The sequence below is a fragment of the Paenibacillus sp. 2TAB26 genome, from assembly GCF_052115145.1.
GTDB lineage: Bacteria > Bacillota > Bacilli > Paenibacillales > Paenibacillaceae > Pristimantibacillus.
Genome location: NZ_JBFRGC010000001.1, coordinates 57,672 through 173,014, shown reverse-complemented (window position 1 = coordinate 173,014; position 115,343 = coordinate 57,672). Strand labels below are relative to the sequence as shown.

100 protein-coding genes and 1 riboswitch (2 of these 101 cut by a window edge) are annotated in these 115,343 nt (G+C 46.0%); of the genes, 24 read left to right on the top strand and 76 right to left on the bottom strand.

Translation table 11 applies throughout. The features are described from left to right. The 5 genes from rpiB to spoIIR all read right to left on the bottom strand — a co-directional run. A protein-coding gene (rpiB, locus tag AB4Z50_RS00765) for a ribose 5-phosphate isomerase B (protein WP_076266268.1) crosses the window boundary here: on the bottom strand, window positions 1-89 show its start. 370 nt of this gene lie to the left of the window's left edge; 89 of the gene's 459 nt are visible here — the first part of the coding sequence; its start codon is at window positions 87-89; its stop codon lies off the left edge, out of view. Window positions 90-187: 98 nt separating this feature from the next. Then, a riboswitch (ZMP/ZTP riboswitch) is annotated at window positions 188-268 on the bottom strand. 83 nt (window positions 269-351) lie between these two features. Further along, window positions 352-930 (bottom strand): low molecular weight protein arginine phosphatase, encoded by a 579-nt coding sequence (locus tag AB4Z50_RS00760; protein WP_076266269.1) that lies wholly within the window; start codon window positions 928-930, stop codon window positions 352-354. A gap of 142 nt (window positions 931-1,072) precedes the next feature. Continuing rightward, complete coding sequence (locus AB4Z50_RS00755; protein WP_441874681.1) at window positions 1,073-1,633, bottom strand: manganese efflux pump MntP; 561 nt, start codon at window positions 1,631-1,633, stop codon at window positions 1,073-1,075. Window positions 1,634-1,756: 123 nt separating this feature from the next. Next, complete coding sequence (locus tag AB4Z50_RS00750; RefSeq protein ID WP_441874680.1) at window positions 1,757-2,818, bottom strand: L-threonylcarbamoyladenylate synthase; 1,062 nt, start codon at window positions 2,816-2,818, stop codon at window positions 1,757-1,759. A 124-nt stretch (window positions 2,819-2,942) separates the two neighbouring features. Next, window positions 2,943-3,707, bottom strand: coding sequence for a stage II sporulation protein R (gene spoIIR / locus AB4Z50_RS00745; RefSeq protein WP_441874679.1), 765 nt, complete (start codon window positions 3,705-3,707; stop codon window positions 2,943-2,945). Window positions 3,708-3,891: 184 nt separating this feature from the next. Here spoIIR and AB4Z50_RS00740 point away from each other — a divergent pair, with 184 nt between their 5' ends. Both AB4Z50_RS00740 and AB4Z50_RS00735 read left to right on the top strand, forming a co-directional pair. Further along, entirely contained in the window at window positions 3,892-4,764 is an 873-nt protein-coding gene (locus tag AB4Z50_RS00740; RefSeq protein ID WP_441874678.1) for an RNA polymerase sigma-70 factor, read from the top strand. Between the two features lie 170 nt (window positions 4,765-4,934). Next, window positions 4,935-5,372, top strand: a complete 438-nt coding sequence (locus tag AB4Z50_RS00735; protein ID WP_441874677.1) for a carboxymuconolactone decarboxylase family protein — start codon at window positions 4,935-4,937, stop codon at window positions 5,370-5,372. Between the two features lie 876 nt (window positions 5,373-6,248). On the opposite strand, the gene prmC is transcribed toward AB4Z50_RS00735, so the two are convergent. The 3 genes from prmC to ychF form a co-directional block, all read right to left on the bottom strand. After that, entirely contained in the window at window positions 6,249-7,199 is a 951-nt protein-coding gene (prmC, locus tag AB4Z50_RS00730) for a peptide chain release factor N(5)-glutamine methyltransferase (protein WP_441874676.1), read from the bottom strand. Window positions 7,200-7,438: 239 nt separating this feature from the next. Next, window positions 7,439-8,509 carry a peptide chain release factor 1 gene (prfA, locus tag AB4Z50_RS00725; protein WP_076266276.1) on the bottom strand — a complete coding sequence of 357 codons (1,071 nt, stop codon included), beginning with the start codon at window positions 8,507-8,509 and terminating at the stop codon, window positions 7,439-7,441. A gap of 239 nt (window positions 8,510-8,748) precedes the next feature. Then, window positions 8,749-9,849, bottom strand: a complete 1,101-nt coding sequence (ychF, locus tag AB4Z50_RS00720) for a redox-regulated ATPase YchF (RefSeq protein ID WP_076266277.1) — start codon at window positions 9,847-9,849, stop codon at window positions 8,749-8,751. Between the two features lie 351 nt (window positions 9,850-10,200). Here ychF and AB4Z50_RS00715 point away from each other — a divergent pair, with 351 nt between their 5' ends. Beyond that, window positions 10,201-10,344 (top strand): hypothetical protein, encoded by a 144-nt coding sequence (locus tag AB4Z50_RS00715; RefSeq protein WP_179089742.1) that lies wholly within the window; start codon window positions 10,201-10,203, stop codon window positions 10,342-10,344. Between the two features lie 93 nt (window positions 10,345-10,437). Here AB4Z50_RS00715 and AB4Z50_RS00710 read toward each other — a convergent pair whose 3' ends face one another. The 7 genes from AB4Z50_RS00710 to AB4Z50_RS00680 form a co-directional block, all read right to left on the bottom strand. Next, the gene (locus tag AB4Z50_RS00710) at window positions 10,438-12,822 is read right to left on the bottom strand and encodes a YcdB/YcdC domain-containing protein (protein ID WP_441874675.1); all 2,385 of its coding nucleotides are present in this window, start codon (window positions 12,820-12,822) and stop codon (window positions 10,438-10,440) included. Window positions 12,823-12,961: 139 nt separating this feature from the next. After that, a complete protein-coding gene (locus tag AB4Z50_RS00705; protein ID WP_441874674.1) occupies window positions 12,962-14,224 on the bottom strand; it encodes a phospholipid carrier-dependent glycosyltransferase in 1,263 nt (420 codons plus the stop codon). Window positions 14,225-14,256: 32 nt separating this feature from the next. Then, the gene (locus AB4Z50_RS00700) at window positions 14,257-14,601 is read right to left on the bottom strand and encodes an EamA family transporter (RefSeq protein WP_339205425.1); all 345 of its coding nucleotides are present in this window, start codon (window positions 14,599-14,601) and stop codon (window positions 14,257-14,259) included. Then, the gene (locus AB4Z50_RS00695) at window positions 14,601-14,945 is read right to left on the bottom strand and encodes a DUF2304 domain-containing protein (RefSeq protein ID WP_054025487.1); all 345 of its coding nucleotides are present in this window, start codon (window positions 14,943-14,945) and stop codon (window positions 14,601-14,603) included. Before AB4Z50_RS00695 ends, AB4Z50_RS00700 begins: the two co-directional genes overlap by 1 nt. A gap of 51 nt (window positions 14,946-14,996) precedes the next feature. Continuing rightward, window positions 14,997-15,779 (bottom strand): glycosyltransferase family 2 protein, encoded by a 783-nt coding sequence (locus tag AB4Z50_RS00690; RefSeq protein ID WP_339205426.1) that lies wholly within the window; start codon window positions 15,777-15,779, stop codon window positions 14,997-14,999. A gap of 284 nt (window positions 15,780-16,063) precedes the next feature. Then, on the bottom strand, window positions 16,064-16,375 hold the full coding sequence (gene trxA, locus AB4Z50_RS00685; protein ID WP_054025488.1) for a thioredoxin: 312 nt from the start codon (window positions 16,373-16,375) through the stop codon (window positions 16,064-16,066). 73 nt (window positions 16,376-16,448) lie between these two features. Next, window positions 16,449-16,868 carry an RrF2 family transcriptional regulator gene (locus AB4Z50_RS00680; protein WP_076266281.1) on the bottom strand — a complete coding sequence of 140 codons (420 nt, stop codon included), beginning with the start codon at window positions 16,866-16,868 and terminating at the stop codon, window positions 16,449-16,451. 303 nt (window positions 16,869-17,171) lie between these two features. On the opposite strand from AB4Z50_RS00680, the gene AB4Z50_RS00675 reads away from it, so the two are divergent. Next, window positions 17,172-17,381 carry a hypothetical protein gene (locus tag AB4Z50_RS00675; protein WP_441874673.1) on the top strand — a complete coding sequence of 70 codons (210 nt, stop codon included), beginning with the start codon at window positions 17,172-17,174 and terminating at the stop codon, window positions 17,379-17,381. Window positions 17,382-17,447: 66 nt separating this feature from the next. Here the strand turns inward: AB4Z50_RS00675 and AB4Z50_RS00670 are convergent, their stop codons facing one another. The 20 genes from AB4Z50_RS00670 to cls form a co-directional block, all read right to left on the bottom strand. Next, window positions 17,448-18,125, bottom strand: coding sequence for a protein kinase family protein (locus AB4Z50_RS00670; protein ID WP_076266283.1), 678 nt, complete (start codon window positions 18,123-18,125; stop codon window positions 17,448-17,450). Window positions 18,126-18,254: 129 nt separating this feature from the next. Then, the gene (locus AB4Z50_RS00665) at window positions 18,255-18,578 is read right to left on the bottom strand and encodes a DMT family transporter (protein WP_076266284.1); all 324 of its coding nucleotides are present in this window, start codon (window positions 18,576-18,578) and stop codon (window positions 18,255-18,257) included. 1 nt (window position 18,579) lies between these two features. Next, window positions 18,580-19,017 (bottom strand): DMT family transporter, encoded by a 438-nt coding sequence (locus AB4Z50_RS00660; protein WP_305953866.1) that lies wholly within the window; start codon window positions 19,015-19,017, stop codon window positions 18,580-18,582. Next, window positions 18,969-19,574, bottom strand: coding sequence for a TetR/AcrR family transcriptional regulator (locus tag AB4Z50_RS00655; RefSeq protein WP_441874672.1), 606 nt, complete (start codon window positions 19,572-19,574; stop codon window positions 18,969-18,971). The genes AB4Z50_RS00660 and AB4Z50_RS00655 overlap by 49 nt, the downstream gene beginning before the upstream one ends. Window positions 19,575-19,731: 157 nt before the next feature. Further along, window positions 19,732-20,127, bottom strand: coding sequence for a hypothetical protein (locus AB4Z50_RS00650; RefSeq protein WP_339205429.1), 396 nt, complete (start codon window positions 20,125-20,127; stop codon window positions 19,732-19,734). Between the two features lie 41 nt (window positions 20,128-20,168). After that, a complete protein-coding gene (gene hisC, locus AB4Z50_RS00645; protein WP_441874671.1) occupies window positions 20,169-21,230 on the bottom strand; it encodes a histidinol-phosphate transaminase in 1,062 nt (353 codons plus the stop codon). A gap of 74 nt (window positions 21,231-21,304) precedes the next feature. Beyond that, the gene (locus tag AB4Z50_RS00640; protein ID WP_430056814.1) at window positions 21,305-21,757 is read right to left on the bottom strand and encodes a VanZ family protein; all 453 of its coding nucleotides are present in this window, start codon (window positions 21,755-21,757) and stop codon (window positions 21,305-21,307) included. A 3-nt stretch (window positions 21,758-21,760) separates the two neighbouring features. Beyond that, window positions 21,761-22,474 carry a metallophosphoesterase family protein gene (locus AB4Z50_RS00635; protein ID WP_441874670.1) on the bottom strand — a complete coding sequence of 238 codons (714 nt, stop codon included), beginning with the start codon at window positions 22,472-22,474 and terminating at the stop codon, window positions 21,761-21,763. Further along, window positions 22,471-22,977: a GNAT family N-acetyltransferase gene (locus AB4Z50_RS00630; RefSeq protein WP_076266291.1), complete on the bottom strand. Its 507-nt coding sequence runs from the start codon at window positions 22,975-22,977 to the stop codon at window positions 22,471-22,473. Before AB4Z50_RS00630 ends, AB4Z50_RS00635 begins: the two co-directional genes overlap by 4 nt. A gap of 152 nt (window positions 22,978-23,129) precedes the next feature. Further along, a complete protein-coding gene (mobA, locus tag AB4Z50_RS00625; protein WP_441874669.1) occupies window positions 23,130-23,732 on the bottom strand; it encodes a molybdenum cofactor guanylyltransferase in 603 nt (200 codons plus the stop codon). A 77-nt stretch (window positions 23,733-23,809) separates the two neighbouring features. Further along, a complete protein-coding gene (locus AB4Z50_RS00620) occupies window positions 23,810-25,483 on the bottom strand; it encodes a glutamine--tRNA ligase/YqeY domain fusion protein (RefSeq protein ID WP_076266293.1) in 1,674 nt (557 codons plus the stop codon). Between the two features lie 126 nt (window positions 25,484-25,609). Beyond that, window positions 25,610-26,974 carry a sodium-dependent transporter gene (locus AB4Z50_RS00615; RefSeq protein ID WP_076266294.1) on the bottom strand — a complete coding sequence of 455 codons (1,365 nt, stop codon included), beginning with the start codon at window positions 26,972-26,974 and terminating at the stop codon, window positions 25,610-25,612. 1,071 nt (window positions 26,975-28,045) lie between these two features. Beyond that, window positions 28,046-28,591 (bottom strand): glutathione peroxidase, encoded by a 546-nt coding sequence (locus tag AB4Z50_RS00610; protein ID WP_441874668.1) that lies wholly within the window; start codon window positions 28,589-28,591, stop codon window positions 28,046-28,048. Between the two features lie 250 nt (window positions 28,592-28,841). After that, window positions 28,842-30,173, bottom strand: coding sequence for a DUF2252 domain-containing protein (locus AB4Z50_RS00605; protein WP_441874667.1), 1,332 nt, complete (start codon window positions 30,171-30,173; stop codon window positions 28,842-28,844). A gap of 19 nt (window positions 30,174-30,192) precedes the next feature. Beyond that, window positions 30,193-30,675 carry a CcdC family protein gene (locus AB4Z50_RS00600; protein WP_441874666.1) on the bottom strand — a complete coding sequence of 161 codons (483 nt, stop codon included), beginning with the start codon at window positions 30,673-30,675 and terminating at the stop codon, window positions 30,193-30,195. 267 nt (window positions 30,676-30,942) lie between these two features. Beyond that, window positions 30,943-31,617 (bottom strand): DUF559 domain-containing protein, encoded by a 675-nt coding sequence (locus tag AB4Z50_RS00595; RefSeq protein ID WP_441874665.1) that lies wholly within the window; start codon window positions 31,615-31,617, stop codon window positions 30,943-30,945. Window positions 31,618-32,672: 1,055 nt separating this feature from the next. Next, a complete protein-coding gene (locus AB4Z50_RS00590) occupies window positions 32,673-34,127 on the bottom strand; it encodes a catalase (protein WP_441874664.1) in 1,455 nt (484 codons plus the stop codon). Between the two features lie 169 nt (window positions 34,128-34,296). Then, the gene (locus AB4Z50_RS00585; RefSeq protein WP_441874663.1) at window positions 34,297-35,130 is read right to left on the bottom strand and encodes a winged helix-turn-helix transcriptional regulator; all 834 of its coding nucleotides are present in this window, start codon (window positions 35,128-35,130) and stop codon (window positions 34,297-34,299) included. Continuing rightward, window positions 35,106-35,501 (bottom strand): Fur family transcriptional regulator, encoded by a 396-nt coding sequence (locus tag AB4Z50_RS00580; protein ID WP_076266298.1) that lies wholly within the window; start codon window positions 35,499-35,501, stop codon window positions 35,106-35,108. Before AB4Z50_RS00580 ends, AB4Z50_RS00585 begins: the two co-directional genes overlap by 25 nt. A 1,135-nt stretch (window positions 35,502-36,636) precedes the next feature. Continuing rightward, on the bottom strand, window positions 36,637-38,085 hold the full coding sequence (gene cls, locus AB4Z50_RS00575) for a cardiolipin synthase (RefSeq protein WP_339205444.1): 1,449 nt from the start codon (window positions 38,083-38,085) through the stop codon (window positions 36,637-36,639). Window positions 38,086-38,290: 205 nt separating this feature from the next. Between cls and AB4Z50_RS00570 the strand changes: the two genes are divergently transcribed. After that, the gene (locus AB4Z50_RS00570) at window positions 38,291-39,607 is read left to right on the top strand and encodes a deoxyguanosinetriphosphate triphosphohydrolase family protein (protein ID WP_441874662.1); all 1,317 of its coding nucleotides are present in this window, start codon (window positions 38,291-38,293) and stop codon (window positions 39,605-39,607) included. A 158-nt stretch (window positions 39,608-39,765) separates the two neighbouring features. Here the strand turns inward: AB4Z50_RS00570 and AB4Z50_RS00565 are convergent, their stop codons facing one another. Next, window positions 39,766-40,737 carry a nucleoside hydrolase gene (locus AB4Z50_RS00565; RefSeq protein ID WP_441874661.1) on the bottom strand — a complete coding sequence of 324 codons (972 nt, stop codon included), beginning with the start codon at window positions 40,735-40,737 and terminating at the stop codon, window positions 39,766-39,768. 73 nt (window positions 40,738-40,810) lie between these two features. Here AB4Z50_RS00565 and AB4Z50_RS00560 point away from each other — a divergent pair, with 73 nt between their 5' ends. Next, window positions 40,811-40,966 (top strand): DUF1540 domain-containing protein, encoded by a 156-nt coding sequence (locus AB4Z50_RS00560; RefSeq protein WP_076266302.1) that lies wholly within the window; start codon window positions 40,811-40,813, stop codon window positions 40,964-40,966. Between the two features lie 93 nt (window positions 40,967-41,059). Here AB4Z50_RS00560 and AB4Z50_RS00555 read toward each other — a convergent pair whose 3' ends face one another. Then, window positions 41,060-41,956, bottom strand: a complete 897-nt coding sequence (locus tag AB4Z50_RS00555) for a M15 family metallopeptidase (protein WP_441874660.1) — start codon at window positions 41,954-41,956, stop codon at window positions 41,060-41,062. Window positions 41,957-42,296: 340 nt separating this feature from the next. Here AB4Z50_RS00555 and AB4Z50_RS00550 point away from each other — a divergent pair, with 340 nt between their 5' ends. After that, complete coding sequence (locus tag AB4Z50_RS00550) at window positions 42,297-44,159, top strand: LTA synthase family protein (RefSeq protein ID WP_441874659.1); 1,863 nt, start codon at window positions 42,297-42,299, stop codon at window positions 44,157-44,159. 75 nt (window positions 44,160-44,234) lie between these two features. Here AB4Z50_RS00550 and bcp read toward each other — a convergent pair whose 3' ends face one another. The 5 genes from bcp to AB4Z50_RS00525 all read right to left on the bottom strand — a co-directional run bounded on the left by bcp (window position 44,235) and on the right by AB4Z50_RS00525 (window position 49,702). After that, window positions 44,235-44,705 (bottom strand): thioredoxin-dependent thiol peroxidase, encoded by a 471-nt coding sequence (bcp, locus tag AB4Z50_RS00545; RefSeq protein ID WP_441874658.1) that lies wholly within the window; start codon window positions 44,703-44,705, stop codon window positions 44,235-44,237. A gap of 14 nt (window positions 44,706-44,719) precedes the next feature. Next, a complete protein-coding gene (locus AB4Z50_RS00540) occupies window positions 44,720-45,400 on the bottom strand; it encodes a VOC family protein (protein ID WP_441874657.1) in 681 nt (226 codons plus the stop codon). Between the two features lies 1 nt (window position 45,401). Continuing rightward, a complete protein-coding gene (locus tag AB4Z50_RS00535; protein ID WP_441874656.1) occupies window positions 45,402-46,460 on the bottom strand; it encodes an asparaginase in 1,059 nt (352 codons plus the stop codon). A 222-nt stretch (window positions 46,461-46,682) separates the two neighbouring features. Further along, window positions 46,683-48,014 carry an ABC transporter substrate-binding protein gene (locus AB4Z50_RS00530; protein WP_441874655.1) on the bottom strand — a complete coding sequence of 444 codons (1,332 nt, stop codon included), beginning with the start codon at window positions 48,012-48,014 and terminating at the stop codon, window positions 46,683-46,685. A 137-nt stretch (window positions 48,015-48,151) separates the two neighbouring features. Continuing rightward, window positions 48,152-49,702: a helix-turn-helix domain-containing protein gene (locus tag AB4Z50_RS00525; RefSeq protein WP_441874654.1), complete on the bottom strand. Its 1,551-nt coding sequence runs from the start codon at window positions 49,700-49,702 to the stop codon at window positions 48,152-48,154. 196 nt (window positions 49,703-49,898) lie between these two features. Here AB4Z50_RS00525 and AB4Z50_RS00520 point away from each other — a divergent pair, with 196 nt between their 5' ends. After that, window positions 49,899-50,510 (top strand): PadR family transcriptional regulator, encoded by a 612-nt coding sequence (locus AB4Z50_RS00520; protein ID WP_441874653.1) that lies wholly within the window; start codon window positions 49,899-49,901, stop codon window positions 50,508-50,510. Between the two features lie 71 nt (window positions 50,511-50,581). Here AB4Z50_RS00520 and AB4Z50_RS00515 read toward each other — a convergent pair whose 3' ends face one another. Together AB4Z50_RS00515 and AB4Z50_RS00510 are read right to left on the bottom strand one after the other, a co-directional pair. Continuing rightward, the gene (locus tag AB4Z50_RS00515; RefSeq protein WP_441874652.1) at window positions 50,582-53,797 is read right to left on the bottom strand and encodes an MMPL family transporter; all 3,216 of its coding nucleotides are present in this window, start codon (window positions 53,795-53,797) and stop codon (window positions 50,582-50,584) included. 27 nt (window positions 53,798-53,824) lie between these two features. Beyond that, window positions 53,825-54,265 carry a MarR family winged helix-turn-helix transcriptional regulator gene (locus AB4Z50_RS00510; RefSeq protein ID WP_076266311.1) on the bottom strand — a complete coding sequence of 147 codons (441 nt, stop codon included), beginning with the start codon at window positions 54,263-54,265 and terminating at the stop codon, window positions 53,825-53,827. 229 nt (window positions 54,266-54,494) lie between these two features. Between AB4Z50_RS00510 and AB4Z50_RS00505 the strand changes: the two genes are divergently transcribed. After that, on the top strand, window positions 54,495-55,058 hold the full coding sequence (locus AB4Z50_RS00505) for an FAD-dependent oxidoreductase (RefSeq protein ID WP_441874651.1): 564 nt from the start codon (window positions 54,495-54,497) through the stop codon (window positions 55,056-55,058). A gap of 156 nt (window positions 55,059-55,214) precedes the next feature. Further along, window positions 55,215-57,851: an EAL domain-containing protein gene (locus AB4Z50_RS00500; protein WP_441874650.1), complete on the top strand. Its 2,637-nt coding sequence runs from the start codon at window positions 55,215-55,217 to the stop codon at window positions 57,849-57,851. Window positions 57,852-57,959: 108 nt separating this feature from the next. Here AB4Z50_RS00500 and AB4Z50_RS00495 read toward each other — a convergent pair whose 3' ends face one another. Further along, window positions 57,960-58,877: a hypothetical protein gene (locus AB4Z50_RS00495; protein ID WP_441874649.1), complete on the bottom strand. Its 918-nt coding sequence runs from the start codon at window positions 58,875-58,877 to the stop codon at window positions 57,960-57,962. 285 nt (window positions 58,878-59,162) lie between these two features. On the opposite strand from AB4Z50_RS00495, the gene AB4Z50_RS00490 reads away from it, so the two are divergent. Further along, the gene (locus tag AB4Z50_RS00490; protein ID WP_441874648.1) at window positions 59,163-60,908 is read left to right on the top strand and encodes a methyl-accepting chemotaxis protein; all 1,746 of its coding nucleotides are present in this window, start codon (window positions 59,163-59,165) and stop codon (window positions 60,906-60,908) included. Between the two features lie 80 nt (window positions 60,909-60,988). Here AB4Z50_RS00490 and AB4Z50_RS00485 read toward each other — a convergent pair whose 3' ends face one another. The 7 genes from AB4Z50_RS00485 to AB4Z50_RS00455 form a co-directional block, all read right to left on the bottom strand. Then, entirely contained in the window at window positions 60,989-63,010 is a 2,022-nt protein-coding gene (locus AB4Z50_RS00485) for an ABC transporter ATP-binding protein (RefSeq protein ID WP_441874647.1), read from the bottom strand. Between the two features lie 22 nt (window positions 63,011-63,032). Beyond that, window positions 63,033-64,778: an ABC transporter ATP-binding protein gene (locus AB4Z50_RS00480; protein WP_076266316.1), complete on the bottom strand. Its 1,746-nt coding sequence runs from the start codon at window positions 64,776-64,778 to the stop codon at window positions 63,033-63,035. 557 nt (window positions 64,779-65,335) lie between these two features. Then, the gene (locus AB4Z50_RS00475; protein WP_441874646.1) at window positions 65,336-65,680 is read right to left on the bottom strand and encodes a hypothetical protein; all 345 of its coding nucleotides are present in this window, start codon (window positions 65,678-65,680) and stop codon (window positions 65,336-65,338) included. 100 nt (window positions 65,681-65,780) lie between these two features. After that, a complete protein-coding gene (locus AB4Z50_RS00470; protein ID WP_441874840.1) occupies window positions 65,781-68,078 on the bottom strand; it encodes a helicase C-terminal domain-containing protein in 2,298 nt (765 codons plus the stop codon). Window positions 68,079-68,297: 219 nt separating this feature from the next. Beyond that, the gene (locus tag AB4Z50_RS00465) at window positions 68,298-68,672 is read right to left on the bottom strand and encodes a hypothetical protein (RefSeq protein WP_441874645.1); all 375 of its coding nucleotides are present in this window, start codon (window positions 68,670-68,672) and stop codon (window positions 68,298-68,300) included. Window positions 68,673-68,741: 69 nt separating this feature from the next. Continuing rightward, on the bottom strand, window positions 68,742-69,908 hold the full coding sequence (locus AB4Z50_RS00460) for a PP2C family protein-serine/threonine phosphatase (RefSeq protein WP_441874644.1): 1,167 nt from the start codon (window positions 69,906-69,908) through the stop codon (window positions 68,742-68,744). A gap of 690 nt (window positions 69,909-70,598) precedes the next feature. Next, the gene (locus tag AB4Z50_RS00455; RefSeq protein WP_441874643.1) at window positions 70,599-73,718 is read right to left on the bottom strand and encodes a beta-galactosidase; all 3,120 of its coding nucleotides are present in this window, start codon (window positions 73,716-73,718) and stop codon (window positions 70,599-70,601) included. 133 nt (window positions 73,719-73,851) lie between these two features. On the opposite strand from AB4Z50_RS00455, the gene AB4Z50_RS00450 reads away from it, so the two are divergent. Then, the gene (locus AB4Z50_RS00450; RefSeq protein ID WP_441874642.1) at window positions 73,852-76,185 is read left to right on the top strand and encodes a helix-turn-helix domain-containing protein; all 2,334 of its coding nucleotides are present in this window, start codon (window positions 73,852-73,854) and stop codon (window positions 76,183-76,185) included. A gap of 85 nt (window positions 76,186-76,270) precedes the next feature. Here AB4Z50_RS00450 and AB4Z50_RS00445 read toward each other — a convergent pair whose 3' ends face one another. From AB4Z50_RS00445 to AB4Z50_RS00435, 3 genes are all read right to left on the bottom strand, one after another. Beyond that, on the bottom strand, window positions 76,271-77,884 hold the full coding sequence (locus tag AB4Z50_RS00445) for an extracellular solute-binding protein (protein ID WP_441874641.1): 1,614 nt from the start codon (window positions 77,882-77,884) through the stop codon (window positions 76,271-76,273). Window positions 77,885-78,004: 120 nt separating this feature from the next. Next, a complete protein-coding gene (locus AB4Z50_RS00440; RefSeq protein WP_076266323.1) occupies window positions 78,005-78,916 on the bottom strand; it encodes a carbohydrate ABC transporter permease in 912 nt (303 codons plus the stop codon). A 19-nt stretch (window positions 78,917-78,935) separates the two neighbouring features. Next, on the bottom strand, window positions 78,936-79,820 hold the full coding sequence (locus AB4Z50_RS00435) for an ABC transporter permease (protein WP_441874838.1): 885 nt from the start codon (window positions 79,818-79,820) through the stop codon (window positions 78,936-78,938). 414 nt (window positions 79,821-80,234) lie between these two features. Here AB4Z50_RS00435 and AB4Z50_RS00430 point away from each other — a divergent pair, with 414 nt between their 5' ends. Together AB4Z50_RS00430 and AB4Z50_RS00425 are read left to right on the top strand one after the other, a co-directional pair. Beyond that, window positions 80,235-83,027: an alpha-mannosidase gene (locus AB4Z50_RS00430; protein WP_441874640.1), complete on the top strand. Its 2,793-nt coding sequence runs from the start codon at window positions 80,235-80,237 to the stop codon at window positions 83,025-83,027. A 16-nt stretch (window positions 83,028-83,043) separates the two neighbouring features. After that, entirely contained in the window at window positions 83,044-84,324 is a 1,281-nt protein-coding gene (locus tag AB4Z50_RS00425; RefSeq protein ID WP_441874639.1) for a glycoside hydrolase family 125 protein, read from the top strand. A 121-nt stretch (window positions 84,325-84,445) separates the two neighbouring features. On the opposite strand, the gene AB4Z50_RS00420 is transcribed toward AB4Z50_RS00425, so the two are convergent. From AB4Z50_RS00420 to AB4Z50_RS00410, 3 genes are all read right to left on the bottom strand, one after another. Continuing rightward, on the bottom strand, window positions 84,446-85,762 hold the full coding sequence (locus tag AB4Z50_RS00420; RefSeq protein WP_441874638.1) for an ABC transporter substrate-binding protein: 1,317 nt from the start codon (window positions 85,760-85,762) through the stop codon (window positions 84,446-84,448). A 149-nt stretch (window positions 85,763-85,911) separates the two neighbouring features. Next, window positions 85,912-86,745, bottom strand: coding sequence for a carbohydrate ABC transporter permease (locus AB4Z50_RS00415; protein ID WP_441874637.1), 834 nt, complete (start codon window positions 86,743-86,745; stop codon window positions 85,912-85,914). Then, complete coding sequence (locus AB4Z50_RS00410) at window positions 86,745-87,632, bottom strand: carbohydrate ABC transporter permease (protein ID WP_076266328.1); 888 nt, start codon at window positions 87,630-87,632, stop codon at window positions 86,745-86,747. The genes AB4Z50_RS00415 and AB4Z50_RS00410 overlap by 1 nt, the downstream gene beginning before the upstream one ends. 187 nt (window positions 87,633-87,819) lie before the next feature. On the opposite strand from AB4Z50_RS00410, the gene AB4Z50_RS00405 reads away from it, so the two are divergent. Together AB4Z50_RS00405 and AB4Z50_RS00400 are read left to right on the top strand one after the other, a co-directional pair. Continuing rightward, window positions 87,820-89,676: a sensor histidine kinase gene (locus tag AB4Z50_RS00405; protein WP_441874636.1), complete on the top strand. Its 1,857-nt coding sequence runs from the start codon at window positions 87,820-87,822 to the stop codon at window positions 89,674-89,676. Continuing rightward, window positions 89,673-91,295 (top strand): response regulator transcription factor, encoded by a 1,623-nt coding sequence (locus AB4Z50_RS00400; RefSeq protein WP_441874635.1) that lies wholly within the window; start codon window positions 89,673-89,675, stop codon window positions 91,293-91,295. Before AB4Z50_RS00405 ends, AB4Z50_RS00400 begins: the two co-directional genes overlap by 4 nt. A 132-nt stretch (window positions 91,296-91,427) precedes the next feature. Here the strand turns inward: AB4Z50_RS00400 and AB4Z50_RS00395 are convergent, their stop codons facing one another. After that, a complete protein-coding gene (locus AB4Z50_RS00395) occupies window positions 91,428-91,658 on the bottom strand; it encodes a cold-shock protein (RefSeq protein ID WP_053373644.1) in 231 nt (76 codons plus the stop codon). 165 nt (window positions 91,659-91,823) lie between these two features. Further along, window positions 91,824-92,486 (bottom strand): hypothetical protein, encoded by a 663-nt coding sequence (locus AB4Z50_RS00390; protein WP_441874634.1) that lies wholly within the window; start codon window positions 92,484-92,486, stop codon window positions 91,824-91,826. Between the two features lie 238 nt (window positions 92,487-92,724). Here AB4Z50_RS00390 and AB4Z50_RS00385 point away from each other — a divergent pair, with 238 nt between their 5' ends. Continuing rightward, window positions 92,725-92,856: a DUF4023 domain-containing protein gene (locus AB4Z50_RS00385; RefSeq protein ID WP_076266332.1), complete on the top strand. Its 132-nt coding sequence runs from the start codon at window positions 92,725-92,727 to the stop codon at window positions 92,854-92,856. 203 nt (window positions 92,857-93,059) lie between these two features. On the opposite strand, the gene AB4Z50_RS00380 is transcribed toward AB4Z50_RS00385, so the two are convergent. The 5 genes from AB4Z50_RS00380 to ggt all read right to left on the bottom strand — a co-directional run bounded on the left by AB4Z50_RS00380 (window position 93,060) and on the right by ggt (window position 97,909). Further along, window positions 93,060-93,386 (bottom strand): hypothetical protein, encoded by a 327-nt coding sequence (locus tag AB4Z50_RS00380; protein WP_441874633.1) that lies wholly within the window; start codon window positions 93,384-93,386, stop codon window positions 93,060-93,062. 85 nt (window positions 93,387-93,471) lie between these two features. Next, window positions 93,472-94,170: a pirin family protein gene (locus AB4Z50_RS00375; RefSeq protein WP_441874632.1), complete on the bottom strand. Its 699-nt coding sequence runs from the start codon at window positions 94,168-94,170 to the stop codon at window positions 93,472-93,474. 68 nt (window positions 94,171-94,238) lie between these two features. Next, window positions 94,239-95,099: a fumarylacetoacetate hydrolase family protein gene (locus AB4Z50_RS00370; protein WP_441874631.1), complete on the bottom strand. Its 861-nt coding sequence runs from the start codon at window positions 95,097-95,099 to the stop codon at window positions 94,239-94,241. A 19-nt stretch (window positions 95,100-95,118) separates the two neighbouring features. Continuing rightward, the gene (locus tag AB4Z50_RS00365; protein ID WP_441874836.1) at window positions 95,119-96,309 is read right to left on the bottom strand and encodes an amidase; all 1,191 of its coding nucleotides are present in this window, start codon (window positions 96,307-96,309) and stop codon (window positions 95,119-95,121) included. Window positions 96,310-96,328: 19 nt separating this feature from the next. Then, on the bottom strand, window positions 96,329-97,909 hold the full coding sequence (ggt, locus tag AB4Z50_RS00360; RefSeq protein WP_441874630.1) for a gamma-glutamyltransferase: 1,581 nt from the start codon (window positions 97,907-97,909) through the stop codon (window positions 96,329-96,331). 287 nt (window positions 97,910-98,196) lie between these two features. Here ggt and AB4Z50_RS00355 point away from each other — a divergent pair, with 287 nt between their 5' ends. From AB4Z50_RS00355 to AB4Z50_RS00345, 3 genes are read left to right on the top strand one after another with little or no spacing between them, the layout of a single operon-like run. After that, window positions 98,197-98,646, top strand: a complete 450-nt coding sequence (locus AB4Z50_RS00355; protein WP_339209783.1) for an Lrp/AsnC family transcriptional regulator — start codon at window positions 98,197-98,199, stop codon at window positions 98,644-98,646. Next, the gene (locus AB4Z50_RS00350) at window positions 98,647-99,285 is read left to right on the top strand and encodes a chromate transporter (protein ID WP_441874629.1); all 639 of its coding nucleotides are present in this window, start codon (window positions 98,647-98,649) and stop codon (window positions 99,283-99,285) included. It begins immediately after the preceding gene. Then, complete coding sequence (locus tag AB4Z50_RS00345; protein ID WP_441874628.1) at window positions 99,272-99,817, top strand: chromate transporter; 546 nt, start codon at window positions 99,272-99,274, stop codon at window positions 99,815-99,817. The genes AB4Z50_RS00350 and AB4Z50_RS00345 overlap by 14 nt, the downstream gene beginning before the upstream one ends. A 323-nt stretch (window positions 99,818-100,140) precedes the next feature. Here the strand turns inward: AB4Z50_RS00345 and AB4Z50_RS00340 are convergent, their stop codons facing one another. The 5 genes from AB4Z50_RS00340 to AB4Z50_RS00320 all read right to left on the bottom strand — a co-directional run bounded on the left by AB4Z50_RS00340 (window position 100,141) and on the right by AB4Z50_RS00320 (window position 106,810). Continuing rightward, complete coding sequence (locus AB4Z50_RS00340) at window positions 100,141-101,865, bottom strand: ABC transporter ATP-binding protein (RefSeq protein ID WP_441874627.1); 1,725 nt, start codon at window positions 101,863-101,865, stop codon at window positions 100,141-100,143. Beyond that, a complete protein-coding gene (locus AB4Z50_RS00335; protein WP_441874626.1) occupies window positions 101,862-102,731 on the bottom strand; it encodes an ABC transporter ATP-binding protein in 870 nt (289 codons plus the stop codon). The genes AB4Z50_RS00340 and AB4Z50_RS00335 overlap by 4 nt, the downstream gene beginning before the upstream one ends. Window positions 102,732-102,740: 9 nt before the next feature. Next, entirely contained in the window at window positions 102,741-103,754 is a 1,014-nt protein-coding gene (locus AB4Z50_RS00330) for a FecCD family ABC transporter permease (RefSeq protein ID WP_441874625.1), read from the bottom strand. After that, a complete protein-coding gene (locus AB4Z50_RS00325; protein WP_441874833.1) occupies window positions 103,751-104,776 on the bottom strand; it encodes a FecCD family ABC transporter permease in 1,026 nt (341 codons plus the stop codon). The genes AB4Z50_RS00330 and AB4Z50_RS00325 overlap by 4 nt, the downstream gene beginning before the upstream one ends. A 63-nt stretch (window positions 104,777-104,839) precedes the next feature. Continuing rightward, window positions 104,840-106,810 carry an AraC family transcriptional regulator gene (locus tag AB4Z50_RS00320; protein WP_441874624.1) on the bottom strand — a complete coding sequence of 657 codons (1,971 nt, stop codon included), beginning with the start codon at window positions 106,808-106,810 and terminating at the stop codon, window positions 104,840-104,842. Between the two features lie 485 nt (window positions 106,811-107,295). Here AB4Z50_RS00320 and AB4Z50_RS00315 point away from each other — a divergent pair, with 485 nt between their 5' ends. Further along, window positions 107,296-107,466, top strand: a complete 171-nt coding sequence (locus tag AB4Z50_RS00315) for a hypothetical protein (protein WP_339205489.1) — start codon at window positions 107,296-107,298, stop codon at window positions 107,464-107,466. 63 nt (window positions 107,467-107,529) lie between these two features. Here the strand turns inward: AB4Z50_RS00315 and AB4Z50_RS00310 are convergent, their stop codons facing one another. Further along, complete coding sequence (locus AB4Z50_RS00310; protein ID WP_441874623.1) at window positions 107,530-107,805, bottom strand: hypothetical protein; 276 nt, start codon at window positions 107,803-107,805, stop codon at window positions 107,530-107,532. A 564-nt stretch (window positions 107,806-108,369) separates the two neighbouring features. On the opposite strand from AB4Z50_RS00310, the gene AB4Z50_RS00305 reads away from it, so the two are divergent. Further along, a complete protein-coding gene (locus tag AB4Z50_RS00305; protein WP_441874622.1) occupies window positions 108,370-108,912 on the top strand; it encodes a DUF5673 domain-containing protein in 543 nt (180 codons plus the stop codon). A 91-nt stretch (window positions 108,913-109,003) separates the two neighbouring features. On the opposite strand, the gene AB4Z50_RS00300 is transcribed toward AB4Z50_RS00305, so the two are convergent. From AB4Z50_RS00300 to AB4Z50_RS00290, 3 genes are read right to left on the bottom strand one after another with little or no spacing between them, the layout of a single operon-like run. Next, window positions 109,004-109,828: a sugar phosphate isomerase/epimerase family protein gene (locus tag AB4Z50_RS00300; protein ID WP_441874621.1), complete on the bottom strand. Its 825-nt coding sequence runs from the start codon at window positions 109,826-109,828 to the stop codon at window positions 109,004-109,006. 19 nt (window positions 109,829-109,847) lie between these two features. Further along, a complete protein-coding gene (gene yidC, locus AB4Z50_RS00295; protein ID WP_076266344.1) occupies window positions 109,848-110,672 on the bottom strand; it encodes a membrane protein insertase YidC in 825 nt (274 codons plus the stop codon). Continuing rightward, window positions 110,642-110,965, bottom strand: a complete 324-nt coding sequence (locus tag AB4Z50_RS00290) for a hypothetical protein (RefSeq protein ID WP_076266345.1) — start codon at window positions 110,963-110,965, stop codon at window positions 110,642-110,644. The genes yidC and AB4Z50_RS00290 overlap by 31 nt, the downstream gene beginning before the upstream one ends. A 363-nt stretch (window positions 110,966-111,328) precedes the next feature. Here AB4Z50_RS00290 and AB4Z50_RS00285 point away from each other — a divergent pair, with 363 nt between their 5' ends. Continuing rightward, window positions 111,329-112,834 (top strand): ABC transporter substrate-binding protein/permease, encoded by a 1,506-nt coding sequence (locus AB4Z50_RS00285; RefSeq protein ID WP_441874620.1) that lies wholly within the window; start codon window positions 111,329-111,331, stop codon window positions 112,832-112,834. Next, entirely contained in the window at window positions 112,827-113,549 is a 723-nt protein-coding gene (locus AB4Z50_RS00280) for an amino acid ABC transporter ATP-binding protein (RefSeq protein ID WP_430056719.1), read from the top strand. Before AB4Z50_RS00285 ends, AB4Z50_RS00280 begins: the two co-directional genes overlap by 8 nt. An 88-nt stretch (window positions 113,550-113,637) precedes the next feature. On the opposite strand, the gene AB4Z50_RS00275 is transcribed toward AB4Z50_RS00280, so the two are convergent. Together AB4Z50_RS00275 and AB4Z50_RS00270 are read right to left on the bottom strand one after the other, a co-directional pair. After that, window positions 113,638-114,741, bottom strand: a complete 1,104-nt coding sequence (locus tag AB4Z50_RS00275) for a glycoside hydrolase family 88/105 protein (RefSeq protein WP_441874619.1) — start codon at window positions 114,739-114,741, stop codon at window positions 113,638-113,640. A 53-nt stretch (window positions 114,742-114,794) separates the two neighbouring features. Next, window positions 114,795-115,343, bottom strand: the 3' portion of a protein-coding gene (locus AB4Z50_RS00270) for a carbohydrate ABC transporter permease (protein WP_076266349.1). Its footprint extends 327 nt past the window's final position; 549 of the gene's 876 nt are visible here — the last part of the coding sequence; the start codon falls outside the window, past its right edge — the gene reads right to left on this strand; it ends in the stop codon at window positions 114,795-114,797.

Genomic DNA, 115,343 nt, shown 5'->3' with positions numbered 1-115,343 from the left:
TCAATTTCATGACCAAGCGATTGAAGAAACGGTACAACTTCATCCTTCAAACGATAACCTGCATGGTCAGCACCAATAGCAATTTTCAACGCAAAAGACCTCCTTAGAAATGAAACATCACAGTGCTAGTATACCTATTTTTGCCCAAAAAGACGAAAAAAGAGCAAGACATGCTTATTAGCATGCTGCTCTTTGCCCAGGCGACCGGCCGTATATTCCGATGCTCCACCGTGGTTACCCACTTCCGTCGCCAGTTACATCGGAAACCGTATATTGTCATTTTATTATATCTTATACAGCTACAAAAATCAATCGAATGGGAGTAAAAATGACTTCTGCAACCCTGAATACTTATCTTTTGGCAAGCTTGTCCAGCAGCTTGACGAGCGCGTCCTCAATTTCGTTAGCACTGCTGCTGTATATAGCAAGCGAGCCTCCGAAAGGATCAACGATGTCAAAGCTCGGTATGCGACGCTCCAGCTCAAGCAATCGTCTTCTCTCGCCGGTCGTCAGCTGTTGGCCAAGCGCCTGCTTCATATGAAGCTCTGTATAAAGCTGCTCCAGCTCCTCAATATCCGCGAGCACTTGTGCGTCTTGATTTGCATATTCCTTTAACGTATAGATTTTGTCAACCGCTTCGGGATGCCATTGCAGCAAACCACGCTTATGATTGACCGTCATTGTCAAAATAATATCAGCCCAACCAACCGCCTCGCTCGTCAGCGCCAGCGACGTGCTCTTGTGCTCGATGTCCCGCTGCCTAAGAGTCTCCACAGCATGAGCCGACACGGGCAGTCCGTCAATTGTAGATATGCCTGCGGAGCGAACGGCTACGGTGATCCCTCTTAGAGCAGCCATTCGGCGAAGCATAGCCTCTGCCATCGGTGAGCGGCATGTATTGCCTGTACATACAAATAAAATACGTTTCACACTGCCAACTCCTTTTTGCACGTTATTCCAAGCTGTTCAACGATTAAGCGAAAACACCTGCAGCGTTCCTTAGATGCTAAAGCAGCTTTGACTTGAAATTTAAAATAAGACTGCAATATTGTTCTGCTTTCTTACTTATATTCTAAAAGATAAACAAGATGCCGAACACGAACAAAATTCCTCCGCCTATGGCCTCGCCATATTCGCCAAGTTGACCGCTGACTTTACGCCCCAGCATTAAACCACATATCGACATCAGCCCGCCGAGCAGACCGATAAGTAAAACCGTCATCAACATGTTTGCAGCGAACATCCCAAGCGTAATGCCTACTGAGAACGAGTCGATACTGACGCTAAGCGAAAGCACGAGCAAGCCCCAAAAAGATTTATGGTCAAAAGATTGAACCGCCTCGCCGCGCAGCGAGCTATAAATCATATGTCCGCCGAGCAGCACTAGCAAAATGCCTGCCGCAGTCGTGGCTACATCTCCAAGCAAGGAGCCCACGTATTGACCTGTAAAAATACCTGCCAGCGGCATGATCATATGAAACAACGCAATTACAATGCCAAGCTTCAAAACATCTCGCAGCCTTATGCCTTTGAGCCCTATTCCGAGTCCCAGAGAAAATGCGTCTAGACTGAGTGCCACCGCAATAATAAGCAGCGTCAAAAACTGTCCAGCTTGTAATTGTGCTTCAATCACAGCCTATCTCCCCCATGTCCGCTTGTAGTCTTTACCAAACATATGCGGACATGAGGACAAACATACTAGTGCGGTTTCAAGCTAATTTTGTTTCAAAAATGATCGTTCCCCTTACAGTGCTTTCTATACACGAATAATTCGGTTTCCAGCCGCTTTGGCCAACCGATTCATAAGCGCTGCGCCGATCCCATGCTCCGTGCAGGCCTCTGCCCAAATACGCTGAGCGCCTGCCCCGTCAAAATCACGCAATGCGGCATAAAGCTGGTGTGCTGCTGTGCCAAGCTCCGCCTCGCTTCCTAATGAGAAAACATGATCTGCATCGTAGCGATTCAATCTCTCTTCGAAAGCAAGTACGCCAGTTACCTCGCCGCGCTTCTTTGCAGCTTCTACTTGATCTTGAATGTAAGCTGCGACAGCTTCAAAATGGCCTTGCACAAGCTCAAGCTCCCCTTGTGGCGCATAATGAGTATATTTCATGCCTGGTGATCGCGGAGCCGACTCCGGTTCTTCTATCGAGGCACTATCAATCAACGCATGGGGTGCCGCTTCTTGAAGCGCTTCGCGCGTAATGCCGCCTGGCCGTAAAATACGAATGCCATGCTCGCCAGCAAGCTCAATTACAGTAGATTCCAGGCCGACGCCTGTTGCACCGTCATCAACAAGACCATCGATTCGCCCATCCAAATCCTCCAGCACATGCTCAGCAAGTGTTGGGCTTGGCCTTCCAGAACGATTGGCACTTGGTGCAGCAATTGGACAATCTGCGATCTCAAGCAGCGCAAGCGCTGTTCTATGATCCGGTATTCGAATACCAACGGTAGACAGTCCAGCCGTTACGAGCGGCGATAACGCATCCTCACGAACGGGCAGTACAATGGTAAGTGGCCCTGGCCAAAACTGTTCCATCAACGATGAAGCCAGCTCCGAATACGGCAGCACCAGCTCATCTAACTGCTTGCGACCCGCAATATGCACAATGAGAGGGTTGTCCGATGGACGTCCCTTTGCGGTGAATATCCGCTCAACCGCCGCCGAGCTGCGAGCATCCGCGCCAAGCCCATAAACCGTCTCCGTAGGGAAAGCAATAATACCGCCTTCTCTTAATTGGCTGGCAGCTTCCGATAATTGTTCGCGCAGCTGAGAATCATGAGCCTGCTTTACGCGCCATACATTTGTTTTAGTCATCTCTATCCTTCAATCCTTGCTCTTAATTGAAATTGTTCATTCATTCGTTATTATAGCATAAGCACCCGCAAACAAGCAGAAACGACAACTGCACCTTTACATTCAAAGGTGCAGCTGTCGTTTCTTATGAAAACAGTGATTTAATCCAATTGATAAAAGATTCGATCATTTCCCAAATAAAAAATTTTGCTTCCGGCGCTTCGCCTTGGGAAGGAGTATCTGCTGGAGCTGCTGCTAAGGAAGCTGTCTTAGCCGCTGCACTATTCGGTTTCACAACTGATGCTTGCTCTGTCTCTGTTCCAGCTGCTGCTGATGCTTCACCGCTTACAGCATCGATAAAACATAACGGCGGGAACAATACACACCACCAATTTTGTCCGCCGCCTTCGCCAAGTGTAATACGAAGGGCTTCATAGTCGCCAGCAGGGTAAACTTGATTGCCGTACATTTTTGTCGGGAACGGTACCATTCCAAGCTCTGCGGATGAGCCATATTCAAAGCCGCGGCTCTTGAGCACTTCTGCTGTAATGCGTTCAATTTCAGGCATATTGGCGAGAATCGTCTGACGTGCTTCCTCAATCGTCTGAGGTCCCGTCACCCAGCTATTCATCGCTTTAACGATTTCATCCCGGACAAGACGTTTCACGACTTGATCAGCAGGATTATCGGAATTGGCTAAAATACGAAGGCGAATGGCTTCCTGCGGAATTTCTCCGCCTGCAACCGCAGCATCCATTTGCTGAGCTTCCCAGCTCATAATTAAAATGATAAGTGCAAAAATTATAAAACCATATGATTTGCGATAAACAAATTTATTAGCCTTACCCGAATTAGAATGAGCGGATTTAGAAATATTGGAATAGGAATGAATAGAATAATGGCTGGACATATAACACAAGCTCCTCTCGTCGCACCCGTCAGTGCGTCTGCTTGCGTTCCGGAACGTATCTATCCGTCATTATGTCCGTTAAGCTTAATATATAAACCTATCAATCTATCTATTTTTTATCTTATCGCAGACGCTCTTCTAGCAAGTTATACTATTTTCAATAAATGAGAAGGATGGATGAAGAATGGATTTCCAAAATACTTATGCAGCGTATCGACCGCTGCTCCATTCCATTGCTTATCGGATGCTTGGCACATTCAGCGAGGCCGAGGATTTGGTCCAGGATGTGTTTGCAGACTACAGCCTTTTGGACCCTAGTGAAATTAAAAATGAGAAGGCCTATCTCGTTCGAATGCTCACTAACCGCTCGATCAATCTCAGCCAATCCGCTCGCAAAAGAAAAGAAGTATATGTTGGACAGTGGCTGCCCGAACCAGACGTCAGCACCGTAAAACAAGACCCTGCTGAAATTTATGCGGAGCATGAAGAGATTTCCTACGCGCTGCTTGTCATGCTTGAGCAGCTCACAGCCGTTGAGCGGGCTGTGTTTATTTTAAGAGAATCGCTTCAATACGATTATGAGGATATTGCTTCATGCTTACATAAAACGACAGCAAACTGTCGTAAAATATACAGCCGAGCCAAAGAGAAGCTTCAGGAAGATAGGTCGATGCTTCCCATGAACACGGATAAAGCCGAGACCCTCGCTGTTGCCTTCATGGAAGCAGCTTCCTCTGGAAATTTCGAGAAGTTGATTTCTCTTTTGTCCGAAGAAGCGATACTTGTCTCCGATGGAGGAGGCAAGGTACGTGCAGCTATTTTCGCTATTATTAGCAGAGAAAGAGTCATCGCCTTTTTGAAGGGTGTTATTCCGAAGACCTTCTTGGGAGATGGCCATCAATTCGCTGACGTGAACGGACAAGCTGGTGTCATCGTTAACCAAGCCGGTATGCCAAGAAGTGTGATCAGCTTTCGGCTCGATGAGGAAGGGCAGAAGGTTGAGCGGATTTATGTCATGTTGAACCCTGATAAGCTGAAGAATGTTCGGATCGAATGACCATTTAAAAATTTACGAACCGCCAATTTCGAACACCGGATGACTAAACAAGGACGACTAAACAAGGACGACTAAATAAAAAATTTTTTAATCTTCTGTCACAACCGATAACCGTGTTTTGTCTTAGAGGATGAAAGCAAATAATTAGAACATAGAGGAGAATGAGGAACATGACAGAAAGAGTCCAAATAGCTAAAGAAATACCTGGAGCATATCAGGCAATGAGCGGATTGGAAAAATACCTAGGCACTACGAGCATCGATAAACAGCTGCTAGAATTGATTAAAATTCGCGCATCGCAAATAAATGGCTGTGCATTCTGCATTAATATGCACACGAAGGACGCTAGAAGCTTGGGCGAGACTGAGCAGCGGATTTATGCATTGAGCGCTTGGCGCGATACGCCTTACTTTACGAAGGAGGAGCGAGCGGTACTCGCTTTGACGGAGGCTGTCACAGTCATTACGAAGGAGCATGTACCTGATGCGGTATATGAAGAGGTTGCCCGATATTTCGAGAGCAAACAAGTTGGCGAAATTATTATGGCTATTATTACGATCAACGGGTGGAACCGTCTTGCGATAAGCACCGGTATGATGCCGGAATAAGTGTGAGCGGCTAAAATCGAAAAAAAAGCGCTAAGTGATGGGTTACAGCGGAAATGGATCTAGAAGGTAGGCTTATGTTTGCTCATAGTCTACAGAAAAGCGCTAAATGATGCTTTCCAGTGAAAATAGGTCTAGAATATAGGCTTATTTCCGTCAAAGGAGCCGTTTTCTCGAAAATAGATCTAGAATTTAGGCTTATTTTTGCGAATCACATACAAAAAAGCGGTAAATGATGCTTTAGAGCGAAAATAAGTCTAAAAAGTAGGCTTATGTTTGCTCGTAGCCTACAGAAAAGCGCTAAATGATGCGTTTCAGCGAAAATAAGTCTAGAATATAGGTTTATTTCCGTCAAAGTAACTCCCTTCTGGAAAATAGAGCTAGAATGTAGGCTTATTTTCGTCAAAGGAGCCGTTTTCTCGAAAATAGGGCTAGAAAGTAGGCTTATTTTTGCTCATGAGCTACAAAAAAGCGGTAAATGATGTGTTTGAGCGAAAATAAGTCTAAAAAGTAGGCCTATTTCCGTCAAAGGAGCCCTATTCTCGAAAATAGAGCTAGAAAGTAGGCTTATGTTTGCTCATGAACTACAAAAAAGCACTAAATGATGCGTTCCAGTGAAAATAAGACTAAAAAGTAGGCTTATTTTCGTCAAAGGAGCTGTTTTCTCGAAAATAGAGCTAGAAAGTAAGCTTATTTTTGCTCATGAGCTATAAAAAAGCGGTAAATGATGTGTTCCAGCGAAAATAAATCTAGGCAATAGATTTATTTTGCTGAGCCCAGTCAGGCTGCTGCTTGAAAATGGCTGCTTTAAATGAAATAGAGGCTTTCCCAAAGTAGATAAATCTACTTTTGGGGAAGCCTCTTTTGCTGCAAGCGAAGTTAACTCCTCGTTGCAATAACATGGCGCTCGATTCCAGCGTAGTCACTGATGATTCGAATGTCGTCCCATTGCGACATTTCGCGCATCATGTCGGCAACGATGCGAGGCTGGCCCATGCCGAGCTCGAATGCGACGATGCGAGGCATCTGCGCGAGCAGCGGAAGCTGCTCCAGCATGCGCCGGTACGGGATCAACCCGTCCGGCCCGCCTTCCAGCGCGAGATGCGGCTCATAGTCGCGAACTTCGCGCTGCAGCTCTAACATATCCGCCGCCGGTATATACGGCGGATTGGATACAAGCACGTCGATGCGAAGCTCGCCGTGCTGCAGTTCACCCTGCTCATGCCCATGTACAAATGGCATGAGCAGGTCGCCCTGCACGAATGTCAACCGATCCGCCGCTTCATGGCGGATCGCGTTCGTGCGGGCGACTGCCAGCGCGTCCAGCGATAGATCGGACGCGCATACGCGCCATGCGTGACGCTGCGAAGCTAGCGTCACGGCAATGGCGCCGCTGCCTGTGCCGACGTCGACAATCGTCGGCGGCTGCATATCCCCTGCAATCAGCGCAGGGGGCCAAATAAGATCAGCTGCTTCAAGCACAGCCTCGACGAGCAGCTCTGTTTCCGGACGCGGAATGAGCACAGCAGGCGAGACTGTAAATGGCCGCCCATAAAACCATTGCTCACCTATAATATATTGAACAGGCTCCCCAGCAGCCTTACGACGTATGAGGCTTTCCCATTCTGCTAACCGCTCTGCAGGAAATAACTCACTGCCATCACGCAGCAATGCCGCTCGATCCATATTCAGCAAATGCATGAGCAGAAGCTCTGCATTGTTGCGCGGCTCTTCCACCGCTTCCGATTGCAAAATCGCTGTCGCTTGCATGCAAGCTTGCCGCAATGTTAATGGCGCAACAAACCATTGCTCCTCCGAATGCTTGCTCATTCCTGAATCGCCCTTCCCACTTTAAAGTATCTTCCTTCTCCTTCATGCAGCAACTATAGCCACTCTTTTGCTATTACTGCCTCACAGCTAACAGTACATTTGACTATAATTCACTGCCATGTCCAATCTATTTATGTGTTCCACACAACCACATGCTTTGCCTTCGCTTCCCCAAACCGAACAAAACGCCAGACCGCTGATTGCTTATTGTAAGCAACCAGCGACCCAGCGCAAATTTGTTAAGCCATTTCACGTTCCATAAGATCAGCTTGCTCTGCAATCGTCAGCGAGGAAATAACCTCTGTCAAATCGCCGTTCATCACTGAATCCAGCTTATGAAGCGTTAATCCGATACGGTGATCCGTTACACGGCTTTGCGGGAAATTGTATGTGCGAATACGTTCGCTGCGATCTCCCGTTCCAACCTTGCTCTTACGCTCGCCCGCATACTTTGCTTCTTCCTCTTGACGGCGAACATCAGAGATACGTGCACGAAGCACGGCAAGTGCCTTCGCTTTGTTCTCATTCTGTGATTTACCATCTTGGCAAGTCGCCATAATGCCGGTTGGAACGTGCAATACACGTACCGCGGATTTCGTCGTATTAACGGATTGACCGCCCGCTCCACTGGAGCAGAACGTATCCACGCGAATATCCTTGTCGAAAATTTCAATCTCCACATCTTCAACCTCAGGCATAACAGCTACCGTAGATGTTGATGTATGAATACGGCCGCCTGATTCCGTTACTGGAATCCGTTGTACGCGATGAGCGCCGCTTTCGAATTTCATCTTGCTGTACGCGCCTTTGCCCGTAATCATAAAGATTACCTCTTTAAATCCGCCAACGTCGTTCTCGCTGAAATCCATTAGCTCTACACGCCAGCCTTGTGCATCAGCAAACTTTGTATACATACGATATAACTCATATGCGAACAATGCTGCTTCGTCTCCGCCAGCCGCACCGCGAATTTCGACAATAACGTTCTTGTCATCATTAGGGTCCTTCGGCAATAGAACGATACGAATTTGCTCATCAAGCTCAGCTTGGCGTTTGCTCAATTCGTCGATTTCCATTTTAACCATTTCACGCATTTCGTCATCGAGTTTCTCAGCTTGCATCAGCTTAGCGTCGTCCAGCTGCTCGGTAACTTGTTTATATTCCGTAAAGGCATCATATGCCTCTTGTAAATCCGACTGCTCCTTGGAAAGCTCTCTAAGCCGCTTGGGATCACTGGATACATCTGGATCACACAATAGCTCACTCAGCTTCTCATACCGGTCTGCGAGTGCTTGTAAACGGTCAAACACGATCATTCACCTCTGTTTATTCCATTAGGATAATGTTCATTATACCATATCATCGAGTTTCTATCGACTGCTGGTTTCGATTTACAGCCAGCTAATCATGCCCATTTTTACGAACCGCTTCAATCTTCATATGCCAGGCAACCGCCATTGGTTACTGAGCATCCAGCATGAATCCTGTTTGCAACAAAACCCTGTAAGCGCAAAGCTGCACTTACAGGGCTCTATTATTCCCCTAATATTTACACGTTAAAACGGAAATGGATAACATCGCCGTCACGAACGACATATTCTTTGCCCTCAAGACGAACTTGCCCCTTCTCACGAGCCGCTACCATCGAACCCGCAGCTGCAAGATCTGTAAAGGAAACAACCTCAGCACGAATGAATCCACGTTCGAAATCGGTATGAATAACGCCAGCCGCCTGCGGCGCTTTTGTTCCACTGCGAATCGTCCATGCGCGAACCTCTTGTACACCGGCTGTGAAGTAAGTGTATAGACCAAGAAGCTTGTAAGCTGCACTGATCAAACGGTTCAAGCCCGACTCCGACATGCCAAGCTCCTCAAGGAACATTTCTTTGTCTTCGCCTTCAAGCTCAGCAATCTCAGCTTCAACCTTCGCGCTGATTGGCACAACTTCAGCACCTTCAGCAGCTGCAAATTCGCGTACTTTTTGTACGTACTCATTGCCGTCTGAATTTGAAACTTCGTCTTCACTCACGTTAGCGGCATACAAAACCGTCTTCATTGTCAGCAAATGCAAATCACGAACAAGCAGCTTCTCATCATCGCTCAGCTCTAGGCTGCGAGCAGGCTTATCGTTGTACAATGCTTCCTTGATGCGTTCAAGCACTTCGATTTCCTGAGCAACTTTTTTGTCTCCGCCCTTAAGGTTTTTACGGGAGCGTTCAATCTTTTTATCAACCGAATCAATATCCGCCAAAATAAGCTCCAAATTAATCGTTTGAATATCGCTAATTGGATCTACCTTGCCAGATACATGCGTAATGTTGTCATCTTGGAAGCAGCGAACCACATGAACAATGGCGTCTACCTCACGGATATGCGCCAAAAATTTATTTCCCAAGCCTTCGCCTTTGCTTGCACCAGCAACCAATCCGGCAATATCTACAAACTCAAACGCTGTAGGCACGATGCTCTTAGGAACAACAAGCTCAACCAGCTTGTCCAAACGCTCATCCGGTACTTCAACAACACCAACGTTAGGATCTATTGTACAAAAAGGATAATTGGCAGATTCTGCTCCTGCTTGCGTAATTGCGTTAAACAATGTTGATTTGCCGACGTTGGGCAAACCTACTATTCCTGCTTTCAATGCCATGCTATAAGACACCCCTATTTTCCCGAAAGTAAACAACTCCAGCTATTATACCCCAGCGTCACCTACTTTGAAAGTGCCATCCGTTAAGCCTAAACGGCATTTGATGGCTTCCTTGGCAAATGAAGACGGTTTTCTGATCGATAAAAGCATTGTAAGTTGTGAAAACCTATAAAACCCTGCATTTGAACAGCCGTTTGTTTTTAACCCGTTTTATACCCCTAAACGGTATTGTATTTGTGCCTCGCCGTAAGATAGTCATTTCTGAGAATGATAAGCCGCGCTGCGGAAATACTATGTTGGCGCTGGCTTAAGCTGTGCACACAAGCACCTAAAATTTGAGGAGGCAAGCTTATGGAAAATCAGACTCATAAGGGTAATTACAAAGGAACGACGAATATGAAAGCCAAAAATCAAGATATGGCATTCGTAAATGATACCATTGAGGATACAAAATCTGTAACAAATTTTACCTCGAAAAAGAAGAAAACGGATTAAAGGATAACTTCCGAGCCCTTATCTATAAAAAACCTGGGTTCTGCAAGCGTATCATCCACTTGTAGAATCCAGGTTTCTTGTATTAAGAATACATTACATCCGAAGCGGCGCTTCTTGCAGCTCTGCGCGCGATTGAAGGTAACGGAAAAACGCTACCGATGCTTCGCCTCGCGTCACTTGTTTCTTAGGCAAAAACTTGCCATCCGATAAGCTCATAATTTTGAGACCTACAACAATGGCTGCCTGCCCCTTATTCTGGATCTGATCCGAGTCTTTAAACGAGGCTTTAAAAATATGATCGTAATTCGCAAGCGCATTATAACCAAGTGCTCGCACGATCAGCTCCGCCATCTCATCACGGGATACTTTACCGCTAGGGTTAAAGGAGCCATCCCCAACATCTATCAAATTTTGTTCCAATGCACTTTCAACATAAACGAAATAGCTGGAATCCGCAGCTACATCATTAAATGAGGCTTTACCACCAAGCCGATTACTGAAGGACATCGAGAGCGGCGATACTCCGCTGCTGCGCGCTAGTACCAGCATTTTAATCAGCTCTCCGCGTGTAACCGCCTCATTAGGACGCACAAGACCATCTTTCACATCAAGCGCTTTGTATGCAACCATTAGTTCAAGCTGACGCTGTGCAAAGTGTCCATCAATATCCTTAGCCTTCGGCTTCTCGAGCTGCGTGACATCACCTGTTTCCCGATTTCGCCAGCCGCCCGTCACTGCATCGAGGAACACCGACTCATCCATAAGCTTAGGCACTAATTGGTAAACTAGTTCTGCTTCTGTCTTTCTATCCACTTCGTCGCCTCTTATTTCACCTGAAGCAATCATCAGCTTATATTTCTCAATTGGAATAGGCTGCCCGTTCCATTTGAAGCTTTGCACAAGCCGATACGTAAGCTGTGTTCGGTAATAATTCAGCCAGTTGTCAACAGCCTGCTCCTTCTTAATCAAGGCAGGAGCCTCAGCTGGATATTCAAAGTTCGACAAATTAGCATCGTAATTTACAACTTCCCCAGTGCTTGAATGAATCGACAAGTTAATGTTGTCATATTCAACCACTGCGCCATAGATTTTGTGTACAAAATTGAAATAGTATTGACTAGGTTGCCCTGCGACAATCCCCTCATATTGCTTCGGATCAGGTTTGACCAAATATAGCTCATCCGTTAGCCATGGCAGACGTTTCTTAATCGCTTCTACCGCTGCTGTTGACGCTTGCTCTAGCGTCACCTTTGTCCCGCCTGATTGACTTTGTTCGTTATACATATACGTATTGAAATGGCGAACCTCTCCAGTGCGACCGTTAACGGAAGCTGAAGCTGAGCCCACTTCCTTGCCATCCTTTTTCACTGTCCAATTCAGCTGCCAATAGGCTTCGGTTTCACCCGTGCTCTCATTACTATTTTCACTGTAGTTGGAACCATTAAGCTCCACCCCTGCCGGCAGCGCAAAAGCAGCTTTTACCGCATCTATCGCTTGCTTCTCGGTAACTGCCCCCGCCTTAGGCTTTTCACCTAAAGGTTTCTCGGATATAGGAGTTTCCGATATCGTTCCCGCTCTAAAATAATTGTCTCTCGACTGATCCTTTAACTGGCCAGTCACCGCATCGATCGATATAGGCTGAAGCTCGTAACTAAGCAAAGGTTTCCTTTTCCCCTGCATATTGTAAGGCACGATATAAGCTAACAGTGGAGCTGCTGCTGCTCTCAGCTTTTCATTTGCTTCTGCTGCCGACAGCTTTGCATCTACTTTTGGGAAAATAATTGTATCATCCCATTGCAAGGAAAATCTTCGGACATGCCCCTCACTATCCACTTCAAGCTCTATGTAGTTATCTACATAGGGTATGTCATTCACCAACCGATCATAACGAATGGAATGCACAACCTCACCCGTTAGCGGTGGACGCAGTTGAACACCATAGTCAGGATTGTACTGAATTTGTCCTTTATAATCAGCTGCGATTTTATCTATGAATTGGAGCGCAATCTGCTGAGCGGCATCACGTTCAACCTTAAGCGGATACGTTGGTTTGGCAGATGGGTTATCGGTATAAGAGTTGAACTCCAGAAGCTGACCTTTATCCGCATGAATACGAACGTAGATGCTTCCCAGGTGCTTGCCGTTCACCTTTTTCACGAAATCCAGTCCCCAAGCATTGCGTTTGCCGCTAGCCATCACTTCCATATTAAGACTAGCCCCTTGGAGGACATACTCCTTCGGAATGCTTACATACTGTCTCGCTAGTGCTTCCGCTTTCTCTTTCGTTATTGCTACATCAACTGGAGCTGCAAATCCTTCTTTCATGATGTCTCCTTCCGACGATGGCACGGCATTTGCTGCTGCATTCGTCACTGCTGGCTTGTTTGAGCTTTCAGCAAATGCCGTTGCTGGCAACATACTCATAAGCATCGCTGTTGATAGCACTACCGCAAGCCTCTTTCGATGATTGATCCTCACTGCTTCACCCTCCAATGCTTTTCCAATTTATTCATAAATTAGACGCGCCATACATTGCGGAAGTTGCACAATAAGCGAAAAAAGACTGCCCAAGGCGCTTGTCCTTTAGGCAGTCTTTTACAATATACAGTTAAAGCTGCTACGCCGTTTTTCTACGTTCAATATATGCCCATATTTTTTGCAAAATATAAATACCGAGCCAAGAGAACAATATAATAAACAGGGGCATAACGGTAAAGTTATATCGATATTCCGGTACGAACACAAGCCTAATCATCGTCATGACGAAGATGACCACCGCCAGCATGGCTGCAGGATGTCTCCATCTCCATATAAGCGCAAGCAGAGGAATAATCGTGCTGTATATAATCAGTACATGTAAGTATGCTACCTTCGGATAGGCATGGTACATAGGAGAATGACCTGAGCCGAAGAACATATGCGTATAAGTATATTTAAGCTTTCCTACCGTATACCATTTTACATATTTCCAGGTTTGCTGCGTGAAACCGGCCTTGATGCGCGCCCATGCAACCTCATCCTGCGTCAATCCCGTTGGATCAACGATCTTGTCTGTATAATCTTTATTCGGATAAGTACCCGCTTTGAACGGATTGGACTGAGAAGCAGTCAATACAAATTCATTTAATGAAACGACATTTCTTACCCACCAAGGAAGCATCGTAGCCGATAAGCATAGTCCAGTAATAACACCCATTAATAGAACTTTTTTGAAAATAGCCCATTTGGATATAACCTCGGTCTGCACACCCGATTTCTTCTTGAACCATTTCTGCAGCAAAAACACTCCGTACAAAGGAACAAAAATCGGTAAAAATTCCGCCCTAACAAGTACTGTCAGGCCTAACAAGATTCCCGCTAACGCAGCATCACGCTTTCGTTCGGTACGAAAGGCATATAACTGCATAGACAGATAGGCCATTAAGAGAAATAATGCGAGCGTTTCTGTGAGAACTGCTCCATTTGCCCAAATGAAGGGATGATAAATTGCACTAATAAAAAACGCTACAATTGCCACCCATTTGTTTCTTGTTGCCTGCATCGCAATCATATAAATGATAATGAGTGTAGCCATGCTAATTAACACCTGTACCCAGCGAATAAGAGGGAACGGCTCTACGCCGATTTGATCAGCCGCCAAATACATACCCGTCATAAAAAGTGGATAACCCGGTGTTACCCTTGCATTTGAGACCTCTTCCTTGTAGGCGTAAATGCCTTCATCAAGCAACCGGTGCACCATCTCATCGTAATACTTCGAATCATGTGAAATGTTATGTTTGACCGATGTAAGAAAATCAACCCTCAGCCACAAGGCAAGCATAAAAATAAGAACGATCGCTATCGTCCATGCTTTGTTTTTCCTAACCCATTCCACCACGTAAATTGATCCTCCCCAATGTTGAAAGCGGCTTATTTCCAAGCGAGTACAATTACACCCGCCAAAATAATAGCTGCGCCTATCCAACGCTGCAGCGGTACCGATTCGTTAAATATAAATACAGCTGCAACCAGCGCTATTACATAAGCCAAGCTTTGCAGCGGATAGGCAAGGCTAAGCGGCAGCTTCTTGAGTACGTACAACCAAAGAACGGTAGCAATTCCGTACAAAACAAGTCCTGACCATATATGAGGCGACCACAATAACGATACCCATGTGTCGCCTTTCGCCGTATCCATTTTGTTCATTCCTGTTTTCCACAATAACTGGCCAGAAACAAGCAGCAAAATATTAAGAAACAATATGATATATGCCATTATGAATCCGACCTTTTGCGCTCATGCAGCTCGTGATGTAAAATTCCAAGCTCTTGTGTAAGACGAATAACCTTCTCCGACAATTTGGATACAATGACTGTAAGATGCAAAATAAGCATAATACAAAATAAAATTCCGACTAGAAAAAGCAATGCCGGCGCATAAGCGATACCAATCGCGTGGGCCAGCGTATCAATAATCTGGACGCGTACGGACAATATCAGCATTACTACACCAAACAACAACCAGAGCATAGAATACTGCTCACGGAGCAACCTCCGGTTAATCAACATAATCAGCACGAACAAAAAAACCACACTTGTGATAATCCACAAGGCTTGCATGGTGTATCCTCCTTAAAGTTTGCAGAGCAAACTCTCATCGTAAGCATTTTTCTAAGATTGAACCTCGACTGGCTTCGTTGCTTTCAAGCTGCGAATGAATAGCGACAATGTTACCTTAACCATATAATAAACCGAACGCATCGCATTTATTGATGACGTACCGCCTGTACGTGCTTCCATTACGACTGCTACCTCGCTTGTACGCAATCCGCTGCGATGAATGAGCACGATGGAATCCACTTCTGGATAGTCTGTCGCATAATCGCTTTGGAATACAGCAATCGCACGTTTATTTGCAGCGCGAAACCCTGAGGTAACGTCCAGCACACGTTTGCGTGTCATTGCAGTAACAATAGTAGATAAAATCTTGATACCGACTCTGCGCGTTGCAGAGGACAAGAAGCCGGTTTGTTCAATAAAACGTGAACCAATCGCCAAATCCGCTTTCCCGCTAAGCACGGGGTCCAAAATCAAATGAAGCTGCTCCGCCTTATGCTGACCGTCACCATCCACTTGAACGGCAACATCATAGTCATAGCGGTGGGCATAACGATATCCCGTCTGCATAGCTCCGCCGATGCCCAAATTGGTCGGAAGTGTAATAACAGAAGCACCATTCGCTTCAGCTACTTCACGTGTACGGTCTTTGGAGCCATCATTAATGACCAGAATATGAGCAGATGGGCAATGTGTCTTCACATCATGTATCACATGGCTTATGCTATGCTCTTCATTATAAGCCGGAATAATGATCAAAATTTTTGAAGATGTCATACCTTGCCGCAGGGACTCTCCGGTAACCGTTTTGTCCTTTTTCGTACTGACTGCGTTCACTACATCACCACTCCATAAATCAAAGTTAGGGTACGCTGCTGCGTACAATTATTTTTAATTCTACTAACTAAATTAGTATAAAGCAACAGATAAGGTTGGTATAAACGCTTATTATTTCCTTAACATTTGCTTAATTAGGTCGAATTTTACATTCACACTTAGTACCTTTTATACCAATATTATCTTATTAAAAATGAGAGTTTCCAGAAAAAAAATATCGCCTGACACCAGTTACTCACTGATACCAGACGATATTAAGACGGTTATTTATTACAAAATGTTGCTTACATTTGGCCGGAAATTTTTGCTTTCAAAGCATCTTTGGATTGTACGCCAACCATTTTGTCAACGGGTTGACCGTCTTTGAACAAAATCAATGTTGGGATACTCATAACGCCGAATTGTGAAGCAAGTTCTGGCTGCTCGTCAACGTTAATTTTAGCAATTACTGCTTGGCCTTCCAGCTCAGCGGAAAGCTCCTCAACGATTGGTAGCTGCATTTTGCAAGGTCCACACCAAGGTGCCCAGAAATCTACAAGGGAAACGCCGTTTTGAATGGACTCGTTAAAGTTTTCTTTCGTCAATGCTACTGCCATTTCAATCATCCTCTCCAAACAATGTGTATGATAAAGGGAATACCCGTCTCACCGTTAAATGAAACATCATTTGCTAACCGCATGCGTGAATTTGCTTCAACACATCCTGAATCGTAATCGCGCTAAAATGACTTTCCAGCTGCTTCTCCGCTGTACAAAATATGCCGAACATCACTTGATTCATATTCGACCCAACAACACAATCCATCTCTGGGTTGCCCGAGCACCAGCTCGGAATTAGCGAGCCTTGTGCCATCACGCGATAGATATCGGCAAGTGTTACCACATTAGGGTCAATCGTCAGCCTATAGCCGCCTCCTGAGCCTTCACGGGTATCAACATATCCACTGCGGCGCAAACCACCCATTACCTTGCGAACACGAGCAGAATGTGTGCCGACATTCTCGGCGATCATATCACTGCTAGCCATTCTTTCCGGTAAATAAGCCAAGTAAACGAGACTGTGTACGGCAATCGTAAATTCGCTGTTCACTGTTTAAGGGCCTCCCTGCTTTATACTGTAATTTTATCCGTTACAGTTAAGTTTGTCAATAGGTCAGGTCGCCATCTCACTTTCTTAGGATACGGCAGGAGCAATCACGTTATTCCCCAACAGATTTTGGATTAAAGGCAAATGTTTTTTTGGGTTTTCTGTCATGTTTGAAGGCTTCTGCTGAATAAATATGAAAGGTGCATCCTTAATTGATTTGAACGTATAAGAAGACATTCAAATCCAATGGGCACATGGCTTCCTACACTAGTTTTACATTGTAAAACTTTAAGGAGGTGACGCATAATGGCGTTATTTTGGAATCGATGGATAGTCATTCGTACGGAAGGGGGTTCTAGATCGGAGCTCATAGACCGATTGGAAGCTCATTTCAAAACAAATGGTTTGAAAACCAAAATCACCATTGAGGGCAATTCCTTGAAACGGATTCATGTGCTTAAAAAGGATGCCGATCTCGCCAAGACGCTGCTGGACGCGTTTGACGAGGAACATTAAGATGTGCGGCAAAGCTTTGCCAAGCAGCGGCACCCTTGCAGGGCRGCCGCTGCTTGTGCTGCTTCCCTAGGACGAGCGTCCCACTACGGATGAATTCCTCATAAAACGATAGCCCTTACGGACGCCGTTCAGCACCCATTCGGGAACCGGAATCGGTTTTTTGGATAGAAAAGGCATGTAAATACGATTGTAGGCTTTCTTCAAATCATCCCACATCGTGCACGGCTCTTCCTTCAAAAAATCTGAAATATCAAGCACGATGCCTCTTCCATCCTTAATCATTACATTTTTTCCATGCACATCATGCGGGAACAAACCACGGGATCTTGCATACTCCAGCGCTTGATCAATATCTTCTATCGCCTTTTTTGGTATTGCTGCTCCATCAATGATGCACTGATATAAGGTCTTTCCCTTTAATCGCTTTAAAATCAAATAATAATGGCCTTTATATTCTCCGGCATGATAACAAGTTGAAAAGGCAGGATGCGTGCCAATTCGCCGGTAAACCTCGCATTCACTCTCCCAGCCGTCGCGGCCTGGCGCATAAACCTTCACAGCTATATCCGAATAATCCTGATGTGTAAATACGCCAGCGTAATTGCCCGCCCCAAGCAGTCTCCAACCGCGCGGCGTCTCCGCTACTCGGATTGGATTTGTGGGGTCAACGCTATCAAGCACAAGCTCCGAGAGCAATGACTGCTCCATAAGAGCAATAAACGTATTCAGCTGCTTCTCCTCCATAGTAAGTACTCCTCTTCTCCCTATCTACATACATGCTTTCCTTTCATTGTAAGACCAGGAGCTGCAAAAATAAAGACCGCACCAAAAAGCTTTACAGCCCTTTTGTACGGTCTCGCTTCAAACTTGATCCTAATGGCCTCCACTTACTACTTTCAGCCCGATAACGCCTGAGATAATCATAGAGAGAAACAACATCTTGCGCCAATTTCTCGACTCTCCAAAAATGACCATACCCAGCACTACGCTGCCTATCGAGCCGATTCCGGTCCATATCCCATATGCCGTACTAATTGGAATCGTCTGTAACGCTTTAGATAAGAAGAAAAAGCTCACGAAACCAGCGCCAATCGCCCCTACCGTTCCCTTCCAGCGCTTAAAGCCATCAGAGAGCTTCATGAAAGTAACACCGGCGACCTCGCCGAAGCCTGATATGATTAAAAAGACCCATGCCATTTTATGAACCCACCTTATCTTGTTCTATGTTGGTTACAGCCTTTGGTGCTTTGTCAGGAGCTGGCTTGTCATTTGACACAAGCTTAAGTCCAACTATGCCCCCTACAAGCAATGCGATAAAGAACAAACGCCAAAAATCAGCCGGCTCATTCAGTATAATAATACCTGCGAGAACAGTGCCTACTGTTCCAATTCCCGTAAACATTGCATAGGCAACGCCAATCTCTATCGTACGCATTGCGCGAGCAAACAGCATAAAGCTTATGACAAGCAGCACCACTGTTATTATGCTTGGCACAAGCACTGTAAAGCCCTCCGAATATTTGAGGCCAAACGTCCAGCCTACCTCAAGAAACCCCGCTAATAATAAAAAGACCCATTGCATTTTTTTCAATCCTCTCTCGCTGTCATCGTCCAAATCTGCCATAATGATTGCCACACCATTTGCTTCCTTTTCTCAAGCAGCTCTTTTCCATATATTTGATTCTCAACAAGGATGCCATCTACACATACATAAAAGGTAGCAATTAACCGTTCCGTCTCTTCCAGGTTAAACAACCCTTGTGACGCTCCCTTTTCCAGCACGCTAATAATTCCCTTGTTCAGTTCATACTCATAGCGCAATAAATCTTGATTGAGCTGTTCGCGCAAATGGCGCGGCGGTACAAGCATCGTTTTTTTCAAGAAAGCTTGACCTGTCGTTAAATGAGTGAGATCGGTAAAAAAAGTAAACAGTCGATGTACTTGCTCCTTAATCGGCGCCTGTTCCATATCTTGAAGAAGCTCTATAAACTGATTATGCTCTTCAACAATCATTTCCTGAATGAGCTGCAAGAACAGTTGTTCTTTTGATTTATAATGTGCATATATGGACGGCGTCTTAATGCCCACTGCCTTAGCAATTTCTGACAAGGATGCCCCCTCATAGCCTGATTCTGCAAACATCGTCAGCGCCGCCAGCTTTATTCGTTCCGACGTTGTTAATTCAGAACTCATGTCATTCCCTCCGATCCGCTTTCGTTCCCCTGCCTAACGAACGTTAGTTTTTACAAATTTTAAAATGAAATTATCATTTAGTCAAGATGAAAATAACTATCATCAAATAAAGCCATGCATGCTCCCCCTTCATTGGAGATCATACATGGCTTTATTGTTATTGCTTTGAGGCTTGGCTATATTTCTTCCAAAGGGTAGATCCTCCATTAAAGATCATGCCGAGTGTAATGCCAAGCAGCGTAACGATAACGTTCAAAATAAGGCAGTAAACAAGCAGCAGTCCAAAATCGACCGTATTGTCCGAAAGAGGAAGCACTTGGCTTAGTATAAATGCGAGAAGCACGCTAAACGGGATCCAGAACAAAAATATGAAGATCGGAAAGTACCAATGCTGATTTCGAAAAAACTTTACGATCGGCAAAGCGAACGCAATAATCATAATCATGCAAATGATGTAGCTCTGCTCCACAATCCCACTATAATAATAAGCTGTATATAGAAACACATTGCTCACTGCAGCATAGATGGCACTTAAAACTAGTACCAACCGCATCGACCGCCGAAACAACAATTGCTCCTTCGTAACCTCTTCCATTACTCGCCTACGATTTCTTGGAGTGCCCGAATAAAGGCATCCATTTCTTCATCCGTTCCGATGCTCACCCGCAAATATTCATTAATCCGAGGTTGATCGAAATACCGGACCAGCACGCCCTTATCGCGCAGCTGCACAAAAATGTCCTTAGCTGCTATCGTTTTATGCGAAATGAAGACGAAGTTTGCCTTCGAGTCTGTTGCAGCAAAGCCGAGCTCCTTCACCTGCTCCGTTACACGTTCTCGTGTAGCAATGACCTTCTCCGTCGTATCTCGGAAATAAGCGTCATCCTCAAGAGCAGCAATGGCGCCTGCCAAAGCAAGCCGATCCATCGTATAGGAATTAAATGAATTTTTGATTCGATTCAATCCATCAATCAACTCCTCGCTGCCAAAAGCAAAACCAACGCGAAGGCCAGCGAGCGAACGGGATTTCGAGAGTGTTTGAACGACAAGCAAATTCGGATAGTCGTGAATAAGCTCCACTGCTGATTGTCCGCCGAAGTCAATGTACGCCTCATCGATGATAACAACCTGATCGGGATTGCTTGCAAGCAATGTACGAATATCATCGAGCGGAAGCAATTGAGCCGTTGGCGCATTTGGGTTTGGTATGATGATGCCACCGTTGTCCGAATGGAAAGCTTCGACTTGAACGATAAATTGCTCGTCCAATGCGATAAGCTCTGTTTGCAAGCCATATAACTTCGCATACACCTTATAGAAGCTGTAAGTAATATCAGGGAACAGTACCGTCTTAGCCGGATCAAAAAAAGCTGCGAACGCAAAAGCTAAAATTTCATCAGAACCGTTGCCCGCAAACACTTGCTCTGCTCGCAATCCGTAATAGGAGGCAGCTGCTTTCACGAGCCCCTCGCAAGTAGGATCAGGATATAGCCGCAGATCAGCATTAGCTGCTCCTTTGATCGCATCAATTACCTTCGGAGATGGCGGGTACGGATTCTCATTCGTATTCAGTTTGATATACGTCTTATCCTTAGGCTGCTCGCCTGGAACATACGGCACCAGTGAAGCAGTGAGCGGACTCCAATATTTACTCAATGACAATTCTTCCTTTCGTAATCGATATTTCTATCGCTTCTTTTCAATTATTTTAACATTAAAAGATTTGTTAATTACAGAGTCCGACGAACGACAAGCCTAGTCATCAGCAGCCCAAGCAGCGCGCCAAACGTATTAAGAATAATATCGTCAATGTCGAAGCTACCCACCCGCGTTAACATTTGAGTAAGCTCAACGGCTGTAATCAACATAATCGTGACCATTGTCAGCCTAAATACTTTCAAGTACTTCTTATTTAATAAGGGCAGGAATATGCCGATCGGTATGAATAAGACAATGTTTCCGAATAAGTTTTTGAACCAAATATCAGGATTGAAATGATCATAATGGATGATATATTTTTTTATCGTATAAAGCGGTACCAGATTATAGTTATACCCCTCGCCAAAATAACGGCCACGATGAAATAAAAGCCAGCACATGATCAAGGTGTAGAACAAAGCAATTACGGTAATCAACATATTCAGCAGAGAGCTTTTGAATATGGCTTTCGAATACCCGCGCATCCCCTACAATCTCCAAGGGACAGAATACACGTTAAACTCTGCCGCTCCTGTAATCGCTAGTCCGTTAAGCTGATGTCCTGTTGCACATCCTCCGTCAACGCCAATCTTCCCTGCGCCAAACCAAACATCTGGTTTTCCATGAATATCGATGGTTTTTGTATGGCCGAAAATAACCGTTTTGTTTACATTGGTCGGCCTCTCAAGGAATGGTTGTTTTATGTAAAGAAAATCTCTGGCAGGCTGCTCTTTCCAATTCAAGTAATTCGGATTAAGACCCGCATGTACATATATAAAGTGTTCATCCTCATGATAATAGGGCAGGTTGTCCAGAAAAGTCATATGATGCGCGTAACGCTCCTGAACAGCCATTTTGGCTTGATCGATAACATACTCAATCGGACCTTGCTTAATGCCAGCATAGCTCTCTGCGGTTTGCCTGCCGCCATGGCCGGTAAACTTAAGCAGCGCCTGCTCGCTTCGCTCCAGCATAACATCAACGAGCCTCTCGTCGTGATTGCCTTGAATGGCAATTGCTCCATCCTTTTGGACTAAGCCGATGACCTGCTCCACCACTTCTCTGCTTTGCGGACCCCGATCAACGAAATCACCAAGCAGCATAAGCTGATCCTCGCCGGGACAATAATTCATACGTTCAAGCAAATCATTAAAAGGTGTATAACATCCATGAATATCACTAATCACAAGCGTTCGCTTCATATACGCCTCCCCGAGATCACCAGATCTCTTTCTACACCGTCCAGTACCGCTACCTTAGGCAAATGACCCCAAACCTCAAATCCAAACTTACGAAGCAGAGCGAGGCTCGGCTCATTATGTCCAAATACAAAACCAAGCAGCGTATTTATCCCCAAGCCCGGACTTGCCTCAATCGCTTTCTGAATCAGTACCGTTCCAAGACCAAGCTTGCGGTATTCTTCCGCTATATAAATGCTTATCTCGGCAGTCGCATTGTAAGCCGGCCTGCCATAAAACGATTGGAAACTAAACCAAGCTGCGATTTCCCCTTCAATCGTTAATACCCATAGCGGCCTGAAATCAGGAGAATGGTCATCAAACCACGCTTTTTTGCTAGCTACAGTAGCTGGCTCAAGATCAGCCGTCACCATTCTGCTTGCAATTGTTGAATTATAAATATCAACAATACGCCCCAGATCACTTAGCTGCGCATCGATAATTTCATATTTGAGTTCTTTGGTCATACCTGCCACCTCTTACCCTTCTACGTCTAGATGGATGCTGCTTTAAATAGGCCTATTACAACTTTGACAAATTATATCACATCGCTGAATGTTTAAGCATCTATGCTGCATGGTAGATTCCGTCTAATTCCGCCTATAGAGGGTGAGCTTCTTCAGTCCCCTTGTCCCTGCCTATACTTGTTATAATCTTCAGGCGTGTTGAGATTCGTAAAAACAGATACACCATGCTGCTCTAGCAGAGAAACATCGATGGTTTGAAGCCGGCGCAATAGACCCATGAGACGATAGTCTTGATCCTTTAGCGCTTCTTCTATTTGAATGGCAATGCTAGCATGATAGAGAGCATGAAAAGGCTGGTCAGACGCATGGATTACGTCTACCCCTTTTTCCACATGAGTCATTAGCTCAGCCAGCAATCCTTCGGACAATTGCGGCATATCACACGCCATAACAAATACATAACCCTCTGCAATCATGGACAAGCCCGCGTGCATTCCCGATAACGGGCCGCATTTTGGATAATGATCCGTCACGAAGCTTACCTTCTCTCCTAATTCTTCAAGGCTTTTACGATAAAGCTCTTCACGCTGAGGCGTTCCTACTGAGACAACTACATGCTGCACAAGCTCTGTTAGCTGTTGTACGAGACGATATAGGAGCGGTTTGCCTTCAATAAGCAGCAGCGCTTTGTCAGCTCCCATTCTCGTGCTTAAGCCTCCAGCTAGTATTAAGCCATAAATATCATGCTTCGCCATCTTCTCATCCCCCTCTAAACAGAAAGAAAGCCTGCCGAGCACTCAGGCAAGGCAGGCTTGTATTATTTTTGACGGGTTTACGCCTTGGACGGATCGAACGAGCTCTTTAATGAAACGATTCGGTTGAAGGCAAGCTTCTCACTTGTTGTATCCTTCGGATCTACATTAAAGTAGCCGTGACGGAAAAATTGGAATTTATCGCCGCCGACAGCATCTTTCATATTAGGCTCAACAAAGCCTTGCAATACTTCAAGTGAATTCGGGTTGATGCATTCCATGAAAGGTTTGCCTTCATCTTCCGCTTCGCTCGTAATGAGCGGTTCAAACAAACGGAACTCAGCAGCTATCGCCTGAGAAGCCTCAATCCAATGAATGGTGCCTTTCACTTTACGTTCATTAAAGCCGGATCCGCTCTTCGTCTTCACGTCATAGGTACAGCGCAGCTCAATCACATTGCCCTCTGCATCCTTGATCGCCTCTTGGCATGTAATGAAGTAAGCATGTTTTAGGCGCACTTCATTGCCAGGGAACAGTCGGAAATATTTGTTCGGAGGATTTTCCATGAAATCATCCTGTTCAATGTATATCTCACGCGAAAACGGAATTTGACGGATTCCCATCTCTTCGTTTTCCGCATTATTTTCGGCATCAAGCAGTTCGGTTTGACCTTCTGGATAGTTTGTAATGACCACTTTAAGCGGACGCAATACAGCCATCGTACGAAGCGCCTTCAGCTTCAAGTCTTCTCTTATAAAATGCTCCAGGTTGCGCTCATCCACTAGGCTGTTGCTCTTCGATACACCGATCTCACGGCAGAAAGCACGCAGCGATTCCGGTGTATAGCCTTTGCGGCGCAAACCGCTGATCGTTGGCATACGCGGATCATCCCAGCCGTCTACTGCCCCTTCATCCACCAATTGCTTCAGCTTGCGCTTGCTCATAACGGTGTTCGTTACGTTCAAGCGGGCAAATTCATATTGATGCGGTGTGGAAGCCATCTCACATTCAGCTATCGTCCAATCATAGAGTGGACGGTGGTCCTCAAATTCCAGCGTACAGATCGAATGCGTGATGCCTTCAATGGCATCGCTTAGCGGGTGAGCATAGTCATACATCGGATAGATGCACCAAGCATCTCCCGTACGGTGATGATGCGTATGCGCAATGCGATACAGCACAGGATCACGCAATGTGATGTTCGGTGAAGCCATATCAATTTTTGCGCGCAGCACCTTTTCGCCGTCCTTAAATTCGCCTGCGCGCATGCGTGCGAACAAATCAAGGTTTTCCTCTACTGTACGGTTCCGATACGGGCTTTCCTTGCCTGGCTCAGTCAACGTGCCGCGATATTCGCGCATTTGCTCAGCTGTCAGATCACATACATATGCTTTGCCCTTTTGAATAAGAAACACCGCACGATTGTAAAGCTCTTCAAAATAATCGGAAGCAAAGCGAAGGTCGTCCCATTCGAAGCCAAGCCAGCGAACATCCTCTTGGATGGACTCTACATACTCAGTATCTTCTTTTAACGGATTCGTATCGTCAAAACGCAAGTTTGTCTTGCCCTTGAACTCATCAGCCAGCTCAAAGTTCAAGCAAATCGACTTGGCATGTCCAATATGCAAATAGCCATTTGGCTCTGGCGGAAAACGAGTGACGATTTCTTTCACTTGGCCGCTCTTCAAATCTTCGACTACGATGCTTTTTATAAAATTCGAGGATGAGGACTTGTTATCTACTGCATTCTCCATCTGCGACCAACCTTTCCCACGGAAAATATTTATCCTCTTATAATACACAAATTCCCGTCAAATTATAATACTTAGTATGTATCAGCCACTTTCAGAGCACGCTCCCGAGCCTAGCAATCCAGAGCACTAGAACGAAATAATGCCGGAAGAATAAAGAAATACGAGCAATACCAGAATAGGCGCCACATAACGCAGCATGAATAACCATACTCGCAGCCACCATGCAGACAAGCCTGACTCCTTAGCTCCGCCTTTCCATACATACCCGACAAATATAGTAACGACTAGTCCGCCAAGCGGCAGAACGATGTTAGTGCATACAAAATCAACCCAGTCAAAAAACGACTTTCCGCCAAACGTAAGCCAAGGTATTTTGTCACCAAGCGATAAAGCCGATGGCACCCCAATAACGAAGCAAAGAATGGATAACAAAATAACTGAAAAGCTTCGGCTCCAGCCAAATTTCTCACGAACGAAAGCAACCGGCACCTCAAGCAGTGAGATGGTTGAAGTAAGTGAAGCAAAGGCGATCATTACGAAGAACAGCCCTCCAAACAGCCACCCTAACGGCATAGCTGAGAATGCTGCAGGCAAGGCTACGAATACGAGACCAGGGCCTTGCGAAGCCTCGAGTCCAAATGCAAAGGTAGTAGGGAAGATAATCAGTCCTGCAAGAAGTGCATAAACAATATTGCCTGTACCTACTGCTGCTGTTGCTAGAGAAAGCGACTGCCGTTTATCCACGTACGCCCCATAAGTAATAATGGTACCCATGCCAAGGGAAAGGGATAGGAAAGCATGGCCAAGCGCCACGAATGCAGACTCCGCTGTCAGCTTGCTAAAGTCAGGCTTTAGGAAAAAGGCCGCGCCTTCGCCGGCTCCATCCAGAAACATAACACGCACACAAAGTACAATGAGCAATACAAGCAGCCCTGGAATAAAAATTTTATTAACCTTTTCAATGCCTGCCGATACACCTCGAATAATGATGAGGCCCGTTAGAAGCAAGACGATGAATTGCCAGAATACCGGCATCCAGCTTCCATTAAGATCACTGAACTGCTGCGCAAAATCATTATTTTCAAACAGCTGCCCTGTAAAAGACAACATCGCATAATGCAAAGTCCAGCCTGCGACTATCGCATAGAAAGACAATATAACGAACGCTCCCAAAATGATAATAACGCCGAAGCCGCTCCACAGCTTATGCGCGCCCAGCCGAGTGAACGAAGAGGACGCATTGCCGCGGCCGCCTCGACCTACTGATAGTTCTGCTAGCAGCACCGGCAGTCCTACTAGCAGCATGCATATAAAAAATAGAAGAAAAAAGGCCGCTCCTCCATATTTACCTGTAATATACGGGAACCTCCACATGTTGCCGAGTCCGACCGCACTTCCTATTGCCGCCAAAATAAATCCTGAGGAAGTAAACCGCTCCCCTGTACCGCTCTCCCCGCTTTGCGAGGCTCCTTCTTGTTTTTGATCCTTCATAAGCCATTCCTCCTGTAGTAATCTAAGCTGTCTGCGACTTATCTATTGCTCCGATGGGTAGTATAACCTTTTTCAAAAAATATATCTGCAAGCGCACGTTCTGAGCCGGTATAGTTTCATTTGAAAAACACACAATCCAACAGGCTGGAATGTGTATTGACGATGGTTACTTTGTGCTTCGCCAATCATCAGAATGGTGGCACGAACGGTATCATAAATCAGCATATTTCACACTGCCTCATTGCCGCTCCGTTTTCGCTTCTATTTATTCATTTGATTCTAGTTAACAGGAATGATCAACTTTTATTTTTGCATATATAAACCTTTTTAAACTTCGTATTACTCATGTACATGTAAAAGATTATTCCTTATATAATAAAGCGATACGTTAAATACGTAAAAATTTTTATCTGAATATAATTGCATATCTACAACTTTTATTTAAGATCGAGAAATACTCAAATATCGAATTCCAAGATATTTAAGACCGTCAAAAAAGGACAGAAACGATTAGTCGTTTCTGTCCATTTTCAACTTCTATCTTATATTAATTTAATAGAGTGTAAGTACGATATTTTCATAAGAATTGCAGGATCAAAAGGCACAGTATGAAGTGTATGATGAGCCCAACAATTAACTCTTAAACTGAGGTTAAGCCGCTCACATTTTGCTTATTAGACGGTGTGTGAACGTGTAGTCGCATCCGTTGTTCCCCCAATTAAAAACCCATCTATTGCTCGTTGTTCACTCTATCAAAACCTCAGCAATTACCCGTTGATTTTACGGAATTGCGATAGCATATTGATCAAGCCTCGCACATCTCGTTGTCCGTAATGATCCTACTTTATTCTATATCACTTCTATGAACCATCCGATTCACGCATATAGAAGTAAGCTTTGCATTCACTTCCAAAGGTCGAAGTATAGTCCTTCACATCGAAGAATGTTTGGATATAAGGAAGCTATTCGTCATTAGACGCCAGTCTTACCTACAAAACGACTAAAACAACCATTAAATGGGCTTTTTTTCGCCCTGAAGCCGCATCTATTTCATTTTTAAGTGAGGGAGCACTATAGCAGCTGCTCGATATTAGCCTTCATATCGGCAGGTTCATCGGTCGATTCGAACCGTTTTACGACATTGCCTTCACGGTCAATTAGAAATTTAGTAAAGTTCCATTTGACTGAGTTGCCTTCGAGGTAATGAGGCAGCTTCTCCGAAAGGAAAGCATTGAGCATTTTACCGCTAGGGTTACTTGTGTCAAAACCTTGGAAAGGCGCATCTTCCGTTAGCTGCTTGAAAAGAGGATGAGCGGTTTCGTCCCGTACATCGGTTTTCTCAAAAAGAGGGAATGTCACTCCGTAGTTCAACTGGCAAAAGCTTTGAACATCAGAGTTTGCACCCGGCTCCTGCTCGCCAAATTGATTACTTGGAAAACCAAGAATCTCAAGACCTTGGTCTTTATATTGTTCATATAGTTTTTGCAAATCCGCGTATTGCGGTGTAAACCCGCATTTGCTTGCTGTGTTGACGACAATTAGCACCTTACCTTTATATTGTTCCATGCTTTGTTGTTTACCATTAATGCTTTGCAGCTCATGTGAGTAAATGCTCATTGTTTGTTGCCTCCTCTAAAATATGTGAGTTATAATAAATTAAATTGTACACAATTTAATTATTACATAGAATACCATGCGAAACAAATGAATGTCAAACCTAAAGCCTATATAGGAAAAGCGAAGCATGGTTATAAAATCGATTATCCAGTCGCTATATGTAATCCCCTGCGCTGACCACCGTTTTTTATAGCTGCTACGCAAAAAAGACTGCACCGAGGTGCAGTCATATTATTTATAATTGCGATTGCTACTTTCTACTGCCCAGCCATTCCGTGAACAAAGCATAATCCTGCTCCACTTGATCTGCGTAGGACAGCGCCCAATTGGCAATTGACGTGCAAAAAGCATCCTCGTCATTGCCCATCGCCTTCACAATCTCAATCTCACTGTGATACGCAAGAATACCTTGCGCTACATCGGCATCCGCCCGCGCATGCATTTTTGCGGTCAGCCTGCCCATGCTCGTCGTAACCGACAGCAAATCCCCAGCCGTATCAAGCGCTTCTAGCTTAAGCCGCTTCTTATATGGTGATCGCTCACGCACATAAAACTGCCGCTCTCCAATGGATAGCCATCCAAGATACGGGTCTGCCTCATGGTGCATCGCTCTCTGAGTCATGGTTACGCGCTGTCCCTGATGCTCAAACATAGACCAAAATGTCTCATCATAAGGCATAAAATAAGCTGGAACTGGAACTCGCACCTCCTTTACCTCAAGCACGATATCGTCCTCGCCTTGTGCATCTTCGCCTGCTTCAATCAGTACATAGTATCTATCGAGCCCAATAGATGCTGTCCCTGAGCCATGCTTCACTGCAATATCCTTAACCTGAAAATGACGCAATTCCTCTGAGTCATCGGCTTTGACGGTATCTAAATACATCGGCCATGCTTGCAATAAAGCTTCACGTTCCTCGTTTGTCGGAGCTACAATTTCATCTGTCGTTGCAAACTGCCTATGCTCCTGTACGAGCGCAGTAACCTTTTCGAGGAAGTGCTGATCCTTGCGTTTTTGCAGTTTTTTGAGCAGCTTCTTGACGGGACCTTCCGCACGTTCAATATCAATCACATAGGTGCCAGGATCATCCTTGCCCTTTGCGAATCGGCGCATCTGCTTGGAATAGGCCTGTAAATAAGCTTCAACCGCGCTAATCTGATTAGCATGGGTTTGTCCTTTAAGCCTGCCGACGAGCGCTATACTTACCGACATTCGCAACAAATCATACAAATACGAGCCCAGATAACCTTCATCAAAATCATTCACATCATAGACGAGCGTACCTTGCTCATTGCGGAAGGCACCAAAGTTCTCAAAGTGAAGATCGCCCTGAACCCAAGTGGGACGCCCTTCTGGCGTGTGATAAGGAAACCAAATTCGTGATGCGTCAAAATAAAATAAATAAGCGCTGCCGCGAAAAAAAGAAAATGGCGTTTCCGACATTTTAAGATACTTTTCTTCACGTTTGCCGCGCTCAAGCTTCATTATTTTTTGATCAAATTCTTGAAAAATCGCAGATAGTGTCCGTCTTCTAAGTTTGCTCTGGGTCAGCTTCACTCGTTCTGTCAGCTTCGAATCCATACATTCTCCCCCATTCAACTTACATTTCTACTTTTTGCAGTCTCATATAATCACTAATCATAGCCAAGCGCCATGGTAGAATCATGCCAAAAGCGAGCAAATAGAAAACCGCCCCGGTTTGCGGAATCGACATATATTGCTCTACGACACTATGTAGAGAAAGCCTGATTATGAACAGCGTCAGCATAATAAATACAAACGCCTTAGATCGTCTTACATAGATTTCCGACTTCACGCGTTCCAAACGGGTCGTGACGATTAATGGGAAAGCAAAGATCAGCATGCCGGTCAAAAAAGCGGCTAACCCCCAAAACCATGGAATATGCGTCTGGGAAAAGGCAAACATGACGAAGCCTGTTGCCATGCCTAACGGCGGTATGATGATTTTGCGCAATGAGGTCGGCCGTTTACCAGCGCGCATACGCAGGACAATAAGTGTAAGACCGGCCAGAGCAGATATGACGATGGAACCAACTTGAATCGCTTGTGTTGACAGCAGCACCGCTAATTACCCCCGTTTTCATGGTGTGGATGCCCTATTTTTATAATCGCGAAAATGCTCTTAATCCTTTACAAGGCAGCAATAAACTACTCTTTATTCCATCGTACTTCAAAACCATAAACATCGCAAACATACGCTATTTTTTTAAACTTGTGATCGTCAATGGAAGCTTTTCTTCTAATCTAAAAGTTCCTCATTTCCATCTAGCTTCATGGAAGCTGCGATGTAAGTAAGAAGCTGAAGCCGGTCGCAATAATGATTGAAACATTAATCCAGAAAATTAAGAAAGTCATGAGCGAGCTCATATCCTACGACTCGTTGTCGATTGCCACGATAAAGAGGGATAAGCCCTCCTTTTGAGCATAACTTTTTCAATAAATTTACTGCTGTTTTATGATCAATACCAAAATGACGCTCCACATCCTTTGGCCTGATTAAACGAGCCTGTTGAACTGCAAGCCGTATAATTTCTTTCTCTGCTAGTTGAATTCGTGTTATTGGTGCTCGCCTAGCCTGGTACCTGCTCATCACCATTTTGAGCATGGTCATACATATCTCAGGGTGGTTTTTCTCAACATCATCATAAGCGAATGAGATGACCGGATAACCCATCGCATGCAAAAAGGTTTCGCGGTTTAGTTCATGGCAATATTTTTGTCGATCCATGTCTCTGACATGAGATGCAAATCCTTTGATCTCAATAATGAGCTTTACAGTACCCGAAAACCAAGCAAAATCTGCAAAATAGGATCTGCCGCGCCAATCCAACACTTCATACTCAGGATGCAGGTTTCGAAAATCTCCACACAAAGGCCACCAAACATTACACAAAAATTTGGATTCCACATGTCCATGCCCTCTTTCCAGCCTTCCGCGACGTTCCCCTGACCTTTTATCTAAATGGTATTGAATAAATGAGCGATGCGCCTCCTCATAAGTCATCTTCAATCATCCCCTCTGGAAAATAGAAAACGTCCCGTCGCCACTCTAGAGTGAGTGGTAACGGGACGTTCTTCGTCTCTTGTCTTTGATTATAAGGTATCTGGAATCATAAGAATAGTGTTGTTCTTGCATTCTTTTTAGCGTTATATCAAACTTATCCGTTGCCTGAAAGTCCAAACTTATCCACCTCATATAAACGATCAGTTGGCATGAAACGCAATTAAATTGCTTCCTCAACTTGTCTCCTCAAAAGAAAAGAAACTTAGCTGGAATATGTACCGCTATTTCACCCTTTTTTACGAAAAATAATAATTTAACAGGAATTTCTCCTGTTAATTCAGTCCATTTCAGTGGAATTTGCTAATATCCAACAAATTAACGGGAGGCTTTCCTTCTAAATGACTAAAATCAGCCGAATTAGTAAAATTAGATGGAGGTTTTCCTGTTAGTGTTAATTGATGTTGAGTGATTTGGCTAAAATGAACGTATCCTTCGCATAAGAAATGTAACTTACTTGCCTCCATAACTTGTCTCCTCAAAGAAAAGTAGCTTAACTGGAATTTCTACCGCTAATTCACACTTTTTTACGGAAAATATTAATTTAAGAGGAATTTCTCCTGTTAATACTGTCCATCTCAGCTGAATTTGCTAATATCCAACAAATTAACGGGAGATATTCCTTCTAAGTGAGTGAAATCAGCTGGATTAGCATAATTAGCCGGAGGTTTTCCTGTTAGTGTTAGTTGATATTGAAAGAATTGGTTAGTTTGTTTGGTGGGTTCGTGGGTTCGTGGTTCGTCGATACGTCGGTTCAATAGTTCGTAGATTGTTGAGTAGAGTACTGGGTGGTTAAAAGTTTCTTCATTCTTGGTTAAATCGTTCGTCTTGAACGGGATATCTTTTAAAGTTTGGTTTGACCGATTGTGGTTTCTCGTAGCTAGAGGCTACTTTAGCTTACTCATGGCTTCTAATGGATTTAAGAATATGTAGATGGGAAACACAGAAACACGCATATTTTGCGTGCTTCTGTCATCATGTTCCCGTTTGCTTTTGAATTAGCTCTGAGGTACAAACTTCCTGATATCAACGCCTAGCGCTTGCGAAAGCTTCATGCCTAATTCGCGATCAGCCCGGAAGAAGTTGCAGATGGCGCGAAGTCTTATATCATCGTTTGTTTGCTCCAGCTCACCAGTCAAATTGGCGATTAGGTTTGCTTGTTGTTCTTCAGGCAGTGAGCGATAGCGCTCGCCCGCTTGAGTGAAATCGTCAGTTTTGTCGATTTTTTGGCGGCCAGCCTGTCCCTGAAGAGGTACATAAGAATCCCCGTAAGCCTTTGCTTCCTTTGGACTCTCTGATGAGCTATTAGGTTCGTAATTCACTGGAGAAGGATTTGCATGCATCGTCATTGCACCATCTCGTTGATAGTTGCGAACAGGTGCATACGGGCAATTTACTGGAATGTGTAGATAGTTCGCTCCAAGGCGGTAGCGCTGAGTATCCGGATAAGAGAACAATCGGCCTTGCAGCAATTTATCCTCCGATGGCTCGATTCCTGGTACAAGTGTGCTTGGCGAGAAAGCCGACTGCTCAACCTCTGCAAAATAATTTACTGGGTTGCGGTTCAACGTCATCGTGCCTACCTTTTGCAACGGATACATATCCTCCGGCCACACCTTCGTTGGATCTAGTGGATCAAACGCATACCGTTCCACATGATCGACAGGCATAAGCTGTACATGAAGCTCCCATTCTGGGAAGTTGCCGAGTTCAATCGCATCATGTAAATCACGTGTCGCATGGTTAAAGTCTTTGCCTTGCATCACGCTAGCTTCAGTTGCTGTAAAGTTCCGTACTCCTTGCAGCGATTTCCAATGATATTTAACATAGGTCGGTTTACCATCATCATTCATCCACTTGAAGGCATGAACGCCGAATCCGTCCATTTCACGATAAGTAGCAGGCGTACCGTCATCAGAGAACAACCAGGTGAGCATATGCGTCGATTCTGGGGAAAGCGTCATGAAATCCCAGTAGCGCGCAGGCTCTTGGACATTCGTATTTGGCGCCGGCTTGAGGGAATGCACCATATCAGGAAATTTCATCGCATCTCGAATGAAAAATACCGGCAAATGGTTTCCAACAAGATCATAGTTACCTTCCTGCGTATAAAATTTTACCGCAAAGCCGCGTGGGTCGCGCGCCGTCTCCGGCGAACCTGTTCCGTTAATAACCGTTGAAAAGCGTACAAATACAGGCGTCTCTACTCCCGGCTCCTGCATAAAAAGAGCCTTCGTATGAGCCTTCATACTAACTTCCGTACGAAATACTCCATGTGCGCCTGCTCCCCGGGCATGCACGACACGCTCTGGAATACGCTCCCGATCAAAATGCGCAAGCTTCTCAAGCAAATGGTAATCCTCTATTAGTGTTGGTCCACGCTGCCCCGCTGTGCGCGAGTTTTGATTATCGCCAACCGGCGTGCCTTGGTTCGTTGTCATATAGTTTTCCATGATAGCACCTCATCGATCATTTTATATATTTAGACTTGATCTAAATCCATAAAACAATCTTATCGAATCAACGGTCAACTGTCATGAAAGCCTAATGAATGAAAAATGAATATTTCATGAACCGCAGCATGCTAGTGAAATTCATTACCTAAAATGATGCACTTACTCCTTAGTCACGAATATCCGCTATCCGGTAGCCTACACCACGCACGGTAACTATATATTTTGGTGCTACGGCGCTATCCTTTAGTTTTTTGCGCAAGCTCTTAATATGAGCATCCACCAAGTTGCTTCCTCCATAGAAATGCAGCCCCCAAACGGTATCGAGCAAAGATTCACGCGTTAGAACGGATCCGTCCGATGTCATGAAATGCAGAAGCAAATCATACTCCGTCTTCGTAAGCTCAATTCGCTGCCCCGCCCGATCAACGGTCATTTTTTTGAGATCAACTGTAATATCCTTAAACACACGAATATCGCTATCCGCCTTCGCAGCTGCTGCTGGCTTATTCAGAAGCATACGATTGATTTGTTTTATCGCTTGCTCAGGTTTAGCCGGCCAGACTAGCAGCTCAGATGCGCCAAGGGCAAAAGTTTCACGGCTATCATACAATTTTTGATCCATTAAAATGAGGACAGGAACCGCATGCAGCTCAGCTGCTTCTACCAATTCTGCACCTGCTTGTAGAGTATGGCTCGCGGCAGCTTGAGCTACAGGAATCGCATCAAATACGAGCAGCTCTGGCTGCAAGCTTTGGAGCATGCTTTTATTGAAATCATGCAGTGAAAACACGTCAAAGCATTCGGATGAAAGCGCGACAAGCAAGCTTTTGACCCTCTCTGGCAACGGACTAATAATCATGACCCGCTTCGTGATCGAGCAAAGCATCCCGTTTTGCAGCAGCTCTTCCTCTGAATAGCCAGCGGCTGAGGCTGCACTCTGGTCGAGCGGCATGTTCCCGTTCAAATAATCGTTGTTCATTGTGGTTGTTTCGTCGCGCATTGATCACAAACCCCCTCTAATACAACTTGCACATGCTCGATCTTGTATTTCGTCTCTAAAGCGACCTTCTCCATCCACTCACTCGGCAAGTCGGTCAATACTTCATCCACGCGCCCGCATACAGTACACACAATATGCTGATGTTCATCCGTCCGAGCATCATAGCGGCTAACCGTTTCTCCAAGCTTCAATTCTCTAATGAGACCCACATCTGTCAAATAACGCAATGAGTTGTACACGGTGCCGTAAGCGAAGTTGAAGCCTTTGCCCCGAAGCCGTTCAATGACATCGGCCGCCGTCGGGTGATCATGGGCTTGCTGCACAACTTCAAAGATGGCCTTGCGCTGTATCGTTAAGTTAATTTTATTCATAAAAAGATCATTCCTTTTACTACTGATTTTAGACTAAGTATAAATTGAAGGTCGAAAACGGTCAACCTCATGAGCTTTCCTTTATCCTCCTTATTCCAAAAGGCGGCTCAAAGTCACAACCAATACTTGACGAACCAATATGGAAACTTATTAACTTTCACACCGAAGCCACAAGAAATCTACAAAAGCACCTCACGAAAAGTTGTAACGAACTCCAGAAGTCTTATTTGCTTCAATTCCACACACTTTCAAACGTAACGAACCCAGATAACCCTATTAGCCTCAAATATCAATGATTCAACTCATTTTTGTGCGTATAACGTTCTCTAAGTTCGTTAGAATTCAGATTATGCCTAAATCATTATAATAACGACTTTTGAGTTCGTTAGAGGCAAGCATGAACTCCACTCATCATTAACTTCGACTTCTACGCTCATTACAAAAATGGTGACGGGCACAAAAGTTACTGTTTGAGGTGTATGAAGTACAGGTTGAACGCTGGCGGGCATAATAGTCAATGCTTTGTCGCGTTTACAGCTCAAGCAACCATTTCTACATCCCCTACCATCATGCGCAACTTCCACTCACCATGATCAACAGCTTACACTACCTTAAGATGTACATACTCCCACCTCACACGCAAAATCACACCTAAAAAAACAACACAAAATTATTTGTCGAATTAAATAATCTGAATATTTACAAAATTCAAATAAAGGTGTATACTAAGCCTATCTTAAACGAGAGGGGATAGCCCATTGAAGTAGGTTAGCGATGCATGTCTCATAATCTCGGGAAGGAGCATTCAATCACTGCCGGACATGCTGGGACAATAGCGAAGACGGATGTAGTCGATCATTTGGATGAGAAGTACTTACAAGCAACAAGGATTTGAAACAAATCGAAAGGAAGTTGATCGAGGTCAATAAAATTAGGATCGAAGTCGATAGGGTTTGTAACAAATTCGAAAGGACGAAGAAGAGGCAAACAGCGGATTGGAGCGTTAGAATAAATTGAATAGTTCTCTACCAAGCACGTGAAGGGCTTCTGGTTATCTTAGATAAGCAGAAGCCCTTCTTATGTGTGTCTATAGGATCGGACTAATTTGCGTCTATTGGATTAGACTGATGTTCGTCTATAGGATTGGACTAAGCAGCCTGGAAATCGATTCTTTCAATCGATTGATGATTGGACGATTAGCATAAACTTGTTCCGTTAACTGCGTGCAATGTTTAACATCATCTTCAAAAATGCGTTGCAGCTTCGCCGATGTCTGCGTATCATAGATAAACGCATTCATCTCGAAATTAAGCTTAAAGCTGCGAATATCGACATTGGCTGTTCCAACGGACGCCACCTTGCCGTCGATGACAAGCGTTTTTGCATGAAGAAACCCTTTCTCGTACATATAACATTTCACTCCGCCTGCGAGAAGCTCTCCCAAATAAGAATGAGTTGCCCAGTATACAAAGAAATGATCCGGCTTGCTCGGCAGCATAATACGTACATCTACCCCGGACAGGGCAGCGATCTTCAGCGCGGTCATCAAGCTTTCATCCGGTACAAAATATGGCGTTTGCAAGCTGATTGTTTTCCGAGCTGAATAAATCATTTTGATATAGCCATTTTTAATTTGCTGATATTGCGTATCCGGACCACTCGCTACAAGCTGCATGCCAATCGTTCCCGTATCATCGCTCATTATTGGGAAATACAGCTCGTTAAGCTCAATTCGACCGGAAGCCGCTAAATTCCAATCCATCAGAAACTGCGCCTGCATCTGCAGCACGGCATTGCCGCGAACTCTAAGATGTGTATCCCGCCATTCGCCGAAATGCTCATTTAATCCTAAATATTCGTCCCCGATGTTGAAGCCGCCAATATAACCGACTTGTCCGTCAACGATAACGAGCTTGCGGTGATTGCGATAATTGATTTTTAAATTCAAATAAGGAATGCGCGATGGGAAAAACGCCGCTTCCCTGCCGCCTGCTGCAATCAACTCCGCAAAATAACGCTTCGGCAAGCTTGAGCTTCCTATATGATCATACAAAAACTTGACTTCTACGCCCTCCGCCGCTTTCGCTGCCAGCGCCTTAACCAATCTTCTGCCAAGCTCATCGTCTCGGACGATATAATAAACGAGATGAATATGATGCTGGGCTGATTCTATATCCTTAAGCAGCGCATCAAACTTCTGATTGCCCTCCGTGTAGATCTCAACCGCATTATTGCTCGTATATACCGCATAGCTCGTTTTCAGACTCATATAGATCATGTCTTGATAACTTCGCATCGCTGGATCATTATATACAATTTCATCTTCTCGCAGCTGGCGCATTTGCCTCTCGACCGTATGCTCGATAATGCGCTGACTATCGCCCAGCAGCTTATACAGCTTTCTTTTACGTACCTTCTGCCCTAATATTAAATACAAAACAAAGCCGAAAACGGGGATGAAAAAAAGAATCATCAGCCATGCCCAAGTTGTACTTGCGCTGCGCCTCTCTAGAAAGATAACCGTAATCGCCAAAAAAATGTTTAGCAGCATAATAATTGCAGATGCATTTTGCATTATGACCATCCGTATTATAGCACCTCAGTTTTATGTTAAAGCTAATGCGATCATACTCCAAGCACGGTGTATGTTCAAGCCTCATTATATGCTACAATTCAAGCAACAAAGCATTTTTCCTAATTTAAGACGTAAAAAAACCTATCTACAACATGTACTAGATGAGCTAATATATTTCAATACTACCCGCATAAACGGCACTGGAGGACTTACGATGGACATACGCAAGCTTAGATTGGACGAGAAAGCGCTCGGTACTTTAAGCGAGGAGCGAGATGAGTATGAACGAGATTATGCGAGACTCATTCAATCTCCCGCCTTTCGCCGCCTGCAAGGTAAATCACAAGTATTTGGCGCAGGTACGGGCGATTACTATAGAACAAGGCTAACCCACTCTCTCGAAGTGTCGCAGATTGCACGCGAGGTTGCTCGCAAGTTAGGCAAACAATATGATTTCCTTGCGCGCAAAGAGCATCCGGGGCTCATATTAGATCCCGCTGTCGTCGAGATTGCCGCGATCGCGCATGATTTGGGTCATCCCCCTTTTGGACATAAAGGTGAAGAGGTGCTCAACCATTTGCTCATGGAGGAGTATGGCATACCATACGAGGGCAATGCGCAAAATTTTCGAATATTGATGTTTTTAGAGAAAAGGGCAGGAAGCGGAAGCGGCCTTGATTTAACTGCAGCTGTCTTGCTTGCTATTAATAAATACCCTTTTAGCCTCAGTGAGCCTGGCCGTCTAAAGGGGCTTTACAGCACAGAGTGGGGAGAGATTGAACAGCTACGCCATTTATGGAAAATTCCAGAAGGCTGTTCAACATTGGAAGCACAGCTCATGGATTTATGTGATGACATCGCTTATTCCACACATGACATCGAAGACGGCATACGTGCAGGTAAAATCCAAATGAATCGTACTTTCTTTGAAGACAGCAGACTTATCGACCATGTTGTTCAGGAAATTGTCGAGGATAAAGGCAATACCGGAATCGGCTGGGGAGAGGTCGATATCCCTGCGATGGTGAAGCGTGTACTCGTCTCCTATTTCGAGCAGTGGCAGGAGCTGTATGTAAGCTGTGATCGCGAAGCCTCGCGCACAAGGCGGGAGATGAAAGCGCGCTGGGTCAGCTTGTTTGCAGGCAAAGTCGGCATTATAGACGATACATCGCGCAGCTGGAAAAAGGTCACGTTCGTCAACAATGGGCAACAGGATATCGAGTTGCTCCGCACGATGGAGATTTTGAAGAAGCTTGCATGGGTGACCCTCATTAAGGATTTCCGTGTTCAGCGCTTGCAAATGCGCAGTGAAATCATGATAAGACGGTTATGGGACAGTTTCAAGGTTCAAGAATCTGGTCGCCTTATCATTCCGCCAGACTGGATAGAAAATTACGAGATCCATAAGAACAAATGGAGCTGGCCGCGATTTGTTGCGGATTATATTTCGGGTATGACCGATGCTTACGCCGAGAAGGTGTACGCCGAGCTTTATGCCAGCAAATCAGGTTCAATTTATGAAATGGATTAAACAAGCTAAAACGCCTTCGGCGTCCTTCTGACGCTGAAGCAGCTTAGACGGTGAAATATAAGATAAGGATGAGAAAATAATATACTTTCTTATATTTTAAAAAAAGCGCAGCCCTTGAATGAGTGTAACTCATTCGAAGCTGCGCTTTTTGTTATGGTTTAGTCTTGCTTAACATTGTAGCTAACCGCACTTGCAGAAAGGTCCGTAATATAATCGAAGAATCGAACAGGATCAACATCATAAACAAGGCTGACCGGGCGACCGCCTTCCACTTCCACCGTACGGCCCTGACTAGGTCCATCCTTAATCACGCCGCTGTGTACCGTCTTAATTTCCACGAGATCCGGGTTGCCGACAACAGCTGTCGTTAGCACATCCCACAAATAATATGTCGAGTTCGTCTCCATATAAACAAGTGGAGGACATGCAGCATAACATTGACCGACAAAATCTAGTCCTTCATGCTTGCGAAGCGATGCCCAGCGGTTGCGTACATCCATCGTAAGAGGTACTTTGTTCGTGCTCTCAAGCGCAACAAGCAAAATCGGAATGCTGCTTGCCCATACGCGGTGCATAGATTCAGGGTCCCAGAAGGCATTCCATTCTGCGGTTCCGTCATGCTCAGGCTCTTGAACGTTGCCCTTCTCATTAAACGTGCCGCCCATCCATACAAGCTTCTCAATCTTTGCTTCCACATCCGGAGCTTCATCCAGCGCTCTTGCTAGATCCGTAAGCGGACCTGTGAACAGCAATGTCACCTTCTCATCCGATTTGCGAAGCTGTTCAATCATATGTTGATGCGCTGGCAGCGCAGATACTTTCGTGTTAATCGTTCCTGATTCATTCAAAATAGGCAGCGCGTCCACAAAAAACGTATGCATACGCCATTCAGCAGGGAATGGGTTTACACCGCGTGAATTTGATCTAGCCACTTCAAGCGATTTATTTTTGACAGGGTCGCCAAAGCGGTCAATGATTTTGCTGCTGGCTTTGCTGCCAGGCTCCAAATAGCCGTCGGCTGGAATAACGGATACCCCAAGCAGTTCAACATCTTTCATTTGCAAAAGAAGAAAAAGCGATACCAGGTCGTCTACACCGGCGTCATGATTAAAATAAAGCTTAACTCCCATATCTATCCATCCTTCCTGAGTATAAAACGATATATCGTTTGTCCATCCTATATAGAGAGGAGGTGAATTGTCAATGGCTAAGGATGTACTGTGCGAAGTGAATTCATGCAAGTTCTGGGCAGCAGGTAATCACTGCGGCGCCTCTTCTATTTATGTGGTCAGCAATCGCGGCAAGCAAGCCAGCAACTCCGAAGAAACAGATTGCAAAACGTTTGAAGCAAAGATCTAACGAAGGGCATTACCAATAGTAAGCAGCGCAAGCGACTATCCTTTATGAACAATAAGGCTTGTCCGAATACAGCTTGCGCTGCGCTATTGCTTCTTATTTTGTAACAGGAACCGCGTCAAAATACTCTTCCAGCACTTCTCCGCTCTTCACCATCTCAGTGGCCACATCCACACCTACATACCGCAAATGCCAAGGCTCATATTGATAGCCTGTAATCTTTTCTTTGCCTTCCAAGTAACGAATGATAAATCCGTACTCGTGCGCATACTTCTCAAGCCACTGCGCTTCCTTTGTATCTGCAAAACAATCGGCAGCCGCACACTTGCCGTCACTACCCGACACATCGATCGCCAGTCCCGTTTCATGCTCGCTTGTACCAGGTAGCGCGCTATAAGTTCTTGCCTTTTCGAGTCCATCCCTCTTTACATAGCGATCAAAGAGCGTTGTTTGCGTCCTATGCGAGCGATAAGCGGATACACCGGCCAACTGGATGTTGTCTTCCTCAGCGGCTGCAAACAGCTTCTCAAGCGCTGTAGCTGCATCCTGTCTCATCATGCGTTTTTCAATTTTCTCAGCAAATATAAACCGAACCTCAGGATAAACTAAATCCGTGGGATTGTATTCCTCCGGAAGCTTGTGCTGCTTATTCACAAGCACCGCGATATCCTCTGGTTTGGCAATAACGACCATTCCATCCTCAGTCTGCTCTGCTTTTCCTGTTCCAGAGCCCTTGCCGCCATTACCGTTATTGCTTGAATCAGGCTTATCCGTAGCTGTTGGCTGTCCATCTGTTGGAGTTCCGCCGCTCGGCTTATCCGTAGGCTCAGAACCTATGCTGCCCGACACTTCCCCGCCGTTAGCGGAACCATCAGCGGAAGCTTGCTTTGGCGGAATCGTGGTTGTCTCATCCTTATTAAATAAAGAGTAACCAAACACCATTCCTGCGCATACAATAATAAACAGCAGCAGCCTTCTTCTTCTTTTTTTCATGATAAGCCTCCAACATAATTTTTTACATATATTTCATGTAATTATACTTGTATTCATGGTTTGTCTAATAGCATCTAATTAATAGACTACTAAATCAGCAATAATGTTTCAATCTAATAGCTTGGAAATGTTGTAATGAATAGGAATAAACAAAAATCCTTATAAATTTGTTATTTACAATAAATTATGATTGGACATGGAGGAGCCTTTTGCCTTTTGACATTCGACTATAATTAGGAGCATAATGGATAAGAATTTACAGAACGAACGTATATTATGATTAGCGGCCTGGCTGCCTCTGTGAGATGGCCAGTTTTTGCTGTGAAAGGTAGGCGGTTATATGACATTTTTAACTCCAAAACGATTATTAAGCACTCGTCCCATCCTTTTCTTTTCATTTATTATGCTTCTCAAAAGCTATCTGGCTTGGATGGTCATTTTCGAGGATGGTTTTTCGTGGACTACTATTTTAAAAGAAATTCCGTTTGTCCTCATTGTTTATTGTCTCATAGAGTGGTTCGCTTCGAAACGTAAACTTATTTACTATTTAATAGCAAATCTAGTAATGACACTCATATTATTTGCCGTCATTATGTATTACAAGTATTACGGTGTTATTGTAACCTATCTCGCTCTAGAGCAGGTAAWCCAAGTTACCGCGGTTAAAAATAGCGTATTTTCACTGATGGACCCTTATTACTTGCTCATCTTTATCGACATTATCATTATGGCTGTTCTGTTGTTTAGACCTAAGAAAGCCGTGAATTGGAAGAAACAAAGCTCCGTTAAGGAAAGCAAACGACTTGTCCTTGCCCTGTTCAGCATTTCAATTGCGCTTTGCTTGTTCAACATTTTGCCTAACCGCGCCAGCATGAATGAGATCGTCAAAGCGGAGCAAATGGGCATACTCAATTACGAGGCTTATATGATTTTCAAGAACAAAACGATTGACTTTGTTGATCCAAACCATATCACGCAAGAAAAAATCGATTCCGTCAAAAAGATCGAAACACCTGCCGCTCCGCAGCTGTGGAAAACAGCAGCAGGCAAAAACGTCATCATTATTCAAATGGAGTCATTTCAAAACTTCCTCGTCAACTTGAAGATTGACGGAAAAGAGATTACGCCTAACATTAATAAGCTGGTCAACGAAAACTATTACTTCAAGCATTTCTATCAGCAAGTCGGCCAAGGTAATACATCCGATGCGGAATTCGTCGTGAATACGTCTTTCTATATTCCGCCACGCGGCGCGGCAACGATGATTTATGCCGACAAAGAGCTTCCGAGCTTGCCGAAACTGCTGAAAGCAAACGGTTATGACACAACTACGTTCCATACGAATGTTGTTGAATTCTGGAATCGAGGCGAGCTTTACAAAGCGCTTGGATTCGACCGTTACTACGATCAGAAGTTTTTTGGAGATGAAGATACCGTATTTTTTGGTGCTTCCGATGAGCAGCTTTACAAGAAAACAGCTGCTGAAATGTCACGCATGAGCGAGAATGGTAAACCATTTTATTCCCATGTTATTTCGATGACATCGCATCACCCATTCACCATTCCTGCTGACAAATACAAAATGACGCTCCCTGAGCGTTATGAGAAAACTTTTGTTGGTGATTATATCCGTGCACAAAACTACGCTGACTTCGCCCTTGGCGAATTCATTGCAGATTTGAAGGAACGCGGCATTTGGGACAACAGCTTAATCTTGTTATACGGTGACCATCTCGGCCTTCCAGTATACTCGCTGGATCGTGATGACAAAGCGCTTATGGCTGAAATTTATGGTCATGAATATAGCTACACCGATATGATCAACATTCCGCTCGTTGTTGCATCGACAGGCGTAACAGAAGGCAAAGTATTCGATCAGCTTGGCGGTCAAGTTGACGTATTGCCTACGATCGCGAACATGCTTGGCATTTCCTTGGATGATCATATCCACTTCGGCCAAGACTTGTTTAATCAGTCGTATAACGTATTGCCACAACGTTATTATCTCCCGACTGGCTCATTCTTAAGCAGCAAAGAGCTATTTATGTCAGGCAGCGGGTATGAGGACGGCAAGCACTATTCCTTAGCCGGAGACGGCATTACGGAGCAGGCTGCGACAGAAGATGAGTATCAGCGTGCATTAGAGCTCCTCAACTTATCTGACAGCTATGTTAGCCAGCTGCCTTCTTGGAAGACCAAATAATAATAAAACTAAAAGGCTCCCCTTGAAGCGAATATCACGCTTCGAGAGGAGCCTTTTTTTACGGAAATGACAAAGCTAGCTGCTTTTTACCGCTTCAAGTACTTCCTTCACATGTCCATCCACACTTACGCTGCGCCATTCCTTAACAAGCTTGCCCTGTTCATCAAGCAGGAAAGTCGAGCGCTCGATACCCATAAATTCCTCACCGTTCCAGCTCCGCAGCTTCCATACGCCAAACAGCTCCGAAACCGTATGCTCGGTGTCAGACAGCAATAGGAATGGCAGCCCATGCTTGTCTACGAATTTCTCATGGGAGGCAAGATCATCAGGGCTGATTCCGATTACCTCCGTGTTGTTCGTGCCGAACTCGCCGTTAAAGTCACGGAAATCGCATGATTCAGTCGTACAGCCAGGCGTCATGTCGCGCGGATAAAAATAAATAACGAGCTTCTTGCCTGAGTAATCTGCAAGCTCAACTTCTTTGCCATTGGATGCTTGCAGCTTAAAATTCGGGACCTGGTCCCCTACTTTTAATTGTTCTCCCATCGTTGAATGCTCCTCTACTTTTTATTTTCAATCAACAAGCCTTGCTCGCCTTCCACCAAGTACAGCTCACCCAGCCCGTGCACGGTCACATGAACTGGGAAGCTCTCTGCGTTTTTGTTCGTAAAATGCCAGCGTCTTCCTTTTCCAACCACTATAAATATACCATTATCATCGCCGATTGGATTGAAATTGTCATTGCGCGTCCTGTAGGTCATGATGCCAAGCTCTGCAAATTGATCGACTGCTGTAGGAACGTCGCTGGTCGTTATGCCAATTTCACTGATACAAAGAATATCTTGCTGCGGGTCAAAGGGACGCTCAACACCGTTATCCATCGTATGGCGAGCAATCAGCTCTAAAATATTACCCGACGGGTCTTCAAAATAAACAGAATGCGAGTTCCATGATTCACTATACGACACATCCTGACCTGCCTCCGTACCAATTGGAACAAGCGCTTCGATCCACTTTTTTGCTTCCTCGAGCTTATTCTCTGGGATCGTAAAGGCAAAGTGATAACAATACGCTTCAGCAGCTTGATCACCAGTCTCTTGGAAAGTCAACTCGCTCCAGCCTGCCTGAACGGTAAAGCTGTCCTTCTCAGAGCGAATAACCGGAAATGCCAGCACATCCCTATAAAAAGGCAAAATGCTTGCTGCTTTTTCTGTCAAAAGCACCAGCTTTTCTATAATCATTTTACACCTCGTTATGTTCGTGATACAAAACACTTTCCGTTACGAAAGCTTTTGCCTGTGCTTTATCATCGTATAAACCATATGCGAGCATGAGCTTAGTTATTGCAGCCTCAACCGACAGCTTCTCAATTACAATGGCACCCGCTTCAATAAGGCGCAGAGACGACGAATATAGGGCAGCCGAACGATCTCGGATCGGACATATGTATACATCGATGCCAAGCTTTTTACAGTTTGCAATAAACGCAGGAAGCGAGTACGGCCCTGCTTCTATTGCGCTTGCTGTACCCGAATGATGCAAATCATGGAGGATCGCCTTCGGCCGAATCGTTGTAAAATCATACAGCGAATAGTTCAAGCCCGGATATGGCCGAATATAGACGATGCTGGAATCGAGCTTAAGGGTGTCCGGCTCCCATGCAAACGACGCTTTGGGCTTAGTACTCAGCGCTTCCGGTCTTGGATTTCTCTCATGCTCCAGCCAGTTGAACACTCGGTCTGCCATCTTTCCGTACGGCACGCCGTAGGGGCTGCCGAATTGATCCGTAAAGGACATGGCTTGCGTAACTCTAGTTGCTAAGTAAACAAGTGCATCCCCTTTGTCATCCTCGTAAACGACAAATACGCCCGGCAGCTGTGCATCCACTACAAAATTGATTGCATTTGCAAAATTACGGCGCCCATTGCTTCTTTCATCGGCAACCGGGTAATTGCTGGCGGTCAGCACAATTGGAATTTTTGTATCTGCGAACAAATAACCGATCATCGCTGCGCTGTAAGCCAGCGTATCCGAACCATGGGTGATGACTATCCCAGCATACGAGTCGGTATCTATCCCATGGACAGCCTCTGCAAGCGCAATCCAATCCTCGGTTGTCATATTTTCACTTAACAAGTTAAGCGGCTGTATCGCATCAAGTCTAACATCATTGCGCTGCTCAGCACTGTTGATATAATCATCTATAAGCGAATAAGATCCCGCGTCATTAACATCGATGCCGTTTCCCTGCTTTTTGCTTCCAATGGTCCCGCCTGTAAAAACAACCAATAACTGCTTCACAAATGTTCCTCCTTATTGTCTTGCAATCGCTAGCCAGCGATAAAAAAAGATAACTTCTACTATCGTATATGCGGCTCTACACTCTGGTCAAGGCACAAGCTCTATCCTTACATGTTGCCCTGTGCAACTCGCTTCATACGAGATCACATCGCCTATTCATCCAATTAAAAAAGGAGGTACTGGGCATTTGCAACTAACATGCCTCCAGCATCCTCCATTCATTTAATCTCGCTCCTGTTTTCCTTGCTTCCGCCAAAAATCATCGAACTGCTTAAGCAATTCCTCCGTAGAAATGACATTCATCAAATGTTGTCGACCCAAATCCGTTCCCATTTGAAAAAATTGACTGTAATTTTTATAATAGCTCGGTTTTCTTACGCCCTGAAACCGATCGGGGTCATTTGCCATCAGCATATAAGGGGCATACGGCCCTGTAGAATACTTTTCCTCTTCAATCGTATTGTTATAGATGGATATAACGCCTGAGGCATCAGCAAAGGCGCGATTGTTCTCAATCGAAGACAAATAGGAAATGAATTTCCAAGCCTCATCCTTATGCTTAGACTGGGAAGCAATCCCCCAGCCGGCTGCACCAACGTTGTAATGAGAGATCCCATCAGGCCCTGTAGGCAAAGGAGCTGTTGCCCACTGGCTGCTCTCCAGCTTTTCCTTGATCATCTCTATCACGTCTGAGTCTTGGATAAGCAAAGCCGCATTGCCGTTCACAAATGCTTGAACCTGTTCATTAAAGCCCCAATCTATGGACGCAGGATCTGAGATCTCTGTATAAATCTTCTTGTAAAGCTCAACAGCCTCTGCTGCCCGCTTGCCTGAGAATATCGTCGAGCCATCCGTATTAAACATGGAATCGCTTATATCGACGTTCTCTCCGTTATAGTCCTGAACGATTGAAGACAACGTATTAACGGCACCACTGCCTCCGCGAAAGGAAAAGCCATACATCCTCTCCATCGGCTTCGTCAATTGCTTGCCGACAAAGAAGAGCTGCTCCCATGTTTCTGGCACTTGCAGCGCCTTGGCATCGAACCAATCCTTGCGATAATAAAGCTGCACTTGATAAAGACTGCTCGGAATATAATAAGCAACATCGCCTGCATCTCTAGACATCAGCTTTGCATTATTGTTAAGCAGCATATAATTGCTCCATGATGAAATATAACTCTCCAAGCTGGTTATCAGACCACTTTCCGCAAGCTGATGTACCGTAACGTCCCGCACCTCAACAATATCAATCGCTTGATTCTGCTCCAGCATCGTCAAGATCGTCTGATCAGCGGTCTCRTATTCTGATGTCACTCTCACAATCTCAATGGTTGGATTGTCGAGTTCAAATTGTGCAATTAATTTGTCTAATTCCACTGTCCGCAGCGGCGTCATTAGGCTCTCAACAATTTTTAAAGTCACCTTTTTCGGAGCTGGTGTCTGTTCAAGCGGTTCCGGACTATTTGGATTAAGCGTACAACCGCTTATGAAAGATATCATGATAATTAACGAGAGCGGGTATAGTGCTTTGCCCATTTGAGTGAGCTTCATAAATTCCCTCCCGATCAAAAAGTAATGATGCATAACCATTACTTTATTTATCGGCTACATACGCTTCAATCAATACAGCTGACCTCTTCTTTTTTTTTTGCAGAATACCACAGATAAAATGGAACGAGCGCCCTCATTTATTGCGCGTAACTCATCAAATGCCTCACTGTCTCATCGATGAGCCCATCGTGGACGGTCGGATTATAGTTCAGCCGGTCGTGATAGCCGATAAAGATACATCTTCTACGCGCATCCTTTTCCCTCAATCGGCGCCAGCCCTCCTCCAGCTGATTGCAATAATCACGGGAAGCCTCCGCTGGTACGAGGAAGAGAACGCTGCTGCAGCCTAGTTCAGCGATCTCCCTTAGCGAGCTCGTATCAAGAAACCCGATCTGGTGTGCCGATTTCGGATAGGTCATTTGCAAATCGTCATAAAAAAGGTCCTTCATCTTGCGGCGGCGCGGGCCAAATATTCGAAAGCCCGTTTTTCCGGCATGAACAATTAAGATAGGCTCATCGCCTAAATTGTTTTTGAGCTGCTCACGCGCGTTTTGCACCTTCATCTCGTAATAGGACAACCAGCGCTCTGCTACGGTGGACAAGCCTAATGCATTGCTTATCTCAAGCAGCCGCTCCTTCCAGGAATAAGCCTTCCAATCGAGCATTAGAACCGGAGCGATAGCCGAACATGCCGCGTACATTTCCTCATCCAGCATACCTGCCAATATGAGATCCGGCTCCGCTTCACGCAGCTGCTGGAGCACCCGTTCATGCTGATGAGTGCTCAACCGAATAAAGGACAAGCAAGTAGGCATGCCGATAGCTGATAGGTCGCCCGCGAACACAGATACAAGCGTGGCTACTCGTTTCTTCGCAAGCTGAGCATATTCCGTAGGAGCCAGTCCCATATGTTTCTTAAACAGCCGGCTAAAATAGTACTCGTCAGGATAGCCGACGGAATGGGCTACGTCGACGATGGAAGAGGACGTACCCGAGAGCATGCGCATAGAAGCATCGAGCCTCAGCTTGGTCATATATTTAAGCGGTGTAAGTCCTGTATAACTGCGAAAGGCTTGATAAAAACGGCTTGTACTCACCCCGGAGGATCTTGCAAGCTCCTCCATATCCATCGGTGTGCTTAACTGCTCAATCATAAATTGCTTGGCTTGCTCGACGTAGCCAATTAAATCAGCTTCGGTCTCTCTCGGCTGCTGGACGGACTGAATGAGCGCAGCCACCATTGCATAAAGCTGTGATTGCAGCTGATAGTATAAAACCACATCATCAGTACCGCAGTCGCTTTGAAAGTCCTGAAGCCAGCTTCTCGCCTGCGGCAGCCTCAGCAGTTTTAATCCCATACTGTCTCGGTAAGGGAGCATCTCCGCGCCTGCTGCTGTCGAACCGCTTCGGAAGCGAATAAGTACGATTTCAGCTAGATGGTTGCCCTCATTAAGCAGCGTACATTCACAATGGGACGGAATGAGAAACAGCTCACCGCCAACGGCTTTTTTAGTCGTGTGCTGCCCCTTCTTCACAATGGAAACCTTTATTTTATGTTGAAGCACAAACGCAAAGCATTGCTCCTCTCTATTGTTCAACTGCATATGGTGCAGCGACGGGAGCTTAACTTCCTCCGTGCCAATATAGAACATTTCACCGTACTTTGTTTGATTCGGTTGCTGCGACATGCGCGCTCACATCCTTAATAAACAATATTATTTTATAAATTGTAAATAATAATAATTATCATTGTCAATGCTGTAAGTAGAGTAAGCTTATTCCAAATGACAGCTGATGAGCGATCCCTTATGTTTCACTTCACCCTCAAGCATTGAAAAACAGAAGCTTTCCTTATCATAAAGATCGAGGTGACTTAACTTGAAGATGTCTACTAATGATGTTTCCAAAGAGCATCATCAACATAGCAAGGAAGAGCCTGAAGTCAATCCCCGCAGCAGCAAGCGTTATTTTGGCCGCGGCGGCGTGAAGGTTGCACTTATGAAGCTCCTCATCGACCAGCCAATGCACGGTTACCAGATGATGAAGGCTTTAGAGGAGCAGTCTGGCGGACTTTATGTACCCAGTGCCGGCTCCATTTATCCCACGCTTCAGATGCTTGTGGGATCCGGCTTCGTCTCCGTTCAGTTAGAGGATGGCGCCAAAAAAGTCTATAAAATTACCGAGCAAGGTCGTGCAGCATTGCAGCTGCTTCCTGAAAAAACAAGGCATAATAAAGCCGAGGGCGGCAGCCCATCACCAAAAGCCGAATCGTTCCGGAATGAGAAAATTCGGATTAAGCTTGGATTATCGATTGAATCCTTTAATCTGCTTAAGCTGGTAACACGCGCCGAACAAGAAGCATCCGCGAGCAAAGAGCAAGCAGAAGAGCTGCAGCGTCTGTTAACTGAGCAGCAGCAGCAAATCAGCGCCTTTCTCGATGGGTCCGTGCAAAATGCGAATGCAGCTAAGGTTCCATACGAATTGGCCGGACGTTAAGTAACAAGAAAAGGGTTATCGCATAGGTCTTTGTCATGCACCAAAGACCCTGGATAACCCTGATTTATTAACTAGTGAGTTGAATCATGCGAAACATGATGACCCTTAAGCGTTTGACCGCTATGCAAACGATCCGTTTTCTCAGCATCCTGTTTGCGTCCCATAAAAGGCCACCAGTTAGCAGGACCGAAAGTGCGTACCATAACTGGAATGAATAATGGAAGCATCAACAATGCATAGATGAACAGTCCACAAAGCACAATAGTTGCAATTTGCAGAAGTGACATTACTCCTGAAGGAAGCATCGCTGCGAATGTCCCGCCTAGAATAACAGCTGCAGACATAATTACCGTACCCATGTTTTTCATCGCTTCCAAAATGGCTTCCTGAGGCGACAGATGGCGGTATTCTTTAAAGCGATCCATCAAGAAAATACTATAATCAATTCCTAGTGCGACGAGCATGACGAATCCGAAAAATGGAACCGCCCAGCTAATACCCGACTGCCCAAGCAGCCTTACGAATATGACCTCTGCAATCGCCATCGAGGAATAGAACGTAACGAGAAGCGATGCGATCATATAAAGCGGCATGACGATCGAGCGGAACAAAAGGATAAGGATAATTGAAATGCCGATGAGCATGAGAATAACCGTACGCGAATAATCCGACGCTGAAATATTGCTCAAATCGTTATTCATACTCGTTACACCGCCGACAGCTACCTGTGATCCGTTATAATCGGTGTTTTGAATCGCGCGGTGAACAGCTGCTTCCAGTCCATCGATTTGCGCCATCGTTTCCTGTGCATACGGATTGCCTTTAAATATGACATCGAACTTCGCTGTTTGGCGATCCTCCGACATATACACATTAAGGGCAGCCTGAAATTCCTTGTTTGCAATGGCTTCCTCTGGAATATAAAAGCCCGTCATTTGCTTATTCGGCGATTCCGCTAGACTATTCAAATATCCGCCAGCGGATGTGAGTCCATCGGTTACCTTCGATAAGCCGTCAACGCTTTGATCCAAACCGCCGGTCAATTCGCCCAGCTGATCGTTTAGCGATGCAAACCCTGCCTGCAGTTCCTTCTGTCCATCTGATAGTTCATTAAAGCCCTGCGTGACACCAGGCAGCTTCGATACAATTTGACCTTGGCCTGCGGCTGCCTGCTCAATTCCTTTTTGCAGCTCTCCAAGTCCTGCAGCAAGCTTGCCAAGACCTGAAGCTAGCGCCGTTTGCCCTTCACTTGCTTGCAAGAAACCGGCATTTGCTTGTGTCATTCCCGCTGAAATGCCTGTCAGCTGCTCATTAAGCTGAGACAACTGCCCGCTGATTCCTGCTGCTCCTTGCTGGAGATTTCCAAGAGCAAGCATGGTTTGTTTAAAAGTCTCATCGGCTTGCAGCTCTGGGTGACTTTCCTGAAGTGCAGTCAGACTTTGCTGTACGCCGGATAACCCGCTCGCAAGCTTCTCCTGTTCAGATGCAATCGCGCTATATGCACCTGTAAGCTGACCAAGACCGCCGCCTAGCTGCTCGTAGCTGCTAAGCAATTTACGGCTCGCGCCTGCCAGCTGCTCCGCACTCGCCTGCGCCTGCTTCAAGCCCTCGCTAAGCTCTCCCGCACCTGCAGATCCATCCTGCAGCCCTTGCTGAATCTTCTTCAAACCTGCGCCAAGCTGTACAATGCCAGCCTTCAGCTCATTCGTACCATTAACGAGCTTACCGGCGCCGTCAACAGCTTCATTTAATTTCGGCTTATTCTCGCTTAACGCGCTGCTTGCCTCGGAGAGACCATCACCGATTTTGCCCAAGCCTTCGCCGCTTTGACCAAGCCCGCTCTCAAGGGTGCTGACTTGATCTGCCACGAGAAATTGCTCCATTACATCACCTGTCGGACGAGTTGCACTGCGAACGGCCTTGATGCCTCCAGAATTCGCAAGCTCGCGGCTGATTTGCTCTAGTACAGCAAGCCCCTCAGGTGTGTCCATCGGTTTATCAGCTTTGACCACAACGGTAGTAGGCAGTGAATCACCAGGTCCAAAGCTATCCGCAATAATGTTGAACGCTTTAACAGAGTCATATTTATCGCCAATCTCATCCAGCGAGTTGAAAGAGATTGTGCCTTTATACGCTGTAAGGAAAGGTACGATAATTACTGCCAAAATAACGAGCGCCCACAAAGGGCGTTTTAGTGAAAACTTACCCACCGTACCCCAAAGCTTGCTCGGCTTATGCTCAAGCGAGCCTTTCGCCGGCCAAAACAATTTTGTACCCAGCACCGCCATAAAAAACGGCACGATCGTAAACAATGCGATAAGCAGTACCGCAACACCAACTGCAACGGCTACGGCAGAGCGGTAAAGCATAAACGTTGAGAATCCGATTGCTGAGAATCCCACCAACACAGCTAAGCCAGAAAATAATACGGTTCTTCCCGCAGTACGGTAAGTTTGAACAATCGCTTCTGTCTTGTCGCCGCCGCTATGCGTCAACTCTTCCTTGAAGCGGCTAATGAGCAGGATGCAATAGTCTGTGCCGATCCCAAATAATACGGCAACCAAGAAAATTTGCGTGAAGTTGGAAAGCGGGAAATCAAAATATTTGACTAAAAACGCAATAACGGATTGTGATATTAAATAAGTAAATCCAACGGCCACTAACGGTACGAGCGGCGCAATCGCAGAACGGAATACTACAAACAAAATAATTAAAATAAATCCAAGCGTAATAAACTCGGTTTTCTTAAGCCCTTCCTGCGAGCTTTGTACAACATCCTCAGAAATAAGCCAGTTTCCTGTATAATAATGCTCTACCTTCACATCTGAAATCGTCTCATAGAGACCGTCTCTCAGCTCAGCAAGCTCACGGTCGCCAGCCTCGACATTAACGAGCGCAAGGATGGTGCTTCCATCCTTCGATACCATTTGCTCTTCAAGCTCTTTGGTATCAAAATGAGTCGTCACGGAGAGAACCCCGATAGCCTCGCCTTTGCTCTTCAGCTCATCGATTCCTCTCTTCACTTCCGCTAAATCGGCGTCCTTCAGACCGCCATCCTTATGAAATACAAGCACGGTAGGCATTCCGCTGCTGGCGCCTGCATTATCGCCTCCGCCAATCGATTTCTCCAAGTCCCTGGCGACTGACGAAGAATATCCATCAGGCACGTTGATTTGCCCTTTCGTACGAACAAGCTCTTCCATATTCGGCGCGCTGAGCATTAAGCCTACGGCAGCAGCAAGCCACAATATAAGAACAAACCATCTAAATTTCAAAACGGTTCTCATCTTTGTTCCCCCTCAAATAGAATAAAACTATGGATTCATCATTTCTTTAGCAAGCTTCTCGAAGGTTTCGATAAAACAGTTTGCTTCCTGCTCTTCAAAACGATTAATGTATTTGGCCAGCAGCACTTGTATCTTATCCTCCATGAGGTCGCAAACCTGCTTGCCTTCCTCGGTTAGCGCTAAATAGATGACCCTGCGATCCTTCTCATCCGGAAATCTTTGAATCAAGTTTTTATCAAATAATCGCGTAATTATCGCGGTTATTGAGCTTTTGCCCACGCAAAAAATATCCGCTAATTCGGATGATGTGCTCATTTCCTTCGAATGCAAATAACGTAGTGTCGCAAACTGGTCTACAGTCAGATCATCTGGCATTAACTCGCGGATCATCGCATTTAATCGACGGTTTACAAGAAAATTAGCCGCTTCGTAGCGATCGATGAGTTGTTTCAATGATGCTCGATCCACACTGGTGTCCCCCTTTATATGTAGTTTCTAAATATCCACGAAATTAATTCTATTATGAAACAGTTCGATAATAGAACTATATCAAACGATTTTATTTAAAACAACGCCTTAATTTAGAATATATTGTGAACAGATGTGTACAAGAGAAGGACAAGCCATTTGCTTTTTTTAAGCTGCCGTTTATATACTAGTGAAGTAATCAAACCAACCATTATTGGAGGTATGTCGTATGTACGATATCGTTATTATTGGTGCTGGTCCGGCTGGAGCAAGTGCAGCCATTTTTACTGCAAAAGCAGGAAAAAAGACGCTCGTGTTTGAGAACAACAAAGGAATGACAAAACGCGCTTGGTTCGAGAACTACTACGGAATTTCAGAAATTGGCGGCCCTGACCTTGTGGATACAGGCAAACGACAGGCTGAGAAATTCGGAGCAGAGTTCAAGGAGGAAACCGTACAAAATATCGTTGCCATCACTGACGGCCTGCGGGTGGAAACAGACGGCGGAAGCTATGAAGGAAGGCATGTACTTATTGCAACAGGCGTTTCGACTGAGCTGGCTGAGCATATCGGGATCTCTACAAAACCGGGTACCGAGCCTCGTATCAAAACCGTTATTGCGGTCGACGCGGCTGGTAAAACGAATATTGATCACATTTGGGCAGCAGGAACGGTTGCTGGCGTAAGCGTGCATGCTGTCGTTACTGCAGGGGATGGGGCAAAAACTGCCATTAACATCATTAGCGAATTAAACGGCGAACGTTATGTGGATCACGATATTCTAAAGGTTTAACAGTATCTTCCTGAAACAAAAGCAGGATATTAGAAAAAATTGTCGAATAACAGGGAAAATAATCAAACTCTATTTATGTTCTTATCCTTGTCAGGGTGCTTCGGCACCCTTTTATTTGAACGTAAAAGGTTTTGTCACACTTCCAGGAGGCCGACGGTGAGCAACCCATTGTTTCAGCAGCACAACAAACAATTGACGATTGCTTTCGCATTTGCCTTATGTGCGCTTCTTGCGCTAATCGCCGAGTCGAACCATTTTCAATTTTTGTATGGCATTACCTTTTCGTTAACGAGTCTATTTACACTTCTTGGCTTGCGGTTATTCGGTTACTGGCCAGGACTCTTAATGAGCGCAGTTGTCCTATTCCTAGGCACTTTTTTATTAAAGCAGCCCCTCTTTCATTACATCATCCTTATTGAAGCTGCCTTTACGGGCTTGCTTCTTCGCAAATACAAGAATCAACTATTTGGGATTGACGCCGTTTTCTGGGTTCTAGTCGGAATGCCCGCTATCTATTGGTTCTACTCCTTTCATTCAACGCTCATAACGCAGGATTTGCTTCTTATTGCAGGAATTATTGCCATGAATGGCCTATTTAACGCACTGTTCGCTGAGATTATCTACCAGTACATGCCGCTGCGCAAATGGAGTGGGTTTGCCCGGTCGCAGCAAGGACCAAATTCCTTCAGCAAGGTACTGTTTCATTTCTCCATCGGTATCGTATTCATTTCATTTTTACTCAACATTTTCATTAACAGCTTGAGCTCCATTAAAGAAGTAAGTTTATATGTCGAGCGAATCTCCTCGATCGAAGTCAATMGTATTCTAGAATCATTGGACAAATGGCAGGCGGTTAGCACGGAGGTAGAGAAGCAGGATCAGATTGCTTTCCTTCAACTAGCCCTTGGCAAACATTCCGGGAATTCTATCATTTCTGTGACGAATATTGACCAGAAAGTTATTGCATCCAGCGCGCCTAAGACTGTAGGTGAAATGCTTGATTTCTCCAAAGAAAGCAGCATTACTCCCATTAACAAAAAATCGTATTTAGTCATGCCTGACTTAAAAAAATACTCTTGGCATTTCCAGACCTGGCATGATGGAAATTTGATATATAAAGATAAGCTTCAGGCAACGGATTGGCTTGTTTACGTTGACTTCCCCATTAAAAACCATCAAAAATATTTGTTTTCCAAATATTTTATTCATTTTGTTTATATGATCGGGCTTGCCTTCTTTGCCGTCATTCTAGCGTATCTCATTAATTGGTGGCTCTCTCGCAGTTTAACTCGGTTAGCGAGAGCGACAACGAACCTTCCGCTGAAGCTTCAGGAGATGAACACGTTGGAATGGCCACGAAGCAGTATTGTAGAAATTCATTCGTTGATTGCTAATTTCAAGCATATGTCAACCAATCTCATTCACATGTTTCAAGAATCGCAGCGAAGCAACGAGAGGCTGGAGGCTCAAACTTATTTATTGCAGCAATCGGAGGAAAGACTGCATCAGCTTGCCTATTACGACATGCTGACTGGTCTGCCGAATAGGCTGCAATTCACACTCCATTTTCAAGACATGATCACTATGAACGCTGCTATGAAAAAACCGATAGCCATCATGTTCGCTGACATCAATCGCTTTAAGCAAATTAATGATACGCTTGGACATGCTGTAGGAGATATTTTGCTCGGCAAGGCAGCAGAACGCTTCGGAGCAGCGGTGTTTGATGAATGCAACGTCTTCCGATTGGGTGGGGACGAGTTCGTGTTTGTCGGACAGTATGAGAATGAAGATGAACTTGCTGCAAATGCCCAAGCCGTCGTAGATTCTTTCAATGAGCCTTTTATGATCGACGAAACGCTGCTTTATTTAACCGTTAGCGTCGGCGTTAGCGTGTACCCGCAGGATGGCGGCGATATGGATACTATTATCCGAAACGCCGATATTGCTATGTATAGCGCCAAAGAGCAAGGCGACGGCTGCTATCGGTTTTTCAAGCCAACGCTGGTGTCCGCGATGACAGAGAAGATGCAGATCGAGAACGGGCTTTATAATGCGCTGCAAAACAAACAGTTCTCGCTTCATTATCAGCCAAAAATAAATGCTGCAACCGGCGAGCTATGCGGCATTGAAGCGCTCATTCGCTGGCGTCATCCCGAGCTTGGCATGATTCCACCCGATAAGTTTATTCCACTTGCCGAGCAATCCGGTTTTATATTAGATATTGACAGCTGGGTCTTTCATGAGGCTTGCCGGCAAAATAAAGCTTGGCAGGATGAGGGACTACAGCATATATGCGTCTCAGTGAACATTTCAGCAAGACATTTCTACCAAGGAAACTTATCTGAAATGATCGTCAAAGCGTTAAAGGACACCGGCCTTGATCCGCAATATGTAAGCCTTGAAATTACAGAGGGTGTATTTATGCGGAATATGGATCAAGTGATCGAGACCATCCTTTTCCTTCGGGGACTTGGCATTCAAATATCAATCGATGACTTTGGCACGGGTTATTCATCCTTGAATCAGCTGCAGCGCCTGCCTATATCGGACGTAAAGCTGGATCGTTCCTTTATTCAAGGCATTACGAATGACGAGAAAAAATCATCGATCGTCAAAGCAATTATCGAGCTTGTACATAGCATGAATATGAAGGTTGTTGCAGAAGGCGTGGAGACGATTGCTGAATCGAATTTCTGTACGGAGCTGCAGTGCGATGAGCTGCAAGGTTATTTATTCAGTAAACCGCTGCCGCCACAGGAGCTCGCGCTCCTTCTCAGTAAGAATGAATAAGCTATACAACAAACATGAAGGAGCTGCCTCAAGGTCATAGACCGCGGAGCAGCTCCTACATCTTTTTAAAGTTTACAGGGCTTATTGCATAGTTCGCCTACAAAACAGTTATGCAGTTGGAGCTGGAGTTGCTGCTGCGGAGGTATCCGTTGTGGATTCACTTTTCGCTGCAGCGTCACTCGTGCGTTCGCCACGCGGTCCTTTTCCGCCATGTCCACCCTTGCCATGACCTCCACGCGCCAGGATTTCTCCATTTACATGTTTGGTTGCATGAACGACAGCCTCAGCCAGCTTCGTATCATATTGCTCCTGCGTAATCGTGCCCGCTGCCAGCTCCTCCGCCAGCTTCGCTTTTTGATCCTTTACCTGCACGTCAATGATCACTTGGATCGCAACACCCTTCTCCTCAGCGATTGCCGCCAAGGTCTTGCCTGATTCAAGCTCCGTCTTTAATACATCTGCCGTTATGCCTAGCGCTGCAGCTATGCCATCTACGTTTTTCGCAAAGCCGCCTCCTCTTTCACCACCGCCGCCATGCTTTCCAAAACCTAATCCTTTGGAATCAAGCAGCTTCTCCGCCTGTGCAGCAGCATCCGGCTTTGCTTGCTGTTGTCCAGTTTCTGCAAGCTTGTCTGCTTCTACTTTTGCGTCAGGTTTCGGATTAGCTGCCTCAGCTGCCTCCAGCCATTCAACAAGCTTAGTCTTAAGATCAGCTCGCGTTTTCCCGCTCGCGACTGCAACCTCTGCCAGCGTTGACGTTTGCAGCTTAGTCTGAAGCGCCGCTTCATCGAGCCTTAAGTACGTTAGTAACTGTTCCTGTATTTGTTGAAAGCCGCGTCCGAAACCGCCATGTCTGCCTTCATGATCCTTCTTAGCTGCGCTGCTATCTGCTTGTGCACCTTGCTCTTGCTGCGCCTCGCTGCTTGCTGCTGCCGCATTTACATATTGGCTAGCCCATAGGCCTCCGCCCCCTAAGGCAAGCGTTAGCGCAATAGCACCCGCTGTTATAGCTTTTGCTCTCTTCATTGAATATTCCACCTTTCACTTTCAAATTTGTTGTTACAAGACCTAGCATAGACAATAAAACTTAAGCCTCCTTTAATCCCCGCTGAAAGTTGGCTGAAGACATGCTGTAATTGAACACTTTTCTAACATAAAGCCCCGTATTTCTCTAATAAAAGTTTGTTATTGTAATAACAGATGTCATTCATTGAATTGTAAAAAAATGGACTGTATCGTTACTATTCATTTTTCGACAGAATTCGACGATAACTTATCTTATCTTAACTTTTCATTATGGGGTGTGATTGCATGTTCCGAATTAAGGACAGAAGTTTAGTCGTTACCAGCTCCATCGTATTAGCCCTTCTCCTCGTTATTGTCATTAGCGTCACCGAGTATTTATCCTACAGCACGCAGAAAAAATCCTATTTAGATGAAATTGAACGGATTGGACAAACGCTTGGTTATCAAATCGAAGCTGGTCATGATCTGGTTACTTTTGGATACAACGAAGTATCCGCTGGGCGTGATACCAATAATGCTACGTTCAAGATGCTTAAGCTGCAGCTCGACGTCATGATTAAGAACGATATCGTCGCAAATGCATATGTGTATATGCCTGAGGTAATCGAACGCGACGGAAAAAAATTTATAAAGATGATGCAGAGCAATGAGGCTCTCTCCGCCGCAGGCCTTGGACCTGGAGATGAGTATGAAATGAGTGAAGCATTCGCTGGCAAAATTGATGATGCCCTAAATGAGGGATCTGCTTTGACCGAAGTCGTTACAGATGAATATGGTCAGTGGATTTCTTATTTAGCACGCGTAAAAGACCCAAGCGGCAAATTAATCGGCATATTTGGCATCGATGTTGATTTCAAACAAATTGATGATGCCTTAAATCTTATGTTTTGGAAAAGCATAGGGATTGCAGCGCTGCTAGCCTTTATTGCCATACTTATTATTGTTGCACTGGTAAGAATGACGTTGAAGCCGCTCAAACGGCTCGCGGAAGTATCCTCATTAGCAGCGAATGGCGACTTGACGCTTGCCGTTGCGGTCAAAGGAGGCAATGAAATAGCTCAAGTTTCTATCGCCTTTAATGAAATGATCGCAAGCCTTCGTCAGCTCACAGGCAGCATTCGAATAACATCCGATGAGGTGGCTGGCTCGGCTTTCAACATGCAGCAGAGTGCAGAGCAGACCTCCCGTGCGACAGAAGAAGTAACTGAAGCTATTCAAGAAGTTGCCTCCGGCTCTGAAACACAGCTGCAAAGCTTGCAAGAGTGCCAGCGCGCGATGACAGAAATGACGATCGGCATTCAAAGAATTGCAGAGTCGACCTCATCTGTATCTGAGCTGGCAGCGGACACTACGGCAATGGCTACGGAAGGCGAGACCGTTATTGATCAAACATTGCATCAAATGAATACTATCGAGTCCAATGTAGTCGAAACGGTTACGACCTTGCATGAGTTGAAGGAGCAGAGTGACAAAATAGGCGGCATCCTCGCCTTGATCGGCGATGTAGCCAATCAGACTAATCTGCTTGCACTTAATGCGTCTATTGAAGCGGCGCGTGCCGGCGAGCATGGCAAAGGTTTTGCTGTCGTTGCCCATGAAATCCGCAAGCTGGCTGAACGCTCCAAGGAATCCTCCGAACAGATTGGAACTATACTGCATAGCATCGGAAGTTATGCTTCAACAGCCGTTTCATCAATGGAGCAGTCTGTGGAAGCCGCGCGTTTCGGCTCAAACATCTCGGCACAAGCCGGCGAGTCCTTCCGCTCTATCGTTACTTCCATTCGTGATGTTTCCAGTCAAGTACAGGAAGTATCCGCAGCGTCGGAGCAAATGTCAGCTGGCAGCGAGCAAATTGCAGCTTCGCTAGATGCGCTTGAGGGCATAACGGCTAATTCCGCAGGAAACTCACAGCGTGTCGCTGCGGCGTCAGAAGAACAGCTTGCTTCCATGCAGGAGGTTGCAAGCTCCTCCGAGCAGCTGCGTAATTTAGCTTCTACCTTGAATGAGGCGATCAGCCGCTTCAAGACCTGATGTACTAACAAACGATAATATCTGCCCAAATAAAAAAGGCTAAGCGGGATGACTCTCGCTTAGCCTTTTTTTGCCGTTTTCTATGATGCAGATGCTGCGCCGAATTGCAGCTGATACATCGCGTAATATTTGCCGCGATGCTCCATAAGTTCATCATGGCTGCCTCGCTCCACAATGACGCCGCGATCAAGCACAAGAATTTGATCTGCACTGCGAATCGTCGACAGGCGGTGCGCGATGACGAACGTCGTGCGGCCTTTCTTCAGTACATCAAGTGCCTCTTGAATGATGGCTTCCGTCTCGGTATCAATGCTGGCTGTCGCCTCATCGAGAATAAGAATAGCGGGATCATAAGCAAGTGCCCTTGCAAAGGAAATCAACTGCCTTTGACCAGCAGACAGTGTGCTTCCCTTCTCAATAACAGGAGCATCAATGCCGCCTTGGAACTGACTGAACATGTCGTAAGCGCCAACGTCACGCAGCGACTGTACAATTTTCTCGCGGCTAATCTCCGGGTTATCAAGGCTGATGTTCGATGCAATCGTTCCGGTAAATAGGAATGGGTCCTGAAGAACGATACCCATATGCTGCCTTAGCAGCTGCTTCGGCATATCGCGAACATCAGTGCCATCTACGATGATCTTGCCCTCGTTCGAATCATAGAAACGAAACAACAAATTAAGAATCGAACTTTTGCCTGAGCCGGTATGGCCTACTAGCGCAACCGTCTGGCCTTGTTGAGCGTGGAAGGAAATATTTTTCAGCACATACTCATCCTTTTTATAAGCAAAAGAAACATCCTCGAACTTAACATCGCCCTTATATCGGTCCATTTTGCCGGAAACGACATCGATTCCTTCCTCATCCATCAGCTTAAATACTCGCTCTGCAGATACGCGCGCCGTCTCGAGATTGGATAGCTGGTTTACGATACCAACGATCGGCGCAAACATACGGTTCATATAATCGATGAATGCGTAAAGYACGCCGACCGATACCGCTCCGCGGAGTGAATCGCCCCAGAACATAATGAGTACAATGAGGAACAATGTATTCCGTATAACATTGACTAGATTATGCGATGTCACCGAGTTGAGGCTGAGCAGCTTGTTTTGATATTTATAATAATGCTCATTCATTTCCTCAAATTCCTTCGTCGTTTCCTTCTGACGGCGGAACGCCTGAATAATCGTCATCCCTTGTATCGATTCATTGATCATTCCGTTAATTTCACTCAGCTTTGATCTAATGATACGGTTATAACGAGCAGCGAATTTACGATAAACGATAATCCAAACGATGAGGATTGGCACAAGCGGCAGAGCCAGAAGCGCTAAGCGCACATCAAGCAAGAACAAGGCTCCATAAATAGCCACCATATAAATAACACCTGTAAAGAAATTTGCCAGCACTGCGACATACAGCTCGCGTATAGCTTCTGTATCATTAGTCACCCGCGAGACAACCTGCCCAGCTGATAAATTATCATAATAATTGACCGGCAGCCGCTGCGTGTGTGCAAATATATCCGTACGCATCTTGCGCACGATACGATTCGCTGACGTCTGCAGCATTAGCCGCTGTCCGTAGGTGAAGACAGCTACGAGCAGCAAAAATCCGAAATACATAGCTGCTAGCTTCATTAACGCCGGAAACTCCGGCTTATAGAAGGAATACAGCTCTTGTGATGTAAGCTGTGTTACTGGATACGAGACCGTTTCGCCCGTTTCCTTGTTTGTCACTGCAAGGTTGTTCCCCTCTACGACACGTTTGCCTTGATCAGATGCCAGCGCATCCTCCAGCCAATAAAATTTGCGTCCTACCTGCAGCACGCGAACCTCCTTGCCCTTCTGTTCCGAAGCGGCAAAGTGATCCTCGCGCTTATACCATTTATCTTTATAAAGAACCGCATACTCTTGTTTTGCTTCGACTTCATGCCATTTCTTCTCAATGCCGAGAATATTCTGGTCAATCATCCGTTTTGCAATTAGCGGTCCTGCAAGCTCTGCGCATACAGCAAGCACGAGCAGAAGAAGCGCAAGCAGGATCGGTTTTTTATAAAGCATGGCGTATTGAAACAATCGTTTTCCTGTGTTGCCCATTGCTCTTCACGCCTCCAATTTATTACGTTTCAATAATAGCCTCAAGCTGCTGACGATCATACTGCTCGCGATACCAGCCGCCCATCTCCAGCAACTGCTCATGTGTGCCTTCTTGCACAATTCGTCCTTCGTCGAGAACGATAATCCAGTCCGCATGCTGTACTGCGGATAACCGGTGCGTCGTAATGAATGTCGTCTTGCCTGCTCTTTCTGTACGTATGCCCTCAATAATCTCGGATTCCGTCTTCCCGTCAACAGCTGACAAAGCATCGTCCATTAGCAATATTTCCGGATCAGCGATAAGGGCACGCGCAATACTCACGCGCTGCTTCTGTCCGCCGGACAATGCCACGCCCCGCTCGCCTACCATCGTCTCAAGTCCATCCGGCAAAAATTTAATATCTTTGGCGAATGAAGCCCGCTCGAGTGCTCGCTGCAAATCGGCGTCTGTGCCTTCTTTTAGGCCGTAGAAAATATTTTCGCGAATCGTCTTCGAGAACAAGATCGGCTGCTGCGGCACATATCCGACCCAGCCCAGCATGTCATCGATTTTCAAGCTGCCAAGCGGCTCTCCAGATATATGAATACTGCCGCGTCCGAGCGGATATTCCCGAAGCAGCTGCTTCAGCAATGTAGTCTTGCCGCTGCCTGTTCTGCCTACGATACCAAGCGTCTGCCCCTGCGACAATGCAAAGGAGAGATCAACCAAGTTATCGACTTGGGAGGACGGGTAACGGAACGTCACATTTTTAAATTCAACGGACGTTGGTTCATCTACTTTCACCTGCGTTGCTGCATCAGCAACATCAGGCTTATAGCCAAGTGTTTCACTTACACGATCGAGCGAAGCGTTACCGCGCTGCATAATGTTAATGAGCTCACCGATTGCAAACATCGGCCAGATCAGCATACCAAGAAACACGTTGAAGGATACGAGCTCCCCGAGCGTAATTTCATTATGGAATACAAGATATCCGCCATAACAAAGCCCGATCAAATAACTTGTTCCAACGAGTATTTTCATCGTCGGCTCGAATAACGCGTCGATGCGCGCAACAGCAATATTTTTGTTAAGCACTTCATTTGTTTTGGCGCTGAAACGTGCTTCGCTTGCTTCTTCCTGCACGAAGGCTCTGATAACCCGAACACCAGATACCGATTCCAGCACCTGATCGTTCAAATCGCCAAATGCGTCTTGCGCGTCCATGAAACGTTCGTGAATTTTTTTACCATAATGCTTCATCGCAAGCGCCATAAGCGGCAGCGGCAGCAATGCGGCAAGCGTAAGCTTCACGCTTATCAAGCCTGCCATAACAATTAGAATCGTAATCATAAATAAGGTCGAATCGATTAGCGTCAAAATACCGAAGCCGGCTGTCTGCGCAACCGCTCCTAAATCATTGGTCGAGCGCGCCATAAGATCGCCCGTCCGATTGCGTTCATAAAAGGTGGGGGTCATTCGTAAAAAATGTCCCATTAATCGTGACCGCAGCAACTTCTCCAGCACAAATGCTCCGCCAAACAGCTTGTAATGCCATATGTACGTAATGACATAGCCTACTACCGTTAGTGCGATCCAGCCGTAAAGCACGCGATTAAAATCGGCTTGACCGAGTAAATCCTGATGTATGCCATCAATCGTATAGCCAATAAGCCAAGGCGGGATGACATCAATAATTCCTGTTAGAACTAGAAGTGTTATAGCAACCGTATAACGCTTCCAATGCAATTTAAAAAACCAGCTTAATTTTTTGAGTACACTAAACATGCTTCTCTACCACACCTTCCGCTATCCATCCAAGCTTCGTTTACCTTCGATTTACTCCCGAGAACACAAAAAAAGCGTGTCGTCGTAACGACACGCTTCTTCCCCTCAAAAAAACGCGACTTAGAACATAGTCAAGTCTCGCGAGGTCATAGAAAAGGCGCATAATTACGATGACGTAATCATGCGCCTCTGATGATGGGGTTTACCCTTTAATCAAAGTGAAACAACGCGCGGATGGATTACGTTATTCATGTTCAAATGATGGTTATTCTTCGCTGCAAATTGATTGTAATCGTAAGTGTTCATGTAACGTAACCCTCCTCTCGCTAAAATATATTAGTCACTTTACCATCCATAGAAATTACTGTCAATACCGATTGGTAAAAAAACAAATTATGCCGAGCAAGATGGCAAATAGAATATATCAGCGATTGACGGTACAAGAACGGGGAAGGTAAAATGTAAAATGGCTCGCAGCAGCCACTTATTTTTGAAAGAAGGTGATTTTACAGCATGCGTATTAGAACTTATGCAATCTGCTTATATATCATCACGATTTACTGGATTTCGTTACATATTCCGAGTATGCACACCTTGTTTTTCCCTACCTTGGGTGCCTTCAGCCTGCTCTTCATCTCGCGTCCATTCGAGAAAGCAGAGCTTCGCAAAATCGCCGTTGGCGCCGTGCTTTCCTCGCTTATCGGCTCTTTATTTGCCCACTGAAACGCGAGCGCTCTTTCGCTGCTTCTCACGCTTATCATCGTTATTTTTTGCATCCGAACCTTCAAATGGAATGCGCCTCCGATTTTGGCCGTCGCACTCATTCCTTTTTTTACACATCCCACGTTATTCTGGGTCGTTCCCTTGTCCGTATGCGGATCGCTGCTCGGGTTATTGATCACCTTATCGGCTGCAGCATATGTCGAAAAAAGGTTTGGTTCCGTGCAATTGCCGTCATTTCTCAGCCGCAAACCAAAAACAGAATCCGATTCTGTTAATTGATTATCCCTTCCACTCCTCAGGCAAAAGCCGTTGATACTGGGACTGCAAATACCGATCGTCGATGAGCACGAGTGTGCCGCGATCGGTTTCCGAGCGGATGAGCCTTCCTCCAGCTTGCAGCACCTTGTTCATTCCCGGAAATACGTAAGCATAATCGTACCCATTCTTGCCCTGCTCGTTAAAATAATCCTTCAGCATATTGCGTTCTACACCAAGCTGCGGCAAACCTACCCCAACAACGATAACGCCGACCAATCTGTCTCCGACGAGGTCAACGCCTTCCGAGAACACGCCGCCCATCACCGCAAAACCGATCAAGGACTTCCCGCTCCCAGCCTGAAATGTACCTAAAAAACGATCCCGCTCTTCCTCTGCCATATCGGGCGTTTGCAGCAGTACCTCTGCATCCGAGGCCGCTCCTGTTGGAACAGACCATTCCTTCAGCTCCATATACGTCTCATAAACAGCATTCATGTAAGCGTAGGATGGAAAAAATACAAAATAGTTACCCGGCCGCTCACTCATCAGCTCCATAATCAGCTTCGCTATCGGCAGCTTAGATTGATCGCGGTCATGGTACCTTGTAGAAAGCGGATTAATGACTACATCAAGCTGTTCCTTCGCAAAAGGAGACGGCACTGCGAGCGTATAGTCATTTTCACCCGCTCCCAGCATGTCCATATAATACGAGACGGGAGAGAGCGTTGCAGAGAAATAGATATGCGAGCGATAACCCTTGCCCACCTGCTGCAGCAATTGAGAGGGATCAAGGCAAAACAGCTTAAGCCGAACATCGCTCTTCGAAAGCTCGATATAGACGACATAACGCTCATCAAATAACTTAGCTGTCCGCACAAAATTTTGCGCTGCAAAATAAGTATCCAGCAGCGTGCTGTCTCCGCTAACACCTATAGCGATCGCCTGTTCCGCAGCCGATGCGAATGCATCCACTAATGTGACCAGCTCCTCCGGCAGCTGCCGCTGAATCAAATGCGGCGCCCCATCGCTGCTTTTGCGCAGCGCGATGAAATAATCATTGATTGCCTTGGCGGTGCGATACCCCTCGTTATGCACGCCCTTCAGCTCTCGCTGCAGCGCAAGAAACGGAGCTTTCGTCAGCTCCGCAGAGAACATCTCCCGCGCTCGATCCACAAGATTATGTGCTTCATCCACAAGCAGCGCTGTCCGTTTCTTCATCTCCGCATATTGACGCTTAAATGAAATGCGCGGGTCAAAAATATAATTATAATCACAGACAACCGCATCCGATGCATACGCCAAATCTAGCGAAAATTCGAATGGGCAAACCTTATGCTTATGGGCATAGGCTTCGATAACAGGCCTCGTCATAATCGTTTCCTGCTCCAATATATCAAGCACGGCTCCATTAATCCGATCATAGTAGCCTTCCGCGTAAGGGCAATGCTCTTTCTCGCAGCGGACTTCCTCCTGGAAGCATATTTTATCCTTAGCCGTAATCGTCACAGCGTGCAGATGCAGCCCTTTCTCGCGCATAAAAATTAGGGCGTCCTCGGCTGCCGCTCTTGTTGTCGTCCTTGCTGTCAAATAATAAAAACGCTGCAGCATGCCTGCTCCTATCGCTTTGATCGTTGGATAGGTCGTCGATATGGTTTTCCCTATACCCGTCGGCGCCTTCGCAAACAAACGAACGCCTTCCTCAATTGATTTGTAGACCGCTCCGGCAAGCTTGCGCTGCCCTGCTCGGTACGTCTCAAACGGAAAAGCCAGCCCCTTAATGCTCTCGTTCCTTAGCTGCTCATGCTTGCGGAGCTGCTGCACATAGGGAGCATATCGCGCAGTAATCTCATAAACGTATTGCTCCAGCTCTACGAAGCTGACTTCCCGCATGAACCGCCGCTCTTCCTCTGTTTTCGTCTGCACATAGGTAAGCTGTACACGCATTGCGGACTGTTCATGCTCCTTAGCATACATGTAGGCATAAAATAGCGCCTGCGCCCAGTGGACAGGATAACCGTCCTCCGCTATACGATCCAAGTCACCGCCAGTCGATTTGATTTCATCTACGGTCAATATCGGGTCTGTTCCGAGCAGTCCATCACAGCGACCGTCCACGACAAACAGCAGATCATCCAATTGGATATCCGCTTTGACATAGACCTCCTTCTGATCCTGCTCACCATAGGTTAGCTGTACTCTCTGATGCGCTTTCGTGCCCTCATGCATCGTATCGATGGCATTTAGCCTTACGTCGATGCTGCCGCTCAGAAATACGTATTCGACTAAGTTTCTCACCGATATCGTGACCGTATCGTTTATCAGCATATTTTCCTTCTACCGCTCCCATAAAGAACATTTGTTCCTCTATTGTAACATAAGCATCATCATCATCGCACAACAGTTATGTTTGTTATTCGCTTGGCGAAGCTACTTATCGCATGTATTAAATCGACAAATAGACGTCAATATTGTATGGAATACAACATAGACGTCTATTATGGAAGCCTTATTCTCCAGCTAATCTATGCGGATCAGTAGTTAGAGCTCTTCCGTCTCATCCTCAGGGTGATTGCCGACACCATTCAATAGGTCAATGCCGTGGAATTCCTCACCGGGAGACGCAGGATCGATCGGACTGTCCTTCGCCATAACGTCCGCATCGGGCACCGAAGCCAGCTCCTCAGAAATTTCCTCTGGCGTATCAACCTCGTCGTCCAGCCCCGCACGATTATCCAGCGAAGMAGGAATATGAGATTCAAGCACGTGTGCATCGGGATGCTGCTTCTCCAGCAGCTCCGATGCATGAGGCACAGCTGCGCCACTCGCATCCTCCGTAAACAAACCAAAATCAGGATCGATATCCTTTTCCGTTGCTAGGCTTTTAGCATGCCGCACATCATGTTCATTATCCATTATAAAGACCTCCTTCTTCATATCACCTACCTTATACTACCCACTATCTGGGCGTTTCTAACCATAAGCCTACACACAAGCTAATATGGCTATCGTTGCGTTATCCTGGTAAGGCCTTTGTTCTGCAAGCACATGCTGCAAAATAAACGCTGCGGCAAGCGGAGGATATAAGCACGACGCCTCATCCAGCAGCTTATCTGATAAATCGTCATAGAGCCCATCGCTGCACAATATAACTAAATCGCCCGTCAAAAGGTGCAGCGGCTCTTGATTGGCATCGATTTCTGTTATGCGAGGGATACCTAAATAACTTGTTAACAAATGGCGCTCCGGGTGTGACTCGGCTTCCTCCTGTGTTAGATTGCCCGCCAAAACATACTCCCGTAACCGATTCGCATAAATATGATCCCTCGTTAGCGGCGTGAGCACTCCGCCTCGAAACAAATAAATACGGCTGTCGCCGGCAGATATCCAGTACAGCTCTCCTTGATGGATAACGGTCGCAATGAGCGTCGTTCCGACGCTCCATTCCAGCTCATGACTTAGCGCCATCTCATATACAGCTTGATTGGCAAGATGCAGCGACTGCTCCAATGCCCGCGGGATAGACTCCTCTGCTGATTTTGCTATATATTCATTCAGCATCGTTTGCACGGCAAGCTGCCCCGCCTCCTTCCCCATAGCGTAGCCGCCCATGCCATCCGCAAGCACAGCGAGCACACCGTGACGCTCAATAGCTTCTTCATCTTCGAGTGACGAGAAGCCATAAGCATCCTGCTGCTCCTCACGCTCGCCAATATGCTGTGCATGACCAGTGATGACCTTCATCGTGATGACAGCATTACGGCTATTCGATATTAACTCAGCGGCAGCGTTTGCGGCTCCAACGATCTGCTCGATTGAAGGTGTTTTTAGAGGGACGGGTGGCGGCTCCCATGCAGGCGTTACGGCAACCTCTGGCCTTGACTCCGTCTCCGCTCTAGCGGCTTCAACCACTCCATGGCTGCGATTGCTTATGCGACTGTTGCCAGCTGGCAGATCGAATACAATAATCAGGATTAGCAGGGCCCCAAACCCGATCATGCCAATTGCGATCGCTATCTCAATAATCTCTCCTTGCTCACTAGTCCACAGCTGTTCCAGCTGCTTATCCGGAATCGCCGCTACTCCGATATAGACGATTACAAGCAGCAATAAAACAATAGCCAAACCTTTAATGATCCCTCTTCTGTTCATTAGATCCCCGCCTCGCCTCAGCTTGTCACCCACCATCTACCATTTTATTTGCGTTAGCAGCGATTTATGCCGAAACCATAAGTAGCAAACGTGCATAATAAGCAACTTCTTAGACAGAAAGGAACCGATGCACAAAAAGAAGGTGCTTTCCAAAAAGGTAAGAAGCCATGCGGCACGCTCTCATCCGCCTCTGCTCCTCTCAACGAAAATTGAACTAAAATGTAGTCTTATTTTCATCAAACGCCCCCATTATTCAAAAATAGTGCTAGAAATTAGTCTTAAACKTYCRCATCACCAGCAAATCAGCATSATWTGGAGCCGTTTCAGCGAAAATAGAGCTAAAATATAGCCTTATTTTCTTCAAACGCCCCCATTATTCAAAAATAGAGCTATAAATTAGTCTTAAACGTCCGCATCACCAGCAAATCAGCATCATATGGAGCCGTTTCAGCGAAAATAGARCTAAAATATAGSCTTATTTTCTTCAAACGCTGCCATGAATCAAAAATAGAGCTAGAAACTAGGCTTATGTTTGTTTAACTGAGCACAGTTAAAATTAGTGAAGCTGTTTTTTTGAAAACAACCGCCTAAAAAGAAACAGAGGCTGTTCCAAAAGTAGATTTACCTACCTTTGAAGCAGCCTCTCGTTTAAAATTGCAGTTGTCTAAGCTAATAATCTTGCTACATCACTCAAACGATAATATCGCGATAGGACGCCAGCACATTGCCTTCCAAATCCGTCGCAAATAGAACCGAGCGTTCACTCTCCAGCACGAAGCTGTAACTCTTGTTGGTTTTTGCGTCACGCACAGTAATAGGACAGTCCATACCCGCTTCCGAGATAAAAGTATACAGGCTTCCCTGCTTAAATTGCAGCTTGCTGCCGAAGATCCCCGGGTGGTCTCCGCCTGCTTCCCATACGATGCCTGGCTTCAAATCCTCAGCCTCATGCAGCGCAGCCTCGTAAAGTGCTATAAGTGTATCCGTACGCTCGTTAAGCTCCAGCGGCAGCGGACACCACATGACTTTGCCTAATCCGTGGGCTATGGTACGAACGGTTGAAATGCCATCCGAATAGCTTCCGCTGCTGTCCAAAGTAATTTCTTTGTTCAGCTCGCCAATCTTCTTGCCTCCGAAAGAAGCTTTGAAGGTATGCTCGCCAATTTGCAGCGTTTCCTCCCGTGATATATTGCTCAAACGATACGGTCCTACAATCGATTCCGCCCGTGAAGTGGGCTTCCAATATTCATCCAGCCCAATAGGTCCGGTGAAGAGCAGCGTGCCTCCATGCGCTTCAACATGCGCAAGCAGCTCCGTCAGCGCAGCATCACTGAAATTGTGAGCGCTCGGAACGATAATGAGCTTTGGTTTGTCGCGCTGCAAGGTTTCCAAGTGAAACTCTCCAATGCCGCGATGCGGAAGCTTCATTTCGTAGCCCAGCACACGAGTCAAGTTTCCTGTCGCTTCGCAAGCAAAACGACGGCTGGAGAAATCATTGGAGTAAGGAAACACTACCGCAATCTCCTCTAGCTGGCGTTCCTCAAACAAGCTCGAAATGTGCCCAATAAATTTGCCGAAGTCATAGGATACATCCGCTTCCGGCTTCTGTGTCCCGTCAGCCCGCAGTGCACCGATATTCGACTCGCAAACATTGTCCATGAAATAGTTTGTATTCCACAGCCACTGCACCGCACCTGCGCCGCCTGCGGCAAAAGCATATGCATATTTGCGCTCCAAGATGTTCCTCAGCTCTTCCTCTGAACGCTTCGCCCGGTTATCCGGCATTTCCACATACATAATGCCCGTTTCTTGAATCAAGGTCGGCTTGCTAGGATCTTTGCCATATACGCTGTCCCATAGCAGCCTGTCATTCAGCCACCAAGTGTGTACGGTTGTGTAATCTACGCTTTCCGCATAAATTAGCGGAGAAGGACGCGGCCCCATGCCAAGCGCCTCGTCTTGGCCAACGGTCACGAGCTGACGCGGGGAAATGGCATGAATCGTTGCCGTAAGCTCCCCTACCCAGCGGTTATGCATATCCATCGTAAACCGTGTATAGTCCAGCCAGCGCGTGTTTTTCTTCAGCTTCTTCACGTCTTGAATATCAAACGCGATGTCCGTTTGCTCCGGCAAGGTGATCGCTTCAAAGTCCGGCAGCTCCGTGCTCGTCATATTCCACCGCGCCTGCAGCTTGCCAATCGATGCGTGCCGCTGCTTTAGCCAATTCACATAGGCTGCTTTTTCAAAAGGATCATGCATGGAGCGAGGCCCTGAGAAAATGCGCATATGATCAAATAATGAAGGCTCATTGATCAAATCCCACTGTACATTGGACGTGTGTTTATGCCTGGATACGATCGCTGCAATAAACCGTTTTTGTGCTTGTACGCTTCTTGGATCGAGATACGGATTTTTGCCTTCCCAAGCTTCGGGAGCAAAGGCGAAGAAGCTGAAGGTCATTTCAATCTCATGTTTAGCCGCTGTCAAAATAAAAGCATCTACAGCTCTGAGCAGCTCTTCCGATGCATGTCCATCCTCGAACATAAGATGCCGCCACGCCGTCCATAAACCGGTACGAATCAGGTTGATGCCGGGTTCCTTCATCGTCGCCATATCTTGATCCCAGATCGCGGCATTTGGCATAGACACGAATTTCCGGCCAACATCCGAGGTCATATACGTCATTCCTACAATCGGGAAGGGAGCGCCATTTTTCTCAAAATAATCCCGACCAACTGCAAGCGGCGTACCTCTCTCCAGCAAATCGCGGTCATACCCCCAGAAGCCCTGCCGCAGTACTCTTTTTTCTCCGCTTTCAGCTTCGGCTTCACATACAATCTCATACAAGCCCGGCTCAATAGCGAGCGGTACACTAAAACTCATATACTCGATTTCGCTTCCAACGCTCACGCTCAACTGATGCTCCCATACCGCCTTAGTCTCTCCTTGCTTATAAATAGAAATAGCCATCGACCAGTTCTCTTGCTTGCTGCTTTGCTCATAGCCGTATGCCGCTTTAATCTGCTGTGCTTGAAGCGTCAGATATGGTCTCTCTGCTTCATAATAAACCGCGTAGCTCGGTTTAATCCAAAGCTCAGTCACACCCCTTGAACAAAATGCCACCCATTCTGCAAGAGCATCCGCGCCTGCGCCCGACCAGAAACGGTCAGTCAGCTGTTGATTCACAAACAACCAGCGTCCGCCTGCAAAATCGCCCTTGTTATGCTCGATCAGAACGACAGGAGCCGATACCTCCCGGCCGCCTGCAGACATTCCCTTTAGAAGCGGACGAATGTGTGCATTCATCGGTCCCTGCGAGCCCGTAGCCTGATTCAGCTGATCCCGCTCATGCGTCACATGCAAAATAAGGCCAAACGTAGGTTCAATTGTGAACAAATGCTCTTTGCCCTGCAGCAAAGGCAGCTCCTGATTGTGGCACAATTCAGTCGAGCGCGTATGATCGACAGCAAGTGCCTCATGAATAAATAGTTCCTGATGGTACGCTGTCATCTCCTGCTGGACGTCCCACTGCTCGCCATCCCGGCTCACCGGCAGTTTAAAAGGGGCTCCGCCTGCATGAATCAATCCCCCGCCCCGCTTTACAAAAGCGAGTATTTCCGGCCATGATGCTTTCGGAAAATACGATCCGTGCAAATGAACGAGGCAGTTTACCCCGTCTTCTTTAAGAGCTGCTGACAATCCTTCCGCATCGGTTACTTTAAACAGACTATTCAGCTTTTGAAGTGCCTCTGTATTTGGCGCACAGCCGTCTAACGGAAAAGTAGGGTCATAAAATAGTACTGCTTTCATGGTTCTCGCTCCTATCATTTCTCTATTGTTTATGGATCTTTACTTTCCATGATCCGCTATTTATTRCATAATGGAAGACTAAGCATCATGATTGAACATGGATTACAATTACGTACTGGAGGCGAACACAGTCGTGTCAAAGCTCACAAATAAGTCAACTTCGTTGTCACGAGCCAAAATAAATTGGAATCATTTGAAATCAAGCTTACTTCTGAAATACGCCTTGTCGTACATACTTATCTTCCTAATCCCTTTGACCGGAGTTACCATATTCGTTTATGAAAACGCAGTCACTGGTCTTCGCTCTGAGATAGAACAGTCCAATGTGAATCAATTGAATCAAGTGAAAATGACGATTGATGACCGGATGAGAGAGCTTCAGGAAATCGCCAGCAAAATAGCCTACGACGAGCAATTAACGCCTTATATGGTTCGTGATCCCTATTTTGGCTGGGAAGCTATTCGTCAACTTTCTACCTACAAAGCCAACAGCAGCATTTTGGAAGATTTATTCCTATATTTCCATGATGATTCTACTATTTACTCATCTCGTGGCCTTACCAATGTAGATGTTTTATTCAGCCAAACCTATCAGTTTAATCAAGTGAGTAAAGAGGATTTACTTCATGACCTAAATGAAGCCAAAGGTCCGATTATGCGTCCTGCTGAGCAGGTCAACGTTAACTATCGTAAGGAATCTATGCTTACTCTGCTCGTTCCGATTATGCCAAATGATCCTTTTCCTTATGGAACCGTTGTCTATTTGATGGAAGAGTCCAAGCTGACCGGGGTCATGGATTCCATCCTCAACAACTTTTCCGGCAGCAGCTATATCTTTGATCAGGACGGCAAAATGCTGACGGCCAATAATCATGGAGCAAGCATGCCGCAGGGTGACTTAGCTATCCTCTCTGCTTTGCAGCCAGGCATTCACAGCCTGACACTGAACGGTGAGAAGCAGTCTGTTGTTGCTGTGCTATCGCAAGAGAATGGATGGACTTACGTCGCCGCAATGCCGAGCCATCAATTTTTCAGCCGTGTCGTTCACATTCAGACTCTGATTCTGCTTGTATTCAGCATCGTCGTACTGACGGGCATTGCCGCAGCTATGTTATTGGCCAAGCGTCAATACCATCCCATTAAAGATTTAATGGAGTTCGCCAAACAAAAGAGCAAAAGCACGGCATTAGATTCAGCAAAAATCAGCAACGAATGGGATTGGATCAAGCAGACCATTCATGATTATAATGCTCGAATAGATATACAGGTGCCTTATGTTCGCAATCAGTGCTTACTGCTTCTACTCAAGCATGGCAAGCCTGACGACCCAGAAATCGAGCAGCTAGTCTTGGATGCAGGACTTGAGCTTCCGCAGGGGCAAGGGTATTATTTCTCTGTTATTTTGGCTTGGAATGCTTCCAATACGGGCGAAAATTCCCGTCAGGAACGCCAGCAGATGCAGGAAATGCTCCATGAATTGGAGCTGCCGGATCTTCATTCGCGAGTTTATGGGATCGAGTTCTCCCCAGCAGAGCAATTTGCGTTCATGGTTAGCCTTGTACCAGCAGAGTCCGTACCTTTGCAGGAGCAGGTTGAACAAATCGTTGAGTCCATAAAGCTCATGATTATGGAAAACTCGCAGCTGCTGCCATCGCTAGGGGTTGGTACGCCATACGAGAATTTGGCAGAGCTTAATCAATCCTTTATCGAAGCGGCTACCGCGCTGGAATTCCGATTGGCAGGCGGCAATGGCCATGTCACTTACTTTGAACACTTGGCAGAGCTCAGCTCGCCTGATACAGAGACCTTCTGGATCTCCAAAAAATCGCTGCTCAAGCTAGAGCAAAGCTTAAAGCAAGGAAACGCAATCGTAGCCAGACAAATGATTAGCAGCATCATCCTTGATATGAAAAACGAGTCATTATCGGTATCCTTACTGCGCTGCTTTTGCTATGACCTGCTGAATGCCTTGCTGCGGGCAGCCTCTGAAATGGGCATGCACAGCGTTATTCAGCATATTTCTGCCATGGCAACCTTCGATACACTCGAAGAAACCGAACAAAAGCTGAACAGGCTTGCCGAACAAATTTGCGACCAGGTGGAACGAAATACCGAGACCGAGCAGCATTCTTTAATGGACGATATCGTAGCGTACGTGGATCAGCAATATGCGGATTACACGCTCAGCCTGGAGCATATCGCCTTGAAATACGCGATCTCAACATCCTATTTGAGCCGCAGCTTCAAAGAAAAAACAGGCCTCAACTTTTCACAATATATTTCGCGCTGCCGTATGGATGAGGTCATGCGCCTGCTGCTGAGCACCGATGCTCCACTTAAAGACATTATTGAGCAAGTCGGATACTTGGATACACCGAACTTTATTCGTAAATTCAAGAAAGAAACAGGCCTTACCCCAGGGCAATACCGTAAGCTTAATGCTCCCGAAGTCCACCATGTGGAGTAAAGCCCATCATTGTCATCATGCTCATAATCAAAGCCAACTCTTAAGCACCGTTTCCGGTGCAAGAGTTGGCTTATTTACTTGGATGTTAGCTCGTTTTCCAGCGGTCGTATGCCGTCTGATAAATCTCCGCCATCCGTTCTCCACCCATTTTCTTAATCGTGCCAACGTATTTATCCCAACCGCTAATCGAATCTTGACCTGTAATAAACTTAGCTTCCATTTGCATAACATACGTGCTCAGGTCAGAGCGAAGCTTTGTAACCTCAGCCGACTCTTCTGCAGTTAAGAACAAAGCTGGAAACGGAACTCTTGCACCGCGATCCAACAGCTTTTCTTTATTTTCCTTGCTTACCCACTCATCGAACTCTGTTTTCAAGCCCTTTGTAAGGTCATCACTAATTACCATAGGCGCGGCAATACCATAGTTAGGCGTAAGTGTTGAGCGGTATTCCTCCCGATCGCCGCCGCCTGGAACAGGCAGCCATTCCTTCGTCATTGTAGCCTTGTCAGTGTATTTCCAGAGCGTACCTTCAGGTCCTTTGTCAAACAGCATTGCTCCATCATAGGAGTACAAATAATCGACCCAACGCATCGATGCTTCCGGCGCTTTGTTGCTGCTCGTAATGGCGAAGGCGCCTGTTGAATAACCTCTATTTTTTGCAATTGCAGGAGCTGCTACCATATCGCTCTTCACAGGGCTGAACAGCACATCTTCGGTGTCTGGCTCGCCGCCGAGTGTAAAGTATGCATGCCACTCCGAGAACAATCCGACTTGATTGTTTTTAGCTTTTGCTTTCTTCTGATCATCCGTTTGAGAGAAGGACTCATGATCGAGCAGTTCCTCACTCCAAAGACGATTCATGTATTCCAGGTACGCCTTGTAAGGCTCTTCCATAGGCGTATAATGAACAACATCCTTGTCATCTACATAAATTTCTTCCTCATATGCGCCAAAAGCTCCTAGAATCCACGTCCGCAAATCTCTCATCTTCGAGGAGGAAGCGAGTGGAATTTCGTCTTTTTGGCCATTGCCGTTCGGATCCTCTTCTTTAACCCGCTTCAAATAAGTGTACAATTCCTCCGTTGTTTCAGGAATTTTCTTAATATCAAGCGCTTTCAGAAAGTCGCCGTTATACCAAAGCGGATTGCGGTACCATGGCTGGTTTAAATCAAATCTTGGCAAGGAGTAGATATGCCCGTCCGGTGCTGTGATGGATTTGCGAATATCCGGGTAAGTCTCAAGCAGCTTCTTCACATTCGGTGCATATTCGTCAATAAGGTCTTCCAGTGGAATAAGAATGCCTTGTCCACCATAATTCAGCTCCTCAGCCTGAGTTAGCTTTGCGCCAAACAATACATTAGGATAATCGCCGCTTGCAAAAACTAGATTTTTTTTCGTATCAAAGCTGTCTCTAGGCGCATTCAAATACTCAAATTTAATGCCCGTCAATTTCTCCATTTCATCCATTACCGGCATGTCATTCCAGTTCTGAATACCGATGTCCGGCGCCATTAGCGTTAAGGTAAGTTTCTCGTTAACGATTGGAAAACCTTCCTTATTCACGTTTGCAGCTGCTCCTGCTCCCGCTCCAGTCGTATTTCCTTTTTCCTTGTCGCCGTTCGAGCCGCAGCCTGCAAGCAATGTAACCGTCATCACACCTGCAAGCAGCAAGGACGCTGCTTTTCTTGATTTGTACATTCTTAAATCCTCCCTTTTTTTCTTCTATACTATTTAAATGATGCTATATAATAAGCGAAGGAATGTTTTCCTTCGTCCATTATCTCACAAAGTCCTTCGGAAAAGCTCCGAACAAGGCAACTAACCCTTTACAGAGCCAATCATGACGCCTTGTACGAAGTAACGCTGCAAAAACGGATAAACGGCAATGATCGGAAGCGTCGATACGATAATGACCGCATATTTGACCAAAGAAGCCGCATCTGCCTTGGAATTCATCGCCATTGCTACTTCACCGCTAACCGCGGCACCCGTAGTCTCTGCTGTCATTTCCTGCAGCACAAGAATTTGACGCAAAATCATTTGAAGCGGATATTTCGCCTCGTCATTCAAATAAATCAATGCAGAGAAATAACTATTCCAATGGCCTACTCCATAGAAGAGAGCCATAACCGCAATAATCGGTGAGGATAGCGGTAAAATAATACGGACAAATAGCTTCAAGTTCGTACAGCCATCCATATGTGCAGCCTCTTGCAGCTCCTTCGGAATCGTAGACTGGAAAAAGGTTCTCGCCACGATGATATTCCATACTGAAGCAGCGACTGGCAAAATAAGCGCACCCATGCTGTTAATGAGGCCTAGGTTTTTAATTAATAAGTAGCTTGGCACAAGGCCTCCGCTGAAGAACATCGTAACTAGAATGATGCCCATGAACAGCTTGCGCCCGATGAAGTCGGTTCTGCTCAGCGCATACGCGGCAGGCAAGGTAACGACTAGATTGAGCAGCGTACCCACGACCGTGTAAATGATCGTATTGAGATATCCGTTCCAAACTTTCGCGTTATCGAATACCAGCTTGTACCCTTCCCACGTAATCCCCTTCGGAAACAGCCACATTTCACCTGAATTGACGTATTTCGGATCACTTATCGAAGCGCTGACCATATAAAGCACCGGGTACAACACAACGATTAGCGCTAGTAGCAAATAAATATAGTTCAAAATGAGAAACAGCTTATCGCCCTTTGATTCTTTTACTGCTGTAACCATACGATTCTGCTCCTCCTTCCTACCAAAGACTGGTTTCGCTTGTGCGTTTCGCAATTTTGTTGACCATGATAAGCAAAAGCGCATTCACGACTGAATTGAACAAGCCCACAGCTGTAGAGAAGCTATACTGTGCATCTACTAGCCCGGTTCGGTAAACAAATGTAGAAATGACATCCGATGACCCCATATTTAATGGATTTTGCAGCAGCAAAATTTTCTCGAAGCCAACGCCCAAAATATTGCCCATGTTCAAAATCAATAAAATGGTGATGGTCGGTACAATTGTCGGCAAGTTGATGTGCAGCACTCGTTTGAATCGGCTTGCGCCATCGACGATAGCAGCCTCATGAAGCTGAGGGTCTACGCCAGACAATGCTGCAAGGTAAATAATTGTCCCCCACCCCGCGCTTTGCCACACGCCTGATAAGACGTACACCGTCTTAAACCATTTAGGATCCGTAAGATAAGCAGCCGGCTCCAAGCCAACCAGCTCGATTAGCCTCACAAGCATTCCCGATGATGGCGACAAGAAAGTGATAATCATCCCGGCCATAACAACGACAGAAATAAAATGCGGTGCATAAGTAACCGTTTGCACAGTTTTCTTAAAGTAGCCGTTCTTAATTTCGTTAAATGCTAACGCTAGAATAATGGGCAGCGGARAACCGATGGCCAGTTCATATAAGCTAATGCTGAACGTATTCCACAATAAGTCCCAAAAATAATAGGAGTTAAAAAATCTCTCAAAATGCTCGAAGCCTACCCACGGACTTCCCATAATGCCTTTTGTCGGAATGAAGTTCTTGAAAGCAATCTGGATACCGTACATCGGACCATAATGGAAGATAAGAAAGTACAGCATGACAGGAGTCATAAATAAGTAGAGCTCCCAGTTTTGCAGCATCTTTTTTGCGAGCGACTTGTTTCCGCTTGTCTTCTTGTTTAATGGAACAGCTTGCAATTCGTTTCCTTCCATCTCTCTCGAATCCTCCTCTCTCTATGTTGTTATTCGCAGCTTCACTCTACCGGCAACCGGCATTGTAATTGACTAGCGCTTACATTCCAAATTGTAGTCATTTTCACCATCAACGGTAAATATGTATGATCTGCATTGTCATTCGAAAACGCCGTAACCATAGGGTTTTACAGGCTTTTCACAATGACAGTTGTCCTATTTTCACTCATCAGAATGCTCTTAATGTGTTAGATATGCTGTCCAAAAATGGGGTGCAAGTGATACATATTGTGCTTTGCGGATAAATGTGTGAACCTTTCTTACGAATGCCTGTTTCTAAACAGCCGTTATTAATTATCCCTTATGAACACGCATACAATTCCAATCCAATTCAGGAGGCTTTTGACCGTGACAAACAAAACCGCCCATCTTATTTCGCACACGCACTGGGACCGCGAATGGTACATGCCTTACGAATACCACCATACGCTGCTCGCAGAGCTAATGAACGATTTGCTTCGCATCTTGGAAGAGGATGACAGCTTCCGCAGCTTTCATCTGGACGGACAGACGATCATTATTGAAGACTATCTACAGATTCATCCTGAGAAAAGAGAAGTGCTCGAGAAATACATTCGAGAAGGCCGAATTATTATCGGTCCATGGTATGTGCTGCAGGATGAATTTCTGACAAGCTCCGAGGCGAATGTCCGCAACTTGTTGATTGGGCATCAAGACGCTGCTTATTATGGCGTTATTTCAAAGCTTGGATATTTCCCCGATTCCTTCGGAAATATGGGGCAGGCTCCACAAATGCTGAAGCAAGCAGATATTGATACCGCTGTGTTTGGACGGGGCGTTAAGCCGACCGGCTTCGATAATATGGTTGGTGAAACGACCGGCTCCAACTATGAATCTCCTTATTCAGAAATGCACTGGACCTCTCCTGACGGTTCATCCGTGCTCGGACTGCTATTCGCGAGCTGGTACAACAACGGGATGGAAGTGCCGACAGATCCAGAAGAAGCAAAAGCCTATTGGACCAAAAGACTTGGCGATGCCAGCAAATACGCTTCTACGCCAGAGCTTCTATTCATGAACGGCTGTGATCATCAGCCTGTTCAAACCAACTTATCCGAGGGTATTCGCACGGCAAGCGAGCTTTTCCCGGACGTTACCTTTGTTCATTCCAGCTTTGAGCAATATATCGAGGCATTGAAGGGACAGCTGCCTTCTCATTTGACGACGGTCGAGGGCGAGCTGCGCAGCCAGCATACAGACGGGTGGAGCACGCTCGTCAACACGGCTTCCGCTCGGGTTTATTTGAAGCAGCTCAATCAGCGGGGGCAAACCTTGCTGGAGAAAGGCGCTGAGCCTCTAGCTGCACTTGCACATCTAGTCGGCGGCCAAAGCTATCCGCATCACCTATTGACCTATGCTTGGAAGACGCTTATGCAAAATCATCCTCATGACAGTATTTGCGGCTGCAGCGTAGACGAAGTGCATCAAGAAATGGTGACACGATTCGATAAGAGCCGCCATACGGCCGAATCCATTATAGCGGAGAGCCTGAGTGCAATTGCGGGACAGATCGATACGAGCGGAGTTAAAGCATGGGGAGAATCCAGCGTGCCCATTACTATTTTCAACATGACGGGTTGGGAGCGCAGCGGCACAGTAAGCGCGGAACTCATCGTTGCCAAAGCTTATTTCAAGGAAGGGCCTAACCCTGCTGCCATTGCTGAACGGCTTGAGAAGCTCCCGCTTCATTTGGAGAATGGGGCTCTGCTGGATGACGAGGGTTATGCGATTGCTGCCAAAGTGGAGGATTTAGGCGTTCATTTCGGTTATGAGCTGCCGAAGGATAAATTCCGCCAGCCTTATATGGCTCGCAAAATAAAGTTAACGTTTGAAGCAAGCCGGGTTCCGGCGCTTGGCTTCAAAACGTATGCATGGCAAGAATCCGCTGCAGCCCCGGCTTTAGTGGCTAACACATCACTAATCGCCAGCCCAAGCGGCATGGAAAATCAATATATTGCTGTAAGCTTTGAAGCAGACGGCTCTTATCATTTAACAGATAAAGTAACCGGGAAAACATTCCAAGGACTTGGCATTTACGAGGATTGCGGCGACATTGGCAATGAATATGTATTCCGGCAGCCTGAGGGAGAACAGCCTCTTACGACCAAGGGTATTCCGGCAACTATAACCCTTGTTGAGAATGAAGCTTATCGGGTCACGTACGAGATTGTTCATGAATGGGCAATTCCAGCCAGAGCTGATGATACATTCACCACTGAAAAACGAAAAATGGTACGTTTCCGCGATCGGCAAGCCCAACGAGTCGACCATATGGTGCCGATGCGCATCGTCACTCGCGTTAGCCTAGAGCAATGTGGCAAAAGTCTGCAGCTGGAGGCATCCTTCAATAATCAGGCCAAGGATCATCGCCTTCGCGTATTGTTCCCAACTGGGCTGAATTCGGACAAGCATTTGGCTGACTCGATCTTCGAGGTCGCTTCCCGTGATACGACACCAGCGGAGGAGTGGATAAATCCAAGCAATGCACAGCATCAACATGCATTTGTTAGTGTGTCCGACGGCGAAAACGGCTTAAGTGTCGCTAATAGAGGTCTTAACGAATACGAAGTGCTTCGTGATGGATCTAATGCCATAGCTGTTACGCTTCTCCGTTCTGTTTCTGAGCTGGGAGATTGGGGAGTATTCCCGACACCAGAGGCGCAGTGCCTTGGCGAGCATACCGTAGAGTTCTCCCTATTCCCGCACGCCGGCGATGCTATTTCTTCGGAGGCATTTGTGGAAGCTTACCAATTCCAAGCGCCTTGGTTCCACCTGCAAACCGGAAATCAACAAGGCTCGCTCCCGGCAACCTATGAGCCACTGAAGTGGGAAGGCAAAGGGTTCGCTTTGTCCGCCTTTAAAGTGTCGCAGCAAAGCGGCGATGTCATTATTCGTTGGTATAACCTTGCGGGCGAGCCGCAGGAGCTGGCGTTTGAAGCTAATTTTGGCGTAGATCATATTTATCAAAGCGATATTTTGGAACGGCGCCAAGAGGCCGCGAGCATTCAGAACAGCTCTGTACGCCAAACCATTGGAAAAGCAAAAATTATAACCTACTCATTACAATTGAACTAATCAGGAGGCAAACCTTATGAAATTACCAGATTCCATTATTAACGTATTAGCTGAGGCGGACCAGCGCCTTGCGCATCGTCCCAAGCTGCAAAAGCTGTTCAAAAATTGTTTTCCAAATACGCTGGAGACAACGATCGAGCTGATGGACGATGGCACTACCTTTGTCATTACAGGAGATATTCCGGCGATGTGGCTGCGGGATTCTACGGAGCAGGTTCGTCATTACATCCCTTATGCCAAGGAGGATGCTGAACTGCAGCGTATTATTAGCGGCGTAATTCGCCGTCAAATGTTCTATATTAATATAGATCCCTATACGAACGCATTTAATGAGACGGCAAGCGGCAAACATTATAATGCTGGCGATCAATCGGATATGACAGCTTGGATGTGGGAGCGCAAATATGAGCTGGATTCCTTGTGCTTTCCTACTCAGCTCGCCTATATGTACTGGCAGGAAACGGGCAAAAGCGATATTTTCGACGATGCCTGCTATCAAGCCTTAAACTCGATTGTCCATGTAATCAAAACAGAGCAGCGGCATGAAGAGAAGTCCCCTTACCGCTTCGTGCGTCCAGGCTTTAAAGAAACCGAAACGCTGCAAAATGACGGGTTAGGACTGCCGGTCAACTACACAGGTATGTCTTGGTCGGGCTTCCGTCCAAGCGATGATGCTTGCCTGTTCGGCTACAACATTCCTTCCAACATGTTTGCCGTCGTTATTTTGGGCTACATTCGGGATATTGCAGATCAAGTGTATGGCGACAAAGAATTGGCTGCAAGAGCAGAGAAGCTGCGGCAGGAGATCGACTTCGGCATCAGAGCGTACGGCATCGTCAATCATCCGGTATTCGGCAAAATTTATGCTTATGAAACGGATGGGTATGGAAACTACTGTCTTATGGATGACGCGGGTACACCTGGACTGCTGTCTATTCCTTATTTCGGCTATGCGCCTGTGGACGATCCCATTTATCAAAACACACGCAGGTTTGCGCTGAGCCATGAAAATCCGTTTTACTTTGAAGGCAAATTTGCCAAAGGCATAGGCAGCCCTCATACGCCTGCCGGGCATGTATGGCATATGGCTTTGTCGATGCAAGCGTTGACTGCTGATAATAATGAAGAAATAAAAGAGCTTATCGATATGCTCGTGAATACAGATGCAGATACGGGCTTTATGCACGAGGGCTTCCATCCGGACGATCCGTCCGTATTCTCGCGAGAATGGTTCGCTTGGTCCAACAGCCTGTTCGCCATGTTGATTTGCGAGGCAATGGATAGAGACATCGTATAGTCTCGTGTACGGGTAAGTCTCTCACGAATAAGAGGCAGCCCCTTAGGTCAATAACCTAAGGAGCTGCCTCTTCTATTATAGAAGATACGGGAGCATCATAATCTTCTGCTTGCTCAAAATATTATTTTTTCACGATATCCTGTACCGCTTTATCGAATTTTTCAAGCAATTGATCGCTAGTAATTTGCTTGCCGAGGTATTCTTGCATTGCTGCACCCCATTGCTGTGTAATGCCGTCAGGGAAACGATCCCAGTTCCAGCTTTTCACTTGCTCAGGATTAGCATTGGCGAAGGTCGCGAAGTCGCCGCCGATTTTGCCTACCGCTTCTGGGTTCGGCTCGATGGAGGACAATGCCGGTACAAATTTGAAATCGGTTGATATGAATTTTTTGCCTGTTTCCGAAGTAACCATCCAGTTCAAGAAGGCTTTCGCTTCTTCGACTTGGTCGGATTTGCTGTTGACAATCCAGTTGTTCGGTACGCCGGTAAATACGTTAGGCTTGCCTTGAAGAGGGACAGCCATCATGCCAAGGTTAAGCGCGGGATCAATTTCATCAATCATGCCTTGAATCCAGTTGCCGTGCTGAATCATGGCATATTTGCCTGCTGCGAACTCCGCTACCTGCGTATTGTAATCCGTTGTCAGCGCATTGTCTTGACCATTCGCGAACATAATGTCCACTAGGCGAATCCACTGCTTCATGATCGGATCATCTTTCAGCTTCACTTTGCCCGCTTTCACATCTTCAATAAATGCCGCAGGATCAGCTTGGTTAGCGAATGCGATATTTAGCGTATGAATGCCCATCGACCACCACTCCGAAGTAAGCGCAAATGGAATGATGCCAGCATCCTTCAGCTTTTTAGCTGCTGCTTCTAGATCCTCGAGCGTTTGCGGCAGGTCGGTGATGCCTGCTTTTGCAAATAGATCCTTATTGTAGGTGAAGCCATAAGCTTCAAGGTTCATCGGCATGCCAAGCAGCTTGCCGTCACGCGTAATTTGCGCTTTCGATGCTTCAACCAAATCCTTTGCCCAAGCCTCGCCAGTCAAGTCCGTCGCACGGTCCACGTAAGGATCGAAGCCTGCCCAGCCGCTTGAGTTGAAAATTTCCGGCTCCTCGCCGGCAGCCAGCTCTGCTTTCAGCAATGCGCTGTAGTCTTCCCCGCCGCCGTGTGTCTCGATTTCCACTTTTACGCCGGTTTCCTTCTCGTATTCAGCAGCCATTTTGGCAAGTGCATCAGCTATCTCTACCTTGAATTGAAACACTTTAATGGTAACGTCCTTCTTCGGCGCTGCCGTCGCTTCTGTTCCACCGTTTTTTTCAGTTTCTTTTGGTGCATTTGTTGCTTTCCCGCTGTTGCCGTTGTTGCTTCCACAGCCGCTTGCCAGAACGATGAGCATAATAGCAGCTAGCATAAGTAAGGAAACTTTTTTCATCTTATGACCTCCCGCAAATTTTATATATCATTTCGTTTTTGTATCGCTTACATCGTCATTATAATTGTGCAACAACGTGGCACAACACCGAATATATTGTACTTCTAGGTGTAAAATGTTGATAACTTCCATAATAAAACTTTTTATCGTTAACCTTTAACTGAACCGGCTGTAATTCCTTCAATAATGTGCTTTTGCAAAAATAAAAAAAACAAAATAATCGGAATCGTACTAAGCGTGAGTGCAGCCATTGYGAGATCCCACTTGCGCAAATATTGGCCAAAAAACTTTTGCACGGCGAGCGGAATCGTAGTCAGCTTATCATTTATAACGAGCACTGGCAGCAAATAATCATTCCAAATCCACAGCACGTTCAAAATAATGACCGTTACCGTGATCGGCTTCAGCAGCGGAAACACGATACGCCAGAACACGCCGTAAGGTGAACAGCCATCCACAACCGCCGCTTCCTCTACCTCTAGCGGAACAGATTTAATGAACCCATGATACAGAAACATCGATAAGGAAATGCCGAAGCCCATATAGCATATAACGATACCATACAAATGTCCGCGCAATTCGAACATCGACGTAATGCGCATCAGCGGCAGCATAACCGATTGGAACGGAATGATCATGGCAGCAATAAGCACCGTCAGCAATATTTTATTAAAGGTCGTCGGACGCCTAACTAAGCGATAAGCCATCATGGAGCTGACGATGACAAGCATAAGGACGCTAATCGAGGTCACCATAAACGAATTCAGAAACACCGTCGGAAAATCGATAGCAACCCATGCGCGCTTGAAGTTGTCCAGCCCCAGCTTCTCTGGCAGCGAAGCGGCGTTGAGCAAAATAAATTTGAGCTCCTTGAACGAGTTGATGATCAAAAAGTAGAACGGTGCCAAGAAAATGAGCGCAGCCGCGATACCTATAATTTCGAGCAATAAAATGAGAGGTGTGTAGCGCTGTTTGTTTTCCATTACGCCTCCACCTCCTTCTTCTTCGTGAACCATACCTGCGTGACTGTAATTAAAGCTACGCCGAAGAAGAATATCATCGCTTTCGCTGTTCCAAGTCCATAACGGTTGTTAACTAGCCCTTCGCGGTAAACGTTTAGCGCAATCGATTCCGTTGCATTGCCAGGACCGCCAGCGGTGAGCGACAGGTTCAAATCGAACATTTTGAATGAGTTTGATGTCGTAAGGAACAAGCAGATCGTAATGGCTGGCATAATAAGCGGCACGGTGACCGAACGCAGCATTTGCCAAGCTCCTGCCCCGTCGATTTTGGCGGCCTCGATTAAATCCTTCGGCACACTGATCATAGCTGCGATATAAATAATCATCATATACCCTGCCGTCTGCCATACGAATACGATAACGATGCCCCAGAAGGCAGTATTCGGAGTACCTAGCCACTGAAGGTTAAAAAATCCGAAGCCCGTCGCTTCGCCGATAGCACGAAAGCCCCTTACGAATATAAAATACCAAATGTAGCCGAGCAGCAGTCCCCCGATTACGTTAGGCAGAAAAAATACGGTTCGCAAAATGTTGCGGCTCTTCAGGTTTCGCGTAAGCAGCAGAGATAACAGAAATGCCAGCAGGTTGGTGACGATAACCGCGGCAGCCGTAAACTTAGTCGTAAACCAGAATGCATTCCAAAAACGCTCATCGTCCGAGAAAATCTTAACTATATTTTTCATTCCTACCCATTTGGCGTTGCCGAGGTCCATCCCGTTCCATTCCGTAAAGGTGTAGTAAAAACCCATCACGAATGGCGCAAGCACAATCAATATAAAGGCAATGAGTCCCGGTCCAACAAATACCGTTTGCTGTATCCATTCGTTCCACTTGATTTTTTTGGACATCATTCTCGTCCCCTTTCTCTTCCCTATGTGTCAATGTATCTGTTGATATTCACAGTATAAAACCGAGTCCCCCATCAAACCACAGAGGATGATGATAAGGTAGGTGGACTATATTGACCATCCGCAGCAGGATCGGTTACTGTGTTTATGCAAGAGTGACTTAGACAGAAAGCGGGCGATTGTGATCATGAATACGATTAAGCCATTTAACACGATTCGCAAAAAGCTCATGCTTTTGCTGCTCGCAGCTACGATTTTGCCGATTGCAACCTCGATGATTATCTCTTATAATGCGACAACCAAATCGATTACAGAGGATGCGATTGCCCGCAACAATCGACTGCTGTCGCTCGGGAAAACCAACATTATGAACTACATGAACAACATCAATCAGAAGTCGCTCGCTGTCTACAACGCAATGAACGTTCCGCGCTCTTTGTACTATATTTTAGAGCACAGCATGGAGGATGAGGTATTCCCGAACGATATTACCGACGTCATTCGCAATCGCAACCTGCTGAAGGATCATTTATACAACATGTATCAAAGCGTCAGTGAGTTTCATAAAGTAAGGCTTTATGCGGTCAACCAAAACGCAACGTATCTACTATGGAATGACGACATTAAGGTTGGGCGAAATAATGTTCCCATTCCACAAACCTTTAAGAAAGCATATATAGAGCCTACACATATGAGCCATAATTACGGACTCGTTGACCTCAAATCTTCGGCAAGCGAGGAAATGGTATTTACGCTCCATCGTCCGATCTTCCTCGCCCCAAGTGATGAGCTGCTTGCTGAATTGTCTATCGATGTAAGATTGAATGTATTAGAGGATTTAAATCGCCAGCTCTATGACGGCGGTGAGGAAAGCTTCTATATCGCGGATTCCAATGGTCAAATCGTGCTTTCTTCAGATAAAAACGAAATCGGTACGTCTGCTAAACAGAGCTGGCTGGGAGCGATTTTGGGCTCCGGGCAAGACAGCGGCCATTTTGACTGGAAAGAGGAATCGTTCAAGGGCATGATTTTTTATGATCGGATTAAGACGCCTTACATGGACTGGTATTTAATTAAACAGACGCCCTACAAGCATCTCTTCAGCGCTGCTGATCGGATTGCCCGCATTAATACGGCAGTCGGAATCGCTTTTCTAGCCATTGTCGTATTAGCCACTTTGTTCATTTCAATTCGGTTTACGAAGCCGCTGCTTCGCTTAATCGGTTACGTGAACAAGATAGAGACGGGCAATTTGAATGTATCTATTGACATACACAGCAATGATGAAATCGGCCTGCTCGCAAGGCGATTCCGCTCGATGATGCAGACCATCAACAATCTCATTTTGACCGAATATCGGCTTGAGATTGCCAATAAAACCAATGAGTTGAAAGCGCTGCAAGCTCAGGTAAATCCACACTTCCTCTATAATGCGCTGCAATCGATTGGAACCGTTTCACTGCAGCACGGCGACACCAAAGCGTATTCACTCATTACGTCTCTTGGGAAAATGATGCGCTATCAAATGAACGCCATGGATTCGGTCGTGGAACTGCGCCGGGAGCTCGATTATGTTCAGGCCTATCTTGATCTGCAGAAACAGCGTTTTGATACAGCTCTCCATGTGCAGCTGCTAATTGACGAGCAGACAAGGCAAATACTCGTTCCAAAAATGATTTTGCAGCCGCTGCTTGAAAACTTTTTTAAGCATGGGTTTGTGCAATCATCGGAGGAGCCTTCGGAGCTTCTGATAACCAGCGTTTTGGATAAGCAAGGGGAATGGCTTTCGATTACGGTTCAAGATAATGGCTGCGGCGCAACAGAGGATCGGCTGCAAGAGGTGCGGCTTCAACTGGAGAAAATGCCTCCAATCGGAACCGGGCAGCCGAATGATCAAGAAGAAGGCGGCATTGGCCTGCCTAACGTGCTTTCGCGTCTGCGCCTGCATTTTAACAAAACAGCTGCTATGGAGCTGCGTCACGTGAAGCCGCATGGCTTTTCCGTTACGATTCATATTCCGCTCGCAAAGGAGAATGAACGATGAAGGCATTAATCATTGACGATGAGAAGCATGTGAGGGAAGCGATACGGCTGCTCGTCCCTTGGGATGATTACGGCATCGATACACTGCTTGAGGCACAAGACGGTATCGCCGCTACTGCATTAATTCGCACGGAACGGCCAGAAATTATTTTTACCGATATGATGATGCCCAATATGAATGGCACGGAGCTGCTGCAATGGGCGGCCGAACATGCGCCTGCCAGCAAAATCATCGTCATTAGCGGCCATGACGACTTTAGCCTCGTTCGCCATGCGGTCAAATACGGCGGAATCGATTATATTTTGAAGCCCATTGATGCGGAGCAGCTCGTTAGTGCATTATCGAAAGCAGTGAGCTGCTATACCTTGGAGGAGCAGGAGCGATGCCGCAAAACGAGGATGAATATCGAGCTTAATCAGCTTAAGCCGATGTACTTGGAGCAATATTTTTCAGCAATGATCAACGAACCTGGCTCCTACTCTAATTTTGCTGAAACACTCAGACTGGAGTTAGGGATTACGAAGCCTATACCTCGTGCACGTGTTGCACTGGTCAAGCTTGAGCTTGCTTCTCCGTTCATCAGAGAGAAATTTGCCTCAGGACTCGATTTGCTGCTGTTCTCTTTGACGAATATTTGCAATGAATTTCTAAAGGAAAAAGAAATCGGCTTCGCGCTTCGCCACCGCGGACAGGAGCAGGAGCTATTGCTGCTGTTTTGGGGAGATGGCGAGCTGGCGCCTGCGTTAATCAAGGAAATGAACGATGCGATATTTGTGATATTGAAGACGCGGTTTCATTTTGGACTCGGGCATGCTGCAGCCTTTCCTTCATCAGCAGCCACCGCTTATCAACAAGCGAAGCATGCGCTTTTGCGCCGGAATTTGCTCGTTAACGATTCGTATTGCCATACTTTTGAGGCAGCTGTCCATCAGCACAAAAACACGCTTCTGCTCTTTAGCGAGCATGAAGAAAAAATAAAATTTGCTGTGCAGAGCGGCAACAAAGAACAAATCCGCCGCGCTTTAAAGCCTTGGTTCGATTCACTTGATCAAGCAGGATTCATCTCGCAAGAGCAGCTAATGAACTGGCGTCAGCAATTCGAATTCGCCAAATCTATATGGGAATACAAAAGCGACAAAAACAAAACTGGAAGCAAATCAGATTTAATTGAGGATCAGGCACTCTTATCCTTGGATGCCAATGGATTTTTTGATTACGAGCAGTGGAAACAGGGCGTTTTTATAGAAACGTGTGATGTTTCCTTGCGTTTGGCTGAACATGACAAGGAACGCAGTGTCATTGAGGACATCGCTGCCTATATTGAACAGCATCCTCACGAGGAGATCACGCTGCAGGATATATCCGAGCGCTTTTATTTAAGCAGAGAATACATTTCGCGCAAATTCAAGCAGGAGACGAATGGCAATTTATCCGATTTTATTGCGGAGGTTCGGATCAAGCGGGCAAAGGAGCTTTTGGCGAACGGGCAGTTAAAGATCGCTCAGGTTGCAGAGCTGGTAGGCTTTCAGGATGAGAAATATTTTAGCCGCGTCTTCAAGAAACGTACGAACTGCTCTCCCAACGACTATAGGAAACACCATTACAGCGGAGATAGTTAGCAGGAAACTACTTTCGCTAAGGATTAAAGTCAGCTCCATAAATTGATTCAAAGGCAAAAAAAAGCTGAGCCTCGTTCAATTGGCGTTAACCAACCGAGCAAAACTCAGCTTCTCTTTGTCTAAGAAAGACACCTACATAATCGGTGTACCCTTCTTCAACGTCTTCATGTCACTATTGGAGTTATTGAGCGCGGGCAGCATCTTCTCGCCACTGACCATTGGTTCATGGCAGATTAAACAAGTAGGAACGTGATCAAACGCAAAGTTATCGCGCATCCAACTGTTGCACCCTTCCGTCTCGCATGTCCATACCTTCGTGTTTTCTTCCGGAATTTCTTCAAGCGGTTTTTTACGATTGTACATATGGTCAGCCCCCTTCGCGATAAAAAAGGAAAAACTGCCTCGAACTTAGAGTAAGGGGCAGTTATCATTTATAAACAGCAGTGTATTGTGAATATTTGCTTCAAACTTGCAATTGATTTTATTGTACCATATTTCGTCCAATAAAGGCAAATATCAGCCTATATTTTAGCGCCTTTTTTTTGGAGAGTGGCAGTAATGCACAAACAGCTGCTCAATCGGTTTGAAATACAAATGCCCATCCTCCCAAGGTTGAAAATGAAGATCCATTCTAGAATCGCTCCAATTGGCAGGAGTCCCTGTCGTACTAAGCTTCCCTGGCAATATGGGCTCCTCGACGACGGCAGGAAATTCCTGATAACCAAACAGCAAATTCTCATGCATCGCAATGATTTCATACTTCGGCCCATGGAAAGCCCGCTCCTCTTGGAGCTGATAATGAAAGTAAATATAGCTTGCTGCCATATCCGGCTTTAAATGCGCCACTCTTCCAACACGCCGTTCAACTGTTTCTTTGCGAAGCCAATGTTCAAAGCTGGCTGGCTCGTTGAAATGGAAGACATCAATCATCGGAATCCATTTTCGCGCAGCTGACTGTCCGGGCCAATTCTCCAAAAAAGCAGCCATCTCTGGAAGCAGCTCTTCGGGCTCGAGCACTCGATCGATGCACTCACAATAAATGAACACATTTCGCTCCCATTGGAAGCAGCCAACCGTCATAATCTCCCCTTGCTCTATTAGCTGTTGTACAGCATCTGACTGTTTCGCCGCTTCGATGGCTTCCATCTCGAAGCCTTCTTTCATTTGCGCCCTCGCTATGACTCTAAACATGATTATTCTCGCTCCGCTCGTACGATCAATTGAAGTGCAATTGAATTTAAAGATTCCCTGTATAGTTAAACGTGAATGACTGCATCAAAGTTGTATATATCGGTATCATAAGGGAGCCCAATGCTACAATCAATCGATTTTCTCAAAATAAGTGACGCTAACGCCAGTTTTTTTGAATGTTGGATATTCTAATTAAGGAAGTTGGAAAGAATGCCAAAAAAACGAGGAGGAAATACAATTGGAAAGCACAAGTGAGTTTGTCCAAAAGGTACAGGCTACGCAGCGTAAAGCCGAACTCAACAAAAGAAGAAACGGCAACGGCAACCCTGCAGAGAGACTTGTAAATAAGCAGCACAGCACCAATAAATAAATGATTGGATAAGGCTTCGATAGGGTGCTGTCGCCGCAGGGTGGCAGCACCTTTCTTGCTTTGCAGAGAAGGTCATTTCTTTCAGCAGCTGGACAACTCCGACATGTATGGACACAAATAAAAACCAGCCCTACATGTGGAAGCATGTCTGACTGGCCTATGTGTACAGCAAATTGATAATTGCACATGATTGCCTTGTGCTTTTAAACCGAATACTCGTGAGGGTAGTAGGGGATATGAGAATCCGCTACAATCGTGAGACTGTTCTCATCAGTGTTATATTCAACTGGACCGTCTTTGACGTAATACCACGTCTTTAACGTGGGCTTATCATCAAACTCTTGGAAAACAAACACGTTCAGCTCCGCTTTATGTGCAAGCAGCTCTTCGATACTTTCGCTCCATGGCACAGAAACCGTGAATCGCCAGCCTTCCCCCTGTGGAACAAGCGTATAGGGCACTTCCAGCTTATTCGAATCAATAAACATCCGTCCACCCACCGCATGTTTAACAAGAAACGTTTGTTTCATTTTTATCCCTCCTTAAAGTTTGCGAATGCAAACTTACTTCGAAAGCGTATGCTTAAAGTTTGCGAATGCAAACTTACTTCGAAAGCTAAGGCAAATCGATCAGCATAAAAAAGGCTGGAGCCGCAGCGGTGAGTGTAAGCTCCTCAGCTGCCTCAATTTGTGCCTCATCACCGGTCATTAGCGTTTCGCCGTGAACCGACAGTTCACCTTCAATAATATATATAAATTGCTTGCGTCCCGGATCGACAACGTATTCGAGCTGTTTTCCTTGCTCCAGCTTGCTCAGATAAATCGTCATATTCTGATTTATCGAGGCAACCTGTTCCAAAACCTGATTTGAAACGACAGGAAGCAGTGCATTATGCAGCTTGTCTACATCGAATCGGCTCGCTTCATAAGAAGGTTTCGTTCCTCGTTCCTGCGGCATGAACCACAGTTGGAGCAAGCGCAGCTCTTGATCTTCTGATGCGTTAAATTCCGTGTGGATAACGCCCGTGCCAGCTGACATCCGTTGCACCTCGCCAAACGAGGACACGACAGAGTTGCCCATGTTATCCTCATGTCTAATGCGACCATTCAATGCGATAGATACGATTTCCATGTCGCTATGTGGATGCGCGCCAAAACCTTTTTCCGGAGCCAAATAATCGTCATTGCACACACGCATCACACTAAAGCCTGTTCGATTCGGATCATGATAAGCTCCGAATGAGAAGCTTGGGTGGCTGCGCAGCCAGCCTAGATCCGCCGAATGCCGCGATGCCGCGGGGAATACGTCGATCATCGTCTCTCCTCCAAACAAGTTTTTATTTACTTACTTATATATAGCAGTTTTTCATTCTCTGAGCAAGCTTAAAATTGAACAGCGTTCAGCAGCGGCTCGAAACCATCGATATGGCAGCCTACTATATCTCCGCCGCGAATAATGACAGCACCTGGTGTTCCAGTCATCATAATGTCGCCCGGCAGCAGCGTCATCACTCTGGAATGAAAAGCAACAGCTGCAAAGGGGCGAAACTTCATATTGAATACCTTATTGCGATGTGCGACCTCACCATTAATTGCGGTTTCCACATTCAGCTCTAACAAATCAGGAAACTCATCCTTCGTAATAAACTCCGGCCCGAAGCTGAAAAAGGTATCGAAGCTTTTGGCCCTCGATAAAAACCTCTGATGTCTAGCATGAATATCAGCTGCCGTAACATCAATTGTCGTCGTATACCCGGCAATGACGTCATACACTTCAGCTTCTGATATATTTTTGCAGGTTTTTCCGATAATAATGCCGAGTTCAGCTTCTGCTGTGATTTTCCCAACTCCCTCTGGAATTTGTATCGCATCAAGCGGGCCGATAATCGTCGTATCCGGCTTGATGAAGCTGACTGGCTCTTCATTTGGGTCCGCCAACGCTAATTCTGCCGCATCCTTTACGTAGTTCATGCCGATACCCCAAATTTTGCGAGGGTGACGGTATAGCGGAGCGTACTGTACCTCCTCATAAGGAATCGCCGGCAATCGCTTCAACTTTTCCTTCCCTGCTCCTTCGTACCATTTTGTTAAAAACTCCAGCTCGCCCAAACGAATAAGCTCGAACAGCTCTGTACTCCAGCTGGCATTCTCCGCCTCATTAATCGTTTCTATAAGAACAAGGCCCTTTGCACTTGGTATCGCAGCGAGCTCCTTGCCATTCCTTTTTACTGTTGATATTTTCATTGCCAGCAGCTCCTTTTCTTTAGCTTAATGGCTTTATTCGTATCGAGACGTGATCAGCGACCCATTTCAACAGCCTCATATCCTGACTTCTTCCCGCAATGAAGGAGAGGCCAATTGGACAACCCAGCTCGCCTGCAATCGGAACCGTAACCTGCGGCAGCCCTGCCAGCCCTGCTAAACAGCTCATTTCGAGCGTTTGAGCACGACGCTGCTCAACCTCCAAGCCCGATAATCCGAGCAGCGGCGCTATCGCAGGCACGGTCGGCACAACGAGCACCGTATCCTCTCCAAGCCATCCATCCATAAGCGCCCGCGCTTCATCCCGAATGGTGAAAGCTGTACCACTATCCTCTTCCCGCAGCGTGCTCGCCCAAGCAAATCGCTCCGCTATGCCCGGTCCGAAGGCAGGCTGCTCGCGCAATATCCAGTCCCGATGCTCACGCCAAATCTCTAATCCTTGAATGATACGAAAAGCATTCACCCATTCTCGCAGCCCGTTTGGCGCAATGATGGCTTGTTCATGCCTCCGGGCTAGATCATGCAGCATTGGAAAATATTGCGACAAAGCTGTAGATGTGTGCTCATCCGTCAATGCCCATACATCCTTCGCAAACACCATTCGCGTGAATGTCTCCTTACTGCTCCCTTGTTCATCAAGCAGTACACTGCCCACTTGAAGCAGTGTCTGCGCATCTCGGGCCATCCAGCCTACCGTATCGAAGCTAGGCGCCAGCGGTATAAGCCCATTCGTATCCACTGCACCATGCGTAGGCCGTATTCCATAAATTCCACAATAGGCGGATGGCACTCGAATGGAGCCTCCCGTATCCGTACCTATAGCGAAATCTGCTAATCCTGCCGACACCGCAACAGCTGATCCGCTGGAGGAGCCTCCGGGTATTCGGCCAAACGCTTTAGGATTCACCGGTGTTCCATAATGGGCATTTTCCCCGTTAATGCTGTACATCAATTCATCTGTAATGGTTGTTCCTTTTAATGTCGCTCCGTTTCTAAGCAGCCGATTTATGACCGAAGCGTGCTTATCCGCCTCGTCATGTGTTCGCAGCCAATCAGGATTGCCTGCACCAGAGATATGCCCAGCAATATCGAATACATCCTTTGCCGCATACGTTTTACCGCTTAAGACACCTTCAGCTAAAGGCTCTATCTCAAGCTGTTCCGTCGCATACGCATTCCAGCTTTGCTTCATCAAGATCCCCGCCTCCTCTTTACCATCCCATTGCTGCGCCATCGCAGCGCGGATCCGATCCGCCTTGCAGTAATCCTTGCTCATCTCGCATAATCGCATGAGCATGGCCCATAATGCCGTCGAAGTCCTTCACTTTCTTTACCGAGTGACCTGCCTGCGCCAGCGATGCTAGTACGTCTGCAGAAACACGTCCTTCTATTTTCAGCTCCTGCGTTGGCTCTCCCCACGTTCGGCCCCATACCCATCTAGGTTCATTTATCGCTTGCTGAGGATCCATGCCATAATCAATCATCCGGGTAAATATCGCCGTTTGCGTCTGAGGCTGGCCCTCGCCGCCTTGCGTGCCATACAGCACAGCAGGCTTGCCATCACGACATGCCATCGCTGGCATTAAGGTGTGGAATGTCCTTTTAGCTGGCTTCAGACTGTTTACATGATTCGGATCAAGCGAGAAAAACGAGCCGCGGTTTTGCAATAAAACACCCGTATTGCCCGCTACGACGCCCGATCCAAACTCGAAGTACAAGCTTTGAATGAAAGAGAGGGAATTCCCTTCCTCATCTACAACTGCTGCATAGGCGGTGTCGCTGCCCAGCATCTCTGATTTCTCGCATGAAGCATGATTTAACTCAATTGAAGCAGCTAGCGCTGCCGCATATTTTTTATCCAAGAGCCGCTCAAGCGGTATGCTCGTAAATGCAGGGTCTGATAAATATTTGTTCCGGTCATGGAAGCTTAGCTTTAGTGCCTCGACGCATAGATGATAATAATTATGGGAGCCATGTTCAATTTCACCGAGCTTAAACTGCTCTAGTATTTGAAGCGCCATAATAGCGGAGAAGCCTTGTGAATTGGGAGGCATCTGATGAAGCGTATATCCTCGGTAAGTGCCCTCAATCGGGAGCACCCAGTCGCCATGATGATCCGCAAAATCATCCTCGGCAAGCAGACCATTTTGTTTGCCCAAAAAACTCGTCATTTCCTTTGCAGTTTCGCCTTTATAAAACTCATCGCGCCCAAATTCAGCTAAACGGCGCAGCGTCTTCGCAAGCGCAGGCTGCTTAAATCGCTCGCCAACCTTAACCACCTGCCCGTTTGGCAAGTATATATCTGCTGTTTCGAGTGTTCTTGCAAGAACGATTTCATTATGAACCGTATTTTGATATTGATCATTCGACATAGGGAAGCCATTCGCGGCGTAATCAATAGCGGGTGCCAGCACCTGCGCCCAATCCAGTCTGCCATACTCTCGGTGAACCGCATCCCAGCCATCTACCATGCCGGGCACCGTTACGATACTGCCAATGCCCCGATTCGGAATCGCCGCCAAGCCATCGTAAGCACTAATACTAGCTTTATAACCAGATCGGCCGCTGGCATTATAGCCGCGCACCTTTCCTTCACTATGATGATAGCCGAGCCAGAAGGAGTCTCCTCCAAGGCTTGTCATATGCGGATAAACGACGGCGAGACATGCGCTCACAGCGACAGCTGCATCGTAAGCATTCCCACCTTGCGCAAGCATACGAGCGCCAGCTGCAGTAGCTAAATAATGAGGGCTGACAACCATAGTTTTGGTTCCGATGACCGATTGATTCATATCTACCACCCCTAAAAATGGATATAACTCTAATCAAACTCGCAATTCATTATTAATATGTTAGATAATATAACATTGTGTATTCTTTTAAAATACCACCTCAGAGAATGATAGGCAATAAAAATGTAACTTCTTTTTATTAATTGTGTTGAAAACGAATGGTGATGTGTATATATTTATACATATGGTAATTAAAACTCGGTATTACAAGACACCTTGCAAAATAATGAAATAAAATTGGAGCTGATGAACAAGTGCAAGAAAAGCTTATTGATGAACCAAAAATCATGGAAATTGATGATATCGATCGTAAAATCATTGCTGAGCTCAATATTAATGGAAGAATATCTTACACAGACTTAGCGAAGGAGATTGGATTATCGCGAGTAGCTGTCCAATCTCGGATTAATGCGTTGATGGACGGCGGCGTCATCGAACGATTCACGGCCGTCATTAACCCTGAGCGAATCGGTATAAATGTATCGGCTTTTTTCAATGTAGAGGTAGAGCCTAAGCATCTGCACGCCGTTGCTGATCAGCTTTCGACAGAGCCGTTTGTCACAAGCCTCTACCATATGACTGGACCGAGTAAACTGCATATGCATGGTCTGTTTCGCAACAATCAGGAGATGGAGCATTTTCTCAAAGATAAGCTTTACACACTGCCCGGCATTATGAGCGTCGATTGTCAAGTGTTAATCAATCGTTACAAGAGTCGAATGGGAATGAGGCTGTAGATGATGGCTGGCAAAATAATGAATAACCGCTACATGCAGCTTTCATGGGCGATGATGAAGACAGGTATTCTTGGCTACGGGGGCGGCCCGTCCGTTATCCCGCTGATTCGATACGAGGCAGTTACGAACTATAAATGGATTGAAGATGAGGAATTTGGCGAAATTCTTGCGCTTGCTAATGCACTGCCAGGTCCGATCGCAACAAAGATTGCCGCCTATTTAGGGTATCGCGAAAAAGGTACTCTCGGTGCCATCGTGTCTGTTCTCGCCCATATCATCCCTTCTGCTGTTGCGATGATTCTGCTATTAACGACGGTTCAATTCCTCAGCAGCGCGGCCTTCATACAAGGTATGATCGGTGCGGTAACGCCTGTCATCGCTGTCATGCTTGGCATGATGGCCTATGAATTCGGAGAACGTGCCGTCAAAGGACTTGGCAAATACGTCGGTTTTGGCTTTTTTGCATTAGCATTTGGACTGCTGCAAGGCATTCATATTCATCCTGCTATCGTCATTCTTTTATTTCTTGGTTACGGTGCTTTTCATCTAAAAACAGTTGCAGCCCTTCAGCGCAAAAAAAAGCAGAAGCAACTCCGAAGCAGCCAGCAGAAGGAGGGCGTAACACGTGGAATGGATTAATTTAATTATCGGATTTTTTATTGCTAATGTGCTTGGCTACGGGGGCGGACCAGCCTCCATTCCGCTTATGTACAGGGAGATTGTAACGAATCATCAGTGGACGACACCAGTAGAATTCTCAAACATACTGGCGCTTGGCAATGCACTCCCAGGTCCGATTGCGACTAAAATTGCCGCCTTTGTCGGCTACGATGTCGGCGGCTGGATCGGCTTAATTGCCGCATTAGCTGCAACGATTGTTCCATCCGCTGTTGCGCTCATTCTACTTCTTAAGGTGCTGCAGAAGCATCGTCAATCGCCTGTAGTCAAAGGAATGACGCTGCTTGTACAGCCCGTAATTGCCATAATGATGCTGCTGCTTACATGGCAAATGGCTGAAAGCTCTATCGAATCGATCGGAATTGTGCAATCGCTCATTATTGCAGCAGTCGCTTTCTGGGCGATGCAGTTCCGCAAAATTCATCCTGCCATCGTCATCGTTATCGCATTCGCCTATGGCGGTCTTGTTATTCCTCATTTGAACGTACTATAAATAACTAATAGGGCGAATCCCAGTAGCAAATGTCTAGTGGGGTTCGCCCTATTTTTTCATGAATATAACGATTAATCAAAAAAGTTTATAACATGGGTGAGTGCTGCAGGAATAACAATCAGTTTATTTTTTTTATAGTTGATAGCAGAAGATAAATCTAAGAAGAGGAAAGAAAACCTGCGAAAAGCCTTATAAAATCAAGGTTTTTTGCGGGTTTTCATGTTTTTATCAAGCCCTGCTCCCTACCATTGACAAATGAACGGAGCGAACGCTCCAGGGAGGGAAAGGAATATGTCTATACAACTGTTAGCACCATAGTACATTCAAGAGGCTTGCGTCGCATACAATCGTGCATAAATCCCGCCACTTCGCAGCAGTTCCTTATGCGTACCCATCTCGGCAATCTCTGTACCCTCCAGCACGACGATCTGGTCGGCATGAAGGATCGTCGATAGCCGATGGGCAATTACCAGTGTTGTGCGATCCTTGGATATGTCGTCCAGCGCCTGCTGGATCTCTTGCTCGGTCTTGGTATCAAGCGCCGATGTCGCTTCATCCAGAATGAGGATCGGTGCATCGCGCAGAATCGCCCGTGCTATCGAGAGCCGTTGCTTCTGCCCTCCGGACAGACGCACACCGCGTTCACCAATTACCGTATCGTAGCCTTGCTCCATCTGTGCTATAAAATCATGCGCTTTAGCCGCTTTCGCTGCATCAATCACATCTTTCTGGGTCGCGTCCTTCCAGCCATAAGCGATATTGTCATACACCGAGCCATCAAACAAGAAGGTATCCTGCAGCACCATCGAGATATTGTCACGTAGGCTGGAGAGCGTCACATCACGAATATCGATGCCATCTACTCGAATCGAACCGGCCTTTGGATCGTAGAAACGGTTAACGAGACTGGCCAATGTCGACTTTCCTACGCCGGTTGTTCCTACAAGCGCCACGGTCTTTCCGGGTTCAATAGTGAGGTTCAGCCTCTCTAGTACAGGCGCACCATCTTGATAAGCGAATGAGACATTTTGAAAGGATATCTGTCCTTGTACACGAGGCAAACGAACTGCGTTTCGCTTCTCCTGTATGTCTTCCTCTTCTTCCAGCACATCATATACCCGTTTAAGACCAGCGGCGGCTCGCCCTCCCATTTCTACCAAGCCGGAAAAGGACTTTACCGGTTGATAAAACATACCCAGGTAGGCGATGAATCCGATGATATCAGCAATGCTTACCTCGCCTGTTGCCATCAGTCTGCCGCCCATTATCACAATAAACACGGTACCCAGCGCGGTCACAAATGCCAACAACGGTACAGAGGTTTCATAGAACAGACTAGCGCGCAAATAGGCCTTAGTATTTTTCATAGCCAGACGAGAAACGTTGCCCCGCTCCTCCTCCTGCCGATTGAAAATTTGGATTTCCTTCATGCCCGACAAGTTTTCCTGAACCTTGCCAGCAATTTCTCCCCGCGCCTTGGAATTCTCTCCCCACAGCGGCGACAAGCGCTTGCTTTGCCATATCGTGATCGCAAGCAGCAACGGAATCGTGATTAGACTGATCAGTGCCAGTTTCACATTGATCGTCAAGAGCAAGATGCCTACTCCGATAAAAGTCAGTACGTTGATGATAAATTCAGGAATAGCATGGGCAATGAAAATTTCCGCTTCCATCGCATCATTAACAACGCGCCCGGTCAAGTCACCCGTCCGGCTTCGATGGAAATAGCGCAAGCTCATCTGCTGATATTTGCTATACAATCTTGTTCTTAAATCCGCCACATAATGAAGTGCGGCATAATGGTTCATATAACCTGCCAGTGATGTTCCGATGGCTTGCAGACAGGTGGCTCCAAGCAGCAACAAACCAATCGTCAGCGCTTCTGAGGCAAACTGACTGCTACCTTCAGTCGCCAATTGTGTCAACGAGCGGAGCGCCCAGGGTAAATAAAACCCTGCCATTGTAGCCGTTAAGACACCGGCAAATCCAATGCCTAACTGTAACCAGTATTTCCGGGCGCCCAGTAGGACACGCCATGCGATTTTCATGTGGCAATTGCCTCCTTCTGTTCCTTAGCTCTTAGGAGTGCTTCATCTGCTCCTTGATCCGCTCCTTGTTCTCTACGTTTATCACGCAATAGCTCGTACGTCACATACACCGGTCGCCCCGTTCGTGGTTCCAGCATAATCTCGGCATCAATGGCAAACACCTCACGCAGTGTCCGTACCGTCATTACGCGCTCTGGCGAGCCATGCTCCACCACCTGGCCCTCACGAATCGCTACCATATAATCGGAGAAGCGCGCTGCCAGATTCAGGTCATGCAGCACCATCACAATCGTCACCTGCTGACTGCGATTCAGTTCATAGAGCAGCTCCAGCACTTCAAGCTGATGCGCCAAGTCCAGATAAGTGGTGGGTTCATCCAACAGGATCAGATCGGTCTGCTGGGCGAGCGCCATCGCAATCCATACGCGCTGACGCTGACCGCCAGAGAGCGTATCGACCTCACGATGCTCAAGCACTGTAAGTTGTGTAACCGATAGGGCCCAAGCGACTACTTGCTTATCCTCTTTGGAAAGCTTGCCAAAGCCCCGTTGATGAGGAAAGCGCCCATAGGCGACTAATTGACCGACTGTCAAACCGCTCGGTGCGGTCGGCGTCTGCGGCAGAATCGCCATCTGCTTGGCTACTTCCTTGGTGGACAGTGTGTGGATATCGGCACCATTCAAATAAACCGTGCCATGTTTCGTCTTGAGCAGCCGACCGACTGCCTTTAGTACGGTTGATTTGCCGCATCCATTGGGACCAATAATCGAGGTAATCTGTCCACGCGGAATCTGCAAATCCAGTTCTTTTACGATAAGTGTATCATTATAGGCAATATCGATTTGTTGCGCTGTAATACATTCCATGGCGTCCTCCTAATTGGCCTTCGCTAGTAAATAAAGAAAGTAAGGAACACTGATGACCGTAATAACGATTCCCGTCGGCACATCTCCCCCAAGACTAACCGTGCGCGTAATCGTGTCAGCCAGAACCACGACTAATCCCCCGGTCAGACTGGCAGCCGGAACGAGCAATTTGTGATCGGGCCCGACCAGTTTTCTTGCCATATGCGGTGCGATCAAGCCAACGAAGAAGAAGCTTCCACCCACGGCCACACTGCCAGAGGATAAAGCAACAGCAGCGATCGACAACCCCAAAAACTGCCGCTTCACGGCAAGGCCCAGCCCTTGTGCCGTCTGATTGCCCAGATAGAGGGTGTTCAGCATGCGAGCCTTATAGAAAATATAGCCGAGTAAAATCAAGACCCATGGTGCTAGTATGGAAATATAGCGCCAATCATCGCCCCACAAGCTTCCCGCCAGCCAGTGCAGCATGAAGTTCATCTGCGAATCATCCAGCTTGAGCGTCAGGAAGGTGGTCAGCGCCCCATACCCGCTTCCGAGCGCGACACCGGTTAAAATCAAACCGATTGGCGAGATGTCTCGCCCACGGCGATACGATAATAAGAAGATCAATCCTGCCGCCAACAGTCCCCCAACAAAGGCCAGCAATGGCAGGGCAATAAAGGCGCTCTTTCCTGTCGATGCAATGAATACGACGAAGAATAGGACAAACAAACCCGATCCCGAACTAATTCCAAGTGTCCCCGGACTAGCCATGTCATTGCGCAGCAAACTCTGCATCACGACCCCAGACGCTCCCATCCCCAGACCTACCAAGATCGACAGTACAATTCGTGGCAGGCGAAAATCGAACACGATCAGATTTTGCTTGTCGGTACCGTTTCCCAGAAGAACGTTCAGCACTTCTAGCGGCGAAAGATTCATTTTGCCAGAATTCACGCTAAGGACAGCAAACATAAGGATGAGCACCAAGAGCACTACATTGACGATGATGCCCCGTTGCACCGTATAACGCTGCTTGATCATTCAAATTCCCTCCTTTGCCTGCGAGCCAGGAAGAGAAAGTACGGTACACCAATGATAGAAAATATAATGCCAATCGGTGTTTCGAAAGGCTTATTGATCAATCGGCCAACCAGATCGGCCGATACGGTCAGCAACGCACCATATAGCGCAGCAGCAGGAATAATATACCGATAGTCGACACCGACCATGTATCGTACAATATGCGGGGTAATCAGACCAACAAAACCAACAGGGCCAACCATGACAACTGCCAATCCAGTCAGCACGAGCACGATAATCGTCGATAGACCCTTGACCAATCCGCTGCGAATACCGAGTCCACTTGCCACATCATCCCCCAAACTGAGCAGTGTAACGGAAGGAGACAGCGCCAGCGCCAGCAGTACGCCACCAACAAATAGCGGTGAAATAATCAGCAATTCCCCCCACTTAGTCCCCGCTGTACTGCCTGCCGTCCAAAATGCTAATGCTCGACCAAGGTTATAATTAATCGCTAAATACTGACTGAGTGCACCAAACAGCATGGATATGGAGAGTCCTGCCAGAACCAACCGCTGAGGCGTCATTCCGCGCTTGCCCAGTGAAGCGAAAAAATAGGTCATCCCGGTCGCAAGCGCTGCACCCAGACAAGCAAACAGCATCATCAGCCCATACGAATAACCCGGCAGAAAGGCCAGGCAAAGTGCAATCGCGAATGCTGCCCCAGAGCTGATTCCCATCAGCCCAGAGTCGGCCAGCGGATTGCGCGTCGTCCCCTGCATAATAGCCCCGCATACCGCAAGGCTGCACCCGACAATCAGATCGGCTACGGTACGAGGAAGACGTAGGGTTTGAATAATTTGATGCTCAGTCAGAGTTGGATCAAATCGGAAAATAGCCTCCCATGCAGTCGCTAACCTCATGTCGGCGGCACCGAAGCTAATCGATGCCGCCGACATGAGAACCGTTAATCCAAGCCCTACCACCATGTACATGGTGAAGTTTATTGCTCCACGGCGTTTTTGTTCAGGCTTGTTTTTCATCATGTGTTCCTTTCCTCACCTAATGACAATCTAGTTTGAAACATTGCTCTTATATTAAAAACCTTATTTAGCTAATTTCAGCAATTGATTTACAATATGATCGATCAATGCACTGGAAGTCATTATATCCGTGGACCAAGATAGCGATGTACCCACCTTTACGATATGATTGTTCTGCACAGCAGGTAGTGATTTCCAAACCGCATTATCAGCAGGTATTTCCGTATCTCCTATGGAGATCAGATAATCCCCTATGTAAGCGTCCAAGACCTCCATAGAGATATCTCCCCAATATCTATCAGTGTCAATAATATCAGTTTGAACTTTTGACGGTGCCTGCATTTGAAGTTCATTATAAACAAGCTCGCCAACCGCATGCTTGGCTCCAGCAACGTAGTTACTTTTATCACTGAATTCTCCCATCGTAATCGTCACGTCTGAAAGACCTGCATTCTGAAGGGCTAGCTTCGCCTCTTCGATTTTTCCGGCATAAGCATTCAAAACAGCCTTAGCCTCTTCCTGCTTATTCAAAACATCACCAATAAAATTTATCCGCTCTTCTGTAGTCATATCACCATAAGGGACATAAATTGTCGGGGCAATTTTGGATAAATCTTCATAATTTTCATCACCCCATGCTAAAATGATTAGATCAGGCTCAAGAGTCATGACATCTTCCGGCTCCGCTTTTATATTAATGGCGTCTTTAATCTGGTTAGCAAACACAGGTTCCGTCTCGCCCCTTGCCGCTCTTGCCACACCTAGAGGAGTTACACCTAGGGCCACCACATCACCCACCAAATAATCGACTACAACACGCTGAGGGTTGCTAGGCACCTCAACATCACCCTTTACTGTAGATATCGTTCTGGTCTGCGAGACTGCTTCTGAAGCTTTCGTCTCCGAGACTTCCGATTGTGTCGTCTGTTGTGTCTGTGCAGGCGCTTGATTCACCGTTCCTCCGTTATTCGCTGGCGTCCCCGATGTACATGCCGACAACAACAGCATCAAGCTCATTGCCGCCGCCAAAATCATTTCTTTACTTCTTACTTGTCCAAACATGGTTGATTCCCCTTTTCTATAAGACTTGACTAGATTCGCTAGTTCCATCTTATTGTAATGAAGATGAGAATCGTTATCAATACCATCAACCTGCATGGATAGTGCGTTTATTTTCCGATAATCACTTGGCGTCATCTTGTAATACTTCTTAAACATCCGAAACAGGTTTTTCTCATCTGCAAAACCAGATCCTGTTGCGATCTCTTTAATGGTTGCTTCTGTATGCTTCAAGTCATGACACGCAGCTTCAATCCTTCTCTGAATGAGATACTCCTGTAAGCTCATCCCTTCCTTCTTTTTAAACAGCCGCGTCAATTGCCCACCACTAATGCCAAACATATCGGCAATCTCTTGAAACATAATCGGCTCTCTGTAATGTTTATCAAGATATATCTTGGCAGAACAGGCTGGATCTGGCTGGAGATACCTAATCTCACCACCCTCAAAATCTCTGTACACCCCATGAATCAGTTGAAATAGAAAACTTTTGGCCTGCAGCTGATCCATCGCCTTACCGCGGTTCCAGCCATTCATCATCTGTTGAAACCAATCGAGCAGCAAGATGGGATTACTTGGCGTATAACCAAACTGTTGAATAAATGGATTCACTTGCTCCAGTAATTGCTGCAGATACTTATTGAAAAAAAGAGGTAATTCTGCTTTATAAAACATCATAAAGGTCTTCACATTTCCCCCTTTAGGCGAAATACTGAGCAGGCTCCCCTTCCCGCCGTGAACTAAACCGAAGCGCTCCATTCCAAATGTAGTTTCATTCAGTTGAATTTCCGCTTCTCCTCCACATGCATAGATAAACATGCTACTAGGCATTTTATACTGCTCTAACGGGTATTGGGGCTCTATATTCTGAAAGCGTACATCTATTAATGTAATGACCGAACGTGTCCAAATACGGGCCATCGTATCGATCATCTCTGGTGTATATACCTGGCTTGCTTCTGCTTCTTCCTGCATCTATCCGAGCTCCCTTATTTCACTTTTTTCTAATTTACTTACCGCTAATAATTGATTTTGATTATCAATATCATTTGTGTTAGATAAGTATATCATCATTAATTGACATTGGGGAGCAGGCAACGGACGTTATGCTTTTCTTCATCCTTTTAGCAGTAGTGTGCGCTAGACACGTTTGAGAGAAATATTTACTTCGTAGGATACAATCCCCTTATAACGTTACTGACGTAATTGGCACACGAGTGGTAAAAGGGCAACTAAAACAAGCAAATTTCCCAAAAAAATATCTCTTCAGCTTAAAGCCCTTGGTGGTCGGTTTATTCAAGCATAAATTCTCACAATTCCCACTTCATTCAGCGAACTGCATAAGTCATAGTTAGCACTATATAAATTATAAAATTTAGTGTATTATACCAAATATGACCAAAATATGATGTCTAGTGATTTGACCGATTGGAGACTACTCTTCAAGAAAGGATATATAAATGAAAAAAATATTTGAATTCGCCTATTACGGTGGATTGGCTGGATTTATTATTATGCGTATTTTTTTATACGACTACAAGGGCATCATGTTCGCTTTTGCTGGATTAGGTTTGATAGGATTTATAGGCAAAAAAATCATTAAATCCAAACAAGCTTCTATCAGCAGTTAGGACTGCAAAAAAACCTCCAGCTACGTTTCGGTAGACTAGAGGTTTTCTTAAAAATCTAAATTATCATCCCTTATGATTGCTCGATAACGCGAACCGCAATACTCTGCTAATTGCCGCTGGCAGCACACTGACATGACTCTCATCACAAAATTTCACCATTTCAGAATAAAAGCCTTTTTCCGCAAGGGGCAGCAGCCGCTCAGCAAGCTGTTCTGCATCCTTCACCATAGCGGGAAGCTCGTCTGCACCAATAGTGAGCATCAACCTCGGTAGATTGCCCTCTTTTATGAAACTCTTCTCAAAAGCTTCGGCTTCCTCCAGCACAGCAAGCAGCGTCACAACATCATTGATGATTTTTCCATAAGCAATCAGTCTGCTTACCCATCCATATTTTATGGCTCACAATGTGCCTCCCTTGGCTCTGTAGTAAGGTTTACTCATCATTTAATTTTTCTTTCGATATTTTCTTCTTCATCATAGTATATTTTCAAAAATAGTTACAATAAATCCCTATTCCATTCTTACATATTTGAGGATTTCAAATCAATTTTCAATTAAGCCAACATAAAAATACCGTTAACCTGGAAGTGATAAGGCTACGGCATTTTCTGCACTATTTATTTCTTTTTTAGATTCCACCGATAAACAGTTGTTAGCGTTTAGTTAATGCACGCAAAACCTCTTTCGGAAATTACCAAACTATATTTCGTTGCTTGCGCTCTTTTAAATCAAATATAATTTAAATGAAATAGGAATTTAGTCCCTTGGTACAAAAGTATTGTTATCCCTATAATCAATGGAAGAGTAACAATTCTTATTCAACTGCTCTCAGTACCTCCTCTACCTTATCGGATATATCCCTTTATACTAACAACTACAGCAAATATACGAGGAGCGACCGAATTGCACATCGATTTTTTGTTTACATTATTATTGAACATCCTCAGCTGCTTGATCCTCATTTGGTCCTTCTACAATGAGCATAAACAATTTCGGATATTTAAAAAATCCAAAAAAAATGTTCAGGTATATAATCCATCTTTCCTTATTCCCGACAAAAAATTCACTCTCACAGTGCTGTCGTATGTAGTTATCGTTACGACCTTATGGATACTGCTTATCTTTGGTTTAACGGATATCGTTTATAAGCACTGGTTTGCGTATGTTTTTCCCATTATGCTCACCACCATATTCTCTGGCGGTAAAATCAATTATTCAATTGGTGAAGATGGCGTGTACCATGCAAAAACAGTCATTCCTTGGGAGGATGTTGTTTATTATCAATTGACGGAAACAGATCCTTTTCATACGAAATTTTCACTCGACATCCACACAAAACATCAGGTTTTTCGCGGAGTAGTTCATGCCGATTCCAAAAAAAAATTACTTGTGCTGCTTCGAAATGTTCCGACTTCAGGTAATGTAGATGAAATTCCAACTGAATAGGACGGGCTAAACCGTCTTTTCCAATATAAAAAAACAAAAACAGCAGCCCTCGGGAGTCCCATGGTCTACTGTTTTTTTTGCGTTTAAGCCCTTATACCCGCGCACGAATTCCATCTATATAAGCCTTTGACTCCGCCATCTGATGCTCTTTCGCTTCTTCCATGATGATGTGTACATGCGGCTTATATTGATTCAAAAGCTTCATATACAGCTCATAATTCATCTGTCCGAGGCCAGCAGTTACGGTAGCCAGTTCGCCACTCCCGAGCAGCATGCGATCCTTCGCATGAGCCGCAATAATACGATCACCGAGCAGTTCGAACGCTTGCCCAATGACCTCATCCTGCCTCGTAAAATTAGAAGATGTCAGCAGATTGCCAGGATCAATAACGACACCGATATTGGAGGAAGGAACCTCCCCCAGCATCCGAGCCAGCTCAGGAGCCGTTCCAATCAAATGGTCGTTTGCCGCCTCTAGACCGACAAAGACGCCCCACTTCTCAGCTTCCTCTACTAACTCCTCTAATGTCACCTTCATCACGGACCAATCTCGGTCAGTGTAGTCTCCACCTTCATTCCGTCCCGTTTCCGCAGCTACCATTGGCGCTCCGAAATACTTCGCATAGCGCAGCAGCTCCTTAAAGCGATTCACATTGGCACGGCGCAGCTGCTCGTCACGTTCAAATAAATGAACATAGCAGCCAAGCACTGAAATCGAAACGCCATGCTTATCGAACTGCTCGCCGATTGCATTCGCAAGACCTGGGCTTAAGTTCCCAGGCTTGCTGAAATCGACATCGCTAATCGCCTTCCACAAAGCTAGCTGCACATGGCTGAAGCCGCTCTCCGCAACCTTAGGAGCAAGCTCCTTGTACGGCAAGCTTCCGAATAAATGAGCGAGTACACCGACTGACATCTGATCGTCTCCTTCAAGTTTAGGCGCTGCCCTCGAGTGCGACATCCACCTTCGGCGCGTACACTTTTTTGGCTAAATAAGATTGCGCAATCATGAACAACCCACCTGTTACCCAGTAAAGTGAGATAGCTGCCGGTGCCGATAGAGCGAATACGCCCATCAGTATCGGAGACAGGTAACCCATGAAAGCCATCTGCTTCTGTTGTGCAGCATTCGCATTGGGCTGCGTCGTCTGCGAAACCTTGAATTGTACAAAATAAACGAGCGCTGCGATAATCGGCAGCACAATATCCGGCGAGCCTAGCTTAAACCAAAGAAACGAATGATCTGCCAGCTCTGGCGTAAGCTTGATTGCGGAATATAGACCCATCAATATCGGCATCTGAATGAGCATTGGCAAACACCCGATAGCTAGCGGATTCACTTGGTGCTTCTGGTAAAGCTGCATCGTTTCCTGCTGCAGCTTCTGCTTGGATGCTGCATCTGATTTGTTTTTGTACTTATCTTGGAGCTGCTTGAGCTCCGGCTGAAGGATAGCCATCTTTGTTTTCATCTGGTTCTGAGATCTATACTGGCGCATCATGAGCGGCAATAGAACAAGTCTGATCATAAGTGTAATGCCAATAATCGCAAAACCGTAATTTCCGCCAAACATATCAGCCAGATATTGAAGCACCGCTGATAATGGGTAAATGACATAGTGGTTAAAAATACCCGGTGTATTTCCATCAATCGTACCACTAGCCGTACTACAGCCGCTTACTAGAAGCAGCCCTGCCAGCATCAAACCGGCCATTAATACACGTCCGTATTTTAAAGAAGTGAATACATTGTTCGTTTGCATAAAAATCCTCCTCGTTTGTTTGAAAATAGCTGAACAAACGAGTTGGAACAGTCTGCTATGTCATCATCTGGCGATTCTTTCCGCTTTACCTTGCGAACTAACCAATGATGCAGCGGTATTGAACGAATCAATACCTGCGGCAGCAAACTATACATTATACTTACAACCTGATTCCGTTCCCAGTACTCATAGGCACCAGAATGCAGATGCGAAGCGTAAGCATACGCTAATGAACAAAGTAGGCTGATTGAAATGAGATACGGTATGATGTCATGCAGTTCAAGCTCGAACAATGTACACACCTCCCTTCATCTAAAAATAGTTTTCTTTCTATCTGGATATTATAACAGTAATTCTGATCAAATGACGACTGTCAAAATCTCGAATATGCAAACAAAAATGGCAGGCACTAATTTCTTCAATAAATGCAGTCTTTTCGCATAAATTATTCAGCATAAATATAAGTGGGTACTAATAAATATGCTGAAATTTTCACAAAAGTGGCCCATTGGTTATTTACAAAGGATAGTGAACACCATATAATTTCTAATGTTACAGGCGCATACGGCTGAAACGGAGCTATTTTATCATATACACTCATCTCGTGATGACAGATAAGCCTGTTAAACCTATCAACTTAGAAGAAAGAGGACACCATGAATCGAAAAAAGCTCAAAGTCATTTATTTATCGCTTATCGTCTTTACGGTTCTGCTAATCGGACTTGGACAAGCCTTCCCTATGGGGAAAAGCAGCGCTTATTCCGTTAGTGCAGAGAGTGCATCAAGCACTCCAGTTAATGGTCAAAAAAAGAAACTCATAATGGGCACATCCGCCGATTATCCACCTTACGAAAGCGTCGATGCCAAAAACAACGGCGAATTCGTTGGATTAGATATCGATATAGCCAAGTATATCACTAGTCAGCTCGGATACGAACTGGAAATCACACACATGGATTTCAATGGGCTTGTTGCTGCGCTTCAGACCGGCCGAGTCGACTTCGTCATGTCCGCAATGTCCGCCACGGATGAGCGCAGGCAAAATGTCGATTTCTCTGATACGTATTACGCTGCCCGCAATACGATTGTCTCAAAGAAGTCTGCACCGCTCGAAACAGAAGCTTCTTTATCGGGTAAACTAGTCGCGACGCAGCTTGGCTCCACACAGGATCTTTACGCAGAAACGATTGAAGGAGCCACGCTTAAGAAGCTTAATAAGATTCCAGATCTTATTCAAGAGCTGAACTCCGGACGTGTCGATGCGGCTATCGTAGAAGACGCTGTCGCCATTGAGATGACCAACCTTAACCCGGGTTTGGCGATGCATTTCCTGCCAGCTGAATCGGCGGAAAATGGTTATGCCATTGCATTTCCTAAGAAGTCCACTATTGTGAACGAGTTTAACGGTGTCCTCTCAAAAATGAAGGACGACGGCAAGCTCGATGAAATCGTGCAGAAATGGTTTACTGCTGAGAAGGAACAATCCAACTCTCTGCTTAATTTGAACATCGACTTCAGTATACTGAAGGGATACACTCCTTATATTCTAAAGGGTGTATATGTCACGCTGCTCTTCACCCTTGTCTCCGCATTGTTCGGACTTGTGTGGGGTACAGTGTTGTCCCTATTCAAAATATCCGGCATTAAGCCGCTTGAGTGGTTCGCAACCGCTTATACATCTATATTCCGCGGCACGCCTCTGCTTGTACAACTGACCATTATTTATTATGCAACGCCGCAGCTATTCAATTACGATATACCTGCGTTAATGGCTGCCGGCCTTGCCTTCGGACTCAATTCAGCTGCCTATTTGTCAGAAACGATCCGCGGCGGCATAATGGCCGTGGACAAAGGGCAGCGCGAAGCTGCCATTGCACTCGGCATTCCGTACCGGAAGATGATGCTTCGCATTATATTCCCGCAGGCGCTTCGTAATATTTTGCCGGCGCTCGTGAACGAATGTGTTGCTTTGCTTAAGGAATCGTCACTCGTATCTGTCATTGGGGTATCCGATTTGATGCGCCGTGCAGATGTAGTACGCTCCACTGAGTTCCGCTCCATTGAAGTGTTATTATTTATAGCTGCAATCTATTACGTGCTTGTGCTTGTCTTAACATCCTTTGCTCGAATGCTTGAAAGGAGGCTGCGCCGCAGTGATTAATGTAACCGACTTAACTAAAACCTTCGGCAAAAACCAAGTGCTAAAAGGTATTACAACAACCGTTGAAAAAGGAGAGGTTGTTGCTCTAATCGGACCATCCGGCTCAGGGAAATCCACCTTTCTACGTTGTTTAAATATGCTGGAGACGCCAACTTCCGGCGAAATTACAATAGATGGAACAGCCATTACCGACCCCAAAACAAATATTGCCCGCGTGCGGCAGCGGATCGGCATGGTATTCCAGCACTTTCACCTATTTCCGCATATGACCGTGATCGACAATATTACGTTTGCTCCGATTCAGGTCAAAGGAGTATCGCAGCAGGAAGCCCGTAAGAAAGCGATGGAGCTGCTAGCTCGCGTAGGTCTCTCGGACAAAGCAGATAGTTATCCATCCCGCTTATCCGGCGGACAGAAGCAGCGCGTTGCGATCGCAAGAAGCTTAGCGATGGAGCCCGACATCCTGCTGTTCGATGAGCCAACCTCTGCGCTTGATCCTGAGATGGTCAAAGAGGTGCTTAATGTTATTCGCAGCCTTGCCGACAGCGGCATGACGATGCTTATTGTTACGCATGAAATGAAGTTTGCCCGTGAAGCTGCGGACACGATTTATTTCCTAGATAACGGCAAGCTTGTTGAAAAAACGAAGCCTGAGCAGTTTTTCACTAAGCCGCAAAGCGAGAGAGCTGCACGTTTCCTGGAGCAGGTGCTTTAAATTAGCTTATTAAGGATAACAGGTGCTAAGCGCACATTTAAACAAAGCTCTGCGGCTCATTCTGCCGCAGAGCTTTCTCTTTTATACGCTACTCCTTCCGATCAACAAGCGACTCCATCTCAACACATGCCATAATGAAAGCCCCGACGCCGTGCAGATCGTTCTGGCTCGTTGGGCGCGTGACGTAGTTTTCATAGTCGCCAGCCGAGGTGCCGATGCAAATATCCGGCAGGATGAAACGTCCCTGCTCGTCAGACTGCACCACTCGAACAAGCCCTTCAAACCCGCGCCTTGCCGCATCCAAGCACTCATCTCCTACAAGGCCAAGCTTGTAGGCTCTTGCTAGCGTATAAACGAACAAACAAGTACAAGAAGTTTCCAGCCAATTATCAGCCAAATGGCCTTTGTCCACGACCTGATACCAGAGTCCGCTCTCTCCATCCTGATACTTAATCAGCGACTGAGAGAAATCAGCCAGCACGGCTTCCAGCTCAGCACGTCCCGCTTCGCCTTCCGCTATTTCATCAAGAAACTGAGCGACTGCAAGACCATACCAGCCAAGTGACCGACCCCAAAACTCTGGCGAACAGCCGGTCTCAGGATCTGCCCAAGGCATCTGCTTGCTCTCATCCCAAGCGTGATAGAGCAGCCCCGTCTTCTCATCCCTCATATAGCGTCGCATCAGCTGCTCTTGATGCAGAACCATATCGCGCAGCGCTATTTCTCCGTAGGCGTTCGCATATTTTAGCGCAAATACTCCGCCCATATACAAGCCGTCCAGCCACATATTGTAGGCATATTTATCCTTGTGCCAAAAGCCGCCCTCCGAGGTGCGGTGCAGCGTGTCGAACAGGCTGCGCAGCTTATCGGCTGCGATTCGGTATTTGCGCTCATCGCCTTGATCATCTAAACGGAACAATAACAGCCCCACTTGGATAGCATCCAGCTCGTCACGGGCAAAATCAAAGTTGCCGCATTCATCCACCAGCTTGTCTACGTAGCGCTTAATATAAGCAGCGTAACGTTCATCCCCCTCCGCTTGCCACAGCATCTCCATCCCGCAAAGAAACACGCCTTGGTGATAATGCCAGCGGCCAGCAGGAGGAAGCTTTTCTGGCAAATAGGTGTCCATTAATGAATCACAAGCGGCTCTCGCCCAATCGATAGGTGTCAATTTCACATCATTTCGCATCCAAACAGTACTCCTCTCCATTTTCCACTGTTACAGTTCAAGCTCAAACAACATCAACCTTTAATCGAGCCCAGCATCGCACCCTTAGCGAAATGCTTTTGCAAAAACGGATATACGATCAGAATAGGCAGCGTCGCTACAACAATGACAGCCATCTTCACCGTCTGATCCGGCGGCGGAACTGCTGCATCCAGGTCAGAGCTGTAGTCTAGGCCGCTAGCCAGCACGACGATTTGGCGGAGCAGCACCTGAATCGGCCACTTGGCGCTGTCATCCAAGTACAGAATCGCACTGAGATACGTATTCCAATAGGTGACCGCGTAAAATAATGAAATGGTAGCGATCGCGGGCATCGATAGCGGAAGCACGATACGGAACAAGATGCCGAAGTCGTTGCAGCCGTCGATTTTGGCCGATTCCTCAAGCCCTTCGGGTATATTTTGAAAAAAGTTTTTCAAAATAATAAGGTTGAACGCGCTGATTGCCGACGGGATAATGAGCGCTGCATAGCTGTCGATCAGCCCCATCTCGCGCACAACAAGAAATGTCGGAATGAGCCCTCCGCTGAACAGCATCGTAAATACAACGAGAAACATAATTCC

What these genes read in the sequence shown, in the direction of transcription:
- AB4Z50_RS00750 (WP_441874680.1), bottom strand. Translation starts at nt 2,818, where the DNA reads ATGACTAAAACAAATGTATGGCGCGTAAAGCAGGCTCATGATTCTCAG.
- spoIIR (WP_441874679.1), bottom strand. Translation starts at nt 3,707, where the DNA reads ATGTCCAGCCATTATTCTATTCATTCCTATTCCAATATTTCTAAATCC.
- AB4Z50_RS00740 (WP_441874678.1), top strand. Translation starts at nt 3,892, where the DNA reads ATGGATTTCCAAAATACTTATGCAGCGTATCGACCGCTGCTCCATTCC.
- AB4Z50_RS00735 (WP_441874677.1), top strand. Translation starts at nt 4,935, where the DNA reads ATGACAGAAAGAGTCCAAATAGCTAAAGAAATACCTGGAGCATATCAG.
- prmC (WP_441874676.1), bottom strand. Translation starts at nt 7,199, where the DNA reads ATGAGCAAGCATTCGGAGGAGCAATGGTTTGTTGCGCCATTAACATTG.
- ychF (WP_076266277.1), bottom strand. Translation starts at nt 9,849, where the DNA reads ATGGCATTGAAAGCAGGAATAGTAGGTTTGCCCAACGTCGGCAAATCA.
- AB4Z50_RS00715 (WP_179089742.1), top strand. Translation starts at nt 10,201, where the DNA reads ATGGAAAATCAGACTCATAAGGGTAATTACAAAGGAACGACGAATATG.
- AB4Z50_RS00700 (WP_339205425.1), bottom strand. Translation starts at nt 14,601, where the DNA reads ATGGCATATATCATATTGTTTCTTAATATTTTGCTGCTTGTTTCTGGC.
- AB4Z50_RS00695 (WP_054025487.1), bottom strand. Translation starts at nt 14,945, where the DNA reads ATGCAAGCCTTGTGGATTATCACAAGTGTGGTTTTTTTGTTCGTGCTG.
- trxA (WP_054025488.1), bottom strand. Translation starts at nt 16,375, where the DNA reads ATGGCAGTAGCATTGACGAAAGAAAACTTTAACGAGTCCATTCAAAAC.
- AB4Z50_RS00675 (WP_441874673.1), top strand. Translation starts at nt 17,172, where the DNA reads ATGGCGTTATTTTGGAATCGATGGATAGTCATTCGTACGGAAGGGGGT.
- AB4Z50_RS00670 (WP_076266283.1), bottom strand. Translation starts at nt 18,125, where the DNA reads ATGGAGGAGAAGCAGCTGAATACGTTTATTGCTCTTATGGAGCAGTCA.
- AB4Z50_RS00665 (WP_076266284.1), bottom strand. Translation starts at nt 18,578, where the DNA reads ATGGCATGGGTCTTTTTAATCATATCAGGCTTCGGCGAGGTCGCCGGT.
- AB4Z50_RS00655 (WP_441874672.1), bottom strand. Translation starts at nt 19,574, where the DNA reads ATGAGTTCTGAATTAACAACGTCGGAACGAATAAAGCTGGCGGCGCTG.
- AB4Z50_RS00650 (WP_339205429.1), bottom strand. Translation starts at nt 20,127, where the DNA reads ATGCGGTTGGTACTAGTTTTAAGTGCCATCTATGCTGCAGTGAGCAAT.
- AB4Z50_RS00640 (WP_430056814.1), bottom strand. Translation starts at nt 21,757, where the DNA reads ATGCGCGGGTATTCGAAAGCCATATTCAAAAGCTCTCTGCTGAATATG.
- AB4Z50_RS00635 (WP_441874670.1), bottom strand. Translation starts at nt 22,474, where the DNA reads ATGAAGCGAACGCTTGTGATTAGTGATATTCATGGATGTTATACACCT.
- AB4Z50_RS00630 (WP_076266291.1), bottom strand. Translation starts at nt 22,977, where the DNA reads ATGACCAAAGAACTCAAATATGAAATTATCGATGCGCAGCTAAGTGAT.
- mobA (WP_441874669.1), bottom strand. Translation starts at nt 23,732, where the DNA reads ATGGCGAAGCATGATATTTATGGCTTAATACTAGCTGGAGGCTTAAGC.
- AB4Z50_RS00620 (WP_076266293.1), bottom strand. Translation starts at nt 25,483, where the DNA reads ATGGAGAATGCAGTAGATAACAAGTCCTCATCCTCGAATTTTATAAAA.
- AB4Z50_RS00615 (WP_076266294.1), bottom strand. Translation starts at nt 26,974, where the DNA reads ATGAAGGATCAAAAACAAGAAGGAGCCTCGCAAAGCGGGGAGAGCGGT.
- AB4Z50_RS00610 (WP_441874668.1), bottom strand. Translation starts at nt 28,591, where the DNA reads ATGAGCATTTACTCACATGAGCTGCAAAGCATTAATGGTAAACAACAA.
- AB4Z50_RS00605 (WP_441874667.1), bottom strand. Translation starts at nt 30,173, where the DNA reads ATGGATTCGAAGCTGACAGAACGAGTGAAGCTGACCCAGAGCAAACTT.
- AB4Z50_RS00595 (WP_441874665.1), bottom strand. Translation starts at nt 31,617, where the DNA reads ATGACTTATGAGGAGGCGCATCGCTCATTTATTCAATACCATTTAGAT.
- AB4Z50_RS00590 (WP_441874664.1), bottom strand. Translation starts at nt 34,127, where the DNA reads ATGGAAAACTATATGACAACGAACCAAGGCACGCCGGTTGGCGATAAT.
- AB4Z50_RS00585 (WP_441874663.1), bottom strand. Translation starts at nt 35,130, where the DNA reads ATGCGCGACGAAACAACCACAATGAACAACGATTATTTGAACGGGAAC.
- AB4Z50_RS00580 (WP_076266298.1), bottom strand. Translation starts at nt 35,501, where the DNA reads ATGAATAAAATTAACTTAACGATACAGCGCAAGGCCATCTTTGAAGTT.
- cls (WP_339205444.1), bottom strand. Translation starts at nt 38,085, where the DNA reads ATGGTCATAATGCAAAATGCATCTGCAATTATTATGCTGCTAAACATT.
- AB4Z50_RS00570 (WP_441874662.1), top strand. Translation starts at nt 38,291, where the DNA reads ATGGACATACGCAAGCTTAGATTGGACGAGAAAGCGCTCGGTACTTTA.
- AB4Z50_RS00565 (WP_441874661.1), bottom strand. Translation starts at nt 40,737, where the DNA reads ATGGGAGTTAAGCTTTATTTTAATCATGACGCCGGTGTAGACGACCTG.
- AB4Z50_RS00560 (WP_076266302.1), top strand. Translation starts at nt 40,811, where the DNA reads ATGGCTAAGGATGTACTGTGCGAAGTGAATTCATGCAAGTTCTGGGCA.
- AB4Z50_RS00555 (WP_441874660.1), bottom strand. Translation starts at nt 41,956, where the DNA reads ATGAAAAAAAGAAGAAGAAGGCTGCTGCTGTTTATTATTGTATGCGCA.
- bcp (WP_441874658.1), bottom strand. Translation starts at nt 44,705, where the DNA reads ATGGGAGAACAATTAAAAGTAGGGGACCAGGTCCCGAATTTTAAGCTG.
- AB4Z50_RS00540 (WP_441874657.1), bottom strand. Translation starts at nt 45,400, where the DNA reads ATGATTATAGAAAAGCTGGTGCTTTTGACAGAAAAAGCAGCAAGCATT.
- AB4Z50_RS00525 (WP_441874654.1), bottom strand. Translation starts at nt 49,702, where the DNA reads ATGTCGCAGCAACCGAATCAAACAAAGTACGGTGAAATGTTCTATATT.
- AB4Z50_RS00520 (WP_441874653.1), top strand. Translation starts at nt 49,899, where the DNA reads ATGTCTACTAATGATGTTTCCAAAGAGCATCATCAACATAGCAAGGAA.
- AB4Z50_RS00515 (WP_441874652.1), bottom strand. Translation starts at nt 53,797, where the DNA reads ATGAGAACCGTTTTGAAATTTAGATGGTTTGTTCTTATATTGTGGCTT.
- AB4Z50_RS00505 (WP_441874651.1), top strand. Translation starts at nt 54,495, where the DNA reads ATGTACGATATCGTTATTATTGGTGCTGGTCCGGCTGGAGCAAGTGCA.
- AB4Z50_RS00495 (WP_441874649.1), bottom strand. Translation starts at nt 58,877, where the DNA reads ATGAAGAGAGCAAAAGCTATAACAGCGGGTGCTATTGCGCTAACGCTT.
- AB4Z50_RS00490 (WP_441874648.1), top strand. Translation starts at nt 59,163, where the DNA reads ATGTTCCGAATTAAGGACAGAAGTTTAGTCGTTACCAGCTCCATCGTA.
- AB4Z50_RS00480 (WP_076266316.1), bottom strand. Translation starts at nt 64,778, where the DNA reads ATGTTTAGTGTACTCAAAAAATTAAGCTGGTTTTTTAAATTGCATTGG.
- AB4Z50_RS00460 (WP_441874644.1), bottom strand. Translation starts at nt 69,908, where the DNA reads ATGAACAGAAGAGGGATCATTAAAGGTTTGGCTATTGTTTTATTGCTG.
- AB4Z50_RS00455 (WP_441874643.1), bottom strand. Translation starts at nt 73,718, where the DNA reads ATGAAAGCAGTACTATTTTATGACCCTACTTTTCCGTTAGACGGCTGT.
- AB4Z50_RS00445 (WP_441874641.1), bottom strand. Translation starts at nt 77,884, where the DNA reads ATGTACAAATCAAGAAAAGCAGCGTCCTTGCTGCTTGCAGGTGTGATG.
- AB4Z50_RS00440 (WP_076266323.1), bottom strand. Translation starts at nt 78,916, where the DNA reads ATGGTTACAGCAGTAAAAGAATCAAAGGGCGATAAGCTGTTTCTCATT.
- AB4Z50_RS00430 (WP_441874640.1), top strand. Translation starts at nt 80,235, where the DNA reads ATGAACACGCATACAATTCCAATCCAATTCAGGAGGCTTTTGACCGTG.
- AB4Z50_RS00425 (WP_441874639.1), top strand. Translation starts at nt 83,044, where the DNA reads ATGAAATTACCAGATTCCATTATTAACGTATTAGCTGAGGCGGACCAG.
- AB4Z50_RS00420 (WP_441874638.1), bottom strand. Translation starts at nt 85,762, where the DNA reads ATGAAAAAAGTTTCCTTACTTATGCTAGCTGCTATTATGCTCATCGTT.
- AB4Z50_RS00410 (WP_076266328.1), bottom strand. Translation starts at nt 87,632, where the DNA reads ATGTCCAAAAAAATCAAGTGGAACGAATGGATACAGCAAACGGTATTT.
- AB4Z50_RS00405 (WP_441874636.1), top strand. Translation starts at nt 87,820, where the DNA reads ATGAATACGATTAAGCCATTTAACACGATTCGCAAAAAGCTCATGCTT.
- AB4Z50_RS00400 (WP_441874635.1), top strand. Translation starts at nt 89,673, where the DNA reads ATGAAGGCATTAATCATTGACGATGAGAAGCATGTGAGGGAAGCGATA.
- AB4Z50_RS00395 (WP_053373644.1), bottom strand. Translation starts at nt 91,658, where the DNA reads ATGTACAATCGTAAAAAACCGCTTGAAGAAATTCCGGAAGAAAACACG.
- AB4Z50_RS00390 (WP_441874634.1), bottom strand. Translation starts at nt 92,486, where the DNA reads ATGTTTAGAGTCATAGCGAGGGCGCAAATGAAAGAAGGCTTCGAGATG.
- AB4Z50_RS00380 (WP_441874633.1), bottom strand. Translation starts at nt 93,386, where the DNA reads ATGAAACAAACGTTTCTTGTTAAACATGCGGTGGGTGGACGGATGTTT.
- AB4Z50_RS00375 (WP_441874632.1), bottom strand. Translation starts at nt 94,170, where the DNA reads ATGATCGACGTATTCCCCGCGGCATCGCGGCATTCGGCGGATCTAGGC.
- AB4Z50_RS00370 (WP_441874631.1), bottom strand. Translation starts at nt 95,099, where the DNA reads ATGAAAATATCAACAGTAAAAAGGAATGGCAAGGAGCTCGCTGCGATA.
- AB4Z50_RS00365 (WP_441874836.1), bottom strand. Translation starts at nt 96,309, where the DNA reads ATGAAGCAAAGCTGGAATGCGTATGCGACGGAACAGCTTGAGATAGAG.
- ggt (WP_441874630.1), bottom strand. Translation starts at nt 97,909, where the DNA reads ATGAATCAATCGGTCATCGGAACCAAAACTATGGTTGTCAGCCCTCAT.
- AB4Z50_RS00355 (WP_339209783.1), top strand. Translation starts at nt 98,197, where the DNA reads ATGGAAATTGATGATATCGATCGTAAAATCATTGCTGAGCTCAATATT.
- AB4Z50_RS00350 (WP_441874629.1), top strand. Translation starts at nt 98,647, where the DNA reads ATGATGGCTGGCAAAATAATGAATAACCGCTACATGCAGCTTTCATGG.
- AB4Z50_RS00340 (WP_441874627.1), bottom strand. Translation starts at nt 101,865, where the DNA reads ATGAAAATCGCATGGCGTGTCCTACTGGGCGCCCGGAAATACTGGTTA.
- AB4Z50_RS00335 (WP_441874626.1), bottom strand. Translation starts at nt 102,731, where the DNA reads ATGGAATGTATTACAGCGCAACAAATCGATATTGCCTATAATGATACA.
- AB4Z50_RS00330 (WP_441874625.1), bottom strand. Translation starts at nt 103,754, where the DNA reads ATGATCAAGCAGCGTTATACGGTGCAACGGGGCATCATCGTCAATGTA.
- AB4Z50_RS00325 (WP_441874833.1), bottom strand. Translation starts at nt 104,776, where the DNA reads ATGAAAAACAAGCCTGAACAAAAACGCCGTGGAGCAATAAACTTCACC.
- AB4Z50_RS00320 (WP_441874624.1), bottom strand. Translation starts at nt 106,810, where the DNA reads ATGCAGGAAGAAGCAGAAGCAAGCCAGGTATATACACCAGAGATGATC.
- AB4Z50_RS00315 (WP_339205489.1), top strand. Translation starts at nt 107,296, where the DNA reads ATGAAAAAAATATTTGAATTCGCCTATTACGGTGGATTGGCTGGATTT.
- AB4Z50_RS00300 (WP_441874621.1), bottom strand. Translation starts at nt 109,828, where the DNA reads ATGTCAGTCGGTGTACTCGCTCATTTATTCGGAAGCTTGCCGTACAAG.
- yidC (WP_076266344.1), bottom strand. Translation starts at nt 110,672, where the DNA reads ATGCAAACGAACAATGTATTCACTTCTTTAAAATACGGACGTGTATTA.
- AB4Z50_RS00285 (WP_441874620.1), top strand. Translation starts at nt 111,329, where the DNA reads ATGAATCGAAAAAAGCTCAAAGTCATTTATTTATCGCTTATCGTCTTT.
- AB4Z50_RS00275 (WP_441874619.1), bottom strand. Translation starts at nt 114,741, where the DNA reads ATGCGAAATGATGTGAAATTGACACCTATCGATTGGGCGAGAGCCGCT.